This is a genomic window from Melioribacteraceae bacterium, assembly GCA_030584085.1.
Lineage (GTDB): Bacteria > Bacteroidota > Ignavibacteria > Ignavibacteriales > Melioribacteraceae > SURF-28.
In genome coordinates this window covers 1,441,787-1,557,129 of record CP129490.1, presented here as the reverse complement: position 1 = coordinate 1,557,129, position 115,343 = coordinate 1,441,787, and the positions used below count along the sequence as shown (strand labels likewise).

The following is a 115,343-nucleotide window of genomic DNA, read 5'->3' as shown; positions in this document are numbered from 1 at the left end:
AGATATATTTGAGTTAGAACACCAATGCCTCTGCCAATTGTAGTTGCAATTGCCGCACCTTCAAGACCGTAAGCGGGAATCGGTCCGAAACCAAATATTAGAATGGGGTCAAGTATGATGTTAATACCGTTTGCAATCCATAATACACGCATTGCAATAGCCGCGTCTCCTGCACCACGAAAAATTGCGTTGATAACAAAAAGAAGCATGACCACAACGTTTCCGCCGAGCATCCATTGAGTATATGTGTAACCGTGATCGAGAATCCACTGATCTGCACCCATGAGTGCAAGCAGATCTTTAGAGAAAAATAATCCGGCTAAGCTAAAGGGCAAGGAAACTAAAATACCAATGAAAATAGCTTGAACTGCTGTAATACCGGCTTTTTCTTTTTCTTTTTCACCGATACGTCTGGCGACAATTGCAGTTACAGCCATTGCAAGACCCATTGCGATGGAGTAAATAAGGAATAAATAAGTTTCGGTTAGTCCGACTGTAGCAACTGCAGAAGCACCGAGTGTACCGACAAAATATATATCAACGACTGCAAAAGTCGATTCCATTATTAGTTCGAGAATCATAGGGATGGCAAGTAAGAAAATGGCTTTACCGATAGGAATCTTAGTATAATCGGCTTCACTTCCACGGATTGCTTCTTTTAATTGCTGCCATACAGAAACAGAATTAGGTTGATTTGCCAATTGATCAATTTGCTGATTTAATTCAGAATCTTCTTTCAATATTTTTTCGAAAACCCATATGAAATTATAAAATTAAATTATTTTTCAGCAAGCTCTTTTAATTTGTTTAGAGCTTTAGGCCACATATCATTAAACATTTCCTCATATTCCTCAGTTGAATCCATATCCACCAATACTTCTGTTTTACCGTCGCTTTCTATTAGTGTGTAATTCTCAAGCGCTCCAGCCATAGACTTCGCCGCTTCACTTTCTGTATCTTCTTTCCCATTTATAAAAAAACCAAGATGTTCGATTGAGATATATTCGTAAGGTCTATTTTCTTTTATCCGGCTGACCATTCCTCCCAAATTTCCATCTTTATCCGGTCCGAGAAAATGAATTTTACTTCCTTTATCCCAGTTGCCTACATAATGCGAGCCGGGCGAAAATGCTTCGGTCCATAGTTTGTAAGTTTCTTGATCAAGCATTGTGTGCCATACTTTTTCTTTTGAGGCATCTATTGTAATTGAATATTTTATCTTAATCATCTTTCCTCCATTATAAAGTGTTTATTCTTTTTCAGTTTTTGCATTCTGTAATTCTCTGATATCTAATTTTTTCATACCCAGCATTTTCTGCATAACCCTTTGAGCGACCTGCGGATCGTTATCGGAAATTAATTGAGATAAATTTTCCGGAACAATCTGCCATGAAACTCCATACTTATCTTTCAACCAGCCGCATTGTTCGGCTTCCGGAACTGCTGATAGTTGATACCAATACTTGTCAATTTCCTCTTGATCAGAACAATTTACCATAAATGAAATGGCTTCATTAAATGTAAAATTGTGTATAGTACCCCCATCCATCGCCACGAACCACTGATCATTTAGTTTATAATCGGTGTACATAATCAAACCTTCCATACTCCCTCCCATCTCATCGGAATATCTTGCGATTTGACCGCGATTAGACTCATCATACATTGACATGTAAAAGTCTGTTGCTTCTTCTGTTTTACCATTTACATCACCAACAAAAAGAAGAGCCGGAATTATAAACGGTCTATCGTCTCCGGATGGATCTGATAATATTAATTGCCATGAGACTCCAAATTTATCCTGCACCCAACCATATTTTTCACCAAACGGATATTTGTCCAACGGCATCAAAACGGTACCACCTTCGGATAATTTCTTCCAAGTTGAGTCCAATTGTTCAGCAGCATTTTCATCCTTAGAAGGATCGAAGTTTAAGAAAAATGAAATCGATGGATTGATTTCAAACATTGGTCCTCCGTTTAATGCCAGAAATTTATAACCCTCTAACTCAAATTCCATTGTTAATACACTCCCTACCTGACGACCCGAAGCTTTTGCGGATGCTTCATCATATTTTATTACTTTTCCAAGTTTGGTGTTTGAAAAAATCGATAAATAAAAGCTTACTGCTTCTTCTGCATTATCGTTGAACCATAAACATGGTACAATTTTTTGTTTATTCATTGTCTCTGTCCTCCCATTCTCATCTATAGTATTGCGCGTTATTTTTGAATCTGTTTCTGATTTTATTATAGACACCGAACTAAAAAAGAATAAAATCGGTATCGAAAAAGATAAAACTAATCTCAACTTATTAATTATGTGTTTTTTAATTTGCATGATTCTCTCCTACATTTTTTACATATAACTAAGATACTTTTTTGATAATCAAATGTGTGGCGTTCTCAGATGGTATATGTTCGGTGCATTTATAGCCCAACGAGTTCAAATTAATATCGGCGAAAAGATTCTCACCGGATCCAAGAAAAACGGGAGAACTAACGAGATGTAATTCATCAATTAATTTTTCTTTTAGATATTGACGAATTACATTTACTCCCCCGCCAATTCTTACATCTTTTCCTTTAGCAGCATCAAATGCAAGTTCAAGTGCTGAATGAATTCCATCTGTAACAAAATAAAAAGTAGTTCCACCTTTCATTTCAATTGGTTCACGCTTATGATTTGTTAATACAAAAACCGGGACATGGTACGGAGGATTATCACCCCACCAACCTTTCCAATTTTCATCTTTCCAAGGTCCGCGAAATGGACTAAACATATTTCTTCCTAGAATCCATGCACCGATGTTTTCAAACCCTTTAATTGCAAAATCGTTATCAATTCCGGTTGTACCGTCATTTTTCCCGAGTACATTTTTTTGAAAAGTTTTGGTTGGGTAAAACCATTTATGTAATTCCCCACCGCCAACACCCAAGGGATTTTCAAGACTTTGATTTGGACCGGCTCCAAAACCATCGATTGATAATGCGAAACTTGCAACTCTTAGCTTTTGCATATAAGATGTTCCAAATTAATAAAATTTTTATTCGGGCTCATAATTCAACAGCACGATTCCGCTGTCGTAAGTAACTGCTTTTTTGAGTTGCAGTTTTCGAAATTCGTGCATACTACTAAAGATTGATTCTCCTTTACCTATTGCAACAGGATTAATAAAAAGGTTCAATTCATCAATTAACCCTTCTTTTATTAATGAAGCAACAAATGAAGTTCCGCCGTAAACGACTATATCTTTTCCATCCTGGTTCTTAAGTTTTTTTACTTCTTCTACTAAATCGCCTTTTGCAAGCTCTGTGTTTTCCCAAATAGATTTGTTCAATGTCTTTGAGAAAACGATTTTCTTCTGACCGGCTTTTATTCTGGCTACTTGATACATCGTTGACTCAGGTCTCAATAAGGTATCTGTCCAATACGGAATATAGTCGACAGCTAATTTTCTGCCAATTAGTTCTGTGTCGCAACTGTTAGCCAATTCAAGTACATCATGTTTTATTTCGTTCCAAGCCCAAGTAACCCACTTTTGTTCATCGTTTGGACCAGTCGAAACGAATCCGTCAAGCGTCATCTGCATCTGCAATTTTAATTTTCGCAATATCATATTCCTTTGCTACTAGTTTTTTTTGGTTTATAATTATGAAGCACTATGCCGCAATCAAATATAATAGATTTTTCGAGTGTTAGATTTTGACTATTCTCGAGTTCTCCAAAAATTGATAATCCTTTACCAATTGCTACCGGATTGATAAATAAATGATATTCGTCAATCAGATTATTTTTTACCAGCGATGAGACAAAGCCGGCACCACCGTAAACAATAATATCCTTACCATCTTGTTTTTTTAGTTGATTTATTTCGGTTACCAAATCACCTTTTGCAAGAACCGTGTTATTCCAAGGGGAATTTTCAAGTGTTTTTGTAAAAACCACCTTTGGTGTTTCAATAAAAATTTTTGCTGATTCATATTCGGGATTATCTTTATTTTCCAACACACTTGACCAATGCCCGATAAACCCGTCGGTCATTTTTCTGCCAAGTAATATTGTATCGATTGAATTCGTTAAATCACCAACAAAGTTTTTAATATCATCACTCCAATCCCAGGTCATCCAGTCTAGTTCTCCGTTTGGCCCGGAAACGAATCCGTCAATTGACATCTGCATCTGAAGTTTTAATTTTCTCATATTTTGCACCTTAAGATTTTTTAAAAGAGAGTCCATTTTCATTTAGTACTTTTTTCAATTTTGGAATTGAACTTGGACCCATTCCATGTAAGTTTATTATTTCATATTCTGTATATCTTGAAAGTTTTCTTAATGTTGTGATTCCTTTATTCTCCAATGCCCTTCTTGCGGGTGCGTATAGTAATGAAAGAAAACCCTCCTTTTGCTTACGTTCATTTTCGCAAATTGGACAAGTCGGGCAGTCGCTGCTTTTATAATATTTATGACCGCGACTGCAGATTTTGAGTTTTCGTTTTGACGAGGTCATATTATTATCGATATTTTAACCGGAATCATATAATGCAAATCAGTTCTCAGCTTTTGGTGGTGAGTAAATAACCATCCATTGCACACCGAATTGATCAGTTAAAGAACCAAAATAGTCACCCCAAAATTGATCATCCATCGGCATTTCAACTTTTCCTCCTTCTGAAAGTCCCGCAAATAATTTATCTGCTTCTTCTCTACTTTCGGCATCAATTGCGATATAGAAATTATTTCCAAAAACAACTTTCTGCCCAAAGGATTCAAGTGCATCGGTTGCCATTAAAAAATTTTGATTACCCATCGGAAGACCAATATGCATTACTTTCTGTTTTTCTTCTTCACTCAGTTTGGCAGCCATTTCTGTATCTTGGAAACGGAATATTCCTCCCAAAAAATCACCGCCAAAAACTTTTTTGTAAAAGTTGAATGCTTCTTCTGTATTTCCTTGAAAATTTAGGTACGGGTTTACTGATTTCATAATACTCACTCCATTATTTTATGATGATTATATTCGCCTAACGAATCAACTAACAACACAAATTTAAGTTCATGAATTATTAATCAATAGGGGTAAATACGGCAATCTTTAGGGTTGATTCCGACAATTTGTCTTTTTATTTTTTATTTACACAATTGGGGCGGAAAAATCATGAAACATATCTCAATCTTAATACCTCGCGGACATACAAGTCTAGTCAATATAGAAGGCGCACATCAGATATTCTCCAATGTTAATCAAATTCTAAATGAAGTTGGTAAAGATAAATTGTTTGATGTTCATCTAGTCGGAGTATCTAAAAACACCGAGCAGTCAACCGGTTTGTTTGTTGTTAAACCCGATTTGCTAATCCATGATGTAGAGAAAACAGATATTATAATTATTCCCGCGATTCATGGAGATCAATATAAAGCCGCTGAGAAGAATAAAGAATTTATACCTTGGCTGAGCAAACAATATAATAATGGAGCTGAGATTGCGAGTTTTTGTTTGGGTTCATTTTTCTTAGCCGCTACAGGATTATTGGATGGGAAACCAGCCACGACTCACTGGAGATTTGCAAACGAGTTTAGATCGATGTTTCCGCAAGTTAAGTTACTTGACGATAAAATATTAACCGAAGAAGCCGGAATTTATACAAGCGGCGGTGCATACTCGTATTTAAATTTAATTTTGTATTTAGTTGAGAAACATGCCGGGAGAGACATCGCAATTCTTACGGCAAAATCGTTTATGATTGATTTAGATAGATACAGCCAATCACCTTTCATTATGTTTAGAGGACAAAAAGAACACGATGACGAACAAATTAAAAAAGCTCAGGAATTCATCGAAAATAATTTTCAAGAAAAGATTACAGTCGGTGAATTGGCTTCCATGTTTGCTTTAAGCAGACGAAATTTTGAGCGGAGATTTAAGAAGGCTACAGCAAATACAATCAGTGAATACATTCAGCGTGTAAAAATTGAGGCAGCAAAAATGAATTTAGAATCATCCAGTCAAAATATCAGCGAAATTATGTATAAAGTAGGCTATAACGATAACAAAGCATTCCGGAGCACGTTTAAGAAAATAACCGGTCTTACTCCGGTTGAGTATAGAAATAAGTACAACCAATTTGCGGTTGCTCCGTAAAATTCATTGAATTAATTATGAAATGAATCGCGATTTTACATTTTCATCCGGGATCATGCAAGAATCCATCTTTCCGAACCATTTGTAACGATTATTGGCAATGAGATCATATAATAAATCTCGAAATTTTCTCGGAAGGATTTTCACAACACTAAACATTCTCCAATACCACTTAAGTTCTTTTATTATTTCAATTAGAGCATCCGATTTAATGTAAACAATATTTTCTTTAACCAGAATTATTGAGTCTATCTCCCCAGTAATATTATTCTTTGTAATTAGTTGTTGTCCAATTTCCGATTGCAAGGGAGCAAATTTGAAAATTCCATTTGGGTCTCTTTTAATCAAAAAATTTACACTTCCATTACAGAAATTACACACACCATCAAAAAGAATTATTTGTCCGGACTTTTTCATTTAATCATGCTCCCAATATTATTAATTATTCTTTGTGAAGAATATAATGTACTTGGGAATTAAGAATATTAGAGAATTCACTATAAGTTTCAGGTCGTTTTCTATTTAGATAAATCAACAATAATCCGGGTATTAGAAATCTTAGCTCACTTTTCATTCTTTCGGCTTCATCCATTTTTTTGATATTATTCTTTATGCAGTAAACCCATTCTTCCATTGTAAGTTTATCAAGAAAGTTATAGATCAAGTCCAAGGTTGGTTGTTTCTTTGAGATATCACTTTGTTTTTCAAGATAGAATAGCTCAAAAATTCCGGGATGTTGAACGAAAAAATTTGCATAGGCTTTTACGATTTCTTCAATTTTCTTTATTCCCCTCTCTGATTTTTTGGTTCTTTCTTTGATAAACTCTTCACACTCCTCTTGGAAATCTGTAATGCACTCAAAAATGAGTTCTTTTACATCATCAAAATAATTGTAAAGTGTGGCATATGAATAACCCGCTCTCTCTGCAATATTACGAACACTAACAACTTTTAATCCTTCACCCCGTAAAATATCTTTAGTAGCTTGAATGAAATACCCTTTCATTCGTTCTTCTTGAATGGAATTTTTGGCCATATTAACACCATAACAAATAATTAACAGTGTTAATTTATTAAATAGTGTTCACACTTACAATGAATATTTGGGAATTGGATTTTATTCCAGAAGTTTTTCAAGAATAGTGAGAAAGCTGTTTGTGCTCTATCTTGTTGATATTGAGTAAGTGATTTTAATTTCGCCTGTTTCTAATCTTCTAATTGCGATTAAGTCATCTGGATAATCATTATGGTAATTTAGGAATCCCACATCACCGGATTCATCTTTGATGTGTTTCTGATTCAATTCTTTTTCATAGAATTTAAGAATGTCTTCAATTTTATCATTTGTTACAAAAACTTGCTGACTGGCTCTGCCCATCTCTAATGATTCTTCCGGCAAATATATAGCATTGGGGTATAACGGAGCATATAACTTACCATGAGATTGTTTTTCCAAAGGAATATTCTTTCCGTACCTGTTTTGAATAAAATGAAATACACTGTTTCCCTTCTCGTCTTTGTAATTCATTTCTTTATTGATGGTTACGTAAAATTTATAGACTTCATTTTGACTTTTTTTGTAAATCCATGTAAAGTAGACATTGTACCCGGAATCTTCGGATTGAATAAATGCAGTACTGTTATTTTTCATTTTGGCAAAGTCTTTTACATCCGGTATATAATCTGATTCCTTAGCGCCGAGAACCTTTTTGTAATAAGCTACAACGTGCTCGTATGAAGCATCTGTTATAAAACCCTTCTTTTTTGTTTCGATAAAATTTAGTCCGAATAATTCAAAATGCAGTGCTTCGAACCCACCGTTTATTACAATCTGAGTATAATTTTCCGAATACTTGGCACCGGGCATTACTGGGATGTTTTCAATATCTGTTGGTAATTGAGCAAAGATTGAAGTCGTAAATAGAACTAAAGCCACCATTATTCGAACTATCGATATTTTCATTGATGCAGCTCCGTTCCCGATCATTAATAAATATGAAAACTTTTTAAACTAATTGTGTGAAATGAATTTTAAAACCGTTAAAACGGTTGATTTTTCTGTTACTATTCTTATTAACCGACGATTTAAATCGTGGGTTAGAGAAAAAGAGCTTTAATTTACGAACTGATTTAACAATTTTTCTTAAAGCCATTTCTATTTAGCACAACAGGTTTTTCAACTATGCATCAAAAATTAAATCGATTCAGACCGGAGGAAGTATCATGAAGACACTTCCTCCGGTTGAATAGTTTGGATGCCCTCCAAACCAACATTCACTTTATCATAAACTAATACTGCTGACCCGGAGAATAGAAAACATTTCCGTCATCTTTTAATCTTGCAAGCCATTCCATTCTCTCAGCAGCAGATAACAAAGTTTGCAAACATGCGTCGACCATTTGAAAAGCTGAGTAATCACCGGTTACATTATCCCCCATCAATTTAAATTGATCCTTTTCTTTCTGAACTTGTAGAGGTAATTTCTTCTTAATCATATAATCATTTACTTCATCTGTTATTAATATAATTTTTGCTTGATTTCCCGTAAAATATTCTACCGAAAGCTTCTCTGATAATTTTTTCAATTCGGCTGAAAGAACATCACAGCCTGTATCTCCAAGACCAGGATCACATTTGTAAGTTTGTTTCAGTTTATCAATTTCTGAATGTAATTTTTGATCGAATTCATTTTTGACGCTTGCTAATCTTGAATTCAATTCGATCTCTTCAGGTAATTCAACATCCGTCGAATATTGATTTTGCTCTGCTCTTCTTGCCATTTCCGCAGCCGACATATTCATTGCGCTCTTCTGATACTCCATTGCTATTTTCATAGCTTCGGCTTGAGACAAGTTTTCGTAATTAGCAGTATAATTCGGCATTCCGTCTTGTACTTCTTGTCTCAATTGATTCAATTCAGCAATAAAGTTTTCAATGTTAGTAGTGTTAATATCATTAGGCCAATTTGGAATTCTATTATAGAATCCATGCCATTGCTGTGCGGCAATTGTAAGTGTAAAAACGAACACAAATAAAAATATTTTGGGTTTCATATTTCCTCCTACACAGAACTCTCTTATAAATTAAAATTCTTTTTTAGGATTTTTGTGTTTTATAACCTTCAGGAACTCTAAACATACTTGGATCAACTTCTACATCTTCCTTAAAATCAACAGCTATTGTTTCGGAAATTCCAATTGAAAGTTCTGCTTTTGTATATAAAAGAATTCCATCACATCCGGCAAAAGTTGTTGTTCCCATACTTATAGTTGTGCTGTAAGCTTCGCAATCTTTTCCGAGTATGTTCATATTCGACTGTTTTTTGAATTTATATTTCTCCGCTCTTTTTGCATCATTTTTAAATGGATCAGGTTCAAATTTCATTTCAGTTCCGAATTTGCCGGGACCCATTATATAGAATACTTTTTCGTCTTCGCTGTATTTATTTTTTATGTACATATTTTCGCCATCGCTAAATTTTATTTCATCCAAAGAACCGTCTTCATTATAAGTTTCGCTTCTTTCTTTAATTCCGTAATCATCAAAGTAAACTATAATTTTTTGAGTGCCTATAATTCCTTTTCGTTCAAATGTTATAATACCGGATTTAATCGGATACTTTTTAGAAACTGTTACGGCTTTTGCTTCTGTCTCAATTTCACTCTGAGTCATACCCGTTGTTTCTTTCAATACTTTATCGGTATCGCTTGTTTTATCTGTTTGTTTATCTTCTCCGCAACCGATTATTACAAATAGTCCAATTAGTATTAATGCTAATATTTTTTTCATAACAAAAACTCCATATATTTTTTACTATAAAGTATAAAGAAATCCTATAAGCACCTTTATTGCATCGGTGGTTACATTTGCTTCATTATGGAAGGATGTATAAATTACTTTTCCTGCTCCGTGATTGAAAGTAACTGCCAATGGTTTATTAGTAAGATTATTGCCCATATAATCTGTATAATCGGCACTCAAAAGTGTTGTTACGGATTGACCAGCAAATGAAACTTCACCCCAACCACCAAGATCATAATCAATAACAACCGTTTCCTTTCCAATAAAGTTTTTAAGATTTTGATCGACAATTTTAGCAGTAATTACTTGACTCATCCCGGTAGTTTCAATCGTTAATTTATCTGGGAACATAAATTCAACAAACTCACCCGCCCAATCTGATGCATATATACTTCCACCGTTTTGAATATAATTCGTTAACGCATCCATACCTTGCCCGTCATAAATCAATATTTCATCAGCGCCGCAGTTAATAAAAATCGCTTTGTAATTTGAAAGTAAGGCTGTATTCCTTAAATCGAGTATGCCCAAACTATCTATAGAGTAACCGAGATTATTTCTAATGATATGCTGAATATTATCGTACAATCCGGAAACGAATCCAAGTTTACCGGATGCTTCTAACTGAGCCGCTGGAGCATTTACAGTCGCACCTTCGGTTACGGTTACTGAAACTATAGATTTGAATAATCCTTTTTGGATTAATAGATTTTGGCTACCTGTCGGAACACCGGATAAAGTGTACTTTCCTTCAAAATCCGAAAATGTTTGTGGAGAGTTGTTTAGATTTTCTACCGTAACGGAAGCACCTTGAATCTTCTCAAGTCCGTTTTTAGAAAACACTTGTCCCGATACCGTTCCCGTTCCGCCAGTATCCGGCACAACCGGGTTACTCTCGTCTTTACTGCAGCCACTAAAAACGATAAATAAAAATAGAACCAACCAAACAATATAATTTTTCATTTTTATCCCCATTTAGGTTAGTTTTATAAATTCAACGCGACGATTGTTTGCTTTCCCTTCCGAAGTATTATTTGGTGAAACCGGTTCACTTTCACCTTTACCATCGGTTTCTATTCTAGAAGCATCAATTCCAAATTGGTTAGCAAGTGCGTTCTTAACTGCCGTAGAACGTTTTTTTGATAATGTTAAATTCATGTCATCTGCACCGTCGCTATCTGTATGTCCGACAATCTTTATCCGTATAGACCCATTTTCCTTTAAAACGTCGGCTATCTCTTTAATTACACCATAAGATTCTGCTTTAATTACATCCGAACCTGAGTCGAAAGTAATTCCTCTTGTGACAAGTTTGCCTTCGGTAAGTAGACGGCTTCTTGTATCTGGTGCTCCGACAGCCAGTCTAAAATTACTGATCAATACCTTTTCAAGTGTACAAATTCTTAAATAATTTTCATCAAATTGTTTGGGAAGTGCTCGTGGAATATCAATTACTTTGTTCTCATTCACATAGATTCTCAATCGTTGTCCTTGTACCCAAATTGAATATCTTACTATTTTACCCGGATTAATTTCCGGTCCGACACCTTTCCCAACTTCACGCAACTCACCCTCTCCTCTATTGCTATAATTTCCTATTATAATATCTTCACCGAGGGCGTTAATACTAATTCCACCTTCACCCGGATAGTATGCGTCGCTTATGTAATCAGTATTATTTACATATAATTCCATCAACCATTCAATGTTGCCGGGATAAATCATATCAAATTCTATCGTAAAATTTTCCGGATAAGTGATACCAATTTCGGGAGAGTAATATGAATAATCTTCCACAAGTGTCAGCCATTTACCCGGTACGTTATTGACTGTTACAATTTCACCTGATGCTGTTGTATTCCACTTAAGCGGGAAATCACCAACCGGCACATCACTGAAATCATCGAAGAATATAACTTCTTCACCGGGAATAAAATCAAATTTGGAATATGTTTGGAAGTCTTGTTGCTGAGTTGAATTAACATTGATTTGATTATTTGTCTCCGCACTTTCTTCTTCAATCGGATTCCCATCTTCATCAAAACTTCCTTCAGCGGCATCTAATGTTTTATCAATACTTTCATCGATTTTCTGATTTGCTCTGTCCTCTGTCTTCTCTAGTACTTTTTGAGTTAGTTCTTTTAAGAATTGTGCATTAACCGGCACAATTAGCATTATTGAAATGATTAAAAAGATTAGTTTTTTTGCCATAACCTCACCTTTGGGAAATTGTAAGATAATTTTTGATATTCCTAACAATTTAAATTAGACATCAACATCCATAGTTAATTGTAAAAAATGGTCACTTGTATCTTAGATCAATTCGCAAGATTTTGAAATAAATAGTTGACCATTTTTTACAAGAGGATTTATAAACGATCTGATATTTTTTATTAATAAATAGAAGTAAAATTAATTGTGAGTAAGAATATGTTTAAGAAATTTGTATTCGGTGCTATAATCTTTTATTCTTTCATTTCTCTTATAAACGCACAAGGGAGTTATGATTATCTTGTTGAATATCTTCCTTCAGTTGAATCTTTTGGAAAATTTACACGAAGTGAAATCATTATTGATGATCCTTGTGAGCAGTGTTTGCCGACTGTAACAATTTTATATAACAATATAGGTCAAGGTGATATTGGGGAGGAGTTTACAGACTTAGGACAAACTATTAGTCTTTCTTTAACTGATTGTAAAGGTGCCAGTGAATATCTGAGTTCAATGTTAGAATTCGGATCAGAGTCACAGACTTACTTACTAGTAAAAAATAAGCATGAAGGTTGGAAAGAAATTGTCGAAAATGATTTTGGAATTCAACAATGTACTTATACTTTTTCTGTGGATGATCGTTTCTTAATTCAAATAAGCGGTGAGAAAGGCAATCTGACAAGTGAAATAGAATCCTTAATTAACAATATAGATTTGGAAAGATTAGAAAATTTTTAAATAAGTTTTTATTCAAGAGCGATTTGATTATTCTTCCCGGAAAATGTTTCAACTTTCCTCAGGTCTCTGCTGAAAAATTTCTTGGGCGTTTCACCAATTATTTTTTTAAAATCATTTATAAAATGAGCTTGGTCAAAAAAGCTTAATTCATAAACAATATCATTAAAATTTAGTTTTGGATTTCTTCTGTACATTTCCCAGACATGATTAACTCTAACAATACGCAACAATTCTTTTGCACTAATTCCGGTGCGACGTAAAAACTGTCTTCTAAAAGATCTATGATTCATCTTAATCTCTGATAAGAGCTCACATATTTTTTGGTTTTTAACGCTAGAGGTAATTTCCCGATATATTAAATCAACTTCGTCCAATTCATAATCTACTATAGGATAATTTTCGAGCAGATAATTCTCGAAAATTTTTATTCGCTTTTGGTTATTCTTTTCTAGTTTTAATTTGTCATACACATAATCGTTCATATAATCATCAAAATTGCTAAACAATTTATTTGGTATATTATCCATTCGAATACCAAATACTTTTGAAAAAACCGAAGTATTACAGTTTATAATTAAGGTCTCAAGTTCAGCTTCCGCTTCAAATATAAGGTTCATTTTAACCGGCATCGTAAAAAATCGATTAGGAAGCTTGAAACGTTCGGTTTCAGTTTTTATAAATCTTTCGCTCTCGGTAAAGTGAATGACAACTGCAGTATGCCCGTCGGGAATATATTTGTCCTCTAATTTTTTTTCATCAAGAGCGGTTTTAATTATAATATAATTTAAAACCAAAGCTGAACAACTTTGAGATGGTAAGAAAAATTGTGATTCCGGCATGATTATGATTTATATAAAATGTTTATGAATACTTAAGAAAAATTCTCAAAATTTTTGAACAAGAAAGTCATATATATAAATCAAGTTCGAAATAAGACTTTGATATTGCTATGAGTTAAATTATTTTTATTCTCCATGAAATACAATAGAAATAGGATGAATGATAGATAAAGCATCTGAGATTTTACATAGGACCTTTGGTTACAAGACATTTCGTCCGCTTCAAAAAGATATCATAAGTTCAATACTTAAAAAAAATGATACACTAGTAATAATGCCCACCGGCGGCGGTAAATCGTTATGTTACCAAATACCGGCTTTGATCTTTGACGGACTAACAATTGTCATATCTCCACTTATTTCATTGATGAAAGATCAGGTTGAACAATTAGTCGAGTTGGGAATAAGTGCGGTTTATTTAAATAGTTCTTTGTCGCAAATGGAATACACTAAAAACGTTAACGAAGTAACCAGCGGTAAAATCAAACTATTATATCTTGCACCGGAAACTTTATTTCTTGATAAAACAATATCACTATTAAAATCTCTTAAAATTGATTGCATAACAGTCGATGAAGCCCATTGTATTTCAGAATGGGGTCACGATTTTAGACCGGAGTATAGAAAGATTGTTGAAGTAAGAGAACTATTTCCAAAAGCAGTATGCGTTGCTGTTACAGCTACAGCAACACCCAGAGTTCAAAAAGATATAATAACATCTTTGAAACTAAGAAGTAATAAAAGTTTTATAGCAAGTTTTAACCGAGAAAATTTATTTTTAGAAATTGTTCCGAAAACTTCTGCACTTGAACAAACGATGAAATTCTTGAGAAAATATCCGAGGCAATCCGGGATAATTTATTGTTTTTCAAGAAAGCAGGTTGATTCACTTTATATCTCTCTACATAATGCTGGTTACTCCGTCAAGCCATATCACGCCGGATTATCCGATGAAGATAGAAAAGTAAATCAAGAACTATTTATAAAAGATGATGTCCATATAATTGTGGCAACAATCGCATTCGGTATGGGTATTAATAAATCCAATGTACGTTTTGTAGTTCATTATGATTTACCAAAGAATATAGAATCATATTATCAAGAAATAGGAAGATCCGGAAGAGACGGATTACGTTCTCATTGTTTATTGCTTTTCAGTTATGGTGATATTCAAAAAATAAGATATTTCATAAATCAAAAAGATGATCACGAAAGAAAAATAGCCGAGCGACATTTAACAGCTTTATTAAATTTTGCCGAAACCGGTGTTTGCAGAAGAATTCCACTACTCTCCTATTTCGGTGAAAAGTTTGAAACCAGAAAATGCGGAATGTGCGATAATTGCAATTCCAGCGAACGTGATTTGGTAGATGTAACAATTCCCGCTCAGAAATTTTTATCGTGCATTAAACGAACAAACGAATTGTATGGAGCAAACTACATTGTCGATATTCTTAAAGGATCAAAAGCTGCCAAAATTTTAGAAAATAATCATGATAAACTAAGCACTTACGGAATCGGGAATGAATATTCTAAAAAACAATGGTTGTATTTATCTCATCAATTCATTCACTTGAATTTAATACAACCGACTGATGAACATGGAAGTTTAAAACTAACCAATAATGCGTACAAAGTTTTAAAAGGTGAACTAACCGTTAACGGTAAAATCAAAGAAGATTTTGATGAAAAGTACGTTGACGAAAGAGTTGGGAATTATAATAGCGAACTATTTGAATTACTTAGAATGAAAAGAAAATCAATCGCAGATAAACTTAGTTTACCACCATATGTAATCTTCTCCGATAAAACATTAACAGAGATGGCAACTTTTCTACCGGTTAATAAAAAAGAAATGCTGCAAATTCATGGACTCGGTGAAATTAAATACGAAAAATACGGTTACACTTTCCTCAATATTATCATCGAATTTTGTGACGAGAATAATTTGAAATCGGATGTGAAGAAAATTATTGTAAAAAGTGAACCAAATAAAGTTCGTTCGTTTCATACAACGGGGGAAAAATTTAATTCGGGCAGATCGATAAGTGAAATATGTCAAGAAACAAAGTACAAGAAGAGTACAATCTTCGGTCATCTTTTAAATTTCTTATCAGAAAATAAAATTAATAATCCGGAAAGATTATTGGAAGAATCAAATCTTTCGGAAGTTAAAATAAAGCTAGTCCTGGATAAGTTTGATGAACTTGGAACTGAGCAACTCTCACCAATATTCGAAGCGTTAAATAAAAAAATTGATTATAATGAATTACATCTGCTCCGTATCTATTACATTGCATCGAAGACAAAATAAGAATAGAATCACTTACCAATTATTTAATACAGCCCAAAATATACACCACTTACTTTTTTCATATATTTGACAGTGAATTGCAAGTAATTAGTTATTTATTAATACTATTAATTATGAAATCACCAATATCAACGGAAATGAAAAAATCGTTACATGATTTTGTAAACAAGTTTATTCAAACCGATGATGAGTTATTTGATACAATCTTCAACAATTTTGAATATTATAAAGTTGCTAGAAAAGAATTACTGCTTGAATCCGGAAAAGTAGCTGACAGAATTTATTTTTTACCGGAGGGTTTTGTTAGATTTTTTCATACCAAAAAAGATGGCAGCGAAGTAACTAATGATTTTTATTTTGCACCGGGATTTATCACTTCGTTCACAAGTCTTATCGAACAAAAACCATCAATAGTAAATATACAAGCTATGGTTAAAATGGATTTACTTTATATTAAATATAAAAATCTCATTGCACTGTATGATCAAGAGCATAAAATTGAAAGATTAGGACGACTTATAGCCGAACAAGTTTACATTTCTTCCGAAAAACATCTATTTAGTTTTCTTAATGATTCACCGCAAGAAAGATATGAATGGTTAATACGCGAATATCCCGAATACATAAAAAATATACCTCTGCATTACCTTGCATCATTTCTTGGAATAACACCCGAATCACTCAGCCGCATCAGAAATCGCACTTAAGAATAATTTCTTAACTTAAGTCAAGGTTTTTATCCTCGATTACATATTAGCTTTGAAGTGTCAAAAATAACTTTACAACCACGAGGATGAAATGAAAACAACTAATATTTTACTACTCTTTTCTTTTGCTGCAATACTCTCAAGCTGTGCTTCACTTACCAGAGAACATTTTAAGGAAAATTTACCTAACCCCTTGGAAAAACTTGTTTATTATGCATCACTTGCCGGAAACTCACATAATACTCAACCTTGGATAGTTGAGATTGAGAATGATACTACAGTTCATATTATTGCCGACTTTTCCAGAAAACTTCATATTGTGGATCCCGATTCAAGAGGATTATTCATTTCACTAGGAGCTTTTATAGAGAATTTCGAAATTGCGGCTGGCAGTCTCGGTTATAAAGCACTGGTTGAAATTACAGCTAAGCACAAAAATGATCCGAACGTTGCTACAATTCGAATAAGCAAATCAGCAGTAACCGGTTATGCTTTGAATATAATTGAGATGCGAAGAACTTTGCGTACTCCTTTTCGGAATGATGAGATAACAGCAGAACATTTGAATAAACTTATTGATACAGGAAGCAAGGAAATATTCTTTTTTAATGCTTCATCAACTGAGGGGAAATTTATTGCAGATCAGACTCTTGCAGCTTACAGCCAGCAAGCAAAGGATGATCAAGCAAAACAAGAACTATCAAACTGGATAAGGTTTTCGAATAGCGATGTAAAAAGATATCGTGACGGACTTACTACCGCCGGTATGGGGATTAACGGAATCGGCGGATTTTTTGTTCGAAACTTCTATAAACCGGAAGATTCAATGAAAGATGGATTTATTGAGACCGGAATAGAAAAAGTAAAAGAGCAGACCGAAAATTGCGGTGGATGGATTGTAATTACTCAAAATGAAGATACTCCGCAAAAGTGGATTGAAACCGGGAGGATATACCAAAAGCTGAATCTTAAATGCACAGAATTAATGATCGGTTTTCATCCGATGAATCAATTGATAGAAGAAGATAATTTTGAAAAATCTGCAAACAATAAATTGTGTTTACCCGGAGTATTACAATTTATTGCTCGCATCGGGTATGTAGATTCTTATCCTCAAGCCATTAGTGTAAGAAGACCAGTAGGAGAAATATTGATATACAATAAAGTGAAATAGATTTATAAGCTGCCTAATTTAACCAAGTGTAAAACCAATTATTTTGATGAATTAAAAAAAAATGCCCCGATAATTCTCGGGGCATTAATTAAAGGATTCTTTACCAATAACGGATTACTCAGAAGTTTTTGGAGTTTCAGTTTTAGTCGGTGTTTTGAGTTCTTTATCAATAATGTTTCCATCTACGTCAATTTCATGAATATCATATCCAAACTCCTTAAGTTTTTCTTCGTATTGAGTTTTATCACCAACAACAATCCAAACAAGATTGTCGGCGTTAAGAGTTTGTTTTGCAGCGTCCTGAACTTCATTAAGATTGAGATTTTTCACTCGGCTGCTGTATGTGCTAAAGTAATCCATAGGAAGATCGTAGCGAACAATATCAGCAAGTGAATTACCGACAGAATTATTTGTCTCCCAACTACCCGGTAAACCTAAAGTATTATTAAGTTTTATTTTATTGAGTTCATCTTCTGTAGCTGGAGTAGTGCTAGTAAATTCCTTAACCTCTCTCAAAACTTCAGCAAAAGATTCTTTGGTTTTGTCAGATTGTACCATTGCAAATACAATGAAAGGACGTTGACCACGCGCACCAAGGATTAAACTTTGCGAACCGTAAGACCAATGTTTATCTTCGCGTAAATTCATATTAATTCTTGAAGTAAAACTTCCGCCAAGAATGTCATTCATTGTTTCTATTTCAAGATTATTTTCTACTCCTCTTCCTGGTACAAGATGACCGGAAAAAATAATTGATTGCGGAGCACCGGTTTTGTTCATCATGTAAACAACCGGCTTTTCTACACTTTTAACCTCGCTAATATTCTTCTTTGGAACCGTTCCTTCTTCCCAATCACTAAAATGTTTTTCTAATTTTGGCAATAACTCTGCCATAGAAATATCACCTGTAGCTATAATTGTGGCATTATTGGGTTTGAACCATGTTTCGTGAAATTTTACCAAATCATCCCGTTGAATTTTTACTACGGTTTCTTCGTAACCTGTTCCACTGAAAGGTAAACCGTAAGCATGATCCTTACCATAAATAAGTCCGGGAAATGTTCTTAATCCCATTTGAACAGGATTTGATTTCTCTCTCTGAATCTGTGCAATTTTTTCTTTCTTTAATCTATCTAATTCAGATTCGGGAAATGACGGGTTAAGAATTACATCGGCATACAATTCAAGCGAGAGATCTAGTTTTTCTTTCAGAGAGGACATGTTGACAAATGACATATCCAAATTAGAATTGGTGCCAAGATTCGCACCAAGATTATCCAACATGTCACTAATCTCAAGGGATTTTAATTTTGCTGTTCCTTCATCAAGCATAGCCATAGCTAATCCGGCGGTACCGGGAATCGCAAATTGATCTGCAGCATAACCGGCATCAACCAATAAACTCAAATTAACTAATGGAACAGAAGATCTTTGAGCAAGCATTACCTTCAAACCATTTGATAAAGTTGCTGTCTGAATTTCCGGGAAAGATACATCCGGAGGAGTTCCGGTCTCGGGAAGTTTTGATCTATCAGCACCAACCGCAAGTTCTTGATAATTTGGAAACGGATGAACTTCTAAAATATATACACCATCACTTAACCATTTTACCGAAGCATCTTTAATATCTTTTACCGTTGCATGAACTACATAACCCAAATATATTTTATAATGATCAGGATTTTCTCCGAAAACTTGAGATTGTGCAAGAATATCGGATTTACCGCCAAACCCGCCAATCCTTTCAATACCACGAACAAAGTTTGCAACATGTTTGGTTTTTACTCTCTGCAATTCTTCTTCAGTTGGTCCCTCTTGCAAGAATTTGGCTAATACTTCGTCAATTGCTTTTTCAACTTCTGCTAAATCGCCATTCGGTTTAACAGTTGCGTGAATATTAAATTGACTACCTATTTCACCCGGAGAATAATAAGCTGCAACATCCGTGGCTATTTGATCTTCATAAACTAATTTTTTGTACAAACGAGAAGATTTGCCCGAGGCTAAAACATCGCTTGCCAAATCAAGATAAGCTAATTCTTCATTACCCCATTCCGGTACATTCCATACTTTATAAACTCTAGCTTGAGGAACTCTGTCTTGAACAATTTGTCTTTTCGATCCTTCCATTTTTGCAACCCATGTATCGTATTTTGCAATCGGCGGACCGGCAGGAATGTCACCAAAATATTTTTCAACTTTTTCTTTTGCCACTTCGGGTGTAATATCACCGGCTACAACTAAAACTGCGTTCGCCGCACCGTAATAAGTTTTAAACCATTCATGAACATCTTCTAAAGTTGCGGCATCCAAATCTTCCATCGAACCGATAACAGACCATGAATACGGATGACCGGCCGGATATGTTCCTTTTGTGATTAATTCCCAAGCAACTGCATAAGGTTGATTTTCACCTTGCCGTTTTTCATTTTGAACAACACCGCGTTGTTCATCAAGTTTTTCTTGTGTTACAGCACCAAGCAAATGTCCCATCCTATCGGATTCCATCCACAATGCTAAATCGACCGCAGAAACCGGTACATTTTGGAAATAGTTTGTTCTATCATTACTTGTAGTTCCGTTTAAATCGGTAGCGCCGACTCTTTCCATAACTTGAAAATAGTCATCGTCAAAATTCTCACTTCCGTTGAACATAAGATGTTCAAATAAGTGAGCAAAACCGGTCTTCCCAACCTTTTCGTTTTTTGAGCCGACATGATACCAAATATTTACCGCAACAATAGGTGCTTTGTGGTCTTCATGAACAATTAATGTCAGTCCATTATCAAGCACATATTTTGTGTATGGAATTTCAATTTCGGAAATGTTTTGTGCTTTAATAATTGCTGTGAAAAGAAGGAGAGTTAGTACAAAGAGAAAAAATGAATTCTTTTTCATTTTTGTTCCTTTTTTATGAATGAATGTAGTTTATCCAAGTTTTAGACGCAGCAAAGTCCGGAAAGATTTATCCTTATAGCAAATATTTTCAACAAAAATTTATTATTTGATTGATTTTACTTACCAAAAAGATTCTGCCCAAATATTTTAAATGACGGGGCTTTGTAATCTTTAGGGAGATAATCTTCCGGAATTGTTGTTTGGTTGCCATCACGCATTGCTCCATAATGCGGTGACATAATTTCAACACCGGCTTCATTAAACTTATCTTGAATCGCCGCATGAAGCAATGAATAAATAGATGCCATTCGCTCCGGATGACGCGTATAAGCATTTAGTTCATATGAAACATAAAAATCATCCAAACTTGTCTGAAGTACAAATGGTTTCGGATCTTTGAGAATAAATTCATTTTCGTTACAAGCCGAAATTAAAAGTTCATGAACCTTCTTCCACGGAGCATCATAACCGATTGTTACTGTTGTATGAAGTATCAAACCCTTTTCAGCAGCAGAGGAACTGAAATTAATAATATGACTTCCAAGTACCATTGCGTTCGGAATTGTAATATCGACATTCTTAGTGGTTTGAATTCTTGTAACTAACAAAGTTTTTTCGATTACATCTCCCATTGTTTCTGCAATTTTAACTCTATCTCCTATTTTAAATGGACGCATGTAAGTAATTACAATTCCCGAAACCATATTCGCAATTGCGGATGATGAACCGAATGAAAAAAGAATACCTAGGAAAACTGAAATCCCTTGAAAAAATGGAGAGTCTGAACCGGGCAAATATGGGAAGATTACAATAGCTGCTAAAATTAAAATTAAGAAACGAACTATTTTAAAAGTTGGGATTGCCCATTCCCTATAGAATCCCGGAATCTCCAAATTACCTTTATCGATCTCATTAAATATCACCTTCACAAATTTTATCAAGTATGAAAAAACAAATGAGAGAACTATTATAAAAAACAAATTAGGCAAGAATTTCAGAAATGAAGTAAGTGCAACAGTAAGAGGATCTAGGATGTAACTTAATAAGGTCTCAGCCCATGTCTCTGTAAAATCAAACAGACTGAAGACAATTGTGATATACATGTAAAATAATATTCCGAATAGAACAAATCGTGCAACCCGAGTAAAAAATAAAAGTATTTCAACTGTTCTATCGGCTGAGAGTATTTCGAAGGAACGGATTTTCACCGACTTAATTTTTATTCCTTTCCAACTTTGATATTGAGTAGTAAGATATACTACAAATGCATTTATTCCTTTGATTATTGAATATGCTAGAGCGGTATAAAAAATAAATAATGCTATTCCTTTAATTATCGGCTGTATATTGAGATTACTAATGAATGGCCATAGCTCTGATGTTTTTAAGAAAAAGAGATAAATAAAAAATAGAGTTAGCGCAAACCTTAACCCGGTTGATAAAACCTTAAGAGTCTTAATTAGATATTCATGCTTGATAATTTTTTTATTCTTAATTACTATTCTATCACTTAATGATTCGTCAAGTGTTTCAATTCTTTTGGTGATTTTGGGGAATAAGAAACTTAATAACCATAGAGACAAACCGAGTGCAAGCAGATAAACTAATGTGATGATTGCATTTTTAAGAATTTTATCCTGTGCATAATTTTTTCTTTCCTTTTTAATTTTTGCGACTATTATATCCGCATATTGAGCTGCCAAAGAGTCAATTGTAATTGATGTATCGGGATTATCAAAATAATAGAACCCCATAACAACCTTACTATCAATAGTTAGAAGAAGGTGATCGCCTTGGTCCACTATTCGAACCGAATCGAGTCTGAGGTTCTCGTCTTCAGCAATTTTTGAAAGCGAATTATTTATTTCAGCAGCGCGTTTACTCGCGCTAAATTCTCCAATACCTTTATCAATATAGAAAAGCGTATCTCTTTCAAGTATAACCGGATATTTTGTGTTATCGTTAGAACTTTCTTGTGCGGAGTTTGAAAGAACAATTACAAATAAAATTGATAGAAAGCCGAATATCCTTTTCACATTGTCCTCAGAATTATCTTCTCGAAATTAATTAAAACAAAAATGACAAATCATAAATTCCAAAATAATTTTTAGGTAGAGATAGTTACGACATGAATTTGTTTATAGAATGACTTTAATATATTCTTAAAAGGAAGCACAAACAATTTCCTCTTCCCAAATTACGGATTGTGCTTTGAACATTTCTTTAAATCCGTCAATCACCGCTTGAATCTTATCTGACTTATTCTCCTCGTAAGGATATAAATGAATTATAACTTTGCCGGGTTCTTTAACTATCAATTTATCCGGTCTGAGCCATTGACCATATGTATCGATAACAGTCATTCCTTCCGGTAGATTTGGAGTTACAACTTCATCAAGAAATTGTTGCCATTGTTCATCTGATATTATCCCGCCGGGAAATGAAGTTCCAAAATAGAGAGTTGCCTTATTGTACTGAGTGAGACCTTCGGGGCATTGAATAAGATTATGAGTAGAACATGAAACAAGCAGCAATACTGATAGAAGCAGTGCGAAAAATAAATTTCTGCTGTATATACTTTCCACTAATTATCACCTGCTAAATTTGAGTTTATTTTATTAATCAACCTGGATCGTGAGCGTAGCACTTGCATTAACGTTTCCGAACGTTGAGGATTGTGAATTAAGACTATCAGCGAGAAGTGAATCGGCAAGAAATATTTTTACATCAACCGAAGCGAATGCATTTCTTGTTATAGGTGAATAAAAACCGCTGCAAGAAGCAGAAAGATTAATAACTGATCCGCTGTCTATTGCAACAGTTAAATCTAAACTGGAAGCTCGTAGTTCAGTTGTTCCACCGATATTATTTGTATAATTAATCACCGGACTTGAATTATTCGAAGAACTTGTCATCCCCACAACATATCGGATATTTCTTGTCGGGATAGGATCATCTGGTTCGATTGGAGTATCAACCAACTCACATGATAAAAATGCTATACTTATAAGGAATAGGAAAATAAGTTTATTAAGTAATTCTTTCATGATCCAATCTCAACTGTAAATTAATGAAGAAATACTCTCAATGGACTATCTTCTTTAATCAAGTTATTAAAATCATTATAAGGAATAAATAATTCTGTCGGACCAACAGCATAAGCAGTTATTTCATAATTATTGTAATAAAACAAAAGCCCTTCCTTTTGAATTAAGAAATTATCATTCAATCTGAATTGCCCATTTTCAAACCAGTAACCAGCCTCGTTTAAATCGGCATCACTTGCCAATTGTTTTTCTTTCCGGAATATTTGCTCGGCAATTTGTGTAAGTTTTTCGATACCGTTATCAATTATTAACTCTTCCAGTGTGATTACGGAATTATTTGTCGTTGAATAATTTGAATAGAATAAGGTAGAATTCGGATGAGCACCGCCTAAAAATGTCATTTCAAATTTTGATATCGAAAAAATTCCGAGAGTATCTGTTTCAACTTTCACTTCTCTTTGAAGTGAATAGACGTAGCGAACGTCGGGAAATTCTGTAACCAAATCTTTATACTCTTGATATAAAGTATCCTTTAATTCATCAAAACTTTTAAATGTACCGTTGATATAATATTTGCTCAATAAAAATGAATCGATTTCTGAATTGAGTCTTGCTGCAAAAATTGAGTCTGTCGGATTAACAATATTAATAGAATTTAATTTTATATCGACTGCCCCTTCATGCCCTTCAACTTTTAGAGTTGCTTTTTGCTGATCATCAGTATAGTTGACACTTGGGAATTCATCCTTCTTTCCGCAAGCGAAGAGGAATAATATTATAACTAAAGTAACTATATTTTTCTTTGTCATTTCTTCTCCGATAAATATTAAATCAGATTACTTCAATAAAATCATTTTACGGGTTTGGGTAAAATCTCCCGATTCAAGTTTATAATAATAAATTCCGCTTGAAAGATTTTCAGCATTAAAATTAATTTCATAATAGCCGGGAGTTTTATGTTCGCTTACCAATGTCTTAATCTCTCGTCCAATAATATCATATACGATTAATTTGGTTTGTAGGGGACGAATATATTCGTCTCCTACGTTCGGTATTGTAAATTCTATCGTTGTACTCGGATTAAACGGGTTCGGATAATTTTGTGATAAAGAAAATTTAGTCGGAACTTGGTTGTCTTCAACATTACTAGTACTTTCTGTAGTAAACAACCAAACTTCAGAATATGGTGTTTCATATGTATCTGTTTCACAAGCAACTTTCCAATAATATCTTGTGTTAGGATTTAAACCCATAACTTGAACTTCTGTATCGGTTATTCCGGATTCGTCAAAAACTAATCTGGATTCTGCAAAATTCGGTAACGTTGGAACGATTTGAACTCTATAGGAAACAGCACCTTCAACCGGTTCCCAATTTAATAATGGATTTACCGATATATTTGTTGAAGAATTTTCGGGTGAAACAAGTATTGGAGGAACTATTGATGTTACAAAACTTCTTGTATCGGAATATTCACTAAACTTAGCTCCGTTATTACTTCGAACTCTCCAATAGTACGTTTTCTCTCCTAACTCAACATTTGAATACATAATTGAATTATCATTTCCGGTTACTGCAAAACTATCCGCAAAAACAATTTCATTGAAAGCCTCATCTCGAGCAATTTCTAAAAATGTTAAAACGGCATTCTCGATCTGAGACCAAGAAATACTCGTGTTTCTTTGAAAACCATTAAACCCATCAACGGGACTTATCATTGCGGGAACATCCGGAACACTTTCATTAACGCCGAGTTTTGAGATAAACATTTCAATTTTTTCCAGCGGATTATCGTTTCCGTCACGAGGAGAACTTTCAATATCATAAGCAACATCCATTCCTTCAACCACAACTCCATATGCTGTATAGTTTCCGTCTAATCCGGTATTATTAAAAGTATTAATATAAAATTGAGAGGTCGCACTGTTAATATCAGTGTCTCTTGCAGCGCCAATAATTCCGATTCTATGTGAAACTTTACTAAATTCGGCAAGAACTGTTGCTTGAGTCGAATCACCTTCACCCCAAGTATTTCTTGGACCATTTTTAGAATTCGGGTCTCCTCCTTGAATAACAAAGTTAGGGACTACTCTATGCCAAGCGGTACTATCATAAAATGATATTGCAACAAGACTGTCAAAATTTGCAACGTGAAGGGGTGCTACATAAGGAAATAATTCAATAATTATATCACCGATATAAGCACCTGCTCTTTCGTTTCTGATTTTATACTGCGGTCTGCCCTCTTGCGCATAAAGTACATTCGCTGAAAGGATAACAATTATGATTAAAGACAATATACTTTTTTTCATTTTGCCCTCGTTTTCATATCTATATAATTTGAGTTCATTGCAATTTGATAGCACTTTCATAAAAATTATAATCAAGAAAAAAGGGATTTACAATAAAATGCAAATCCCTTTCATTAAATACAAATGCAAAATAATAGTTCACTAGATATTATCGATAATATTATTCAGTGTTGCACTCGGTCTCATTTCCTTTTCGGTCAGCACCGGATCGGGTGAAAAATATCCACCTATATTTACCGGCTTACCCTGAGCTGCCAGTAATTCATTGTTTATTGCGGTTTCATTTTCTTTCAACTGTTTAGCAATACTTGTAAATTTTTCTTTCATTTCTTGATCATCATTCTGTTCGGCTAGTGCTTCAGCCCAGTAAAAAGTCAAATAAAATGAACTTCCTCTATTGTCTATTTCGTTTACTTTTCGAGAAGGGGCTTTTTCGTTTTCCAAATATTTACCGACAGCTTTATCGAGCGTATCGGCAAGAATTGTGGCTTTTTTATTTCCGGTTTTTTCGGCAGCGAGTTCTAAAGAAGGTACTAAAGCACAATATTCACCGAGAGAATCCCAACGTAAGTGACCTTCTTTCAAAAATTGCTGAACATGTTTTGGTGCAGAACCGCCGGCTCCGGTTTCAAACAATCCACCGCCATTTAACAATGGTACTATTGAAAGCATTCTAGCACTCGTTCCTAATTCCAATATGGGGAAAAGATCGGTTAAATAGTCACGTAAAACATTTCCGGTAACAGAAATTGTATCAAGCCCTTTTCGAACTCTTTGTAATGTATATTTCATTGCTTCTACCGGTGCAAGGATTTTAATTTCCAATCCGGTTGTATCATGTTCTGGCAAATACTCATCTACTTTTTTGATTATTTCCTTATCGTGACCACGATTTTCATCTAACCAAAATATTGCCGGTGAACCGGAAGCTTTAGCTCTTTTAACAGCAAGTTTAACCCAATCTTTAATTGCTTCATCTTTAGTTTGACACATTCTGAAGATATCACCTTTCTCAACATCTTGTTTAAGAAGAATATTGCCATCTGTATCAACTACTCGAATAATGCCTGCTGATTTTGCTTCAAATGTTTTATCGTGAGAACCATATTCTTCGGCTTTCTTTGCCATCAGACCGACGTTTGCAACATTACCCATTGTAGCCGGATCAAATTGACCGTTCTTTTTGGCATCTTCCATAATTTCTTTATACATAGTTGCGTAGCATCTGTCGGGCACCATCGCAATAGTGTCTTGAAGTTCATCTTTTTTATTCCACATTTTTCCACCATCACGAACGACATTCGGCATAGAGGCATCCACTATAACATCATTCGGGACATGAAGATTGGTAATTCCTTTACGAGAATCAACCATTGCAAGTTCGGGTTGATATTCGTAGACCTTATTAATGTCGGCTTCAATTTCGGCACGTTTATCTTCAGGAAGTTTACTAAGCTTTGCCAACACATCGGCTAAACCGTTATTAACATTTGCACCGATTTCTTTCAATGTTACGGCATGTTTTTCTAAAGCATCTTTGAAATAAACCGAAACCGCATGACCGAACATAATCGGATCGGATATTTTCATCATAGTTGCTTTTAAGTGAAGTGAAAGTAATACATTATCCTTTTTAGCTTCTTCAATTTGTTCGGCATAAAATTTCCTTAGTGCGGCAACGTTCATTACAGAAGTATCGATAACTTCACCTTCAAGGAGAGATAATTTTTCTTTTAGAGTTTCCGAGTTACCGTTCTTATCCACAAATTCAATTCTTACATCGCAAGGTTTATTAACCGTAGTTGAATTCTCTGTCCCATAAAAATCCTTTTCGGTCATATGAGCAACACGAGCTTTTGAACCGGATTCCGGCCAAGGTTTCATCATTTTGTGAGGATTTTTCTGGGCAAATCTTTTAACCGAAGCTGCCGGTCTGCGGTCTGCATTACCTTCGCGTAATACCGGGTTTACGGCAGAACCAAGAACTTTTGCAAATCTTTTTTGAAGTTGTTTTTCTTCTTCCGTTTTCGGTTCTTCGGGATAATCAGGTATATCATAACCCTGGCTTTGTAATTCTTTAATTGCGCCTTGAAGCTGAGGTATTGAGGCGCTTATATTCGGAAGCTTTATAATATTAGCATCGGGAGTTTTTGCAAGTTCACCTAACTCCGTCAAATAATCCGAAATTTTTTGGTCATCTTTTAATTTATCCGGAAAGTTTGCAATTATTCTTCCGGCAAGTGAAATATCTTTGGTTTCAAATTCGATACCAGTTCCCTTTGCAAAGGCTTGAACAACCGGTAATAAGCAATAAGTTGCTAGTGCAGGTGCTTCGTCAATTTTAGTCCAAATAATCTTATAATTTGCCATTCATACATCCTATATTTATACAAAGTTAAATAAATTAGTTAAGCGGAATGAATTGTCTTCATTCAAAATTAGAATTGAAAATTACGCATCTTTGAGGTGAATTAAAAGATTTTCTATTGCTACAAGTTTATCAGGGATATGTTATCTGCTATTTGATCCGAATAATAATTCCCGCAATAAATTTGAAGCTCAGAGTAAGATTTTATTGAGTTCTTTCTAAGAATCATTATTTTACAGATGAATTTCGGAGAATTATTTTGATCGTAGATGAACCACTTGACTATTGCAGAGTGAAGAAAATATCGGAAAAAGGATATGGATTTTTAACAAGTCTGTATTATTCCGAAAATGTATTTTTCCATTTTAACGGAATAAAGGATCCGGTAGTTAAAGATAAGTTAGAAAAGATGAAACGTGGTGAGATTTATTTTTATTTCACATCTACGGCAAAGAATAATAAAAGAAGAGTTTACAAATTATGGTTGGACATATCAGAAGTAGAAAAAGAATTGATACCGGATTTTGTTAAAAAAATAATTGAAGAATTTATATTCGGAAGAACTAATCCCTTCGAGGTCGCGTACGTTATCAGACAATTGAGAGAAAATTCTAAAATGGATTTTGATTCATTTGAGAAGATTTTAGGTTCAGATAAGTTATTAAAAACTCCTTCAATATTATTGGCAATGCTGACAGAAAAAGAACTCAAAAATAAGAATACGATTGAAGAACTTGTCGAACAACTCGAATCTCAACAAATCAATAATGATGAATGGATAAAATTAATAATCCGTAAATTGGATTATAACAACGATCATTAAATCTATCGCAAAGCTACAATTACCAATCGGTTAAAATCTTAGCAACTTTTTCATGCACTTCATTTCTTAACAAAACTGCTAGTTCCTCATCATTCATTTTACTTTGGTTATTCTTAAGCGCATGCCAAAGTTTTACCAAAATATCTTTACCACCGGAATTGTAAACATTCTTAGCAGCGACAGTCAGTTTGCTTTGATACCATCCATAATTTTTCGGATCCATTGAGTCGTACATTTTTTCAAAATCGGCTAATGAAGTAAATTGATATTCGCTTGAACCGGCTGCAACAACCATTTCCGTAAATACTTCAACTGCGGGTAAGTTTTCCGGTTCATTTTCTGCCATATATGTATGAAGCAATAAATTACTGAAAAATTCTTGCATCCATAATCGCTGCATCTTTAAACCGGCTTGCAAATGAAAACCATGTCCGAGTTCATGTAAAGCCAGCAAATCAAAAAATGCCTTCATACTTATTGTTCCGTCATCTAAACTATATGTATCTTTTATTCTGTCCGCAAGTTCTTTAGGAAGCTGTTCCAAAGGTGGTAAAAAACTTCTCCAGAAATCATTATCATCCGATGCTACAACCAGAGATTTATTTCCAAGATAATGAGGCATTCCGTAAACCGGAAATGTCGCATACTTTTTCCAATGTTCGGGATTTAAGACAAGGAGGCTAACTTTCGGTTCGAATCCTATTAAATCTTTGATATATTTTATTGCGCTATCACACCTATTTGCAATTATGTTAGTTCGCTCTTCATTGCCGGGACTGAAATAAACATCGATTGAGAAATCATCAAGTTTAGTTAACTCTTCATAAGTTTGTGCTGTAAGATTTGTTTGTACGAAAAGAATAATTGTAAAGAAGAGAATGGTAATTTTTTTCATTGAAACCTCTAAATACAAATTTTATTATACATTAAAGATATTTTGTTACTGACAAGATCACAATTTAATATTTTGGTTCATTTCCTCTAGTACCATAAAGAATAATTCCACTTGAAGCAAGTATGGCAATCGATAAACTGATCAATCCGATTTTGATTAATATTTCTTGAATATCACTACCTTGAAGTCCTCCACCGGCAATCGGCATCATCTCCGAACCCGCACCCCATAAAGCTGCCATCAAAGTCGTAAACCAATTTATGTATGTTCCGAATAGTGCCAAGTTGAAAGCATATTTTTGTGCGCGATCAGACAAGTTAAGTCTCACCCAGATCACACCAAATATTACTAATAACATTCCGTTAAGCGTACCTTCGAGATGACTTGAAAGTCCCATGCGGGGATTTTCCAATGCGGGGATCAAGAATCCGGTTATTAATCCCAAAATGAAAAGTATAATACCATAGCGAATTAGGTTTCTGCTATATTTATATTTTATATTTATATCCAATATTATTTCCTCCTATTGAAATGTAATTAAGCTATTATAATTGCGACAATAGTTTTGATTAACTTCTACCTGAATCTAACAATTATATTCGAATTACTCCTCTAAAACCTCTGCTCGCATAATATGATTCCGCACCATTATGATAAGTAAAAACAGTATCATAACGACGATCACAAAATATAGCTCCACCAAGTTTTCTAATCTTCTCGGGTGTTTTTACCCAGCTAGAGGTCTTCAAATCAAACTCTCCAATTTTTTGCAGCTCTCTGTATTGTTCTTCAGTTAAAAGTTCGATACCCATAGCAGCAGCCATATCCAGGACGTTGTTTTCGGGCTTATGTTTTTTTCTTGACTCAAGAGCTTCTCGATCATAACAAAGACTTCTTCTACCTGATGGACTTTCGGCTGAACAATCAAAAAAGATGTATTCACCGGTGTATTGGTCTAGACCGACAACATCGGGTTCACCAGCGGTTTTTTCCATTTCGTTGAGTGACCAAAGTTTTTTTGCGTTTGCTTCCAACTTTGTTTGTATTTCATCCCACTTAATACTTTTGTGGCGATTCGTATTTTTCTTGAACCGAGTTTTTAATGTATGTAATAATTCTTCATATTGATTTACTGCCGATTTGTTTTTACTATCTATTTTTTTCATACTTTATTTAACCTCCACTGAATTGAAATTTATAAATTATATTGGACAAAATAATATACCTCCGCTTGAATCGGCAAATTATTTAACAATCTGAATTTACGGGTTAGGCGTTATCTAGAATATTATTCTTTATTATAAATGACCGGAGTTTTATGTTTCCATTGTTGCCACAAGTTTTCATTTGTCACAAGTTCTGCCATGAAGTGACTTACGTTTATTCTACTTGTTTTGCCGGGATTAAAAATGGCACTTCTAGTTTTGGAATTCTGAATTTCATATTGACTAACATTTTCTTCATCGAAAAGCGAATCAGGTCGAACCGCTACCCATTCTATTTCGGATTTAGAACCTAATTTGTTAACAAGTTGATTAGCTGCAAGCATATTATCTTTGTGAGGAGGTAATATTACTTCCAGTAATGAGAACACGATTTTCTCTCTGAGGTCGTTTACTTCATTTATTTTTTGGTTAGTATATGCGGTTGTACTCATCAGCACAAACTTCGGTTTGGTGTTTAGTTCTTGTAACGCTTCAATAATTTTTGCAACCGTAACAGAAACAAGTTTATGGGGAGAGCCATAAATCCCTTTAAAACTTATGTTATGACCAAGACAGCAGATAAGAGAATCACAATCATTTAAAAGGTTTTTGATATTCTCGATATTAAAATCGTAGATATTCCCTTTAATGATCTCGATATTTTTATCTTCTGAAAATTGAGTGGGAATATTGGCTTTTTCTCTCACAACAATTCGTACATGATACTTTCTTTGGACAAGTTGTTGTACGACTAATTTACCCGTAGCCCCGCTCGCACCTAAAACCAGTGATTTCATTGTTACCTATAGTAAAATATTTTACGTCGGAATATATTGAGAAAAGATTTTACCGACTTGATAATAACCGGTTACGCCGGACAAATATATTGATTAAATATCATCCGCCAACTCAATTTGTAAATTTAATACATCGTTGACTAAGATTTCATTCATCCTATTAGGTTCCTCAAATATCGGACTGTGAGCTGAGTTAGCAAAAGTGTAAAATCCTTTTATCGGTGCCTCGATTTTAATAAAATATTCTTTTGCTAATTCATGAGAACAAGTGTAATCAAATATACCGTGGAAAAAATAGACGGGAACTTTAAAGGAAAACTTACTTTCCATTAAATTCGTATTAATCATTCTATCCCAGTTTTGACTGATACCCGAGTTTTTCTTTCCCGCCCATAAGTTGTACTTCTCTAACATTGTGTATTCACTAAACAGTAAAGACGGCAGAAAAATATCGGTGAATAAATTATTTGCATTTCTCATTGTTCCAATACCAAGTTCGTGCATTGCAGCATCTCTAATACTCACGTATTCTTTCGGTACTTCTCCATTTTGGTTAAATACAATGCGCTGTAAAGTTTGATACATTTTAACATTCTTGAGTTCTAGAAATTTATTAATCATATAATCATATGCTATCTTTTCCGATTTGAGTTGATCAGACATTTGGGCAACACCTATATATGCATAACATAATTCCGGAGCTTTATCAATAACATTAACGCCAATGAAAGTACCGCCGGAATGCCCCATCAGATAAATTTTGCTCTTATCAAAACGTTTTAACAGATATTTTGTTAAATCAATCGTATCATCAATAATTTGCTCAACTGTTGTAAGATTATTTGCTGAACTAGAGTTATGAGATATACCACAATTTCGTTGTTCCCACCATATCACCGTAAAATTCTTTTCAAGATGAGTTGGAAACTTTTCTGTTAAAAAATAATCCGGCATCCCACCGTGAAGATAAAGGATAATTGGATTATCTAAATTCTCTCCCTTTATAAACATTCCTTGAGTTGCGCCGTTTAGTTCCAGAAATATCTTTTCTGATATACCATTATTCATTGTATTCCCATTTTCATCAAGAAATTGTTTGGGATTTCCGGGACTCAGCAAAAGCAATATAAAAAAAAGACTTGCTATAATTAAAACAGTAATTCCACCTAGTAATATCATATACTTCTTTACTCTTTTTAATAAGTTCATTATTAATAAATCCATACGCCTAATGGTTGTGATTAACCCTAACAGAGTTAGGTAGGTAGTGTAGCACGTAGAGACAATGTCTGCTAAAATGACAACACTGCGCCAAAATATTTTTTAGAACGATAACCTAAATCACAATCTAAAAGCCCAAGCAGAATGAAGTTTACCCGCCTTAGCTCATTTTGTAGAACGAAGGTGTGTGGTCTGATTTGTTTGTTAAGCACTTACTTATATTTTACTTTCATTTCAGTTTTTGTATATTGAACAAAGAGAAAAATTTGATAATGGATATGAACAAACCAAGATTCTCACTACAAAAAGCTAAAAAAGCAGTTGAAATATCCTCTAAAATTGAGGGTCACAAAATTCAATCCAGAAAACCCACCAATCAACGCAAAAAAACTAGATCCAAAACAAAGAACTAATGTCAAAGTATACTCACGACAATAATTACATTTACTACGAAGACATGAACATTCCTAGAAACAAACTCAACATTCGGAACTTACGGAAACTTTAAGAGGAAGAACAAAAGCTACTATTAAAAGGGTATGAACATTTCCACAAGAATTTAGCTGAAAACACCATTTTTGATGAAAACTACTTTAAAGAACTTCATAGAGAAACTTTCAACAAACTCTATGAATTTGCTGGTAAATATAGAAATGTAAATATCTCAAAAGGCTATTCCACCTTTTGTCAAGTAAGATTTCTAGAACAAACTTCTAATGAAATATTCAAGAAACTAGAAAATGATAATTATTTGAAAGATTATGCAGAAAAGTCCAAAGAGGAATTTGCGGAAAAAATAGGCTTCTATATGTGTGAACTAATTGCACTACATCCATTTTTAGAACTAAATGGTAGAATAACAAGACTCTTTTTTGATATGATTGCTACATATAATGGCTATGAATACATTGATTACCAAGATACAATAAAACAAAATGATGAAGATAATTTATTTATCCAAGCATCCATTGATTGTATGTCTGGCAACGAGAGTCAAATGTTTCAAATAATCTTAAATGGACTAAAAAAAGCAAAGTAGCTTCTTCTCTCCTCCCATTTCAATAATTCAAAGAACAATTTCACAAAAGTGCCTAACGGCGTTGCTGCTAAGCCGCAGCCCATAACTACAATGACGAGTAGAACGACAACCCGGACAATTAAAAGCAAAAAATGTTTATTTTTATTCGCAAACATTTTTTGCTACAATTTTATTTAGAACGATAACTTTGCAATACAAACATTGTTAGAACGATTACCCCAAAAACATTTGAACTGCCAACACAGAATTAAGCGGTCGGGTTGATGCGCTTGTTAGGGCACAACCCTTTTTTAGTGAATTACCTTATGTATAGTTGTAACTCTTTACCTATTGCTGCTAAATAATTTTTTAACGTCGATATTCTTATATCTTCCGAATGATTTTCTATTCTTGATATTGCTGATTTTTTTGTCTTCATCTTTCGGGCTAATTCTTCTTGGGTTATTCCAGCATCTTCTCTTGCTTTTCGTAATGCAACACCTATCTTGAAATTTTCATACCCAATTTCAAAGTCTTTTGCGAATCGTTTACTTTTTGCTTTTCGTTTTTCTACATATTTTTCTAAATCATCCATTGCTTTTTCTCCTTAAATAATCTTTCATTCTTTTCTCTGCTAGTTTTATTTCTTTACGTGGAGTTTTCTGTGTTTTCTTTTGAAAACCATTTTTTAAAACAATCAAGTCCTTGCCATTAATAAATCCTAAAATTCTAAAAATGTTATTTCCTACTTGAGCTCGAACTTCCCATATTTCTGTTGGTTTTAATTTCTTAAAATATTCTTGAGGTACAAAATCTAAATCTCTTATTACTCTTAAAACCCAAGCTACTTTTTTGGCTTGTTTATCAGTCAATGTATCTAAAAACTCTTCTACTGGAGAATCACCTTTTTCAGTTTTATAAAATATGATTTTCTTCATATTCTAAAGTTAACATATTCGTTAACATTTCCAAATATTTTTTGGCTCGCCATTTAGTTCCCTAACGGCGTTGCAAATAACCCGCCGCCCAAAAGCAAGTAAGCCGAGTTAAAATGCAATGCCAAAAACCCATAGCCAAGTTTAAATTGTCCGAAAAACTTGGCGGTACTTTGTTTATTAAAACTGTTCTGCCGAACAGCAAACTTTACAAGAACGAAAACCTTACAGCAAATCGGTTTTGACCGCATCTTCTCGCGGTCGGGTTGATTTGCTGGTTAGGTGTAAACTAAGGCACTTGTATTTCAATAGTTTTCGATGTCTTTTCATTTATGTCAACATATACATCGTGCCCTATTGTAGGATCAAAATATGAACGTGGAAACCCATAGTCAGTCGGATAAATTTTCAGATATGCCTTATCACCAGTTGTAAATCCGTGTAATTCAAATGCGCTGCGTCTAAAATCGATAACAACATTATTACTATAATACGGTATCATTGCAGAGCTTATAAACTCAAAATTAGCTTTATTTGCATCAACAGCATTTGTTTTACCAACAAATAAATAGAGATAATGATAAGAATTACTTGTTAAAAGAGAATCAGAAAATTGGAAAAATATTTTTACAGTGTCTCCCATGTTCTTTGTTGATATGTGAGTAATTTCAAATGTGGGTAATTTTAAAAGATAATTTTTTTGTGCATAAGCTGTGCCCGTCCCAATAAATTGAAAACCCGCTTCTAACCAAGCTGAATACCCTTCCTTTTCATATCGAATATTATAAGTGCCTTTGGGAACATTATCGATTTGCCACCTTCCCGAAATATCAGTTATAGCTTTAAAATGAGTTCCCTCAAAATGTACTTTGATTCCAGAATAATCTGCAGCTGTGTTGTTTGAAATAGGATAACTTTCCATATAACCGACAATGCTCCCGGTGGAAATTGATGAAGTTGGACAATCATCTTGGCAACTCAACAATAAGAAAACAATTAATGTCACTAATAATAATTTTGCTTCGTTCATAAGATCACTCATGAAATTTATTTACACCTAACGTTGTTGCAAATAACCCGCCGCCCAAAACTGCAATGCCGGTTAATTGCGCAATGCCAATAATTTGAGCCGTGCTTAAATTAATCCGCAAGCACGGCGGTACTAACTTTAATTAAAAGAACAAACTTGTACTGCAATGTTTACAAGAACTACTACCTTACAGCAAATCGGGTCGACTGCATAGAAGATGCGGTCGGGTTGATTTGCTGGTTAGGTGTAAATTATGATATCCATAGATGATAGTAATCTTGTATTGACCATTCATCGTTTTTTAACTTAATTGTAACAAGAAAACCAACTGAAGTATCTGGATCCCTATAAAATGTATAATAAAAACAACCAAAGTTTTTCTTCTCATTAAATAAGATTTGAGAAAGAAAAACTATACCAATTTTGTTTGGATATTGATATGGAACTGAATCATAATCTAACGAAAGTATTTTATAACGTCCGCCATCCCACAATTCATCTAAATTTAATGATGTAGTATCTATTCCTAATTTCGGATAACTTTTAACTAAACGCACTAATGAATCACTCCTAAATTGACGTAATAAGTAATCGTTGTCAAACTCAATCAAATAAGTTGAATCAGGTGGGTATAAATTTGAATCAACGTAAACATTCATTCTTTCTTGATAGATTATTTCTTTTCTATCTTCAAGCGGTAGATTTTGGAATTCATCCTCCAAAACAACTAAATAAAGTAGGGTATCTACTAGTTCTGGAAATATTTGACTGTATATTTTTTGTTCTAGACTATAATTTACCTTTTCTTCATAATCAGAATTGCAAGCATAGAACAAAAGTATGATTAATATTGCTATAGAAATATTTTTCATTTACACCTAACGGCGTTGCAAATAACCCGACGCCCAGAAGCAAACAACCCAAGTTAAAATGCAATGCCAATAACTTTGAGCCAAGTTTAACTTACATCGAAAACTTGGCGGTACTTTGTTTATTAAAAACTGTTATGCTGAACAGCAATGTTTACAAGAACCGAAAACCTTACAGCAAATCGGCGTGACCGCATCTTCTCGCGGTCGGGTTGATTTGCTGGTTATACTGATTTCAATTTTCTTTTTTAGGATAATACATCAAATCATATTTTTTTAAGCCATCATTTGTAAGCAAAAAGTATTGTCTATTTTTAAAATCATACATCATGACATCAATTTTTTCTTTGTAATATGTTGTGTCACTAGATGCGAGGCCAATCAAGTTTCCGTCTTTTGTATAATAAACAGGTTCTCGCAAATTGAAAATATATTCATAAGGTGGTAATATTATTTTATTTGTTACTTCTCGCTTGATATAATATTCAGTATATTCATTTTGCTTGCTTGAAAAAAGAAATTTTTCAGAATCAGGATCGAATCCACTTAAAATAACACCCTCTGGTGTTTCAATTTTTTTTGAGATGTCCTCAATTAAATCATAAATATGTATATGACGAAAACAATTAACAACTAGATAGCGTTTGTTTGGCGATAACATAATGTCTCGAGGATCATGTTTTGCTTTGTTATATTTTTTAAATGTTCTAAGATCGTTATCCTGAATGTTTAGAATGGAAATATAATTTGCAACAGTATAGCTAACGGAATCTGGTACTGGCTTTTTAAGGTAAGTATGTTGAAATATAAAAACAGAATCTCCCTTAAGTCTAAATATCCTACGTACTAAATCCCAATCAATACTATTATCTAATAATATTTTTCTCCTATTAAATGTGAATTTATATAACTGACGATCTGCTGATGCGCCCTGTACTCTGCGAATACTCTCAGTTTTATTTCTTGCAGATTTAAATATTATTCCATCTCTGTTTTCCGAAAGAATTGGACTTTCGTCTATATTGTGATCATTAGTGAATTTATATTTCTGATTTGTTGTCAAATCCATTACTACAACATCACAAAACTCATAATAATACCTCTGACTTTCCTCATCATGACCCTCTGCAAAAACAATAACTTCATTATTAATTATTTTAGATATGTTTTCAGGTTCAGTCTTTGATTGGCAATGGGTAAGTAAAATAGTAACCAGAATTAAAAAATATTTTGCGAAATATTTCATTTATCTCCTCATATCTTTATCAGTATAACGGCGTTGCCGATAACCCGCCGCCCAAAACAACAATGCAGGTTAAAATGACAAAGCCAAAGATTTAGCAAACTGTACTTATCTTTCTTTGCTAGTGCAGTTTGCAACAATGTTAATTAATAGAACTACTTAGAACAGCAATCTTGTAACGGAGCAACCAAGCCAAAAATTTAAAAACTGCCGAATGCGAAAAGGCGGTCGGGTTGATTGGCTGGTTAGCTGCAATCTATTACCTTATAAGCATCAGTTTCTTTGTTTGAACCAAATTATGAACTATTAATTGATAAAAATATACTCCAGATACAACATCCAAATTGTTAATATCTTTTCCATCCCATTGAAAAGAATATAACCCCATAGGCTTTTCTCCCTCCCAGGTTTTCACAACCTTTCCAAGTGCATCAAATATAATAAGTTTGAAGGTACTCAATTGATTTATTTCAAATTGAATAGTTGTTGAGGGATTAAATGGATTTGGATAATTATTATATAGATTGAAGTTGAATTCTGTTTCAGTTGAGCCCACTGATGAGGTATAATCATATACTTCAAAAATCCATAAATTATGATTCCAGTTTGAACTATTATATTGATTAGCAAGAATTACTATTTTGTTATCTGATAAAACGATCTCATTCCCAGATTCTTGAGAGCCAGTACCATAAAGTTGTTGCCAAATAATTTCACCATTCGAAGAGTATTTTATTAATAAAACATCACTCGCAGAATAATTATTGGGTGGATGTTGGTATCCAATCGAAAATAAAGTGCCATCATTGTTTTCTTTGATGGATAAACCAATAGTCCTATGTTCAGTTGGATACTCTTTTGTCCAAATTGTATCACACATTTCATCTAATTTCATTAGCCATATGTCATCCTCACTTGGCAAATTAGACTTATTTATTATTGCTAGAAATTTGTCGTCATTAGTTTTGATAATTTTTTGTGGAAATTGATTAGGAAATCTTTGATATGTTCTCTCAATTACTATGTCCCCAGAATTGTCAATCTTAGATATCCAAAGAGAAGATACTGTTGCATCGAAAAATGTTTCTGAATACTCACCAATAATTAAATAGTAATTTGTATTTATTTGGATGGCGTCATCTATTCTTGAATTATCACCTCTTCTAATAGTTTTTTCCCAAATAGGATTTCCTAAATTATCAATAGAAAGTAGCCAACTTTTCGCAGTATCATTTTCAAAACAAAAACCAGTTATTAAAAAAGAATTTTGATTGGTTTTTGTTATGCTTCTGGCAAAACACTCAAGGCCGGCAGTATATGTTTTATTCCAAATTGTATCACCATTCATATTGGTTTTTGTTAATAATACATTATCTATGTTCAATTGATAATTTGAAAAGTTTGAAACAATTAAATATCCAAAATCATTAGTTTCAACTACACCTATTGCTTCAGAATTTAAGGGAGAATTAATTACTTTCATCCACAAAGTATCACCAATCGAATTCATCTTTAAAATGTATGATTTTTTCGATGGCCCATAATAGCCAACAACTACATAATTATTATCAAAAGTTTTTGATATATCAAATCCCATCATCGTTGTATCACCACCAAATTCTTTTTCCCAATTTATTTGTTGAGATTCTGATGAGATTGAAAAGCCAATAAAAAGTATTATTGTTAGTATTAACGTTTTCATATTTTTTGCAGCTAACGGCGTTGCCCATAAGCCGTCCGCCCCGAACTGCGGATTTGTTTAATAGACAATGCCAATAATTTATAGCCGTGCTTAACTTAACTCGAAAGCACGGCGGACGAAACATTAATTAACAGTAAAAGGATAAACAACAATGTGTACTAAAAACAACAAACAAAAGAACAGCACCGAAGCCGAACAAAAAGAAGCGGTCGGCTTGATGGGCTGGTTAGGTAGCTTTTAATTTTTTAGCCAAATTTGTGCATTTGGACTACGGTTTTTACCTTTTTTTAATTCAGCGTTTGTCTGAGAAAATAATGATAGCTCACGTCCTATAACTTTCTTCCAACCTATTCCAATCCCAGAAAAAAGAGTTAATTCATCTGGAAACAATTTCCCCCAAGTATCGATAAACTCATACGTATCAAATTTCGATTTGTCAATTTTCGAAATACATTTTTTAATTGACTGCGGACTAAGGTTAGGATATTTTTTCATTTGAATTCTCATTCTATTATTTGAATATCTCCGTGAATTACAGGTAAATCTTTAACATTAGTAAAATCTACAAACGCTCGAACAATTCCGGTTTTCCTATCAAAGTTATCATCACCATAATTTAAGTCAACTTGGAATTCATATACTCCAGCATATAGGACTTTATTAACTATTATCGTTTGCTTATTTGACATAGGATCATCAATCCAAATTTTAATTGAATCTTGTTGAGGAGTAGCAATTTTTATTGTTGTGTATCTTGTTGTTGGGTTTGGATACGCAGGAAAAACAGAAAGTTTCATTGGAATACTTGTCCCAGAACTTGAAGTATCAGGTTCATAATACCAATCATCTGGATCAATTTCACCAATTGGGTCTGGACTTGCCGAGGATGTGCGAGTTATTCCAGAATATTTTTTCTCTGGTTCAACAGGATTATCTTCACTGCAATTATTCATTAAGAATAATAACAGAATAATTAAAAACACCTTTAATATCTTACTCATTTGTTCACCTTATTTTAGCTACCTAACGGCGTTGCCGATAAGCGGCGCCCCAACAAAAGAATGCCACTTAAAAAGCAACTGCCAAAGATTATGCAAACTGTGCTTAACTTTAATCGTAAGCGCAGTTTGCAAGTTAATTTATTAGAACAAATATCTTTAACAAGTTAGCCGAAACGGAACGACTAACTCTCAAAATTCTAAAATGCCAAATGCGAAAACGGCGTCCGCTTGATTGGCTTGTTAGCTGTACTTTCTCTAACTCATTTTTCCCAGCATCTCCCGCAATGAATAACCAATTAGTGAAAAAATTGTATTTGATATTAATGTTGATAAAAAGAATATCAAAATTACTTTTGTAAATGAAATTGTACTAATAAATTTTGCTGAATATCCCACAAAAGCTGAGCTTAGAATACTGAATATACTTATTATTTTTACTGAACTGTCATTAAAATTTATCGTACCATCTAAGGTTATACCATACATAAAAACATCATTTATTGAATACTGGGAGAGTGTCGAAATGAAAACTGAAATTATAATTCCTACTAAAAATAGAAAGGAATTAAAACCAATAGATAGTACGAAAAGCAATTTTGCATTTTGATAATTTATTAGTAGTGAAAATAAATTGCATAAATAATAGAAGACAACAAAAATTATAATATTATGAAATAGATACTTTAGTATAAGTCCAATCGAAGCTATAAAAAAGAAAAAGTTACCCGGCGATATATAATTTGGGGCGAAAAATTTAATCATATTTCCCAGTATTATAAAGAAAATGAATAGCAGAAAAGAGTAGATTTTATAATCTCTATCAATTTTATATTTTTTCGGTAAATTGAAGGTGAATAATCTTAAAATATTTGTGATTTTTGCTAGCATACTATTTCTTTAGTATCATTAACATACATTTTGTTTTCATCCGATTTAGTAAAACATTTTGCCCATTTATATTTTCCCAATTTGTCATTAATATCCCCATCATTTCATTTTCAGATTTTGGCTCGCCGTACTTATTCACTGCAATCGTTTTTAGAATTGGGAATAATTTTTCAACTTCTTTTTCAGAATCTGAAATATTGCCTAGAGCTTTCCCAATTAATTTATCATCCGAGTTTAATAAAAATAAATATTTTACAAATTCTCCATTCAGAGTATCTTTAGTTGTAATACCAGAATAATTCATAACCTTTTCTTCTACAAATGAAACATTTTCATATAATTCATATAAAGATTCCTTATCAATACCCCACTCAATTTCAAAAAACTTATCAACCGTACTTTGGCTGAATAACAATTGAGTGGTAATGAGGAACATCAGTAATGTCTTCATTTTATTTTTCCTTTTTAATGTACAGCTAACGGCGTTGCAAATAACCCGCCGCCCAAAAGCAAGTAAGCCAAGTCAAAATGCAATGCCTAAAACCGTTAGCCAAGTTTAAATTGTCCGAAAAACTTGGCGGTACTTTGTTTATTAAAAACTGTTCTGCCGAACAGCAATGCTTACAAAAATTCAAGAACCTACAGCAAATTGAGTTGACCGCATTTTCTCGCGGTCGGGTTGATTTGCTGGTTATGTGTTTTATTTGATCAATATAATTTTCTTTGTTTTTATTTGTGTATCATACTGCAAACTATAGTAGTAAATACCAGTTGCTAATTGATCACCTTCAAATTCAATTTCGTAATTCCCCTTTAATTGTTTTTCATAAACTAAAGTTGAGACTACTTGGCCGAGTGAATTATATACTTTTAATAAAACAAATCCTTCTTTTGGAATTGAATAAGAAATTTTTGTTGATGGATTAAAAGGATTAGGATATGCATTATGAAGTTTGAATTCATTTAAAGTAGCTTCGATCTCATTAATACCACTTATGATATACTCGAATCTGATTGAATCAACAAATTTCAAATCCTCATAAAGACAATCTCGATAAATATCAACACGATATTTACCTTCAGATAGACCTACAACCGGAACAACAAAATTATGATAGCCATAACAAGTTGTCATATCTTCCGCTGTGTCTATTTGAGTAATTGTTATAACCGAATCAAGAATATCTACAGTATAGTCTAATTGAAATGCACATTGTTCCCAAGCATTGTAATCCCAGACATAAGCAGTATCATTTGATATTTTTACAACCAAAGAATCAACTTGATAATTTGGTTGTGCTATTAAAAATTGTAAAAGGGAAAATATTGAGATAAGTATTATTCTTTTCATCCCATCACCCCTCTGATTATTTACAAAACACATAACGGCGTTGCAAATAACCCGCCGCCCAGAACTGCAATGCCGAGTTAAAACACAATGCCAATAATTTGCAGCCGTGCTTAAATTAATCCGCAAGCACGGCGGAAATAACTTTAATTAAAAGAACAACTTTGTACTGCAATGTTTACTAAAAACTCTTCACCCACAGCAAATCGAGTCGGCCAGAGTCGAAGACGGCGGTCGGGTTGATTTGCTGGTTATGTGGCTTTTTCTTTCTGTAAATATGATTCATATCTTTGTTTAGCTTTATCAATCTTTCTATTGAATTGTTCTTTTTTATATTCATAAAAGTCTGTTCTTTGAGAACTATAAATCCTATTTTTAATATTACCCTCGATTAAATCGTCCATTTTTCTATTGACTAAATCAATTAGTTCTAACGCTTCTTTATAATGTCGATTCTTAGAAACAAATCGTATTAGTGTATAAATTCTCTCGGTATGTATCAGCGAATCAATATCGTTTTGGAAATAATTTAGTTCATCAGTTACGACCGACCTATCATCAAGTTTTAATCTAATATGAAAGTATAATGAAGCATAAAGTGGTTCACTGGAATTTAATTCGTATGCTTTTTCTATTAAAACCAATGCTGATTTTAAATCTTTTTTTTCAAGACTTAACATCCCATCACAATAAAATATTACGTCTTCTGTTATATTGGGGAAATCTGAATATTTACAACCAAGCTGAATAAAAGGGAAAACAATTGAAGGATATGAACTAACTTTTTTGGATGTTTCAATAGCCTTTAACTCAGATTCATCTGCCATTACCAAAGGGGTAAATCCAAAATGTAAATCATTTTTAACAATTGTTTTATACTTCCCTAAATCTGTTCTAACAACTTTCAGTGAAGTCACTTTCCATTCACTTTCCTTACGAATTGTATCAAGATATGGTAACAAATCTTTTGGAGTACCTTCGCAAACCGGACCATTAAAATGTAAATATGGATCTCCAATATCATATTGTCTCGATATTTCTTTGCTTGAAATCATATTTTAATTACACATTAAATTAGCCACATAACGGCGTTGCCCATAAGCCGTCCGCCAAAAACAACGATGACAAACAGACAACGAATATTTATAATTTGTAGCCGGCCTTAAATTTCAACGTAAGGACGGCGACCTAACTTAAATTTACAGTGAAACTAGAACAACAATTTTTAACGATAACTACAAACCCAATGATTTGAAAAATGCCAAATCGCAAATGCGGTCGGCTTGATGGGCTTGTTAGGCGTTTTCAAGTTTTGGAAGATGATTTTTCATTTCATCAAGGATTGATGTGTTTCCACGGTGAATAATATCTTTTACTTTTTTAACATATGCACTTGGCTTAATTTCAAAAAATTTCCCAACTTGATTAACGATTCCTTTGTGGTTAAATTTCATCAAAATTTCTTGATATTTTTTCCCCCGAATTAGATCCTCTGCTTCATTTAATGCAGAGTTGTAAATATCATCAATGTCTATTTTAGTTTTGAGATCATTATATTTATTCGATAACTGTTCCTTTGTGTTTGCTCTTCCATCAAATCCATTCAATGCTAAATTTATTGTGTATGATGTAAGGTCTGTGGCATATTTCTCTTTAAATCGGTCAAACTCAGAAATAACCCAATCCTTTATTTGATTTATTAAGTTAGCAGAATCGGGAAGGCATAGCTGACTGGAAACTGCTAATAATACCTCTTCGAGTAGAAAAATATTTTCAACTTCAGCAAATTCAGGAACATAAACTTGGTGCTTTTGAATACCAATTATATGATCATCGTTTTTATAATCACGGTCAACTATACCATAAGACACATTATAGTGCAATTCACTTAGTTTATTAAATGATTTAACACATTCGATTACAGTTTCCGAGGCGCCGAGTGGCTTTATAGTAAATTCGGGATAAATCAACGAATATAATTCAACATCGTGTGAACCAGATGTTCCTTCAATAAATAATACTTTGTTTCTGCTACCCAGGACTTCTAAATATAAATCTTCTGGGATATCAACATTTTTGGGGATCTCAAACCAATCAAATTCAGAACCATCATATTCATTGAGACATATTTTAACTGCATCCAGTTTTGTAGATGCGAATTCTAAATCATGTGTTAAGTAAATAAACAAACAATCAGAGCGATCGTTTTCAATTGCTGTCCAAAGTTTTTGATGAAGGGAATGATGAAGGTGTAGTTCTGGTTCATCAATCACAATTATCCCATTCTCGGGTGCGCAGAGACATTCTCCAATTAGATAGAAAATTACCCTCTCGCCATCACTCATAGAAGATGCGAAATAAGATTCATCAGATCCTTTTCTCCTAGTTTTAACTGAACCACTCTCAATAATTAATTCACGTTTAGGCAGTAACGATTCCCAAATATTCTTTATTTTATCTAATTTTGTAACTGGAGGTTCTATCCTAGTACTCGATTTTTCAGATTCTTGTTTGTATCTAAGGACTTCTTCATAATTATCAGAATATAAATAAACCAACAATTTATCATAGTCATTAAGCAAAAATGTTTCTGGGTTAGATCTCCATCTCTGACCAATTTTATGATCGTAATAATCCTTGTATGTGTTGGTGCTATTATCATTATAATAGCCATAATAAAGCTGTGCTTTTGCTTTATCAAGAGAAACTGGGCTAACACTATTTGGCATCGTGAGAGATTTCTGAGCTGAAATTCTATGCACATTTTTTGCAACTTCAGATTTGAATTCAAACCAAGAACCTAGGCGAGATTTTCCACTTCCGTTTGCTCCAATTATTACAATTGAGGATTCAGTCTCAATTTGATTGTTGTTTTGTTCAGCATTAGAACTTATTGGGAAATTGATATTTTTGATCATAATTACCTATGTGTTTTATGACGCCTAACGGCGTTGCAAATAACCCGCCGCCCAGAACTACAATGCCGAGTTAAAACGCAATGCCAATAATTTGCAGCCGTGCTTAACTTAATCCGCAAGCACGGCGGAACTAACTTTAATTAAAAGAACTACTTTGTACTGCAATGCTTATTAAAAACTGTTACCCACAGCAAATCGGGTCGACTAGAATCGAAGGTGGCGGTCGGGTTGATTTGCTGGTTAGGTGGCTTATTTAAGTAGCTGCATTTTCTTTGTAATTGTTTTTTTACCAAAGATGATTTTATAAAAATAAATACCACTGGATAATTTACTACCATCAAACTCTATTGTATGATTTCCTTTTAATAAGAAATCGTCGATGATTGTTTTTATTTTTTCTCCGAGTGTATTGTAAACTGACAAACTAACATTACCACTTTGAGGTAAAATAAAATTAATTTTTGTACTCGGATTAAAGGGGTTTGGATAATTTTGGAATAATTGGAAATTATTAACAAGTTCCGGCTCTTCACTAACATTTACTAAAGTACCATATCCAATTCCATCAATTGTGCAACCGACAATTAATTCAGATTCCGGCGGTGGGAAAAATGACCATCTGTAATAAATTCCAAATTTGTCAGATACACTTTGTTCACCCCATTTTGTTCCACCAGATTTACTATACCATTGGAATTTTCTAATCTTCGTTTTCTCACCGAATAATTCGCCCTCGATTGAATCTACAGTTACATAATACTCTGCTGAATAAAGTGTTGTATAAAATGTGTCACCTGGTGCAACAGTAAAATCAAACCAGATAGCCATAGTATTATCACCGAGGTATTGATAAACATTTCCATTGCTCTTCACATTATATCTTGGTGTTTCAGAGTTGTTCAGATAAACATCAACCGATTGGTCAGCTAATCTAGCGGTATCAGTAATTTCATCAAATATGGTAGTATCTTTCGAAGAGGAGCCCCATTCCCATTTATTACCAACTTCGTATGGAAAGTAACTTACAGATTGTTGTGCACTTACAACAATTGAAACAAGAGCAAACAATGATATATGTAATATAATTTTCATAGAGCCACCTAACGGCGTTGCAAATAACCCGCCGCCCAGAACTACAATGACAAGTTAAAATGCAATGCCAATAACTTTTAGCCAAGTTTAAATTGTCCGAAAAACTTGGCGGTACTTATTCATTTAAAACTGTTCTGCCGAACAGCAATGTTTACAAGAACGACAACCTTACAGCAAATCGATTATGACCGCATCTTCTCGCGGTCGGGTTGATTTGCTGGTTAGGTAGCTAATTAAACTTATAATATATTCTATATTGTAACGGTCTTCGCTGACAATAATCCCATATTAAAAAGTATCTTTCTCTGTCTGGATTAAAGCTTTTATAGTTCAATGAATACATTTTATCATTTTTTGTTTTCAATTTAACACAAATTTTCGATGGAGCGGATATAGCTGGGTCAGAGCATTGGAAGTCAAAAGATTGATACCATAGAGTATCAACATCTATTCTCATTTTTTTCATTTCAATGATTAATGAGTCAATAAAATTATTAACATATACTGAATCATAATATGATCCAAACCAATAGTGCTTGTATTGATCAATATATTCTTCCGGAAGCTTATAGTAGGTTGAATCAGGTTGATATAAGCGTGGTAATTCGTCATATGTGATTGCATCATACGGAAACTTTTCACGTATTAACAAAATATTGTTTAAGTTGAGGAGAGTATCTTTTAGAGAAACTTCAATCTCCTTGTTTTTATATCCTAACGACTCGAAAATTATGTTATAATTTCCAACTGGAATATCTTCAAATTGAAAGAATCCATTAAAATCCGAACTGGTTGATAAATTATTATAACTTAGATTTATCTCAACCGATTTTAAAGATCTTTGATTTGTAGAATCTATTGTATATCCTGAGATTGTACCTTCTTCTAGAGGTAACGTGGTTATAATTTTTTCCTCACAGGATGTTATAAATACAATTAGAAATATTACACATATCATATTTTTCATTTTTGCTACCTAACATATACTTATGTAGAATTAGTTATTTATAAAATTCAAGGCAAACGAGATTTATTATTCTCGAAGCACTTTGTAAATTATCATGTTATGCCGATTATATTCGTTGATTATCTTAAATTTTCCTTAATATCATTCTTCTTTAGCAAATAAATTATTTTCTTTTACCTCTTCGCTGTTCTTTATAACACTCAAAAATCAAGCGGACTCTTAACCCCATATAAATTATCAGTTATATGAGTATAGATCATAGTTGTACGCAAAGATTTATGTCCTAATAGTTCTTGAATTTTTCTGACATCATCTCCGGATTGAAGAAGATGTGTGGCAAAACTATGTCTGAATGTATGAGACGATGCCGGTTTATTTATACCTGCCTTCTTAATTGCTTTGCGAATTTCTTTCTGTACTGTGGAAGGATGAATATGATATCTATACTTTAATTTCCTTTCTTTGTCGTAAATAAATTTATTTGCCGGAAAAACATACTGCCAACCGAATTCTTGAGATGCATGTGGATACTTTTTATGTAATGCAAATGGCAGCAATGTTTTTCCATTTCCATTTCTTAAATCGATAGTGTGAAGTTTTTTTACTTCTCGCACTTTCTCTTTAAGCTGCGGAATAATTGATTGAGCTAAAACTGTTGATCTGTCTTTCTCACCTTTTGATTCCCTTATCATAATACTTTCAAGCTCAAAGTCTAAATCCTTTATTCTCAAGTTAAGCGCTTCACTCAATCGTAAACCGCTGCCGTAAAGAAGAGAAACAATTAAGCGAATATCTCCCTTTGTGTTTTCTATAACTTTTCTTGCTTCATCCTTTGAAAATACGACCGGAAGCTTTTTCTTTTTTGTAGCTCTTTTTACATCCTCTAACCATCCAAAATTTTGTTCTAAAACATGTTTATATAAATATACTATAGCACACAATGCTTGGTTCTGTGTAGATTGCGCAACCTTCTTCTCAACAGCTAAGTATGTTAAATATTTTTCAATATGTGACTTGTCAAGTTTTTTAGGATGTTGCTTGTTATGAAAAATGATAAAATTTTTTATCCATCTTGTATATAATTCTATTGTAGAAATGCTGTAGCGCTCGGATTGTAATTTGTGTTTTACTTGTTCAAGTAATTTCGGTTTGTGTAAAGATTTATTCCGGTTATCAAGCAATGTTGAAGTCCCGATGAAATTTTCTTTAATTAATTACTTATGATAATTAAAATAAATTTATTTATCAATAGAATTCAATAATTAATACTTGTACTCTTTTATTTGAATTATGAGTAGGTTTGAGACATGTTCTAGATAATTTAGCGTCAGTCGCACTAAATTGCTTTTAAAATTAAGTAAAAGAAGTCAAATTGTTGAGAAACCGGATGGTTTTTTTTTGAAGTGCGCGATTACTATTCTAGAGTGAGAATAGGTTAAATTTAGGCATTAAAGCTCACTTCAATTCGATTTGAAACCTATTTGAAAAGTATCTGAAACCGTATCAGTGCCGTTACACTAGGCTTTCAGTCTCGACGCAGTTTACCAAGACTGTAGGGACGAATATATTCGTCCCCTACGTTTGTAATGTAAAATCTATTGTTATTGTGGGATTCGGGAAATTCTCTTATGTGCAAAATTGATACTATTTTAGCAGTAACATCTTCCTACTCTTCGAAAACCCACCCGCATTCAATCGATAAAAATATGCGCCGCTTAGTAAATCACTGGCATCGAATTCTATTTCGTATTCTCCGGGTTGGAGTTGTTCGTTTAGTAATGTTTTTATTTCTCTTCCGAGAATGTCGTAAACAATTAAACTGGTTTGTAAGGGACGAATATATTCGTCCCCTACGTTCGGGATTGTGAATTTAATTGTTGTGCTCGGATTGAATGGATTCGGATAATTTTGATGTAGTACAAAATTTGTCGGTTTACTTTCATTAGGATCTTCAATATCACTTGTACCCGAAATATCTATAAACCAAAGTCCGTCTTCTCTTCCGGCCCAAAGTTTATCTTCGTAAGCATGCAGATCATACAACCAAGAAAATTCATGTGCACTTATTTCCCATGATTCACCGTAATTATCTGTTGAAAAAATCCAATGATGTCCACCGAAAAGTAATCCAGCGTAAAGACGCGATCCATAACTTGCGAAAGCTGTTATGTCTCTACCTTGAAATGATTGGATATCTTTTCTTTCCCATTCCGCAGCGAATTGGTTGCCCCTATAAATTCCGTTATCTGTACCGGCAAAGATGAAATTATCGTGAGATATAAAATCAAAGAATTGTCGCTGTGTTTCTAAAGTATCGACGAATATATTTTGCCAATCACTTTGGTTTTTAGTATTCATGAATAGATACATACCAAGATTAGCTAAAAGGAAATCCCCCGAAGAAAAAATTGCACCGGAACCAAATTGAAATAAACCCGAATTAAATTTTTTCCAAGATGGTGCTTGAAGTACATTAAGATAATAGATTCCATCATTATCGGTCCCGACAAAAAGACTATCACCTCTTCCGGCAAATTCAACAATTCCTAATGCCGCTTGAGACAAACCGTCATTAATCTTCTGCCAGCTTTCACCGGAATCAGTACTTCGAAATATTCCATCATCGTAAGTTCCTAAATAAAGATTCTCTTGATATGAATAGATTGTGTAAAAATAACTGTTGGTTTCGGGCTGGCTTTGGGTTTTGCTCCAGTTGTTTCCTTTTTCCGTCCCGGTATATATATCATATGGTGTAACAACAAAAAGTTTTTGATTTTGTTCTGCTATGGAGAAAACAGTAACAGAATCAATTTCGGTTACTTGTGTCCATGACTGTCCATTGACATTTGTTATGATGAAGAATAAAATGAGAAGAAATAAAATAAATGAATTATCAGTCGATTTTGAATAATCGTTTTTCTTTGCCGATGTGATATGGCGTTCTAAGTGCATTTACTTTCCTTAATAAATTGATCGAATTTTAGATTTTAGTGTGATTTTTTTTAATCACGACCAATTCAGACGCCATATACTATTAAAAGTTGCCGGTGGGTTTATTTTTTAATGGGATGTTTTTGTCATTCCACAAAAGTGGGAATCTATACAATTCATCCATAATTACATTTTTCCAACTTTACATTGATTAAATCGGATTCCTTGTAAAATTCCCACTGTAGCGGATGTCGCTTTGGATCATACTAGTTGGTAAATAATTCCACATCAAAGGATGACAAGCCCGTCATTCTGACTTCTGAATTCTGACTTCTGAATTCTGAGTTCTGCTTTTTAAACACTAACGACTCGTTTCTTTCCGCAATCGTTTATCCATGCAGCGTAACCGCCTGTTAAGTTGATTACATTATCAAATCCTTGATTCAATAAATAACTAGCCGCAATAGCAGAACGATCGCCGGTATGACAATGAACAACAACCGGTTTACTTTTCTCAATTCTATCAAGATTATCTTTTAAGTGACCAACGTGGATATTATCAGCACCATTAATCTTACCTGAGGCATGTTCGGTTTCACCACGGACATCGATTACTTGTACCTCATTTCTATCAATTAATCCTGAAAGTTCGGAACATGTAATTTGATTTAGAGTTTCCAATTCATTACCGGCGTTTGCCCAAGCATCCATGTTAGGCAAATACCCGTTAAAGTTATCTAAGCCGATTCTTATTAATTTCTTTGTTAAGTCTTCAATTCTATGATCCGGAGCAATCAACACAAATGGTTCATCATAGTTTAACATCCAACCTGCCCAAGTACTGAATGCTGAGTTATCTTGTATATTTAATGATCCGGGAATATGTCCGCCCGCAAAAGAAAGTTTATCTCTTGTATCGACAATTTTAGTTTTATTCTGAACAACTTCCTTAAATTGATTGAGAGTCATTCTAGCCGGATGAGGTATTCCGCCAAGAATATCGGGACCGACTTTATTTAACTTTTTCATCATTGCAAAATATTTCGGCGGTTCGGGTTGACCATCTAATAATTGCTTAATGAATTTCTCTTCGTCGTTAATATTTAATGCCCAGTTAACAAGTTTTTCGTATCCTACGGTTGTGCTCGGAACTGCACCTAAAGATTTACCACAAGCCGATCCGGCTCCGTGTCCGGGCCAAACTTGGATATAATCAGGTAGTGCCTTGAACTTTTTTAATGATTGAAACATTTGTCGTGCTCCAACTTCCATCGTTCCGGTAATGCCCGCAGCTTTCTCAAGTAAATCTGGTCTGCCGATATCACCGACAAACACAAAATCACCTGTAAAGATCATAATCGGATTAGTGCTTGCAGCACCGTCTGTTAATAGGAAACTAATATGTTCCGGTGTATGTCCGGGTGTGTGAAGAACTTCTAAAATTAAATTGCCGACATTAATTTTATCACCGTCTTTTAACCCGGTATGTTTGTAATGATACTGCCACTCTTCCCCACCTTCATCACTAAGCAAAATTTCAGCACCGGTAATTTGTGCAAGTTCACGTGAACCGCTTAAGAAGTCCGCATGAATGTGAGTTTCGGTAATTTTTGTGATGCGCATATTTTCACGTTCGGCAATATGCAAATATGTATCAATATCTCTCTTGGGATCGATAACAATCGCTTCACCGGTTGCCTGACATCCGATAAAGTAACTTGCTTGCGCTAATCCTTTTTCATATACATGTTCGAAATACATTTTGTTAACTCCATTTTTCTTTATTTATAAACTTTTATGTAGACAGAAAGACTGCGAATATTTTTTTTTGATAATGCTGCATAGCTGTCATTCTGAATCCGTTGACTAACGGATGAATTCCGAAGTTATCGCAATGCGAGAATCTCACCTTAAATTAATTGAGAGTATCGGCAATGTAGAGGTGAGATTCCTCACTCACCCAAAAACGGTTCGTTCGGAATGACAATTTAAAATTATTCAACTTCTCCCATCCAACCGATGATACCCGGTTCTAGGTTATAAACTTTTGTAAACCCCCTTTGTATCATTGCTCTACCGGCATGATAACTTCTGTTACCACTGCGGCAGTATAAATAATATGTTTTGTCTTTATCCAATTCTTCAATTTCTTGTATAAAAGTCGGACTCATAATATCAATCAATTTTGAGTTAGGAATTTTAACTTCATCATGTTCGCCTTTAGTTCTAACATCAATTAGAACGCCGTCTTTATCTTCTTTAATTTGTGTCTCAAATGTTTTTGAATCGAGATCAATTACATCGACTTTATTACTTGAACCGAATAATCCCATTGTTTCTCCTATGTTTTATAAACTTGTGTAAAATTCTTTCCCGATGATGTAGAAACCCATCACCAGAACAAACCAGCCGAAAGCCGGTTTCAATTTTTCGTTTGAAATAAATTTTGATAAATAGCTGCCCACAAAAATTCCAATCACAGCTAGGCTTGAAAATAATGTAACGAATCCCCAATCAACAATTAAATTTGTACCGATATCACCAATAAATCCGATTAATGATTTAACAGCAATAATTAATAATGAAGTTCCCACAGCCATTTTCATTGGTAGTTTTGCTAAAATTACGAGTGCCGGGATTATTAAGAATCCTCCACCGGCGCCGACTAATCCGGTTAAAATCCCTACAATAAATCCCTCTATTAAAATTAATGGGTAATTAAAAACCAGTTCGTCTTCATCTACAGAAAATTTTCTTTTCCTTATCATTGAAACTGCAGCGGCAACCATTAATAGTGCAAATAGCAGCATGATGAATAAGTCTTTAGTAAATGCGAATGTTCCAAATGAAACGATCACTTCCGGAATAGCGGGAACAATAAATTTTCTTGTTATAAAAACCGCAATAAATGCCGGAACCGAAAATACAACTGCGGTTAGATAACTGATTTCTTTTCGTTTAATAAAAGTTGCAGCACCAACGAGCGCTGTTAAGCCTACGATAAATAATGAATAAGCTGTCGCCGGAACAGGATCAACTTGTAGAAGATATACTAAAATTGGAACGGTAAGAATTGATCCACCGCCGCCGATTAATCCAAGTGTTAATCCCATTAAAATCGCACCTATGTAACCAAGTATTTCCAAACTTAACTCAATTTAATTGGTGATGTGATGAAAGGATAATAAAAAGGATTCAAGGTGTTATTTAATCAGAGTTAAGAATCTTGTAAAGATTCGGGATCGACTATGAGTTTAATTAAGTCGACCTTAGTTTTATTCGATCGGAGAATTGTAATGTAGTATTTATTAATTGTAAAAACTTCTCCCCTTGCCGGAATTCTGCCAAGCTCGGAAATTATATAACCGGCAATTGTTTCATAATCGCCTTCGGGAATTTGGAAATCATATTCTTCATTAATTTTATCGATCTCAACTTTGCCGGAAAAAACATATGTCGTTTCATTTAACTTTTTGCTTACAACTTCTTCCTCATCGTACTCGTCACGTATTTCACCTAACATTTCCTCGATAATATCTTCGACCGTAATTATTCCGGCAGTTCCGCCGAACTCATCAACAACGACAGCAATTGAAGTACTTTTGCTTAAGAGTTCATTCAGCATTTCCAAAGTTTTTTTTGTTTCGGGTACAAAGATTACATCACGTAAAATTGATCCGATACTTTGCGGGTTTTTGAATAGATCTTTTGCAATGATCAATCCCTTTATATTATCCAAATTTTCTTCGTAAACCGGGAGTTTCGAATATCCCGATTCAATTAATATATTAAGTGTTTCTTCAAGAGAACTTGAAATTTCCACACCGACTATATCGGTTCGAGGTGTCATACATTCATATACTTTTTGTTCTCTGAGATCAATTATTTTATTGATTATCCCGGATTCACGTTCATTAACAACTCCGGCTTCCGAGCTTTCGTTTATTAATGATTGAAAATCATCTTTATCGAATAATTGATGAGCTTCCTCTTCGTCTAATTGTCCGCGACGTGTTAAAAATGATGATACTGATGATGTGATTTTTACAAAAGGATAAAGCAAAAATGTAATAGCCCTTATAGGTAAAGAAAATATACTAAATAATAAATCGGCACTTTCGCGGGCAATATACTTTGGAATTATTTCTCCGATAATTAATAAAAGTGTTGTGGAAACAAGTAAAATCTCAAAATCATTAAACCCAAATTCACGGGTTAGATAAACCGTAGCCAACGAAGCAAAGGCAATGTTGACAATATTATTAGAAATAAGAATTGTTGAAAAAAACACTTGAGGATTCTTCACAAAGAAACGAGAATTAATCGCAGAAATATTTTTCTTTCTTGCGCGTATTTCTATTTTAATTTTATTGGCAACAACAAATGCGATTTCTGAAGAAGAAAAGAACGCGCTGAGGAGCAATAGCAAAACTAAAATCAACAATTCCATGAGACTTAATATGCCTTATCAATTTTTACATTTTTTATTAAATGCGAATACAACTCATCGTCTTCAGTAAATATGAATTGAGCATCTATAACTCCCTCGGTATTCAACTTCGGATCGGGAAGCAATCCTTTTATTGTCCCGAAAATTATAAATTTGGATTCATTTGTAGACCGTTTATCATCTATTCTGATTTCCGGTTTAATCGAATAAATCAATTCTTTATCCTGAAATATTTTTATCAGAGTTAAATTCATTCTGCTAAAATCATAATCGCTCGTTTGAAATATTTCAAACTCACCGGTTATATTAAATCGAGCTTGTGCATCCGGACCCGGCATTAAATTAATCCAGCTATAAACTTCTTTGAAATCAACTTTTAAATCAGGTGTAAACATTTCCACATCATAATCCGATTCATCCTTTTTTGTAACCTCATTGGATGTACATGAAGCAAAAAGGAATAAAAGCAAAATCACTAATATGTATTTTTTGTTCATTGCCCTATCTGAAATAAATTAAAATAATAATTACAAATATATAAATGATAGTGTTTAGTAGCATCGGTAAATCTGTCAACATGATTTCGGTCGGATTTTCACCCTTACTTTTCTTAACCACAAGATACATATATCTAAACACACCAAATACAACAAAAGCGGTTGTAAGAACAAAATACCTTGAATTGAAATGGTCAATTGTTCTTGAAGAAATTGAATAAAGAGCATAACAGACTACCAATCCGGAAGCAGCAATCACTGAAATCTGATCAATAAATTTTTCCGAATAATCCTTCAAAACCGTTCTTGTTAAGTTATTCCCTAATTGCGCGACCAACTCCGATCGTCTTTTCATAACCGCGAGAAATAATGCAAGAAATATTGTAGTAAGTATTAACCAATTAGAAACATAAATATCCGCGACATAAGCACCCGCAAGTACACGAAGCATAAAACCACTGGCGATACAGAATAAATCGAGAATCATTATTTCTTTTAATTTGATCGTATATAAGAAATTGATAACAATATATCCCGATAGTGCGGCTGCAAATTCCCAGTTGAGTTGGAGTACAAGCAATACAATTATAACATAGAGTACACCGATAGTAATTTTTGCATTAAACGGTGAAATCTTACCGCTTGCAATGGGACGATTTTTTTTTATCGGATGTTGTCTATCAAGTTGTACATCAAGCAGATCATTAAATACATAAACCATGCTTGCTGTTAAAGAGAATGTAATAAATGCGAGTAGAACTACACTTAAATAGTCCCACTCCATTAAATGTTTTGAGAAAAGTAAAGGGACAAAAACAAAAAAGTTTTTTATCCACTGTGGAATGCGCAGTAATCTGAAATAGTCGGTTGCCATTTATTAAAATACGACTGCCTCTTCGTAAACTCCAAAATGTTTTTTAAGTTCGTTGATCATCTCACCGAGTGTTACATAAGATTCGGCTGCTTTGATAAATTCGGGCATTAAGTTTGTCCCTTCAACAGCCGCTTTACTAATTGCGGCAAGTGCTTCATCGACAGCTTTTTGATCTCTATTTTGTCGTAATTCGGCTAATCTTTCTTTTTGCTTTCTCTCGACTTCCGGTGAGATCTGCAAAATCGGGATATCAACTTTTTCATTTTCTTCTATAAATTCATTTACACCAACCATGAACTTTTCTTTTTTCTCAAGTTCGCGTTGATATCTATATGCCGCATCGGCAATTTCCTTTTGGAAATAACCGGCATCAATTGCGGCAACAACTCCGCCCAATGAATCTATTTCATCAAAAATTTTATTTGCTTGCTCTTCCATTTTATCGGTTAACGATTCAACATAATAACTTCCGCCGAGCGGATCGACAGTGTTCATCACACCGGTTTCATAAGCTATAAGCTGCTGCGTTCTTAAGGCAATTTTTGCAGCTTTTTCACTAGGCAATGCTAATGTTTCATCCATCGAATTTGTATGGAGTGATTGTGTCCCGCCGAGAACACCCGCTAAAGCTTGCAATGCTGTTCTTACAATATTATTCTCAGGCTGCTGTGCCGTTAATGTACATCCGGCAGTTTGAGTATGAAATCTTAACCACCATGAACGAGGATTTTTCGCTCCGTATTTTTCCTTCATTCTTCTTGCATAAATTCTTCTAGCTGCTCTGAACTTTGCAATTTCTTCAAAGAAATCTAAATGTGAATTAAAGAAGAACGAGATTCTAGGCGCAAATGAATCGACATCCATTCCTCTCTCGATACAAGCTTCTATGTATGCAAATCCATCTGCTAAAGTATATGCCAATTCTTGAGCAGCCGTTGAACCGGCTTCACGAATATGATAACCGCTTACCGAGACCGGATTCCATTGCGGAACTTCATTCGTACAGTATTCAATCATATCGGTAATAATACGCATTGATGGTTCGGGTGGATAAATATATTCTTTTTGTGCTATATATTCTTTTAGAATGTCATTCTGTAAAGTACCACGTAGCTTATCAAAACTTACGCCTTGTTTTTTTGCGACGGCTAAATAATATGCAAATATCATAGCCGCAGGTGAATTGATTGTCATCGAAGTAGAAACTTGATCCAAAGGTATTCTGTCAAATAAAATTTCCATGTCCTTCAATGACGAAATCGCAACACCGCAGATTCCAACCTCGCCTTGACTCATCACATCATCAGAATCAACTCCCATTAATGTCGGTAAATCGAATGCAACGGATAAACCGGTTTGTCCGTTCTTCAATAAATACTTAAAACGTTCGTTTGTATCTTCGGGTGAACCGAATCCGGCGAATAATCTCATAGTCCAAACTTTGCCTCGATACCCGTTGGTGTGAATCCCTCTAGTGTATGGATATTCACCCGGGAAATTTATATCGCGCATGAAATCGTTATCTATTAAATCATCGGGAGTGTAAAGTGCTTTTACTTCTTCACCGGAAACAGATGTAAATTTCATGCCTGTGGATTTTGTTCTACTGAGTTTATCTAAATATTCTTCTTTTGCTTTATTATACTCTTGGTTCATTTTTCAATCCTCTCTGAGATTAAAATAACTTTTCTAAAAAAAATAATAATTCGCTTAAGTTCTTCCAAACCTTTTGTCTAATTCTGTTAACGGAATTTTAATGACAATTGGTCTGCCGTGGGGACAAACATAAGGCATTGATGTAGCAAAAAGCTGATCGACTAAAATTCTCATTTCTTGTTCATTTAATTTATCACCAGCTTTAATTGCGGCTTTACAAGAAAATGATTTTGCCACGTTGTCTCTAACTTCTAATTGTTTTTCTTGTTCATTACTGCGGTACTCGCTAAGAATTTCCAACAATGTATCTTTTTCCGAACCGATTTTTACATCGGACGGAACACCGCTTATTGCAATCGCATTTTTTGCGAGTAATCTTATTTCGAATCCCAATTTATTTAGATAAGGTTCAATCTCTTTTAATAATTCATAATCTGCCGGATCGACGGTAATTTTTTGAGTGAAAAGTAATTGCTGAGAAAACGGAATATTTGCATCGAATGAACGAAGTGCTTTTTCATATAAAATTCTTTCATGCGCAACATGTGAATCGATAATCATTAATCCGCTTTTAATCTGGGATAGAATATATTTGTTATGAAGAAGAACGATAAATGAATTATCCGAATCAGTTGATTCTTCACGCAGACTTTTACGATGATACACATCTCCGGTCTGCTTATCATCAAAAGGATGATCAACTTCTGTATCCGGTGCGGATGATTTAATATCTGTATTTAACGAATCGAATAATCTGTCAATTTCATCTTCCGAAAATACACTGCCTCGTTTGGGAGATCTGTTATCGGTTGAGAATATCGGTCTATCGGAAAAATCACCACGATTTACTCTCGGTGGTGCGATAAATTTTAGTCTCTCACTTTCATCAACCGCTTCGTTAAAAGTCATTGATGGAACTAAGTCATGGCTTCCGATACTTTTCTTAACTACGGCGCTAATAAATGAATAAACATCTTTATCATCTTCGAATTTTACTTCTAACTTAGAAGGATGAACATTTATATCAACTCTTCGCGGATCAAGTTCAATAAATAATACGAAAAAAGGATAATCACCTTTCTCCAAAATATTTTCATAGGAACTGAATACAGCATGATTAACTGTTCTGCTTACAATATATCTACGATTTATAAATACATACTGATCACTGCGATCTTTTTTGGTGAATGTTGGTTTGCCTACATAACCGTAAATAGAAAGGAAATCTGTTTTTTCACTGACCGGGATTACGGCATCTAAAATATTATCGGCAAAAACTTTTTGAAGTCTTTCTTCGAAAGTACCGGCAGAGTAATCAAAAATAAGATCGTCATCGTTGTAAAACTTAAAAGAAATCTCAGGTCGACTTAATGCTATTTTTTTGAATGTTTCAATTATATGTTTTAATTCGGTTGAATGAGTTTTAAGAAAGTTTCTTCGTGCGGGTGTATTATAAAATAAATTCTTAACCGCGATAGATGTTCCTTTTGAGAACGAACCTTTCTCGGTAAAAAATTCTCCGGCTTCGTTGTTCTTAATTAACGTTCCGATTTCGGATTCTTGTTGTTCGGTTCTTATTTCGACAAGACTGACAGATGAAATTGAACTTAATGCTTCCCCTCGAAAACCATATGTTTGAATGGACTCAAGATCTTCGACAGTACTGATTTTACTTGTCGCGTGTCTTTGCATACAGAATCGAGCATCTTCCTCGCTCATACCCTCACCATCATCAACAACTTGTATCAAGGTTTTACCGGCTTGTTTTATATAAACTTCGACCATTGCCGCTTTTGCATCGACTGCATTTTCCATCAATTCTTTAACAACAGATTCGGGACGCTGGACAACTTCTCCCGCTGCAATCTTGTTGGAAATATTTTCCGGTAATATTTTAATCTTACTCTTAATCATAATCTTACTCCCTTTGCGTCTTTGCGACTTAGCCGTTGTTTTTTAATAATTTTACCGCAGAGACGCTAAGGCGCAAAGGTCAATTCCTTTTCCTATAAATTTTTAGTGTAAATTCAGAATATTCTATTTCTTCAGCGGCTTCCCAAATATCATTATCTATCTGCGGGAAGAATGTATCACCTTCAACTTCTACTTTCATTTCACTTATTTGTAGTTCATCTACATTATTAATTTCTTGTTTATAAATTTCACCGCCACCGATAACGAATACTTTTTCATATTTTTTTTCTTCACAAAATTTGTAAGCATCATTGATGTCCGAAAATACTTCAACTTCGCCTTCGGGCTTTGGAAATGATTTTTCTCTCGTAAGAATAATATTCAATCTACCTTTTAACGGTTTACCGCCCATTGAGTAAAAAGTTTTCCTACCCATAATAAGCGGAAAGCTCATAGTTGTTTCCTTAAAGTGTTTCAAGTCTTCCTTGGAATGCCACGGCATTATTCCTTCTTTACCGATTACGTTATTTTTTGCAACCGCAACTATGATTATTTTTTTCATCTGAGTAATTTTAGTGTGATAAATATTGATTGATCTCTTTCCGGTTCAACTATAATAGTTTTACTTGAATCCTTGTATCCGTTCAATCGCAATGTTAATAAATATGAACCGGCTTCAAGATTTTTCAAAGTATCGGGAGTTAATTCACCGGTGAAATTATTATTTAAATAAATTGCCGCTTCTCTGGGATTTGAATTAATTACCACATCAGCAGTTGATTGTTCCAGAGTAAATTCAACCGCATCCTCCCGACAGCCAAATAGCATTGCAACTGTAAATATTATTAAAATGAATTTTTTCATTTATCCCCCCGAATAAATTGTCTTCATTTTATTCTTTCGTTTAAACCGCGACTTCAAATTTTATTCGCGGATGATGTTTGTAACCGACCAATTCAAAATCTTCAAATGTAAGTTGATCCAATGGCTTCTTTGCTATTATTAATTTAGGTAATTCATAAGGTTCACGTGTTAATTGTTCTTTTAAGCCCTCAACATGATCATACTCTTCCATTTTTGATCCTTTATCTGCTAAATAAATATGTGCATCGACAATTGTATGAGCAAAGTAACCAAGTTCTAATCCGGCATCTTGTGCAATAATTTGTGTAAGTAAAGAATAAGCAGCAAGGTTAAAAGGAATGCCAAGTGCAATATCGCCGGAACGCTGTGTAAGATGACAATTTAATTTTCCGTCGCTAACATTAAAAGTAAATGTATAATGACAAGGCGGTAATTTACTGATAACGGCATTTGCCGGATGCCAGGCATTAACAACCATTCTTCTCGATTCGGGATGATTTTTAATTTGATCTATTACCCATCCGATTTGATCGAATGTTAATGAACCGTTATCTTCTTTTTTTACGAATGGATTTGATTCATTTACAAAAACTTCTTCACCCAATGCCGCACTTTTTTCCGGAACCGGATAGCGTCTCCAGTATCTTCCGTAAGCGGTTTGAAGATTTCCATTTTCATCTGCCCAAGCATCCCAAATTTTTGTATGTTCTCTTAAATTTCTAATATGATCATCACCGGAAAGATACCAAAGCACTTCATAAAGAAGCGATTTCCACATCATTTGTTTGGTAGTAAGAAGCGGAAAACCTTTTGAAAGATCAACTCTATAAAAAGCCCCAAAATAAGAAAGTGTATCGACACCGGTTCTGGATTTTTTACGTACGCCTTCTTCCAAAACAAGTTTAACTAGATCGTGATATTCCTTCATTAATCCCCTTTTTTCAATTTTTTCAGCATTTTCGACTAATTTTTACGATGCGGAATATACATAAATTAAAGGAAAAATACGGGGGTGAATCGAGCAATAGATGAATTATGAGTTCTCATTCTCAATAACCAACGGATTTATCCGTTAGGGTAAAGTAAGATGCCCGAAATTCCTTAACGGTTTCAACCGTTTTAGTTCTTACTCAACTACAGATAAAATGGAGAAAACTAGGGCTATTGAATCCTACATTAAAATTTAGTCAAGTCTAATCTGAAGAAAAAAAAATTAATAGACCGATGAATCGGTTTGTATATTTTTTGCTAGTTACATGAGTTCCCACAGATGAATCTGTGGGTTAATAGTAAATGGCAAACCTAACAAATTAAATTATGGGTTAATAGAAATGCAGAATAATTCACATTGACAAACAATCAACCAATTTCTTGAAAAGCTTTCATGAGATCTTTCTTAGTCTCTAATAAATCTTGTGAAATAACTTTTACTTCACCGATTGCGGGCATAAAGTTTGTATCGCCAATCCATCTCGGTAAAATATGAAAGTGAATATGTTGATCAATTCCTGCGCCCGCAGCTTTACCTAAATTTGCACCTATATTAAATCCTTGCGGTTTCATCGCTTTCGTTAAAGCTTTTTTGGAGAGTTTAATAAGTTTGGTAATATCTGTAAATTCTTCATCGGTTAATTCGTCAATATCCGCCATATGTCTGTATGGAATTACCATCAAATGTCCGCTGTTATACGGAAATAAATTAAGCATCGCAAAAGAATGTTCGGATTTATAAACAACAAGTGATTCATCATCATTTATATCCAATTTGGGAGATGAACAGAATACACATTCTTCATTGTCACTTTTGTGTTTGAACGATTGAATATAATTTGAACGCCAGGGTGACCAAAGTTTATTCATTGTTTTACCTCAAAATTCAATACAATTGTCATTCTGAACGACTGATTTTTAGGAGTGAAGAATCTCACTTTACATTTATACAGGAAGACTCTTCATCCCGATAAATCGGGATTCTAACTGACAGATTCTTAATTTACAAAAATAAAAAAAGCGGAAGTGGTATTCTTCCGCTTTATGAAACTATATACTGTTAATCTTCTTCTTTTGACTTTTCGTATTCTTCGATAATTCGGGCTTCAACATCTTTCGGAACTTCTTCATAATGTGAAAAAGCTCTTGTGTGCATACCACGTCCGGATGTTAAAGATCTTAAATGAGTTGAATACTTATATAATTCAGACAAAGGAACTTTCGCTTTAATAATTTGGAAGGGTCCTTCCGATTCCATACCGGAAATTTTACCGCGCTTACTTGAGATATCACCCATTACATCACCCATATAATCTTCGGGTACTTTTACGGTTATATCATAAATAGGTTCAAGAATTACAGGTTTAGCGGCTAGGAATCCTTTTTTAAATGCTTGGGAAGCAGCAATTTTAAAAGATACTTCATCAGAGTCAACGTTATGGAATGATCCGTCAAACAAAGTCACTTTAACATCAATAACCTTACTACCGGTTAAAATTCCTTTAACTAAAGTTTCTTTCAACCCTTTTTCCACAGCAGGTATAAATCGTCCGGGAACAACACCACCGACAATCGCATCAACAAATTCAAATCCCGCTCCGCGTGGTTGCGGTTCTAATTTTAATAACACGTGACCGTATTGACCTCTTCCACCGGATTGCTTTTTATGTTTGAATTCTGCAACATCACAAGTTGATTTAATTGTTTCTCTATATGGGATTCTAGGTTCAACTAATTCAACCTCAACACCATATCTATCCTTCAGTAATTTTACGGCTAAGTTCAATTGAAGCTCACCTTGTCCTGTGACAATTGTCTGCGCCAATTCCGGATCAAAGTGTACAGATAATGTAGGATCTTCTTCATGAACAGTGTGCAGCCCAGTTGAAATTTTATCTTCATCCCCTTTCGCTTTTGGTTTGATAGCGCCGCGAATAACTGATTCGGGGAATTTAATCGGATGAAAAACAACCGGGTAGCTCTTGCTGGCAAGTGTGTTTCCCGTGTGAGTATCTTTCAATTTCACGACAGCACCAATATCACCGGCAACAACTTTAGATACTTCGGTTCTATTTTTTCCGTTTAATATTGAAAGTTGACCTAATCTTTCGGCCTTTTCATTACTTGTATTTATTAAATCCATTCCGGATTCAAGTGTGCCACTATAAACACGGAAGATAGATAATTCACCAACATGTTGCTCATTTAATGATTTGAATACTAAAGCAGAAGCTTCACCTTTAGGATCACATTTAACTTCGACTACATCTTTTCCTTTCATAATGGCTTTTTCTGCGGGAACATCTTTCGGTGAAGGGAAATAACTAACCGCAAAATCCATAAAGTTATTCAACCCAACTCCCTTTGTAGCTGAAACCGCGAAAACCGGAACCAACGATCGATTTAGAATTGCGGCTTTCAATCCTTTTTTAAGATCTTCTTCATTGAGAGTTCCATCTTCAAAGAATTTATTCATTAATTCTTCACTTGATTCTGCAACTTTTTCGATCAGTTCTTCACGCATCGTTTCGACTTCGTCTTTCAATTCAGCCGGAATTTCTAGTTCTGATACTTTCTTTGATCCGGTCGCATCATATTGAAAAGCTTTCATTTTAATAAGATCAATTACCGTGTCAAAATTGATTCCTTCTTTTACCGGCATTGTTATTACTGTAGCATCTTTACTTAAATGATCTTTGACAACTTGAACGGTTTCATTAAAAGTTGAATGTTCATTATCAACTTTGTTAATAATAACTGAAGCGGGAAGATTATACTGATTTACATAACCCCATGTAGCTTCGGTACCGACTTCGACACCTTCTGCAGATTTAACAACCGCTACAGCAGTTTCAACAACATGAAGGCTACTGATTACTTGACCGATAAAATCAGAGTAACCGGGAGTATCAATCATATTAACTTTTGTGTTATTCCATTCTAAATGAAGAGGTGCCGAAGAAATTGAAATTTGTCTTTCAATTTCATTGGGATTATAATCGGAAGTAGTGTTTCCCTCTTCAACTTTTCCTATACGATTTATTTCTCCTGCAGTATAGAGTAATAATTCTGCTATAGTTGTTTTTCCACTTCCACCATGACCAATGAATGCGAGATTACGTATTGCATCCGGATTAAACTCTTTCAAGATATCTCTCCTCTATATTTCGCAAACTACATTTATGATTTATATTTTTCCCAGAATGCGCTTATACCTTTAGTAAAGGCATTAAGGTTCTTAATTAGATTTATTACGGGGTTTTGATTGGCTCCGTCCTTAACACGTGTGCTAAGAGAATTAAATTTTTCTTTTGTATTTCTGACCATCTCATTAAATTCTTGCATATGCGCTTCGGCATCATCAGCAATATTTGCAAATTTCTCTGCAGCTTTGTTAAGATTGGAAACTACAGGAATGGTTGAATCGATCAATTGATGTATGTCTGCACTTAAAACATCGATAGACCGATTCAACTTATTGAGTGTGATAAATACAAAAATAATTAGAGCACATACCAGCAATATCAATATAATTGTAAGAATATCTATTAACATCGTATTTTATGCTTCTTTTTCTGATTTATAAGTATCAATACCGGCTTTAACAGCAGATTTTAGTTTGTCACTTTCCTTTTCAATCTTGCTCTTACTGTCGCCAACATATTTTGATGTTTTATCTTTAGCTTCATGAAGAACTTGTTCTGCTTCTTTTATTAGTCCATCAACTTTTACTTTAGCATCGGAAATTAATCTTTCGGATTTTCTTTTTCCATCATTGATAAGTTCGGAAGCTTTTACTTTTGCTCTTTCTAAATATTCTTCAGATTCATCAAGGAGTTCTTCACCTTTACTTCGCAATTCACCGCGAAGTTCTTTTCCGGATTTTGGTGCGTAGAGTAATGCAATTACAGAACCAATTACTGTTCCGGCAATTAATCCGAGAAATAAACCTTTTCCCAATCCATTTTCATCAGCCATAATTTCCTCCTTATATAAGTTTAGTTTATAGTCTAACTAAAATAGCAAGCAAACGATGCAAAATCAAGGATATAGAAGTCTAAAGATACTAAAAATCCACTTGTAAATTGTAAGGATACTGCTTGTCAAATTAGTTATTGAATCACTTTTACGTCATAAAACGATTTATTGTTTCTAAAAATCGTATCTCGTTAAGAGAATACAAAGGTAATGAGAATTGAATAAATTCAAAAGGATAAATGATCTAAGATTTGTTTTGCTAGATAATTCTTTGTAAATCTGAATAGAGCTTTGAGAGTGGTAATCCAACCACGTTGTAATAACAACCTTTAATTTCACTTACAAACACAGCACCAAAATCATCTTGAATTCCATAAGCTCCGGCTTTATCCATTGGACTGCCGCCAGCGATATATTCTTTAATCTCATTTCTACTGAGTTTTCTAAATGTGACAGAAGTTTTTTCGTAATCAACCAAAGTCTTATTTTTAATCGAATTAAAAAGTGCAAAACCAGTATATACTGAATGGGTTCTTCCGCTTAGTTTTTTCAAAATCCTTTCAGCATCGGATTTACTTTTTGGTTTGCCTATTATTTCTTTATCAAGAACCACAATTGTATCTGCAGTTATAAAAATTCCGTTCGACCTAATTTTTTTTGCTTCTTCTAATTTATGAAGCGCTAACCGTTTTACGGTTTGAATTGGGTGCTCGCCATCAAAAACTTCTTCATGAAGATCAACTGAGAAAGATTTGAATTTTATTCCAAGCTGAGCTAAAAGTTTTCTTCGTCTGGGTGATTTTGATGCAAGATAAATTGGTAATTCGGAAATGATCATTCGAGAAACTATCTAAAGAGGGCTTTAATACTTCCCCAAGTTTTCTTAACACTAGAAATATTATCGTGTAACACCGGAACTTCATTTGAATGAGTAACTAAACCATTATTATCCACTATTGCAATTCGATATTTGTATAACGTTCCGCTTGTTTTATACGCGGTCTCATCTGTAAATTCATAATATTGGTCTTTTTCAGGAACAACAATTCCTACTTCTATGAACGGACCGTCTTGAGCTTTACGTTGTACGACGAAATGTTTGAGGTTAGATTCTTGCAAAGTCTGCCACATAACAATTACATTATCGCCACTGCTTCTAGCTGTAACGCCAGGTTCAGCAATAGTTGCACCGGCATTAAGAGAAATTGCCGTGATTAATAATAATAAAAGTAAATATGAGACTCTGTACAATTTCATGACATAAAGATATTGGGTTAGTTAAATATTGTCAAGTTCTAAATTTCTGCTAAAAAATAAATTTCGAATGTATTTTAAACTTGTATTACCTTGCTCTCTTTACCAAAATTGAATTTGATAAAAACGATTGCTGAATATACTATTACATAAAATGGAAGAGCTGACCATGCGCCAATCAGTCCAAGATCGAAAACAGAACCTAGTAAATAAGCCAGCGGAATAAAAATTACCCAGTTTGAAATTACTTCCGCCATCATTACGAAAAACGTTTGTCCCATTGCCTGTAATCCATTTGCTAAAACTACACCTATTGCATAAAATATTTGACCAAACCCCGCAATCCTAAGAATCGGAACAGCTGTTTCAATTACATTGCTATCAGTAGTAATTAATATTAGTATAAGTCTCGGAGTAAAAATAAAAATAATTCCAACGAGCAAAGTATATAGAGTAGCAACCTTGCTTGTTTCAAAACCATAAAACTTTGCGAGTTGAAATTTTCCGCTGCCAAGTTGATTACCCACTAAAGTTTGAACAGCAATTCCAAAACCAAAACACGGCATTAATGAAATCATTAATGAAGACATGACAACTTGACTTGCAGCCTGTTCAAGTGTACCTATCAAACCTGTAATAGCAATAAAACTTAAAAAGCCAACTAAAATAAATACGTTTTGAAAAGATACAGGTAAGGATATTTTTACAATTGAATAGGCGAATTCTTTTATGAACGTAAAATTTTTGAAGTAATTGTATTTTTTTCTGTAATGGCTAATAGAAGAAACTATAATATAAAAGAGAGCATCAAACAAAGTTGCTAATGATGACCCAAGTCCGGCACCGGCTAATCCCATTCCTTCAATACCGAATGCACCGAATATAAAAATATAATTAAAAATTATATTCAGAAAATTAACAAGTAAACCAGAGAACATGAATATTTTTGTTTTCCCTATTCCAAAAAAGAAACCGCGATATGAAACAGAGATTAAGAAAAACGGAAGTCCTATAAATCGATAAAAAAGATATTCGCCGGCATATTGCCCTACCGTGTCATCGGCAGCAAAGAAATTTGCTATGGGAAATGATAGGCTAACTATTATCGCCCCGACAATCACGCCGGTTATAAAAGAAATAATTAAAGAAGTATTGAGGACATCACCGCAGCCGTCAAAATCTTGCGCGCCAAATCTTCTAGCAATCAGAACATGAGTTCCGGTTGCAAGAGATGAGAAAAAACTAATGAATGCCCAAGTGGCAAGAACTCCCAATCCCATAGCAGCAAGTGAATATTCCGCATCCGGTAAACGTCCGACCATCGCGGTATCAACAAGAGAGACAATCATCTGTGTGGAAAGACCCGCAATTGCGGGAAGCGCCATTTTGAGAATGTATTTATAGACAGAAATATCAGCAATAAATTTCATAGGATTCAAAGGTATTCAAATACCTCTTTTAATGAAAGTAAATTTTCTATTAATAAATCTTACAATTTGATACTCGCATTGTGATATTATTTTTATTATTTTGATAAATCAATTAGTCAACTTATGTGGTCGTAATTGACTCGACAAGAAGAAATCAAATATCTTCTTCATACTTTTGGAATCAAACAAAGTTGGTTAGCCGAAAAGCTCGGGCTGAACAACCAGACTCTCACCTATCTATTAAATGATGCTCCGCTTCTGGACGATGATCTTTTTAACAAGATCAAAAATATTCTAGATGATTATCAGTTTGACCTAGCTTTATTTAATGATGATAATGAACCGAAAGAAACTCTCGATTTATTTGAGGACGGTAAACTTCAAATAATAATGGGTGAGCGAATTAGAATCTTCGCAAAAAGAAAATACGGTACATTAAAAAAACTTGCCGAAGAAATGCATATCTCACCTCAGCAACTTCAACAATATATAAGCGGCAAACGCGAACCCGGTTCTAAAATATTAGCAAAACTTTTACGGTTGGGTTGTGATATAAATTGGCTGCTTGGCGGTAAAGAATCAATGGAAGCATATCGAACTTATATATTAGAAGCAGAACTGCGCAAACTTCAATCAGCAATTGATCAAGTATCGCATATCGTAAAACGAGTCGAGGGAAAGTAAGAAAACTTTTCCCCAAATAACCTAAAGTCCAAATGCTATAAATCAAATCGGATATCAAGTTGTTTGACAATAATTAGCGAAGTATGTTAATTATTTTTCAAATAAACATTTTTTCCGCCAAAACTTTCCTATTCATTTTCTCTCCAGGGCATGTTGTTTGCTTTCAAACAACGGAGGGGCATTATGAAACAATCACTACGATTTTTAATCCTTGTAATATTATTATCCACAATAACCATCGGGCAAAGTAAACACATTCCAAAAATTGATTCAACAATATTTTATATGTCCGATAAAGTAAAAGTTACACTTCTTTCCGACAGCACAACCATGGTATCTGAAATGCTTTTGCAGAGATATCAAAACAGTCAATACGAGAATTATTACCGTGCATTGTACAGCTATAACAATGATGGTAAGCTAACAGAATATTTGAGCCAGACATGGAATACCTCATCTTGGGAAAACAGTTATCGAATGGAAAATACTTACAACGCGCAGGGACTTGTATCGGTTTCTCTCTTTCAAGTTTATGCAGGAGGAGCATGGCAGAATGCAAGTAAAACGGAAAGCTCTTATAATGCCGAAAATAATCCTTCACAAATGATAGATTACTACTGGACTAACTCAGCATGGCAACCAAGTTCCAAAACCGACTACACATATGATTCTCAACAAAGAATGGTAGAAATGGTTGGAAGTACTTACAACTATTGGCAATCACCACCAACTTGGAGTTATAACTACAAGTTGACAAATCAGTACAATTCTCTTTCACAGGTCGAAATGGATTATGTTTATTATCATAACGGAGTTGACTGGCAGCCAACTTCAAGAACAAGTTACACTTATACTCAGTCAGGAAATCATGAAACAAGTTATACTGAAGGGCATGATTCTACTTGGATTCCACTAGCAAGTGATTCCTCAGCATATAATGCAAATGACAATTTGACTTATAGCATCTATAAACATCATAACGGTACTGTATGGCAAGATGTTGAACAAGTGGAAAACATTTATCAAGGAAATGTTCTTACTGAATCTATTCAGTCTTCATGGATGTATGATCCATATGAAGAATGGAAATATCGAGAACTCTTCACATATACAAATAATCTTTTAATTACCCAAACCTCACAGAATTGGGAGAATAATCAATGGGTTAATCAGAGTCAGGCCAATTTGCTCTATGATTTAAACGATAATGTAACAATCATGGAAATGTTTATGTGGAATGGTTCAAGCTGGGATCCTAATTATAAATATTTATACACTTATACAAATGTCATGGATGTTCCAGAAGAACCATTAGTAAAGGACTTCATACTATATCAAAATTATCCCAATCCTTTTAATTCCTCAACAAAGATTGTGTACACTCTTCCTTCACCGGCTGAAGTCACACTAACTCTTTACAATACTCTCGGTGAAAAAATTAAAATCCTTGATGACGGGATGAAATTAGCCGGTAATCATGAAGTAATACTTGATGATAACTCTCTTAGCAGCGGCGTTTATTTTTATGAATTTGTTACATCGAATAGAACATCTTCGAGGAAGATGATTTTACTTAAATAGAATAGTTCACTCTAATAATTATGATGACGATTTTCAAAGGACGTTTAAAAAATGTAATCCACTGATGGAGGGAAATCATGAAAATGTATTTAAGATCAATTCTTCTATTACTGATAAGTATTTCAATTTCATTTGCACAAGAAAGAATCAATTTTGAAAAGGGTTCACTTAAGGTTAAGTATTTGGGAAACTCCAACATTTCAGCAAAAATTGATTCCAATGCTATGATATCAGAATTTTTAGTTCAATTCCATGACGGATCACAATACAATAACGATTACAGATCAACCTATCAGTATAATACTATTGGTAAAGTTGATGAAATTATGGATCAAGTTTGGGATGGATCTGATTGGCAAAACGATTTCAGAATTCAGTTTGATTATAATGAAAGTGGGTTTAATACAATGACAACCTATCAATCATATTCTGGTACAGCATGGGAGAATTCTTCAAGGTCTATCGTTGTTAATGATTCCAATGGAAATCCGATTCATATAGAGGATCAAACATGGTACCAAAATGCATGGGCTCCATACGTAGCTGAGGATAATGTATTTGGTCCAGATTCACAATTAGTAGAGTCGATTTCAAGTCAATATGATTATTGGAATCCCTCACCTAAATGGAGTTATTTGCATAAATCAACATTTACCTATAATCAACAAGGTCAACGAACTTCTCGTGAAACTCGAAATTTTGGACCAGATTCAAGTTGGTTCTTAACGTTTAGAGAAGACATTAGATATAATTCGGATGGATTGGAGCAATCAAAAAAGTCAGTCATAAGTAATGATAGTGGTGTGACATTCGATCCATTTCTTTGGGACACTACAGCTTACAATAACAATAAAAAAAGAACTTATCATCATAGACAGTATCACAATGGTTCTAATTGGCAGGATGAATATCTATCAGAATCGACCTATATTGATACTTTAGAAAAGGAACGCGTAGTAACTATGTGGGCTCGAACATCTGATCAGATGTCAAAAGAAAAATATACTTACAACTATAATCAACAGAATCAGTTAAATGATGTGATTGAGCAATATTGGAATAACGGAGCGTGGGAAAACTTTTGGCATGACTACTATTCATACAATCAGTATGGTTATCATAGTGAAATTGAAACTTTTATGTGGTATTCATCCTCTTGGAATCCTTTTAGTAAATACTTAATGACTTATACTATGGTGGTAGATGTTGGTGACATGGGTAAACTCACAAAGGACTTTGTGCTATATCAGAATTATCCAAATCCATTTAACTCCATGACGAAGATAATTTACTATCTACCAATAGCCACAAATGTTTCTCTAAAACTATTTAATGCAATTGGGCAGGAAGTAAAATTAATCGATTCCGGATTTAAATTAGCCGGGAAGCATGAGATGACCCTTAATGAATTTAACTTAAGCAGCGGCGTTTATTATTATCAACTGATTACTAAGTTCGGAGAAGCGACAAAGAAAATGATACTCCTTAAGTAATTACACGCGAGATCTGATCAAGCGGTCGGATCTCGCATTTTGCTTGATGTAGGAATATTTCACGATAAATCATTTCACACGCCCGTTCTCTCGCGGGATCTGCTTTATCATAATATCTTTGTAAATAAATTCATCAAATATGGTGCTGGAGTAATTACAGAATCTTGCACTTCCAATTAATTCAGTAAAACCTCGAAGGCGGAATGCCCTCGAGGTTTACGATAAAACAAAAGGTTATTTAATTAGAAGCATTTTCTTGGTGCTGACAAAATCACCTGAGGTAATTCGGTAGAAATAAACTCCGCTTCCTAGTTGTGAAGCATCAAATTTCACTTCGTGGTATGCTGCTTCTAATTGATTGTTAATTAATGTTATGACTTCTTCACCTAGCAGATTATATACTTTTAAGGTAACCAATCCTTGTTCTGGTATTGAGAACTTGATAGTTGTACTTGGATTAAATGGATTCGGATAGTTTTGTTCTAATCCATATGTAAGTGGAATTTCTTCCTCATCAACATCGGTTGGTGTTAAGAAATCATCTAATGATCTTGGCAGTACTTGATATCCTTCACTGTAGGGTGAACTTGGATCAAACTGGCCTACTACGCCTAGTAAGTCTACCGGCCAAGTTGGTTCCTCTGCACCGCATATATCTGTGTCAGCATCTATTCTTACTGTTATTTGCTCTCCGTTGGACGTGAATGTTAAATTAGCTCCGGAACCTGAACATTGCCATGGAGTGCTTGCATCTAAAGATACTCCGTTCAATCTTATTAGCATACCTTCATAATATTCCGGATCTGCTAGAATTTCACCAATTGTTACAACAGACGGCTCAACTTGTCCCACACTTCCTAAATCAAGTATATCTGATTCTGTTTGTGGAGATATTTGCATCAATCCATTGTAGTTATTTATAATACCAGCAATTTTGTATGAATTATCAATAACAATTTCATTATTAAGATTGGAGTTAAAAACAGAAATTCCTCTACTATCATCTTGAATAAAAGTTTCCAATCTACTTGGATGAAACGTACCGGTTGATACAGAAGCAGTACCTGTTACCATAACAGCAAAATTATTTAGTATTGGCATTCCATCGGTATTCATAGCTTTTACATCCGAAATAGTCGACATACCAACTAATAATGAAAAAGTATTACTGGTATCGCTTTGAGTAACAGTCGCATTGTCATTGACAGTTATATAGAATGAAACTTTATCACCATTTTCATATTCAGATGCAAATATTGACCCTATATAAGTATTTCCGCTTCCTTTGGTCATATTTGAACTGCTCGCTTTTCCATTAATTCTATAATTCAGTTGTACTGAATTTATTCCATTATCATCTGTTGCATCTGCGCTTATTTGTAAAACTTCATCTTCCATAGGAACAGTAAGGTTCCGGGTTACGTTCGAAACGGAAGGAGGGAGATCAGTAGGATTATCTGAACTTCCATAATTACCTAAATATGAAAATTCATCCTGATCATATACCAGCCATTCCGAATCGTTTGAATTTGTTCCGGCAGAAGAACTCCAATTTGTGTTTCCGCTCGTAATTTCCAGCTTGCGAACTAAAGTGTGATTTTGAGTTGCAGAAGAAATGCCAGCAACAGACCATCCGCTGCCGGGATCTTCCGTTGGAACTCCAATTACATCTATTATGTATTCATTTTCATTATCGACATAGATTAATGCCCGAGCATCATTTCCATTAAAATGTACAACACTTGGGTAAGGTAAAATTTCATCGGCTAATCCAACATCGAAATAACCTGAAAAATCGTCATCGGTAATTAGCACATACACATCTTTAGAATTTATTACTGCACCATTGGCGAATGTATGGTAGTATTCCCATCCCCTACCATTCACAGATTGGGCAATTTGAATATTCGCCAAGCTTATACTTTCCTCAGTTGGATTATAAATCTCCAATGCCTTACGATTAGAACCGCCTTCTACGTATTCGGAGAAAAACAAATTCGGCAGATCAATATTACCTCCGGAAAGAGTTGTATCAAATGCCTGAGGTATTGTACCGTCAACTTTATAGTCGATACTAGCACCGGAATTTGTGTAGGGAAAAATTTTGAAATAGTAAACGGTATTTGAAGAAAGGTTTGACCATGTATAAGATGAGTTACCTGCAATTAGATTAACAGCACCGGAGCCATCGTCAACATTCAAATCATTCGAAATTGCTACTCCGTCTGTTGGGAGTTGAATAGATGCAAAACTAGTGTTGCTTGATTTAATTAAATAACCATCCGCAGCTTGTGAACCTGGGTTCTCATTCCAGCTTAAAGTTATAGAACTATTATTTTGAGAAAGTGCGAAGAAATCTTCAACATGATTAAAAGGTTCCGGAGTAACGCTGCTTTGGTAAATAGCTGTTACAAACTCGGGATGATCGATAAATGGATTTCTATTGCCTTGTATGTTATAAACTTTTTCATTTCTCGTTTGTTCGGCAGCATCTACTGGATCGGCGAAGTGCCAGGCAAGTAATGTTGAATATTTACCTAAGTTGGGTGTACCCGAACTTGTTCCTGTGTAATCAACCAATTCTAAGTCTAAGGATCCACTATTTTCATAGCGTACATCCATATAAAACATCATTCTAGCAACATCACCTTTAATTTCATCTCTTGGCTCCCATGAATCCGAATCGGTATAGGTATCCGGAGCCTCTACATGCGGTGAACCCCCATTATCAAAATCCTTATCACCTCTGCTGCTATTAACTGATCTATCAGCTGGACGCAGGTGATGAATATCTGTATACGCTGTATCAGATTCATTCGGGAATCCATGCGACTTCGGCCAAACATGCTCTCTATTCCAAGTATCTTCTCCGGATCCCTGATCTTTCAAATCTTTATCCTGTGATCTGCCTGTATAAAAAAGAATAACATTGTTGGTATTTAGTGGATCTTCGTCGGTAATTTCTAAACTTGACCACACTTGTGCGTATGTAAGCTTATGATGATTATTAATAATTGAATGCAGTTTTAATTTTAATGCCTGCCCGGTTAAACCGCTCGTTCCATCATAATATCCTTGTGAAAAATATATTGAAGATGAGAAAAGGAGAACTAGAATAGTGTTCGTAATAAATCGAGTAAGTATCATATAGAATATTGTCCATTTAAAAATAAAAACCTCGAAGGCGGAATGCCCCCGAGGTTTACGATAAAACAAAAGGTTATTTAATTAGAAGCATTTTCTTGGTGCTGACAAAATCACCTGAGGTAATTCGGTAGAAATAAACTCCGCTTCCTAGTTGTGAAGCATCAAATTTCACTTCGTGGTATGCTGCTTCTAATTGATTGTTAATTAATGTTATGACTTCTTCACCTAGCAGATTATATACTTTTAAGGTAACCAATCCTTGTTCTGGTATTGAGAACTTGATAGTTGTACTTGGATTAAATGGATTCGGATAGTTTTGTTCTAATCCATATGTAAGTGGAATTTCTTCCTCATCAACATCGGTTGGTGTTAAGAAATCATCTAATGATCTTGGCAGTACTTGATATCCTTCACTGTAGGGTGAACTTGGATCAAACTGGCCTACTACGCCTAGTAAGTCTACCGGCCAAGTTGGTTCCTCTGCACCGCATATATCTGTGTCAGCATCTATTCTTACTGTTATTTGCTCTCCGTTGGACGTGAATGTTAAATTAGCTCCGGAACCTGAGCATTGCCATGGAGTGCTTGCATCTAAAGACACTCCGTTCAATCTTATTAGCATACCTTCATAATATTCCGGATCTGCTAGAATTTCACCAATTGTTACAACAGACGGCTCAACTTGTCCCACACTTCCTAAATCAAGTATATCTGATTCTGTTTGTGGAGATATTTGCATCAATCCATTGTAGAAATCTAATCTACCAACTATCACATAACGTTTACCGGTTACAATAGGAGTAGTTAGTGCAGAATTAAATAAACCGATACCGGCCGTTGAATCTTGTATATAAGCTTCAAATCTCGTTGGATGGAAAGTTCCGGTTGGAACTGTTGCAGTTCCAATAATTCTTACTCCAACACCAAGATATTGCGGACGAACATTATTGTCAGCTACTTTAACATCTCTAATATCTGTAATTCCGACAAAGAATGAACCTGTAGCACTTGTATCTTTTTGTCCTTTTACTGGTTCATCGATTGCAACAATGTAATATTCAACATAATCACCGTCAGCATAAACATCTGCTGAAATAGTGGCTGAATAATAATTGTTACCAATTGCAGTCATAGGAATCTCGGTTTGAATAATATTTTCTTTTGCAGTAGCAACTCCATTTACGCTGTAATACAATATTATACTGCTTAAAATATTATTATCGTCTGTTACCATTGCAGTTATGGTTACTGGTTCATCTTCATATGGCACATAATTATCCCTGAACACGTCAGATACCACCGGTGGCATATCAGGAGCTTCCGCATATGCATGAATTCCCAAGTGATCAAATACATCTTGATCATAAACAATCCATTCAGAATTAGATGAATTTGTTCCGGCAGATGATGACCAACTAGTATTGCCTTGCTCAATGAATGATTTTCTGACAAGAGTATGGTTTTGAGTTGCGTTAGATACGCCAGCAACAGCCCAACCACTGCCAGGATCCTGAGTTGCCACACCAATCACATCAATAAAAGTTGTATCAGGACCATCAATAAATATAAGCGCTCTTGCATCGTCACCATTAAAATGAACTACACTTGGGAATGGTAATATTTCATTTGCAGTTGCAGCATCAAAATAACCTGTAAAATCATCATTAGTAATAATTACCCAAACACCACCTGGATTGATTGAAGCACCAGACGGGAATGAATGATAATACTGCCAGCCACCACCGTTTACCGATTGAGCTATCTGAACATTAGCTAGGCTTACAACTTCAGATGAAATATTAAAAATTTCCAAAGCTTTGCGGTTTGAACCGCCTTCTATATACTCCGAGAAAAATATATTCGGGACAACTTGGACCACATCCTCTAAGGTTGTATCTGCAATTGCCGGTACAGATCCATCTGTTTTATAATCTATTTCTACATCACTGTTTGAGTAAGGGTAAATTTGGAAGAAGTATTCCGTTTCAGGAGTAAGACCTGTAAAGTTAAACATCTGTACTCCCTGTGCAACATTTTGAGCACCTGCATTATCAGAATAATCATTATCATCCGCAACCGGAGTGCCATCTATCGGATCGGTAAATGTTCCGGTTGTATTGATAAGAATTAAATAACCTGCAGGAAGTTGAGCTCCGCCAGCATCTGTCCAAGCCAATTCTATATTATTTTCACCGGCAGTGGAAGATAAATTAGTTACATGTTCACTTGGCTCTGGATCAGGTAATTGTACTGCACCCGGATGAATGCCTAAATAAGTAAAAATATCTTGATTATAAACAATCCATTCAGAATCCGAAGTATCAGTTCCGGCTGAAGCTGTCCAATCTGTATTTCCAACTGTAACCGCAGCTTTTCTAACAAGTGTATGATTTTGTGTCGCATTGGCTATTCCGGCAACTGTCCAACCGCTACCCGGATCGCTATCCGGTGTACCAATTATATCAATAAAAGTTGTATCAACACCATCAATATAAATCAAAGCTCTGGCATCATCACCATTATGATGGACTACACTTGGATAAGGTAAAACTTCATCTGCATCAGTTGTATCATAACTAACCGAAGAATAATCATCGGCTGCTACAATCACCCACACATCTCCGGGAGCTATTTTTGCTCCTGCTGGAAATACATGATAAAACTGCCAACCGCCACCATTGGTTGCTTGAGCAATTTGAATACTGGCAAGATCTACTGAATCCGTATCAGGGTTGTAAATCTCTAATGCTTTGCGGTTTGATCCACCCTCAATATATTCAGAAAAGAATATATTCGGATAACTTGTTGGAGGATTCATGGTGTGCCAACCGATATAGCTAACATCATTTTGTGGATAAACTAACCACTCTGAACTAGTCGAATCAGTACCTGCCGATGCAGTCCAATTTGTATTTCCTTGATTAACTGACGATTTACGCACAAGAGTGTGCTCGGCAGTCGCATTTGCGATACCTGCAACCGGCCAAGCCGTTCCCGGATCTTCACCTAACTTACCAACTGCGTCTATCGTTACCCAATTCCCGCCTTGGTTTTCCTGAAGACCTACATAATCATCTCCATTGAAAAAGGCTATTGATCCTGTAGTATCTGCAGAATCTAAAATTGCTGTTATCGCACTCGCATTAGCCAACACATACACATCACCCGGATTTAAGGTTCCGGCAAGTACAAGTGAGTCCTGTAATGTTGGACTACCATTGTTTGCTCTGACGAATCTGTAGTTTGAAAGATCAACCGCAGTTGTTCCGCCGTTAAAAATTTCTACCGCTTTATTATTGCTGCTTCCTTCAAGGTACTCGGATATGAATACTTGTGAGTACGTTACCGATGCAATAAAAAGTAGCATAAGTAGGTAGGATAACTTCTTGATCAAGCTGCCTCCATTTTTTGTTTATAAGTATCGTTTATTTAACCAACATCATTTTTTTTGTATTTGAAAAATATTTACCACTACTGATGGATGAGGCTTCGATAGAGTAGAAGTATATACCCGAGGAATAATCCGATGCATTCCATTCAGTTGTATATGTGCCAGCTAATTTTATTTCATTTACTAATTCAACGATCTGTTTTCCGAGTATGTCATAAATTTTTATAATTACATTACTGTTTTCAGAAAGTGAGTAAGAAATTTTTGTAGATGGATTAAACGGATTAGGGTAGTTTTGAGATAATTCAAAATTTAGTTCAGAATTCTCTGGATCATCAACTCCGGTTGAAATACCAAAATCAAAAACAGCATATACAGGAAGATGATCTGAAGCAATATAAAGCGCATTTGCAACTTCAGAACCAACAGCGGTATTTGTACCGTCATTTATTGAGCCGTTAAAGTGATTACCGTCATTTCCAAAGGATGTATAAGTACCGCTTACATAATCTACCCCACCGGGTTGATAGATCGATTCCGAAATTAAAATTTGATCAAAGCGATCGTCAAGACCCCCTGTCGATCCACCGTCGCCTATATTATCAGTTCTAGTCGATTGAGTATGAACTTCTGCAAAAGCAGAATTATTATTCCAGCCTCCCGGTTTGTTTATTGGGTCTATCACATATCCGGGCGTTGAATTATCCAGAAGCTTTATATAAGCCGGTTCAAACGATGAATAAACATTGAAGTCGCCGAGAACTATAAAATACACTCCATCAGATAACTGATCGGTTACACTTCTTAATGCTGTAACTTCATCTAATCTTCGTTGCTCGTTATCCGAACCGCTCGAGGCCTTAAGATGCAGTCCATATAATCTAAGTGTATCTTGAGTAAAGTTATGAACTACAGTAAACTCATTTATATCTCTAAGACTTGTCTTGATTGGATTATTTGAAACAAACGTAAATAGAGAGTCTTTATAAAAAATCGCTCTGTCATCATCGGGTCCGTCAACAAATGTCCCAGCATTATATTTTGAGCCTAGCACATTTGATCTGAATTGATTAACTCCCGTTTGGCTTTTAATTTCTTGAACAACTAAAATATCCGGATCAATCTCGTCCATTATCAATGCAAAGTAAGGATTTCTTGTAAACGAATTATCGGGATAATTCAAGACGTTGTAAGTAGCAATTTTTACTAATTCTTGGCTAAAAAGTAAGTTCGCTGAAAACAAGAGTGCCAATAATAGCACTCGAAGGTGTTTTTCCATATTATGAATCCGAAGATTAAAAGAGCAAAAAAAATACTTTAATTTTTCAAAGAGTTAATCTAATTCTGTCGATAAAATAAATCGCAAAATTCTGTTATTACCTGTATCGAGTACATAGAGTGTTCTGTCAAAATAACCCACAGCATGAGGAGAATTTAATAAGTCACTTCCACCAAATGATGTTAACTCATCACCGAAATTGCTGAACTTAAATACCGAATCCTTTGCTGCATCTGCAACGTAAATATTGCCAACATTATCTATCGTTGCGTCTTCAGGCTTTTCAAACTTATCAACTGCCATAAGATCAGATGAAAAAGCGGAGAGCCTGCTTTGATAACCGGTGAAATCTGTCGTTTGAATATATCTTAACCATTGTGTTTTAAAACTTGTGTCACCGGTTAAGGTCATTATAAAATCAATAGTGCCATTATTAAGCGAAGTAAGTGAACTTATTTCATAGGCGGACATCAATCCTGTTCCAGTCGGTTGAAATGACGGTAAACTTCCAACTAATGTATCTACTTTTGTCCCGTCGGTTAAAGTCTTCTTTCTAAAGATCATAATTACATTATCAGGGTCTATCGGATTATTGTTTTCCGGTCCCGTTCGCGAGATATAAAACGAATTGTCACTGAAAACTGCAGCACCCGTATATCTTCTATTAGGTCGATTAAAATCAAAATTAGATTTGGGTAATAAGCGGGTAATTTTAGCGTTTGCAATTATGTGTCCGGCATCAACTAAATTTATTTTGTAAACCGCACCCATATTTATTTGTGTACCATTTATGGTAGTGTCATATTCCGCACAAACAATAAGATTTAATTGATAGTCCTGTGCAAGTGCAATAGGTTTTTTGATTGAAATGTTTCCAAGATTATCGCCGGCAACATTCATCATTACAATCCTATCATTATCAGTATCTGCTACGTACAAAAATGGTTCCCTACCAATAATTAAATCTTTAGGATTATTAAATCCTTGCCAAACGGGAAATTGTTGAATATATACCGTGTCGCCAATGTTTGGATTATCATCAAAAGCCGAATCAAATTGAGTTACATCGAATTTATCAGCACATGATGTGTATAATAATGCAAATACAAAAAGCGAAATTATAATTAAAATCGTCTTCATTTTATTTTAGAACCCTAACAATAATGAGAATCTATGAGCAGAACCTAACTTAGAAAATTTTGCATAGGCATAATCAAATGTTATGTCGGCAAAACTTATTGGGGCACTAACTCCAGCTCCAAATGTAAAATCTTGACCCTCTACATTTATTTTATAACCACCTCTAACGTAAAGGATTTCTTTCCATGAATACTCTACACCAGCAGAAACATTTTCACTATTGTCATTCGGATGATTCAATTGCGCAGAAGCGGTTACTCTATGCTGTTCATCTTGATATGGCTCTAGTGCAATTCCAAAACGGAATATCGTTGGTGGAGAGAATGATTGCCATTCAGATTGCTTTCTATTACCGAACAATACAACTTCACCGTCCGGTGCCAGTTCATTTCCAAAATTTGAAATTGTTACTGCAAACCTTGTTGACCCAAGTCCAGTCCAATAGTAAGTTCCAAGATCTATCATAATTCCACGCATCTTCAGCTTATCTAGAGTTTCCTCAAAATACTTTATCGTTCCACCAAAACTAAACTGCTCTGTCATTTTTCTGGAATAAGTGAATCCAATTGCAAGATCGGCAAATGTAAAATACTCTCCCGTTCCAAAAGGTCTAACTTCGGTTGTAACGGGCATATCATCCATATGAAGCGCGGTTAAAGAAACACCTATCACATCGTTACTTGAGATGTGATAAATACCTCCAATAAATTGATGAGAAATATCAACTAACCATTGGTTGTGCGAAATTAGTATTTCGTCTCTTTTTGTTTGTACTAATCCAGCCGGATTCCAATAAAGTGCCGATGCATCATTAGCAACAGCAATGAAAGCATCCCCCATTGCGGTCGCACGTCCACCAACTCCTATTTTGAGAAACTGTGCCGTAGAAATTCCAGCTCGTTGACCACCTAAGGTCGGGAAAAGCTGAGCATGTAAATTACCCGAGACTAGTGCAATGAATAAAAAACAGAAAAAAAATCGCTTCAATTAATCTTCCTTAACTTAATCGCATATAATTTTTTGCTAAAAGCGAACGCTGAAACCAAATTTTATATTTCGCTTTGTTAAATACCTTGCCGGATTAAAGGGATAAGGTGAAATTGGTGCCTGCAAATCCGGATACAACGGATCATTCCAATCCGTAGGAGTTGGATCACCGTATTCATACGCTTTTCCTGTTACCGGGTTTATAATAGCTGAATTTTGTGTATCCAGTAAATTGTTTATCTCTGCGAATACCGACATATTCAAACCAGCAACTTCAAAATATTTTGTAATATTTAAATCAATCCAGAACCAGTTATCACCTATTTCACCATACCTGTTTGTTCTATCAAAGTTGTATTCAGGGCGCCCATCAGGATCATATGAGTTCAAAAACACAGCTGGTGTGTAACGTTTCCCAGATTGGAAAAATAGTCTTGTATAGATACTAATATCATCAAGTATGCCTTCCCCAAATCCAAATAATGGTTCTCCCTTCCTGATATTAAAATTCAAGCTTGTTGAAGCAGTAAAAGGTCTATCCCATGAAACGTATTCTTCCTTGATCGTTTCGTCTAGATCACCTCTTAAAATTAAAACACCTTCATCTGCAGATGAACTTTTACCTGTTACAATAGCATATGAAAATGTAAACATTCCGGTAAACCAATTGCCTAACCGTTTTCTATACTCTATTTCTATTCCACGCGAACGAGCATAATCAAGATTGGCATAGGTTATAAAGGATTGATTTGCAAATCGAGCAGATTGAATTATTGCAGTTCTTGTTCTTACATAATCAAAAATATCTTTGTAGTATGCCGTTACGGTTAAAACATCATTTTGAGAAAACGAAGTTTTAAGCCCCAGCTCATAAGCTACTGTGGTCTCAGGATTTAAATTTGGATTTCCGAATTTTTGAAATGAAGACTGAGCACTCGTTGGATTAAGTTTTGCATAAACGAACTGTGGTCTTGGCCATTTACTAAAATGTCCGTACGAAAAGAACAATATCTGATTATCTGTAACCGGATGGGATATTCCAATTCGGGGACTCAAACGGGCTTTGAATCTTCTATCGCCAAACCATCCGAATGAATCTTCATAATAACGATCACGTATTTCATCTGGAATAGTAACTACATCTGGATTCTTGACCGCATCATCTACATATTTACCGGGAAACCAAAAATCCATTCTTAAACCAAAATTTAGAATCATCCCGCTAAAGTTTATATTGTCCTGAGCATACATTGAACCACGCGCAGGATGAACTTTATAGATATCATTATTTAATCCGAGTTCACCAATCCATGGTCTATAAATATCTATCTGCTGCATTTCCTGAAAAACAAAATTAAATCCCGCTTTAAATTTATTCTTCTCATCAAAGAAACTTGTTAAATCTCCTTTGAATGATAATTCATCCACGTAATGATCTCTCCAAGTTGATGGGTTTCCAACATCCCACAAACCATCACCCGGGATTACGCCAATTCTATCTCTTCCTTGATTATAATACTCAATAGGAAATGTGACTATATCTTTTGGTTCTGTGTATTCTGACCAAGAAAGACCATTAGCATCAGCTCTTAGATTCGAGAAGAAATGACTTATTTTGATTTCATAAAATGTTGATGAGTTAAGTGTATGTGTCCAACTTATTGTATTATAAATATTGTTATGTGTAAATGTGTTCGCATTATCTAAAATGTTCTGATAAGTATATTGATAACCCGGACTCGGTTCAACGTATTCTAAATTTGCCTGTAATGATTGTGAATTCTGATTGATATTAACTGATTGATTATAAGAATAAGTTAACTTCATTGTTGGCGTAATACTATAAGTCAGCTTACCAAGAAAAAACCAACTATTCTCTGCTCTTGGTGCAAATTTTGTCCCATTAAACGTAGAAGAATAAAGCTGTTTAGCTGTGGGTTTATATAATCCTTGAGTAATTCCATCCGATAAACCCATGTAGAAACTTGTGAAAAAAGAAATATTTCCGGGTATATCTAATCCGATCGCAGGAAGTAGGACACTTGTGATTGGCTCCGGTCCGCTAAGGTTAGCTTCGGCAATATCTATATTAAATACATGGCTGGATGATCTATCCCCAAAATTGTCTCTTTTATAAGAGAAGTACCCAGATATCTTTTCACTTCCTTCTCTTGTTCTAACATTTACAATACCCGAAGTAGCCTGACCATATTCAGCATTAAAACCACCAGTGATTACTTCAACCTCTTCAATCGCGTTTGAACTTAATTGCAGTCCGAACCCAGTTCCGGCAAGAGGATCTTGAACCGAAACTCCATCCAATAGAAATGCATTCTCATAACTTCTGCCGCCTCGAATGTGAATCGAATTATCAGATTTAACAACTCCAGCTTGCTGTGTAACTAGATCCTTTATATCCTCTACTACGGCCATTTCAATATCATCTTTAGTAATAGTCTTTTTACTCTGGGTCTCCTCGATATCAACTAAGGGCTTATCACCAATTACTATTACATCTTGTTCTAATGTAAGTACTGACTCTTCCATCTTAACTTCCAAAAACGTCGTCTTATTTGACTCAACTACAACACCCGTATATTGTAAAGTCTTATAACCAATTAAAGATATTTCGATTGTATATGAACCTTCGGTAACATTATTAATTATGAATTCCCCTTTAAAATCAGATGCTGCACCAAAGTATGTACCTTTAACTAAAACATTCACTCCAGGTAGCGGATCGCCTGTGGCAGCATCAACTATACTGCCGCCTACTCTTCCTTTAGTCTGTGCAAGTAATAATTGAGAAGTAATTATGAATAAAATCAGCAAATATTTTTTCATAAGTTTAAGCCAAATTCTTCGAATAATACTTTTTCTAATAATTTAAGAACATTTCCGGAAATACCATCAGCGTTATTTAGTGGGATTCCAATAAAGAAAAGACTCTTTGAGTTATCGATGAAGCTAATGTTTCCATTAATCTGTTGACTTGCTAAATCATAAACTTCAACCGCTGTAACCGATGGAACAAATGTTCTTACAAAACCTACTGTTGATGTTGTTTCTAACTGTGGATAACCTGAACCTGAATTTGATGGTAATATTGAAGCTCCTCTTAATAGAAATGGAACGGCTTGATCCTGCCCTAATGAATCAATTGGAAGAAAATTTTGTAAAGTCGCTAGATCAAATGCGAAATCACCGGAAGTTTCTTCAAAAGTCATTGAAAAGAAAATTTTACCACCATTATTTATAAATTTTTGCGTTACCAAGTTTGCAAAAGTAAGATTTGGACTTGCATCGGAATACCAGTAGATGTAGTCAAACAATTTAAGTGTTTCTAAAAATGAAATATTTGGATAAGGTAATAAATTATTTTCCAAATCGAATACATCATATTTATCAACCAAAACCCCGCCATTTAGACTGTTAAAACTGGTTATATAAAAATTAGCAGCCTCAGCTCCCCCTTCATAATCATCAATAATGAGAAGCTTTCCCCTTGGCTTTTTAACAAACCAATCTCTTGAAGTATCCGGAAGAACTATTTGCTTAGATACTCCACCTGAAATGTCTTTAGCCCTTAATATTATTCTATTATTATCGTCTAGTTTTAGACCACCAAGCAATTCGGGATTAATATTGTTTTCATCTGCATTTAATAGAATTTCCATTTGCGGGGATGCTGCCGCAAGATCTTGTATTCGAAGTGTAACAAGTCTTGTTGAGCCGCCAAGTGCAACAAAATTGGATGTATCATTTAATGCAATTTCAATCTCAGTTATAGATTCATCCCCGTCGGTATCAGTTGCATTCCATCCAACTGTTATTACCGGAAATGATACGAGAGGAAGACTACTTGCTTCATTCCATTCTACTATAGGAGGTGAATTTTTAATCGGGAATAATCTCTCGGCCGGAGTAAGGTCAATTAAGCCGATATCATAAAACTGTTCCCCATTATCATAAACTCCATTATCATTCATATCAATAAATGGTTCTGGTCCGTAATCAATTCCATTCTGCATCACCGAATTATCATAAATACCGTTGCCACCATTATCAGCAGCACTTACTAGAAAACTAAATGTAGTGTCCGCAGTTCCTATAGGCAATGAGAAAAGACTGTCATTCTTGCTAGTGAAAGTCCAATGATCATCTAAACCATCCCACTTAAAATAAAAACCAACAATTAATCCGTCAGGATCATCACCCCACCAGTGTACTTGAAGTCGGCTTGGCTGCTGGCTTATGTCGTTATCCGGGAATAAAAATATAAAAGTATCGGGGGCAGAATTTGGAATTTGGTTATCCGTAAGTGATTCGCTGCAAGATATAAATCCAAATACTATTAAAGCGAAGACAAGATTATATAAAATTGATTTCTTCATAGATTCTAAAAAATATGGCGATACAAAAATTTGCATCGCCCAAAATAAATTATTTAATAAGCATCATTTTTTTAGACTGTATATAATTACCTGACTGCAGAGTATAAAAATAGATTCCGGAACTAAGTTTCGAAGCATCAAAATTAACTCTATGAATACCACGGTTCATTTCTTTATTTAGCAGGCTCATTACTTCCTGACCTAAAATATCATAAATTTTTAATGATACTTTTCCAGTCATTGGGATGGAGAACTCAATTACAGTCGAAGGATTAAACGGATTTGGATAGTTCTGTGCTAATGCAAAATTATCTGCAGTCAAAACTTCATCCTCTACACTTGTTGTCATTCCTTCAAAATCATTATTGGTTCTTGGAACAAGTTTGTAATTGCTAAATGAGAAATATTGAATACCGATAATTTTATCAAAACTATTTCCGGTTTGTATTCTTATCGGTTCATTTTCCAAAGATGAATCCCAGAAGTTATGATAATCGTTGTTGCCCTGCTGCAGTTCAACTCTTGTTCCAATATTACTGTCATCAGCTATAATAATTTCGCCAAAATTTCTGCTACCGCCGCTACCCTGATCAGGACCCGCATTTCCGTCAGCATTTTCATCAATTACGGTAACATTAGAGTATGCTACCAAAACACCTTCGTAAGACTCGGCAGGTAGACTTCCGCTGCTCGAGGTAGCAACAAGATCAGTTGTAATTTCTAAAGGATCAGGAAGTGGATTTCCTGTAGAGTTAATAACAACATTGGTTAAGTTTTCTATTCGTGTATAATCGAAATCTTCATCTACGGTACCTGTTATGGTGACGTTATCACCTTCTCTAAGATGTAAAACGTTATCGCCAAAAACCCATATACCCGACCATGGACCAGTACCATCCTGTACATGTACTCTTGCAGAAGAACCAATTGTTGACGTATCCGAAGTTACAATACCCGAAACAGTTACTTCAAAGCCATCATAGGCACTCCAACCGCCGCCAAAAGGACTTTTTTGTACATCACGAATTGTAATATCTCTATCTAATACCCAGTAAAAGTATCTGTTTTCCACTGTATCCTGCGGATTTGCGGAAGAATTGCCTTGATTATCAGTCGCCTTAACATAGAATGAAACTAATGTTGAATCATTGAACGCAGGTAATGTGGCAGTATAAGTATTTCCGGCAGTTAAAGTCATGTTTACAGATTTCGAAGCACCGCCGTTTTCTTGATAAAATACCTTCACAGAACTAATAGTTCCATCTGAATCAAGTGCGTCTGCTGAAATACCTACTTGATCACCAAAACCAACAAGCGCAATGTCTCTATCAACATTGGAAACATTCGGGGGAAGAGTAGAACCAACTTTTATGTCATTAGGGTATACAGGATTTATCATATAATAATAGGGTGCAATATTAGTTCTATCTTCGATATATCCACGGATATACTCAAGCACTGTACCGGGAAGTGGTAAGGGTTGGTTCCGCCAGTGTGTTGATTTATTTCCTACTAATATTTCTGTTCCGTTTTCGTCGAATATAACATAGGTACCGGATCCAAATGAATACGCATGACTAACAGTCACATTTCTAAACTCAACATAGGAGTGTTCCCATCTTTCAGCTAAGTAAGTAGGATCTGATGTTCCGGTTTCGCTAAACTCATCTAAAGTAAACAGAACAGGTTGTGGTCGAGAGCTAAAATCAATTACGTCTCCGGCTTCAAATTTTATCATATTGAATTGGGTTGTAGTAAAATATTCATCGACATAGCCGGTAATTTTAACAACCATACCGGTATCGAGTGAATTAAAAGCTGCACCCGATCCGCCCGGAAATCTAACAAGCATTCCACCAAATTCCGGGTCATTCGGATCTTGGATATACATAGCAGGTGCGCCTGTAATTAAAGTTAAACCGCTATCAACGGTAGAGTAAAAATATGGCGCCACATTAATCACACCTGTTACAACTACTGTATCACCTTCATAAGGTGATTCATAATCGTGAGGCGGATTTAACAGATCTTGATCTGCAATAAATTGAATATCTCTTATTGTTATTTCCGGAAAGGTCTGAGCAATGATGGGCATGCTCAATAATACTATCGTTAAAAGAAGTAATGCTTTCTTCATTGTTAGTTCCTTTTATTTTATGACTAAAAATTTTCCTGTTTTAATTTTACCGGTCTGTTTATCCTCAACGGAGAACAGATACATTCCGGTTGCAATTGCCTGGCTGTCATTACTAATTAAATCCCATGCATGTTCACCGCCGGACATCTTCTGTTTTCCGTCTCTCGCGAAATTTTCAAACCAGCGTATATCAGATCCGTTGCTTTGCTGATTGTGATAAATATTTTTAATGATATCGCCCGAAAGCGTATAAATAATAATTTCGCATTCTTCCGGAAGGTTATAGAAATAAATTTTTCTAAGTCTTTCGGATGAACCATCCCAAAAAGCACCACCATAATAAGGATTGGGATAAACACCAATATTTTTATTTTCTTCCGAAGTAGGCGGTGTGCCGGGAAGGACCCGCTGCGAGTTACCAAGCAAGCTGGATTCCAAACTACCCAGATTATTTTCTGGATCTCCTTCATCAAATGCAGTTACTGTAAAAGTATATTGCCAGCCGTTAAGAAGATTCTCAGTTTCAAATTTATAGTAATATTCCGTGTTATCATTTTCAAAAGTAACGGGCTCACTCAATTCTACTGAGTTAAATCCGGTGTTAAAACCTACATCATTTCCCAGTCTGTCAAATTCGGCAACTTTCACAAGTGAATTTATTAAATCTGTACTTTCTCCTAATTCATAACCCGGATTTGTTCTATAAATTCTATAACCCTCAAAATCTTTTTTCCCTGAAATTGGATCAATAGATTCTTCGGAAGATTTATCCCAATATATAGATACACTTTGACTCTCAGGTACTACTTTAGTCTTTGGTAATTGTGGCGGTGCTGGCAGTATATAACGCGTAATTTTACCATCTCCATCCAAATCTTCACCCGGGTCTAATATACCATTGCCGTTTCTGTCTTCGCCATTATAAGCCCTCAGAGCCCATCCAGCATGAGCATATAATTCCGTTTTTTGCTCCTCTGTATCGAGTGCAGCTAAATCTATTCCTGTTTTCTTTGCAGCTACAATCGCAAATGTTATATTTATAGAATCTCCAGGAGCTATAGAATTTAGATCCCCCATTGTAATTAGAATCGAACGATTACTTGGCGTTTTTAATTCGTTAGGGTTAACACCATCATTATACCTGCTATTACTTCCGAAGAATCCTCTCATCTTATTATAACGTTCAACATCAAGAACCGGAGCAAAAAAACGAGGATCATCAGTATTCCTAAACTGCCAGCTAACAAAATTGACAGAGTCCGTGTTTGTGTCTGATCCAAGAAACTGAATTCCAATATAACTGTCAGTAAATCCTACATCCCCTGTCGCATCAAATTCGTATGCAATCTTTAATGAATCGTTATAACCATTGCCACCTTTATTAAAGAAATCGCTACCGGAAGGTCTTCCTGTTACATTTGTATTTCTAACAACTGCGTCAGTCCATAATCCAACGTAAACACTATCTATATATTTATCGCCAACATTTTTTATCCAATAATTCATTATCACAAAAAAGTCTGCAAAAGGAAAATTCCAAGAATAGGCTTCGTGTCTAACAACAATACCTAATGGATTATGATCAGGGATGGGTTCAGAACCAATAAAAGTATTAGTATCTGTGTATTCCATTACAAGATCTTGATGGGAAATTGCTTTCGGACTAAAAAATTCGGATTCGAGAAGAGAAGAACGCTCAACAACATAATCTTGTTTTTGGTTCGTGTATTCAAAACCCCCACCTCTATTAGAAACTGAGGAAGCATCAACGGCACCGGTTGAAACAAACGGTCCAATTTTATTTGATCCTGTTGAGTCGTCACTTAAAAATCCACCAACCCAAAGACCTCCATCAAAAAGATGTTCAATACCACTACCAGTTGGATATTCACATGAAGGTTGTTCGGGCCACTTACTGAAACCGTGTCCATACGTTCCAAAATTTGTAATAGTTAAAGCAAGATTTCCGACGTTGGTGTATTTAGAGTCGTCATCCACTGTTATTTTATTGGATGGTTTTTCTTGGGAAGCTGAATTAAAATAGCAAAGAAATAGTGCGATAAAAATTATAAAGAACTTTCTTTTCATTGATTAAGCTGTCTTGTATGCGGCTATAAAAAGCGGCAGAACGTTATTAATGATTTGCAAAATTGTTAACTGTAAGCAACTAAATTTAGAAATATCTATTCAATCTTTTTACTTAATAGCTGTTTAAAAAATGTTAACATCTACTAAAAAAAACAAGATGTTTACCTGCTTAAAAGTTCATGGCAATATAGTAGTTTTTTTAATTTAGGTAAATAAAAATAATTGCTAAATAACAACCTCAAGTCCGAGTTTGTCGCGCAAATAAGTAATCAAAATATTTTAGTACAATAAAATAAATGATCAAGAATAATCTATAAATATACTAATGAGAAATGATCATGCTTGAGATTAATCTTAAATATTAATTGTACAGGGGAATTTATAGATATCAAAATATCTTCTAAAATTATTCTCGCGATGAGGTAAAAGGGTGATTAATTTTTGGCATGTAAGTTAACATGTCCCTACAAAGCACTCACTCAAAAAGCACTAAAGTTATAATAACTCCTGCCGGTTTTTTTCATTACATGTCCGCTTCGCAACTTCTCGAATTCACTTCTTAGAAATTTTTCTTCATTTCGAAATTTATTCTCGACAAAAAGAAATTCCTTCGCTTAACACGTGAAAAATACTGTACCCTTTTTTTGCCCTTTTTTGCTTCAACAGTATCCAAATCTAACCAATTTGATTTAAGTATTAAAGAAGTGAAAATAAAAAAACCTTAATTATGCTTTATAATCAAGGTTTTTAAGTGGAGCTTAGCGGGATCGAACCGCTGACCTTCTGAATGCCATTCAGACGCTCTCCCAGCTGAGCTAAAGCCCCAAATTCTGAATCAATTTAACACAATTTCTAGAGAACATTATTAATAAATATAAAATATTTTTTCGGCTTAAGTGCTGACCTTCCCGATTTCATCGGGACCCTCTCCCAGCTGAGCTATAGCCCCATTTTTTTCGTTCAAAAGTTAAACAAGTTTATTTTCGATTTCAATTTTATTATTACGAAATCATTATTCCGGGGCATCCCAATTCATATTTGCATCAGCATGGCGATGAATTAATTTCCACTCATTAATCTCATTACGGAATATCATTGTTATCCGATAATTACGAGTCATTTCTACATTTTCATCTTTACCGTAAAACTTTATTAGTTCATGCTGAACGAGGTATCCAAATTTATCATCGTTACCAATGGAAATTCTTTCTGTCTCAAATGTTGCTTTCGAGTAAACACTATTAACTCTTTCTAATCTTTTACTTATGGAATACCAACCTTTTTCGATCACACCGCCAAAACCACCGGCGATAGTTACATCATCGGAGTGTGACCAAAAATTTATAAAGTCATCCGGATTACCGTTTAGAAATTTTTCTATTGCTGAATCAAGACTATTTAACGCAGACTCAAAATCATTATCGTCTTGTGCGAGAGAACTATGTACAATTATAAAAAACGCTACAAATAAACTAATGCAAAACGAATCTTTTAGCTGTTTAAGAATCATTATCACCTCATTATTAATTACTCTTTCTCTATTTTTAATTCATTTTCATTAATTGTATAATTCCATTTTTCTTCACCATCGGCATTAATCATTTTTATATTCAGTGTTCTGTTTTTTCTTGGACCCGATACGTTTAATAATCCAAAATTTCTTTCGTGAACCAACGTTCCTTCTACTCTTGCAACGTTTTGATCATAACTTGAAACTCCGGCACTTAACGGTGAAGAAGTAATTTCATAAAGCGGATAATTATCAGAACGTTCAATTTTTGTGAGTTCACCACGATGAATATCGCCGGTTAGAAAAATTACACCTTCAATTTTTTCTTTAGCTATCATATCTAATAGATATTTTTTTTCTTCGGTAAAATTAGAGTAATTCTCTCCCAATGGATGAGGATTAAGAACAGTCGATCCAATAACCACAAATTTGAAAGGTGCATAGCTTGAGGACATCGCATCAAGCAGCCATTCTATTTGAGCATCACCAAGCATTTCTTTTTTAGTGTTATTCCTTTTTTCAGGTGATCTGTATGTTCTATCATCCAACAAGAAATAAGCACAATCAGCCCATTCAAAATAAGTTGCTATTCCCTCTTCAGCACCCGGTACACCATAAGACGGATTTGCCCACCAATTTGTAAATGCTTCTCTTGTTAATTCTTTAGCCCAAAAACTTCTGTCACTATTGTTTGGACCGTAATCATGATCATCCCATGTGGCATAGTGATGCATTGAGCCAAGCATTGGTTGAAGCAAATTGAATGATCTATCATGAGTTAATCTTTTATATATTCCAGTTCTTGAATGCCAATCAACTTCGCGCAAATATGAATTATCTCCCATCCAGATAAAGAAGTCAGGATCAAAATTATAGATAGTTGTAAAAATTTGATGATCTCCACCGTAGGGTGTTCCCGGTCTGTCATATTCGGGTTCGTTAATGTATGCGCAACTGCCAATTCCAAACGTAAACTCCGGCGGATCTTCTCGCCATTGCCACAATTTTTGAGTCTCGAATTCAGTCCTATAATTTAATTCAACCGGTTCATCATTTATATAAAGTTGATATTGATATTTTATTCCGGGTTCGACTTGATCAGCTATCAATGTCGTCATGAAAAAATTATAAGGATCTGTTTCAACTTTGTATGTAAAAAACTTTTGTTCCGGTTTATCTTTATCCCAATAGGCAAAGTAAACAAAAGCAGTTTCGGTTGTTTGTACCCACAAAGCTACTTCACGCATTTGTGAATAGCCGACCATCGGTCCGGACTGCAGCAGTTCATTTTGCGCATAATTAATTGTAATGAAACAAATGATTGTAAAAAATGTTAAATATTTTTTCATGACGCCCTGTCATTATTTTGTGGTTAGATTGTTGTTAAAAAATACTCTAAGTTTGTCAAAAAAGAAAACAAGAATTTATGAAGAAATATAGCTCGAAAACGGTCACTCTGATACTTTTAATAATAGTATTTATGTTTGCGATTATAGCTTGTGATGATACAATCACAAATGAAGAAATTGACAATCGTACAATTCCATCTTCAAACGTTGATTATTACGAACATATTCAACCGGTTTTATCAATTAAGTGTGCAACTTCATTTTGTCATGATGACGGATCGCGTGCCGGCGGATTGAGTTTAACCAATTATCAAAATACTACATCTGATATTACAATTGTTTTTCCGGGCGATCCGGATTTAAGTAAACTTGTTTGGGCAATTGAAGGAAGTGGTGGGACTCAGCCAATGCCTCCGGCAGGTGCCGCACCACCGCTGACTGAAAATCAAATTAAGGGAATAAGAACTTGGATAGCCGAAGGCGCAAGACCAGCCGCAAAGAATCCCTAAACTCCGGAATATATCTGCTGGAAATCTATGCTCGCAAAAAATTCGCAATTGAAATCAAGAAATTCAATGATCGATTTTTTTTTAGCCGGATATTACTACTATGTCGGAAGCGCTCAAAAGAATTTAAGACAGAGAATAATGCGACATCTCAGAAAAGATAAAATAGCTCATTGGCACATAGATCATATAACCACTAATCCAGCTACTTTGATTAAAAATTTATTCTTAATTAAATCCGGCAAAAAAGATTTGGAATGTGAGATTGCAAATCTTTTAGAAAATAATATTAATCTCGATGCATCGTTAAAAGGATTCGGAAATTCCGACAGCAACTGTAGTTCCACACATCTATTCTACTCAAAAAATAAAATTGATCACAACCATTTATTATCTTTATACCAATCGATGGTTCGTTTAATTCCTTCAGAAATTGAAACCATTTGATTATAGCCAAGTTCTTTTTGGGCTTTAGAAATATCCATTGTCCAGTAACTTTGAACAAAGTCTCTAGCTTTCTCTAAATTAAATGTTGCGGCTTTTGAACTAAACAGCGCAAAAAATTGTGCAACCGCTGCCACACTATAAACTAGAAAATGAGGAAGTCGCAATGTTAAAGCACCTCTACCAAACGATTTTTTAATTTCCTTTGCAATTTCCGGCCAAGAGTAAAATACATCCGAGCCTATGTTATAAATTTGACCATTTGATTTTTCAGAATTTGCGGCTAGATATAATCCATTAACTAAATCGATCACATGAATAAGACTGAGTTTTTTATCATTGAATCCAATTAGCGTAAATAATCCTTGTTTATAAGTTCTAAAGACTAGATAAATTTCCGTATCGCGTTCACCATAAATTGCCGGTGCTCTTACAATTGTAATAGGTAACTTGTCGGAATAACTTAATGCAAGTTCTTCCTGCGCTCTTTTACTTCTTCCGTAAGTTGTTATCGGAAGTGAGGGATCACTTTCTTTCTTTGGTTTATCAACACTCTCCGAAGGGCCTCCGGAGGTTTGGCTACTAACGACAACGACTTTTTTTATCTGGGGATTAACTTCAAGCAAAACATCAAGAAGGTTTCTGGTTGTTTCAACATTGCCTTTAAAGTATCCTTCTTCGTTTTTTGATTTTACAACACCGGCAACATGATAGAGATAATCTACATCTTTTAATGCTGCGGCTAATCCCGTTTTATCAAACAGACCACAGTTTACAATTTCAACATCCTTTCCTTCCAACCATCTTAGATTGCTTGAACCTCTTACAATACATTTAACTTTTTGACCTTTTGACAGAAGTAAATCAACCAAATGACTTCCAACAAACCCATTTGCACCCGTAACAGCCGAAACTAATTTCTGATTCATAGTGTTCTCTATATTATTGTTTTATTTGCTTTTATAAGACTTGTAAACTAAATTTTGAAATTGTATTAATTGACTTGGAAAAAATAACAAAAAAATAACATATAGAAACTGGAGGAACTAATTGGATCTATTTCAAAAGTGCTACGATTTTACTAGAGCAGACGATATTAAAGCATCAGGCATGTATCCTTATTTCAGAGCAATTGAAGAAAATGAAGGACCTGTTGTACAAATTGAAGGTAAAAAAATTGTGATGGCGGGATCAAACAATTATCTTGGTCTTACAGCCGATCCTCGTGTTAAAGAAGCTGCACAAAAAGCTTTGGAAAAATACGGAACCGGGTGTTCGGGTTCTCGTTATCTAACCGGCACACTCGATCTTCATATCGAACTTGAAGAAAAAATGGCAAAGTTTTTTGGTAAAGAAGCAGTATTATTATTCAGTACCGGATACCAAACCGCACAAGGAATTATTCCGACTCTAGTTCAGAGAGGTGAAGTAGTAATTTCTGATAAAGATAACCATGCATGTATAGTTGCCGGAAATTTAATGGCTCGCGGAGCAACTGCGGATCTGCTTCGTTATAAACATAACGATATGAATGATCTCGAAAGAGTTCTTGCTAAACTAAGTAAAGATCAAGCTAAATTAATTGTTAGCGATGGTGTATTTAGTACCGGCGGTGAAATTGTAAATCTTCCCCGTTTAGTTGAACTAGCTAAAGTAAACAATGCAAGAATTTTAATCGACGATGCGCATTCAGTTGGTGTGATTGGGAAAGGCGGAAGAGGAACTGCCAGTGAATTTGATTTAGTTGATCAGGTAGATTTAACGATGGGTACATTTAGTAAGACATTTGCTTCTCTTGGTGGATTTGTTGCCGGTGATGCGAAAGTTATTGATTATATAAAACATCATGCTGCAGCATTAATATTTTCTGCTTCTCCAACTCCCGCATCTGTTGCAGCTGCTATGGCTGCGTTGAAAATACTTGAACAAGAACCTGAAAGAGTTGATCAATTAATAAGAAATGCAAACAAAGTAAGAACAGAATTAAAGGCAGCCGGATTTACGGTTATTGAAGGAAGAACAGGCATCGTTCCGGTTATTGTTGGTGATGATCTTTTGGCTTTCAAAATGTGGCGAATGCTCTATGACAGCGGAGTTTTTGTAAATGTATTTATTTCTCCGGGTGTTCCACAAGGCAGACAAATGATGAGAACCAGTTACATGTCGACTCATGAAGATGAACATCTAGATTTTATTGTTGAAACTTTCAAAAAAGTAGGTAAAGAATTGGGGTTAATCGGCTAAATATGATTAATCATTTATAATTTGTTTTAGGGGGTTATCTTATCGGGTAACCCCTTTCTATTTTATGACAAACGGAGATAAAATGTCCGAGATAATTATCCATACTGTGAAATCTAAGTCTGATTTAAACAAGTTTGTAAAATTCCCATGGAAAATTTATAAAGATGATCCGAATTGGGTTCCACCGCTTCTCTACGATATTAAAAAAGTTTTAAATAAAGAAAAAAATCCATTCTATAAACATGCTGAGATGGAAATGTTTCTGGCTGAAAGAAACGGTGAACTATTGGGCAGAATTGCTGCAGTTAAAAATGATCTTCATAATAAAGAACATAATGACAAAGTTGGTTTCTTTGGATTCTTTGAATGCATAAACGATCAAGACGTTGCCAATAAATTGTTTGAAGTGTCTGCCGAGTTGTTAAAAGCAAAAGGTATGACACACATGCGAGGACCGGCTAGTCCATCAGTAAATGATATTTACGCATTGTTAATAGATGGATTTGATGATCCTCCAAGGATATTGATGCCCTACAATCCAAAATACTATATGGACTTAATTGACAATGCCGGATTTGAAAAAGCCAAAGATCTTTACGCATGGAAAATCTCAAAAGAAAAAATGGAAACGAATGATAAAATTAAACGTGTTGCAGATATCGCATTACAAAGATCAAAAGCGTCGATCAGAATACTTAATTTAAAAGATTTTGATAATGAACTGGAAAAAGTAAAATACGTTTACAACAAAGCTTGGCAGCCAAATTGGGGATTCGTTCCTTTAACAGATGAAGAAATTGATGCCTTAGCCGCTGATCTAAAACCATTAGTTGATCCTAACTTGGTTTTATTTTTAGAGATCGAAAATAAGACTGTCGGTTTTGCATTAGTTATGCCGGATTATAATTTTATTTTCAAAGAAATGAACGGACGACTTCTCCCCTTCAATTTCATTAAACTTTTTACGAAAAGAAAAAGTATTCCTTGGGCAAGAATTATAATCCTGGGAATTATTCCTGAATTCCAAAAACGTGGTTTGGATGCGGCATTATACTATGATGTAATGGTTAGAGCTGCTAAGAGAAATATTTTTAGAGGTGAGGCAAGTTGGATTCTTGAAGACAATGAAATGATGAATAGAGGTGCGGAGACAATGCGCGGAGAACGGTACAAACAATATAGAGTTTATCAAAAGGAAATTTAAAATGAGAGTGATTGCGCTTTTTTTAATTTGTTTTACTTTCTTATCCGCGCAATATAGAAATAATGATGATGATCTAGTTAAAACAACTTTCTTAAGAGAATTCGATAAAAGCATTATCGAAAATTATTTTCAATCCGGCGAATTAGATAAAGTTAACGCAGCATTGCTCTCCATCGCACATTCGCAAGATACTTCATTTATTAAAAATATTTTGCTATTAGATTTTAATCAGCACCCAAAACAAATAACATTTGCACTCAGTGAACTCGGTCCTTCAAAATTGTCTGCTAATTATTTATTTGAGCAAATAGAAACCGGAACTCAGTTTACTGCTGAAATTTTCGATGCGATTGGTAAGGTCGGTGATAAAAATGATTTACTAAAATGCATTTCACTTTATAAAGAAAATAAAATTTTCGGATTCCCGTTTGCAATTTATAATTTTCATCTAAGAGGAATTAAAGACGAAAGCGAAGAAGATGTAAAATTATTACTCGATAACTTGAAAACAGAAAATGATGAATCAGATTTATTCCAAAATTTGTTCACACTTTACCGTGTTGCGTCGGATAAAGTTAATCCGGAAAAATTAGAGTTTGTTTTACAGAAAGAATTTAAGTCCGAAACAAGACTTTATGCTTTGGGAATTTTAAGAAAGAGTTCTTCTTTCCCCTATTCATTTGATTTAGCTCAAAAACTAATAAACGATTCTGATTGGTCGATAAGATGTGAAGCTGCAAGAACTCTATGTTATTATGATTACCAATCGCCTAGTGAAATTTTTTCATACTTAAATTTATTGTTTGATCAAAATCCGAATGTTTCATTAACCGCGGCGCAGTCAATTCAGAACATCAAATTTAGCGATGAAAATTTATTACGAAGTGTAAATGAATTTCTCACTAATTTATTGATCGATCCAAACTTAAGCGAAAATACTCGTGGTGAAATATTTTTATTCTTAGAAACTTTTCATAAAGAAACAGAAATTGAATTCTATGAAAAATATTCAAAAATGGTTTCACCAATATTTAATTATCGTTATCTAGCAAACGTTTCAAATTATAATTTTGCCTTTACCGAATTGAGAAAATTATATAGCAATGCTGATGACTATAACAAATTCTTTATTTATTCAAATCTGGTGAACCATTTCGATTCACTAAAGCATAATGATAAATTCATAAACTTTGTGTTAGATCAATATTCATCCGATCAACCGTTAATTATTACTTTAAATAATTATTCAATTGATTCATCGTTTGCGATTTCCAATTCCGAAAAGTTACGTGAGAAAATCAGTGGGTTAGTTTCTACTAAATTGGAAGATAGTTCATTTAACCAAGCGATTTCTTCATCGTTTAATGTGACTAATAATTTCGATACACTTTTTACTAGAGAAATAATATCTGCGATTTCATCATCAAGTAATCACGAATTAAAATATGATTTAAGAGATGAACTAACTTTCATTCCGGAGGTTAGAGAAGAAAGAATAAAATTGTTCGATAAATTATTTAGCTATGCTTTCGAATATTCCGAAGCTCTGATAGTAACAAACAAAGGTAATTTCACGATTAAATTTCTTCCGGAAGTCGCACCGATTTCAGTCGGTAACTTTATCTACTTATCTAAAAATAATTTTTACGATAATGTAATTTTTCACAGAGTTGTTCCAAATTTTGTAATTCAGATCGGTGATCCAACCGGAACCGGGTGGAGTGGTCCATCGCATACAATTGTCTCTGAATTTTCACATATACCGTTTGATACTTATTATATAGGAATGGCAAGTTCGGGAAAAGATACCGAAGGTTCACAATGGTTTGTGATGCAGAATAATTATCCACACCTCAATACGCATTATACAAATTTCGGAAAAGTTATAAATGGATTTGAGGTGATTAAGAATATTGATCAATATGATGTAGTAAAAAAAATAGAGCTAATAAAATAAGACCTCAATGCTGAGGTCTTATCATTATTGTGTCTTAACTCTGCATTGCTTTTTCGTATTTGGTAATATTACCCGGATCAATTTTCATTAATTTCTTAAAAATTGCTTCATTATATCCTTGAAGATAGTCAACAATTTCACCAACCTTTGCATCAAAAAAGACTTTTAATATAACGCTGTTTCGAGCCATCTTGTCTATTACTTTGTAAAGATTATCAATAAGCTTTACAATATTCTTTTGTGCAATAGGTTTATTTTCCTTAAATAAATCCAAGCCGTTATAATGATAATCGTAATAATCTTTTCTAAACTGATTATAATTGGCATTTTGGATTTCATCCAACAGGGCACGTTTATTATAAGAACTGCTTTCCAAAGCCCAGCCTTTACTAAAAGGGCTACTTGCTCCTAATAAAGTAATATCATAAGCTCTTTCAAAAAAACTGGAACCGCCAAGCGGGTTATAGGAATCCATATCATATCCAATAATTAGATAAGCATAAAAATCTAGAAAACTCGTAAGGGGATCAAAATTAACTAAGTTAAAACGGAGAGTTTGATTTTTCTCGTACTCAAAATTCCATTCCTTATCCATCACGTTCAGCATCAAAGAATTTTTCGTGCTCATATAAATTGGTCTTTGGCTATTAATAACGACTTGAGCACTATAGCGGGTTTCGCCTGAATTTGCAATAAAGAAAATATTAAACGAACAAGCGATTGGATCACCTTCCCAATCCAATTCCGTAAATCTCGTGTTGTTTAAATAATTTTCAACCGCATATTGAAAATCGACTAATCTTTCTTTTGCCGAATTCGGAAGTTGTTCATAGTTCACGGCTACTTTTGCCTTTAACTCAGCCGAAAAAATCACAACAGGCAAAAAGAGAAACAAAAAAATAATTTTTCTCATAATTTCCTCAGATTAAATTATCCTTAATATAAGTTAGGAAATTGAATATTTATTGACAATCAGGTAAATTCAAAATATGAAAAAGAAAAATATAATTCTCATCTTAATATTCATCCTCATTTTATACTTTCAATCAGCGGCTCAAGTTTCACCCGGGGCAAAACAAATTGCTCTTTCTCATTCCGATGCAGCCCAATCCAATGATGTATTTGCACTATTTGGTAATTCCGCCGGATTAGCGCAAATGAACTGGCGAGAAGTTGGAATTTATTATTCGCCATCACCTTTCGGAGTTAAAGAACTTGCTAATGCATATGCAGCATATATTGAACCTTTTTCTTTCGGTAATATCTCTGTCGGTTATATGCAATATGGATTTGAACTGTATAAAGAGAACAAAGTTGCATTAAGCTTTTCCAGAAATATAGATAATAATTTTTTTATAGGTGTAACAGCGCTTTATCAAAATTTATCGATCGAACGATATGGTAACGATAATGCAGTAACTATTAATTTGGGCGGATTGTATTACCTTTCAGAAGATACTAGAATAGCAATGTATGCTCAAAATTTATTTCGTGCGACTTATGGGAAAGAATCGGATCAGATTCCTTTCATTATGGGATTTGGTGCCAGTCATGATTTTAATTCCTTAATAACCTTTAATGCGTCTGTCGAAAAAGAAATCGATTTTGATCCTTCTTTTAGATTTGGGGTAGAATATAGTTTAATTGAATATGTTACTCTCAGAACGGGTTTTATGAGTGAACCGAGTTCATATTCGGTCGGACTTGGAATTCACTACTCATTTGTTACATTGGATTATGCATTCTTCTCACATCCCGATCTTGGCTTAACTCATCAAGCAGGGATAATTATCGATTTCAATCCGAGTTCACCCCGTAAAGAAAAAATCAAAAATTATCTATTCAACAAATGATTAGATATATAATCCTAATATTCTTGTTTTCTATTAATCTGTTTGCGCAATCGGATTCCACACTTACAACTGATCAAATCATTCAAGATTTGCTTGAAGAGTCCTCAATTGATTTAGAAGAAGATTACCTATATGACTTACTAGAGGAATTACAAGATAATCCGATTAATATTAATACTGCCGATATAAACACACTTCTGACAATACCTTTTTTGGACCTTAATTCCGCACAGGCAATCTTAGATTTTAGGGAAAGATTCGGAAAATTTTTTCATGCTCGCGAAATCTTAGCAATTGAGACTTTGGATCCTAATATCGCAAGAGCTTTACAATTCTTTACTACAACCGAAGAAGTTATTACAAAACCATTAATTGATTTAAGTGGATTATCTGGCGAATTCAGATCTCGTTTCGTTCGTGATCTTCAAGATAGACAAGGCTTTCTAAATGGGAATTACGCAGGTGATGAATTCAAAAGTTATCAAAGAGCAAAAATAAAATTTGGTAATTTTAATTTTGCCGGACTTATAGAAAAAGATCCCGGTGAATCAAAGTTTAACGACTTTACTTCGTTTTCAGTTTCCCTTAATGATTATAGTTACATCAAGAAATTAACCGCGGGTGATTACTTAATTGAATTTGGACAAGGATTAATTTATTGGGGACCATATTCATTCGGGAAAGGTGCCGAAGCCGTAAGAACAGTTTCACGATCTGCTAAAAGTATTCGAGATTATACCAGTACTGATGAAAATCAATTTTATCGCGGAGCCGCCGGAAATTTTATCTATGACAATTTCGACCTAACAGTTTTTTATTCTTACAACAAAAGAGATGCAAATGTTGATACATCTACCGGTGAATTAACATCTTTGCCGATTTCCGGATATCATCGAACACAGGGTGAGAGAAGCAGATTTCATCAATCCGCTGAACGCGCACTTGGCGGAATATTATCCGTTGATTTATTCAACTCATTAAGAATTGGTTTTGCTTATCAAAATTTAGAATATGATCATCCTATCCGCCAAACCGGGTTATTTAATCCTTATGGAAAATCTTTTAATTTCTATTCGGCTACTTACTCATTTGTTTATAACAATGTAAGAATTAGTGGTGAAGCCGCATACAATGAAGTTTCGGTTGCATCTATAAATAGTATCGAATGGATCCTTTCAAATAAACTTTCATTTGTAACGTCTATTAGAAATTATCCGCGTAACTTTTACACTTTTAAAGGAACCGGATTTGGTGAAGGATCAAATACATCTAATGAATTCGGAATTTATAACGGAATAAAATGGAGATCGAATTTCGGAATTATTAATTTTTATTTTGATCAATTCAAATTTCCTTATGAATCTTTCACTTCTGATTATCCATCTTCCGGGAATGAATTTTTATTTGATTATCAATTTAGACCCGCAACAAGAACTTTGCTAAATCTTAGAGTAAAAAGAGAATTTAAAGAAGTCACTCAAAACATTGACGGTTCGCCTACTTCACTTGATCAGTATAGAACAAATGTTCGAATCAATTATGATTATTATGTTTTGAGAAATTTAAGAATGAGATCAAGAATAGAATATGTTTTCTTTGATCAATCAATTGTTGAAACTCACGAGAAAGGATATCTACTTTTCCAAGATTTCCGGTATGATGCATTAGATCAATTACGATTCTACGGTAGAATAGTTTTGTTTGAAACCGATTCCTTTAATTCGCGAGTTTATCAGTTTGAAAATGATGTCCGAGGTGTACTCAACAATCCCGCCTTAATCGGAAAAGGAATACGCTGGTATTTAATGATAGAATATGATTTGTTCGATTTTGCTCGAATTTCAGCTAAATATTCCGAACTTTACAAGCCCGATGAAGTTCTCTTGAGCAGCGGAAACAGTCAAATAAATAATAATTTAGATAACCGCCTCACTTTTCAACTCGATATAAAATTCTAAAAATCGTACCGATTTGTTACGGATAGTGTAACATTTTCTTGCTAAAATCGATAACTCTATCTAATTTTCCTATTGAGATTATTTCTTACACAAATTTTAAGGACGAAAACATGAGAAAAATAGTTTCACTTCCCGGAGATGGTATTGGAAAAGTAGTTTTACCCGAAGCAATTAGAGTTCTTGATGCAGCAGGATTTCAAGCTGAATACGTTCACGGAGATATTGGTTGGGAATTTTGGTGTAAAGAAGGTAACGCACTTCCGGATCGTACTATTAAATTATTAGAAGAACACAAAATAGGATTATTCGGCGCAATAACTAGTAAACCTAAAGATGATGCAGTAAATGAACTTTCCCCGGATTTAAAAAACAAAGGTTACGTTTACTTCTCTCCTATTGTTGGATTAAGACAGCATTTTAATTTAGATATATGTATTAGACCATGTAAAGCTTTCAAAGGCAATCCGCTTAATTTTATTAGAAAAGATGCTAAAGGTGGATTCGAAGAACCGGCAGTAGATTCTGTAATTTTCCGTCAGAATACTGAAGGAATGTACGGAGGAATTGAATGGACAAATCCGCCAAAGAATGTACGAGATGCATTCGAGACACATCCAAAGATGAAAAAATTTGCTGATGTAAAAAGTGAAGATATGGCAATCTCAACTCGAATTGTATCTAGACAAGCAACCGAGAGAATTTTTAGAGCGGCTTTTGATTATGCTAAAAAATTCGGTTACAAAAATGTTACTGTATGTGAAAAACCAAACGTGCTCCGGGAAACTTCTGGTATGTATCTAAAGATCGCCAGACAAATTGCAAAAGAATATCCGGGCATTGATTTATGGGATACCAACATTGACGCTCAAATGATGTGGTTGACCAAAAATCCGGAAGATTATGGCGTTTTAGTTGCAGAAAACATGTTTGGCGATATAATTAGCGATGGATTTGCCGGGCTTGTAGGCGGACTCGGATTCGCGTGCTCCGCTAATATTGGTGATGAAGTCGCGGTTTTTGAACCAACTCACGGTTCTGCTCCGAAATATGAGAACCTTGCTCCGTCTATTGTCAATCCGATCGCGATGATTTTAAGTGCTTGTATGATGTTAGATCATATTGGTGAATCAGAAAAAGCCGGTAAAATTAGAAATGCCATCGCAAAAGTAATCGAAGAAGGAAAAGTACGGACATATGATATGATGAAAATTCGCGGTGGTTCGAAAGCAATAGAACAAGGAGCTGCAACAACTCAGCAAATGACTGATGCAATAATTTCTGAATTGTGAAACGTCAAACGTAAAAAGGTAATATTAGGAGCTTGATTTAAGCATGCTCGATAAAGGTACTTTAATAGATTTGGAAGATTTAATAAATCATAGTTTTGCATTATTATCAAAACTAATTGTTAGCTAAAATTTAATAACGTTTCACTTTTTACATTTGCGGAGTAACTATGCGAGAAAAAATAAAAAAAATCTGGCCGGAAATTGAACTAATAAAAGATGCCGACATAAAAGAAAAAACCTACCAATGCTGGGAATATGCAATTGAAAACAGTCCATTAGAACCTGAAGACTTAGAGATCATTCCCTTTTCTCTTTTGATTGACGACTGCAATATTTCATTTATGAATCATAAAAGAACGGCTGTTCAATTATCGATTGAAATTGCTAAAATCATGGAAAAGAATTTTGATAAAGATGTTAAAATCAATTGGGATTACTTGATATCCGGAGCGATTTTAATTGACGTAGGGAAATTACTTGAATATGAAAAAGTAAATGATAAATTAACTACTAGTCGTGAAGGTAAATTATTACGTCATCCGTTTAGCGGAGTATCAATTGCTGATCGCTTTAGTTTACCAGCCGATATTCAACATATTATAGCGTATCATTCTAAAGAAGGTGATTTAGGGAAACGTACAATAGAATCAATAATTGTTCATCATGCAGATTTTGTAAGCTTTGAGCCTTTTAAAAAGGATACTTGTATAAAAATCTAAACTTTGCGGCTTAGCGTCTTTGCGGTTCAAATATAAACCGCAGAGTCGCAAAGAGCGCTAAGGAGACAATAAATGCCACAAAACTTGATCGAAAAAATAGTACAAAAACATGCGGTAGGTTTATCAAAAAATGAACTAGTAAAAAGTGGTGACTTTGTTTCTATAAAACCTGCTTATGTTATGACTCATGATAACACCGGTGCAGTCATTCCAAAATTTAAAAGTATCGGTGCAACCAAGTTAGCAAATCCGCGACAAGTAGTTCACACACTAGATCACGATATTCAGAACACTTCCGAAAAAAATTTGGAGAAGTACAGAAAAATTGAAGAATTTTCAAAATCGATGGGATGTGATTTTTATCCGGCAGGAAGAGGAATTGGTCATCAAATAATGATCGAAGAAGGATATGCATTCCCCGGTACAATGTGTGTCGCATCCGATAGTCATTCAAACATGTATGGCGGAATTGGTTGTCTAGGCACTCCGATTGTCAGAACAGACGCAGCCGCAATTTGGGCAACCGGAAGAACATGGTGGCAAATTCCTCCCATAGTAAAAGTAGAATTACGCGGTCAACTTCAAAATGGTGTAACAGGTAAAGATGTTATTATAGTTTTGAGTGGTTTTTTTAATAAAGATGAAGTACTAAACACAATTATTGAATTTACCGGTGGTGGAATAAAAAGCCTCAGTATTGATCAAAGACTTACAATTGCAAATATGACAACAGAGTGGGGCGCACTTGGCGGTGTCTTCCCTATCGATAAATCGACAATTAAATGGCTGACAAGAAGAGCAAGTGCAATAGCGAGACGCGGACTTGAAGGTGTGCCATCGGACATTGACGGTGAAGGTGTACATCCAAGATTAAATAAGAAAAAAATCGATGACCTTTTCGATAGACAAAAAGAATTACAACCGGACGATGATGCTTTTTATTCAAAAACAATCAGCATTGATTTATCATCGATTACACCACATGTATCAGGACCAAATTCTGTTAAAGTAATGGAGTCTGTCTCCGAATTAAGAAAAGAAAAAGTGAAAATTGATAAAGCATATTTAGTTTCTTGTGTTAATAGCAGATTAGAAGATATCGAACAAGCTGCGTCGGTTTTAAAAGATAAAAAGGTAGCACCTCATGTTAAATTTTATATCGCAGCTGCATCAAGTGAAGTACAAAAAAATGCAGAGTATTTTGGTCACTGGCAAAGCTTATTAAATGCCGGAGCAATTCCTTTACCACCCGGATGCGGGCCTTGCATTGGTTTAGGTATAGGTTTACTTGAAGCCGGTGAAGTTGGAATTTCGGCAACAAATAGAAATTTTAAAGGAAGAATGGGTTCACCCGATGCGAAAGCATATCTTGCTTCACCGGCAGTCGTTGCTCAATCGGCAATATCCGGTTATATAGATTTTAAGATGGACTATGATGAATCCGGTATTAATGGTTACATTGAAGTTAATAAGAAAAAGAAATCAGACACATCGAGCATTGAAATTATTGATGGGTTTCCGGAAAAAATGACAGGAAGAATAGTTTATTGTCATCAAGATAACTTAAACACAGATGGTATATACCCAGGTAAATATACTTATCAAGATGACTTTAAACCCGAAGATCAAGCAAAGGTTGTTATGGAAAATTATGATCCTGAATTCTCTCAAAAAGTTGAGAACGGAGATATTCTTGTTGGCGGTTATAATTTTGGATCGGGTAGTTCACGTGAACAAGCTGCAACGGCATTAAAGTATAGAGGCATTCAATGTGTAATTGTAGGATCGGCTAGCCAAACCTATCAACGTAATGCACTTAATAATGGATTTCTTCTAATCGAATCACCGGAGTTAATAAATTATCTTAAAGAAAAATATGGCACAAACCAATTGACAATCTATACTTATACAAAAGCCGAAATTAATTTTGAGAACTCAAAAATATCTTTTGAAGGCAATGAATTTGATATTAGTCCGGTTGGAGCAGCAGCACAAGAATTAATTGTAGTAGGTGGACTAGAAAATTGGGTTAAGCAGAACATAAAGAATTAGCATCAAATTAACATTCATCAATAAATACGAGGTAGGCAATGAAAATAACACATGAATTTTCTACTCCTCGCAACATATTCGAAAAACTCATCCGCGATTATGAGCAACTCGATATTCGTGTGAACGGCGACAATATTTTTAATTTTGTCTCAACAGCATACCATTTGCATGAATGGATTAAAAATGCTCCGTTTCATTCTTCCCAACAAGGTAAAAGATTAGTCCAAAAAGCGGTTGGTGAAGATTGCATTAAACTTTGCAAACAGATAATAACTGCAAAGAAAAATTACCGGATTGAAATTGATGATCCAAAATCTCAAACTGAACCGGATTATACAAAAAAGCCAAGAGTACCCGACCGAGTTTATTATGAGAACGGGATGAAGAAATTTAAATTTTTTGTTGGTGATAAGGAACATGATCCATTCGATTTCAAAGAAAATATAATGAACATTTATAAGCCGTATTTCCAGATTAAATAATAATATTCAGAGGAGTTTATGCAGAAATCCATTTCCAGAACAATAGCAGAGTTTGCTATTAACCTTAAATATGAAGATTTACCAAAAGAAGTTACTCATGAAGTAAAAAGATATTTATATGATTCAATCGGCTGTGCATTTGGTGGGTACAATACAAAAGATGTAAATATTATCAGAGATATTTATAAAGAAATGGGAGGCAAGGCGGAATCAACAGTTATTGGTTTTGGCGATAAAATTCCTGCAGTTAATGCAACTCTTGTAAATTCTTTGATGATACGAGCGTTGGATTTTAATGACATTTATTGGAAAGATGATCCTTCGCATCCATCGGATTTAATTCCGGCTGCATTATCGACGGCCGAGTTAGTTGATGCAGATATGAAAGATGTAATTGTTGCCATCGTGCTTGCATATGAGTTTGAACAAAGAATGTGTCTGTTTGCAAAACCGGGAGTCCGTGAACGTAAATGGCATCACGCAACTCTTACTCAATTCGTTTCACCGATTGTTGCCGGTAAAGTTTTAGGCTTAACCGTCGATCAGATGGTAAATGCAATCGGAATAAATGGATCGCACAATCATACAATCGGTTGTCCGACTGCAGGTAAACTCACGATGATGAAAAACACAGTCGATCCGATGGCTGTTCAATCGGGAGTGTTTGCGACATTAATGGCTCAGCGCGGATTTAGCGGAACAGAAAAAGTATTCGAAGGTAAAGAAGGATTTATGGATGCGTTCATTGGGTGGAACGCTAAGGAAGAAAAAATTAATCCAACCGAGATGAAAGGACGAGACGGAATTTCCAAATGGTCTTGGGATGTTGACGCACTGATTAAGGATCTCGGTAAAAATTATAAAATTCTTGAATGCGGTATGAAAGCATTCCCAACTGAAGCGTTAACACATACACATATTTCTTGCGTGTTAAATGCAATGACCAAAAATAAATTAGAGTACTCTGACATAGATGAGGTGAAAGTTACTTGTTTCGCTCAAGCATATGATATTCTTTTTGATCCGGCAAAGTATAGACCGGAATCTCGCGAAACAGCAGATCACTCACTTCCCTATTGTCTGGCAGCAGCAATGGTTGATAAAAAAATCACTCGACATTCTTTCGATGAAGAAAAATTAAACGATCCAAGAATATTCGAAGTAATAGATAAAATAAAGGGTGAACCATCCATTGAGTTCGAAAAAATGTTTCCTGCAAAACAACCGTCGAAAGTTGTAGTAAAAACCAAGGACGGAAGAGAATTTGATGAATATATGGAATTCCCGAAAGGTGATCCGCGTGAACCGATGACTGAAGCAGATCTTGACAATAAATTTGAAGGATTGTCATCTGAACTATTAAGTAAAGAAAGACAAAAAGAAATTAAAGAAGTAATCTTTGATGCAGAGAATTATTCTGCTAAAGAGTTTATGGATAAACTGATTGTTTAAATGATGAAATGGATAAATGGCTGAATGGTTTAATTGCTAGAAGTCTTTTACCTTACCAACAATTAAACCATTGGACAATGTGACAATTCATTCTGTCTTGTTAGTTTGTGTAAATACAATTATATTTCTGTCAGTATTCTGTCATAAATTAAGAGATAGATATGCAAACAATTCAATATACAGATGCAAGGAATCAGTTAAATAAATTGATTAACTCGGTTGACAAAAACAAAGAACCTGTTGTTATTGTTGGCTCAAAAGGGAGAAATGATGCTGTTATTCTTTCTAAAGAGGATTACGATAATTTGTTAGAAAATTTATACGTTCTATCAAATCCCAATTGGTTAAAAAGTATTGACAAAGGATTAAAAGAAGTAAAAAGCGGAAAAGTTAAAAAGCTTTCGACTAAAGAAGCTCTGGGTGTTTAATTGCCTAAAAAACGAAATCTTGTTTGGTCGAATGAATCGCTCAGGCAAATAAAAATTATAAAGAAAAATCAGCCGGACGCACAACAGTATTTACAGAAAATTGCAATGCTGATTGATGACATTCAAAAATCTCCATTCAAAGGTTTAGGGAAACCCGAACCGTTAAAACATAAATATGAAGGCTGTTGGTCGCGACGTATCAATATTCAAGATAGATTGATTTACAAAGTAGAGAAAAGCGAGATCCAAATTATCTCAATTTTAGGTCATTACAGTTAAGCAATTATATAATACTTAACCATAAAGTCGCAGAGACACAAAGTCTTCTTTGCGACTTAGCGGTTTGTTTTGGGGTTTATATGGCTGAAAAGAAAATCGGAAACGCGGGTAAACGCGGAAGTAAAGTCAGATCAGATTGCTACATCGAAATTGAATTAAAAAAATCGGGCGGATTAAAAATTGATTTAAAGAGTAAAGTCGACTCGATGTTTGGAGATTCGATACGTAAAGAAGTAACAAAAATGTCTGAGTTTTTCGGCTTGAAAAATGCCGACATTTTAATCGAAGATTCCGGAGCGCTTCCATTTACACTTGGTGCACGATTCGAACTTGCAATAAAAAAACTCTTCCCCGAAATTGATAAAGAATACCTACCCGAATTCAACAAAAAGAATAAATACAAAACGACAAAAGAAAGATTGAGACGAAGCAGATTATACCTTCCCGGCAATGAACCCAAATTTTATCCCAACGCCGGACTGCATAAACCAGACGGAATAATTTTAGATTTAGAGGACAGCGTTTCGCCAACCGAAAAAGAAGCTGCACAATTGATAGTCAGAAATGCTCTTCGTTCAATTGATTTTTATGGTTCCGAAAGAATGGTTAGAATCAATCAAATGCCTAAGGGATTGGATGACCTCAAGTTTATTGTACCTCATAATGTTCATGTAATTTTAATCCCGAAAGTTGAAAGCATAGAACAAGTTAAAGAAATTGAGAAAACTGTTGAACTGCTGAAAAAAGAATTCAAAGTAAAAGAAGATATTTATTTCATGCCGATAATTGAAAGTGCACTTGGTGTTATCAAGAGCTATGAAATTGCATCTACTTCAAAATATAATTGTGCTCTCGCAGTCGGACTTGAAGATTACACAGCCGATATCGGAGTGGAAAGAACAAACGAAGGCAAGGAAAGTATTTTTGCAAGAAGTATGATTATTAACGCAGCTAAAGCTGCAAAGATTCAAGCAATTGATACAGTGTTTTCCGATGTGAGTGATATGGAAGGATTAAGAATCTCCGTATTAGAAGCAAAGTTACTCGGCTTTGAAGGTAAAGGCTGCATTCATCCTCGTCAAGTTAAAGTTGTAAACGAAACATTTTTACCAACCGAAAGTGAAATTGAAAAAGCAAAGAAAATAGTTGTCGCATTCGAAGAAGCAGAAGCAAAAGGGTTAGGTGTTGTTTCGCTCGGTAGTAAAATGATTGATGCACCGGTGGTAAAACGTGCTAGAAGAATAGTTAGACTTGCTGAAGAAAATAAATTATTGAAGAAAAATTGGAGAGAAGAAAATCAATAAATGGTTTAATGGCTGCATGGTCACATGGTTGAAAAGCAGGTTAAATATCTGAAATTGAATGACATTGAAGCTTATCGAATTGCATTTGCGTTAAGCAATTATGTCTGGGCTATCATTAGTAAATGGGATTATTTCGCCAAGCGAACAATTGGCTCGCAATTTACTGATGCAGTCGATTCAATTTCTGCTAATATTGCAGAAGGGTTTGGAAGATATACAAAAAAAGATAAGATTAGATTTTATAGAATTAGTTTTGGTTCAATGTATGAATCTTTGGATTGGAATGAAAAAGCTAAAGCTAGAAAACTCCTTTCAGATAATGAATACGATCATATATTTGCAGAATTACAAAAATTACCAAAAGCAATAAATAGCTTAATTAATTATACTAATACAAAACTCAAGATTTAGACTCAAGTACGACAATTAGACAATTGGACAATGCGACAATGAAACTACTAAAAAACCAAGCCGGAAGATTAGTCCCAGAAAAAGTTAACAATCAAAAACAAATTCCATTTAAAGGGGTGGGTAAATACAAGCCAAAAGGCAATAAAGCAAAGCCGCCGATTAGAAGCTGTGCCGATTATCCGGCAAATGGGAATAAAGTTGTAATAAATTTGAAAGAAGCATTAAAGAAAGCCGGACTTAAAGATGGGATGACAATTTCAACACATCATCATTTAAGAAATGGAGATGTTCTTACAAACTATTTATTCGATGTTATAAAAGAAATAGGTGTTAAAAACATTAGATGGTTTCCTACCGCTTCTTTTCCATGTCATGAACATTTAATAAAATATTTGGATGATGGAACTATTCATCATATCGAAGGAAGTATGAACGGACCGCTCGGGAAATATACAAGCGAAGGTAAGATGAAAGGTATTGGAGTTTTACGGTCTCATGGTGGAAGATATCAATCAATACAAGACGGTGAAGTGAAAATTGATATTGCAGTAATTGCCGCTCCAACTGCCGATCCGTTTGGAAACGCAACCGGTGATAGAGGTAAATCAGCTTGCGGGCTTATAGGATTTGCTTTAGCTGATTCAGAATATGCAGATAAGGTTATTGTTGTAACTGACAATCTAATTCCATTCCCCTGTTACCCTTGGCAGATTCAAGGCAACAATGTTGATTATGTAGTGGAGATTGATTCACTCGGTGATCCGGCAAAAATTGTAAGCGGAACTACAGAAGTAACTAAAAGTCCCGATAGATTATTAATTGCAGAATATGTAGCGCAATTCTTAGAGGATTCCGGAATAATGAAAGATGGTTTTTCATTTCAAGCCGGAGCGGGAGGAACAAACTTAGCATTTGCCGTTTACTTAAGAGAGAAAATGAAAAAAGCCGGAGTGAAAGCAAGATTTATTCGAGGTGGCAGTACAAAATATCTCGTTGAAATGTTGGAAGAAGGATTAACTGATTACATTCTCGACGGACAAACTTTTGATTTGGAAGGTGTTCGTTCTATGCGAGAAAATCCCGAACATGTAAACACCTCACCATTCACAAGTTATAATTATCACGGCAAGGGAAATTTTGCATCTATTGTAGATGCGGCAGTATTAGGTGCAACCGAAGTCGACTTAAATTTTAACGCAAATGTTGTAACACATTCAGACGGATATTTACTTCACGGAATCGGTGGATGGCAAAACTGTCTTTTCTCCAAATGTACAATTTTAGCAATCCCCTCTTTTAGGGATAGGATTCCTGTAATTGTTGATGAGGTTACCACACTTGTTGGTCCCGGTGAATTAATAGATGTAATCGTAACCGAAAGAGGAATTGCAATTAATCCGAATCGGAAAGATTTATTGAAAGCTGTTAAAGGTTCATCGCTTCCAATAAGAACTATAAAAGAAATCTATGACGAAGTAGTTGATCTTTGCGGAGTTCCTAAAAAACCAAAAGTAAATAAAAATAAAGTTGTTGCAGTTATAAAATGGGTTGACGGAACTTTACTCGATTCTGTTTTTAATATAGATTCGTAATTTTAGTTGAAAATTAATTTTAACGTACGACTATGAGATATTTAATTTCAATACTGATCACATTTTTCTTTATCTCATGCAATGTAAATGATTTCGATGATTCAAATAATTTAGTTACAGCAGCTGTCTCTGCTGAACGAATCATCAATCTTACCATAGAAGAAAATTCAATAATTGTAGATGTGGTTTATTCTACCCCAACACCTTGTTGGGACTTTGATAGAGTTGAACAGTCACAGAACGATACTATATTTACGGCAAAAGTATTTGCAAGAAGTGATGGCAGTCAGATTTGTCCACAAGTAATTGACTCAATCCTAGTTAAACATTCTATTATTTTTCAATCCGGTGGTGATAAAATTTTAAGATTTTGGAGATATGATTCAACCTATCTTGATACAACAATAACTATCTAATAAGAGATTCCATCATTTTGGCAGATGGAATCTCTGTTTCTTAATTTTTTATTCTTCTCACAAAAGCTTTCGCCTTTTCTGACATTCTCTCAAAAATTATGTAAAGCACCGGTATAACAATAAGTGTAAGAATAGTAGTAGTTGTTAAACCTCCTATAACTGCACGAGCTAACGGCGACCAAGTTTCGGCACCTGAACCAAGCTCAATTGCAAGAGGAACCATTCCTAAA

General features: G+C 34.5%; 105 protein-coding genes and 1 tRNA gene (2 of these 106 running past the window's edge). 28 read left to right on the top strand and 78 right to left on the bottom strand.

Translation table 11 applies throughout. The features are described 5' to 3' along the window. The 8 genes from QY331_07040 to QY331_07005 all read right to left on the bottom strand — a co-directional run. Positions 1 to 740, bottom strand: partial view of an MATE family efflux transporter gene (locus tag QY331_07040; protein WKZ71004.1) — the 5' portion only. Its footprint begins 703 nt before the window's first position; only the first 740 of its 1,443 coding nucleotides appear in the window; its start codon is at positions 738 to 740; its stop codon lies off the left edge, out of view. Positions 741 to 778: 38 nt separating this feature from the next. Next, positions 779 to 1,228 (bottom strand): SRPBCC domain-containing protein, encoded by a 450-nt coding sequence (locus QY331_07035; GenBank protein ID WKZ71003.1) that lies wholly within the window; start codon positions 1,226 to 1,228, stop codon positions 779 to 781. A 21-nt stretch (positions 1,229 to 1,249) separates the two neighbouring features. After that, positions 1,250 to 2,185, bottom strand: coding sequence for a VOC family protein (locus QY331_07030; protein WKZ71002.1), 936 nt, complete (start codon positions 2,183 to 2,185; stop codon positions 1,250 to 1,252). Positions 2,186 to 2,369: 184 nt separating this feature from the next. Continuing rightward, the gene (locus tag QY331_07025) at positions 2,370 to 3,020 is read right to left on the bottom strand and encodes a dihydrofolate reductase family protein (protein ID WKZ71001.1); all 651 of its coding nucleotides are present in this window, start codon (positions 3,018 to 3,020) and stop codon (positions 2,370 to 2,372) included. Between the two features lie 27 nt (positions 3,021 to 3,047). Further along, positions 3,048 to 3,614, bottom strand: a complete 567-nt coding sequence (locus QY331_07020) for a dihydrofolate reductase family protein (GenBank protein ID WKZ71000.1) — start codon at positions 3,612 to 3,614, stop codon at positions 3,048 to 3,050. 2 nt (positions 3,615 to 3,616) lie between these two features. Beyond that, entirely contained in the window at positions 3,617 to 4,204 is a 588-nt protein-coding gene (locus tag QY331_07015; GenBank protein WKZ70999.1) for a dihydrofolate reductase family protein, read from the bottom strand. Positions 4,205 to 4,214: 10 nt separating this feature from the next. After that, on the bottom strand, positions 4,215 to 4,511 hold the full coding sequence (locus QY331_07010) for an RNA polymerase alpha subunit C-terminal domain-containing protein (GenBank protein WKZ70998.1): 297 nt from the start codon (positions 4,509 to 4,511) through the stop codon (positions 4,215 to 4,217). Positions 4,512 to 4,550: 39 nt separating this feature from the next. Beyond that, positions 4,551 to 4,988 carry a VOC family protein gene (locus tag QY331_07005; protein WKZ70997.1) on the bottom strand — a complete coding sequence of 146 codons (438 nt, stop codon included), beginning with the start codon at positions 4,986 to 4,988 and terminating at the stop codon, positions 4,551 to 4,553. A 171-nt stretch (positions 4,989 to 5,159) separates the two neighbouring features. On the opposite strand from QY331_07005, the gene QY331_07000 reads away from it, so the two are divergent. After that, entirely contained in the window at positions 5,160 to 6,143 is a 984-nt protein-coding gene (locus tag QY331_07000; protein ID WKZ70996.1) for a helix-turn-helix domain-containing protein, read from the top strand. 15 nt (positions 6,144 to 6,158) lie between these two features. Here QY331_07000 and QY331_06995 read toward each other — a convergent pair whose 3' ends face one another. From QY331_06995 to QY331_06965, 7 genes are all read right to left on the bottom strand, one after another. Then, positions 6,159 to 6,560, bottom strand: coding sequence for a thiol-disulfide oxidoreductase DCC family protein (locus QY331_06995; GenBank protein WKZ70995.1), 402 nt, complete (start codon positions 6,558 to 6,560; stop codon positions 6,159 to 6,161). Between the two features lie 25 nt (positions 6,561 to 6,585). After that, positions 6,586 to 7,179, bottom strand: a complete 594-nt coding sequence (locus QY331_06990; GenBank protein ID WKZ70994.1) for a TetR/AcrR family transcriptional regulator — start codon at positions 7,177 to 7,179, stop codon at positions 6,586 to 6,588. Positions 7,180 to 7,305: 126 nt separating this feature from the next. Further along, on the bottom strand, positions 7,306 to 8,106 hold the full coding sequence (locus QY331_06985) for a hypothetical protein (GenBank protein ID WKZ70993.1): 801 nt from the start codon (positions 8,104 to 8,106) through the stop codon (positions 7,306 to 7,308). Positions 8,107 to 8,432: 326 nt separating this feature from the next. Continuing rightward, entirely contained in the window at positions 8,433 to 9,197 is a 765-nt protein-coding gene (locus QY331_06980) for a hypothetical protein (protein WKZ70992.1), read from the bottom strand. Positions 9,198 to 9,240: 43 nt separating this feature from the next. Further along, the gene (locus QY331_06975; GenBank protein WKZ70991.1) at positions 9,241 to 9,933 is read right to left on the bottom strand and encodes a hypothetical protein; all 693 of its coding nucleotides are present in this window, start codon (positions 9,931 to 9,933) and stop codon (positions 9,241 to 9,243) included. Between the two features lie 24 nt (positions 9,934 to 9,957). Continuing rightward, positions 9,958 to 10,908, bottom strand: a complete 951-nt coding sequence (locus QY331_06970; protein ID WKZ70990.1) for a carboxypeptidase-like regulatory domain-containing protein — start codon at positions 10,906 to 10,908, stop codon at positions 9,958 to 9,960. A gap of 12 nt (positions 10,909 to 10,920) precedes the next feature. Next, a complete protein-coding gene (locus QY331_06965; protein ID WKZ70989.1) occupies positions 10,921 to 12,156 on the bottom strand; it encodes an OmpA family protein in 1,236 nt (411 codons plus the stop codon). Between the two features lie 219 nt (positions 12,157 to 12,375). Between QY331_06965 and QY331_06960 the strand changes: the two genes are divergently transcribed. Then, complete coding sequence (locus QY331_06960; protein ID WKZ70988.1) at positions 12,376 to 12,894, top strand: hypothetical protein; 519 nt, start codon at positions 12,376 to 12,378, stop codon at positions 12,892 to 12,894. Between the two features lie 8 nt (positions 12,895 to 12,902). Here the strand turns inward: QY331_06960 and QY331_06955 are convergent, their stop codons facing one another. Continuing rightward, positions 12,903 to 13,733: a helix-turn-helix domain-containing protein gene (locus QY331_06955; GenBank protein ID WKZ70987.1), complete on the bottom strand. Its 831-nt coding sequence runs from the start codon at positions 13,731 to 13,733 to the stop codon at positions 12,903 to 12,905. 160 nt (positions 13,734 to 13,893) lie between these two features. Here QY331_06955 and recQ point away from each other — a divergent pair, with 160 nt between their 5' ends. From recQ to QY331_06940, 3 genes are all read left to right on the top strand, one after another. After that, on the top strand, positions 13,894 to 16,047 hold the full coding sequence (recQ, locus tag QY331_06950; GenBank protein ID WKZ70986.1) for a DNA helicase RecQ: 2,154 nt from the start codon (positions 13,894 to 13,896) through the stop codon (positions 16,045 to 16,047). Between the two features lie 137 nt (positions 16,048 to 16,184). Further along, positions 16,185 to 16,754 carry a Crp/Fnr family transcriptional regulator gene (locus QY331_06945; GenBank protein ID WKZ70985.1) on the top strand — a complete coding sequence of 190 codons (570 nt, stop codon included), beginning with the start codon at positions 16,185 to 16,187 and terminating at the stop codon, positions 16,752 to 16,754. Between the two features lie 91 nt (positions 16,755 to 16,845). Next, positions 16,846 to 17,928, top strand: coding sequence for a nitroreductase family protein (locus QY331_06940; GenBank protein WKZ70984.1), 1,083 nt, complete (start codon positions 16,846 to 16,848; stop codon positions 17,926 to 17,928). Between the two features lie 114 nt (positions 17,929 to 18,042). Here QY331_06940 and QY331_06935 read toward each other — a convergent pair whose 3' ends face one another. The 7 genes from QY331_06935 to QY331_06905 all read right to left on the bottom strand — a co-directional run bounded on the left by QY331_06935 (position 18,043) and on the right by QY331_06905 (position 28,555). Beyond that, positions 18,043 to 20,826, bottom strand: a complete 2,784-nt coding sequence (locus tag QY331_06935; protein ID WKZ70983.1) for a pitrilysin family protein — start codon at positions 20,824 to 20,826, stop codon at positions 18,043 to 18,045. Between the two features lie 116 nt (positions 20,827 to 20,942). Next, positions 20,943 to 22,862 carry a mechanosensitive ion channel family protein gene (locus tag QY331_06930; GenBank protein ID WKZ70982.1) on the bottom strand — a complete coding sequence of 640 codons (1,920 nt, stop codon included), beginning with the start codon at positions 22,860 to 22,862 and terminating at the stop codon, positions 20,943 to 20,945. A 126-nt stretch (positions 22,863 to 22,988) separates the two neighbouring features. Then, positions 22,989 to 23,411, bottom strand: a complete 423-nt coding sequence (locus QY331_06925) for a DUF3574 domain-containing protein (protein WKZ70981.1) — start codon at positions 23,409 to 23,411, stop codon at positions 22,989 to 22,991. Between the two features lie 33 nt (positions 23,412 to 23,444). After that, positions 23,445 to 23,873 (bottom strand): hypothetical protein, encoded by a 429-nt coding sequence (locus QY331_06920; GenBank protein WKZ70980.1) that lies wholly within the window; start codon positions 23,871 to 23,873, stop codon positions 23,445 to 23,447. A gap of 20 nt (positions 23,874 to 23,893) precedes the next feature. Continuing rightward, positions 23,894 to 24,682: a DUF3298 domain-containing protein gene (locus tag QY331_06915; protein WKZ70979.1), complete on the bottom strand. Its 789-nt coding sequence runs from the start codon at positions 24,680 to 24,682 to the stop codon at positions 23,894 to 23,896. A 27-nt stretch (positions 24,683 to 24,709) separates the two neighbouring features. After that, a complete protein-coding gene (locus QY331_06910; GenBank protein ID WKZ70978.1) occupies positions 24,710 to 26,185 on the bottom strand; it encodes a peptidylprolyl isomerase in 1,476 nt (491 codons plus the stop codon). Positions 26,186 to 26,326: 141 nt separating this feature from the next. Then, the gene (locus QY331_06905; GenBank protein ID WKZ70977.1) at positions 26,327 to 28,555 is read right to left on the bottom strand and encodes an NADP-dependent isocitrate dehydrogenase; all 2,229 of its coding nucleotides are present in this window, start codon (positions 28,553 to 28,555) and stop codon (positions 26,327 to 26,329) included. 257 nt (positions 28,556 to 28,812) lie between these two features. Here QY331_06905 and QY331_06900 point away from each other — a divergent pair, with 257 nt between their 5' ends. Beyond that, a complete protein-coding gene (locus QY331_06900; GenBank protein WKZ70976.1) occupies positions 28,813 to 29,376 on the top strand; it encodes a hypothetical protein in 564 nt (187 codons plus the stop codon). Positions 29,377 to 29,395: 19 nt separating this feature from the next. On the opposite strand, the gene QY331_06895 is transcribed toward QY331_06900, so the two are convergent. The 5 genes from QY331_06895 to QY331_06875 all read right to left on the bottom strand — a co-directional run bounded on the left by QY331_06895 (position 29,396) and on the right by QY331_06875 (position 33,497). Further along, entirely contained in the window at positions 29,396 to 30,271 is an 876-nt protein-coding gene (locus tag QY331_06895; GenBank protein WKZ70975.1) for a hypothetical protein, read from the bottom strand. Between the two features lie 64 nt (positions 30,272 to 30,335). After that, positions 30,336 to 30,782, bottom strand: a complete 447-nt coding sequence (locus tag QY331_06890; GenBank protein WKZ70974.1) for a hydrogenase — start codon at positions 30,780 to 30,782, stop codon at positions 30,336 to 30,338. Positions 30,783 to 30,864: 82 nt separating this feature from the next. Then, on the bottom strand, positions 30,865 to 31,437 hold the full coding sequence (locus QY331_06885) for a DUF4256 domain-containing protein (protein WKZ70973.1): 573 nt from the start codon (positions 31,435 to 31,437) through the stop codon (positions 30,865 to 30,867). Between the two features lie 122 nt (positions 31,438 to 31,559). Beyond that, positions 31,560 to 32,273, bottom strand: coding sequence for an NAD(P)H-binding protein (locus tag QY331_06880; protein ID WKZ70972.1), 714 nt, complete (start codon positions 32,271 to 32,273; stop codon positions 31,560 to 31,562). A gap of 93 nt (positions 32,274 to 32,366) precedes the next feature. Further along, positions 32,367 to 33,497: an alpha/beta hydrolase gene (locus tag QY331_06875; protein ID WKZ70971.1), complete on the bottom strand. Its 1,131-nt coding sequence runs from the start codon at positions 33,495 to 33,497 to the stop codon at positions 32,367 to 32,369. Between the two features lie 571 nt (positions 33,498 to 34,068). Between QY331_06875 and QY331_06870 the strand changes: the two genes are divergently transcribed. After that, positions 34,069 to 34,533 carry a Fic family protein gene (locus QY331_06870; GenBank protein ID WKZ71301.1) on the top strand — a complete coding sequence of 155 codons (465 nt, stop codon included), beginning with the start codon at positions 34,069 to 34,071 and terminating at the stop codon, positions 34,531 to 34,533. A gap of 298 nt (positions 34,534 to 34,831) precedes the next feature. Here the strand turns inward: QY331_06870 and QY331_06865 are convergent, their stop codons facing one another. The 35 genes from QY331_06865 to QY331_06695 all read right to left on the bottom strand — a co-directional run bounded on the left by QY331_06865 (position 34,832) and on the right by QY331_06695 (position 69,343). After that, positions 34,832 to 35,107, bottom strand: coding sequence for a helix-turn-helix transcriptional regulator (locus QY331_06865; GenBank protein WKZ70970.1), 276 nt, complete (start codon positions 35,105 to 35,107; stop codon positions 34,832 to 34,834). Further along, complete coding sequence (locus QY331_06860; protein ID WKZ70969.1) at positions 35,100 to 35,450, bottom strand: type II toxin-antitoxin system RelE/ParE family toxin; 351 nt, start codon at positions 35,448 to 35,450, stop codon at positions 35,100 to 35,102. Before QY331_06860 ends, QY331_06865 begins: the two co-directional genes overlap by 8 nt. Before the next feature lie 286 nt (positions 35,451 to 35,736). Beyond that, complete coding sequence (locus QY331_06855) at positions 35,737 to 36,477, bottom strand: hypothetical protein (protein ID WKZ70968.1); 741 nt, start codon at positions 36,475 to 36,477, stop codon at positions 35,737 to 35,739. Between the two features lie 251 nt (positions 36,478 to 36,728). Then, entirely contained in the window at positions 36,729 to 37,349 is a 621-nt protein-coding gene (locus QY331_06850) for a hypothetical protein (GenBank protein ID WKZ70967.1), read from the bottom strand. Positions 37,350 to 37,581: 232 nt separating this feature from the next. Then, a complete protein-coding gene (locus QY331_06845; protein ID WKZ70966.1) occupies positions 37,582 to 38,592 on the bottom strand; it encodes a hypothetical protein in 1,011 nt (336 codons plus the stop codon). A gap of 256 nt (positions 38,593 to 38,848) precedes the next feature. After that, complete coding sequence (locus QY331_06840; protein ID WKZ70965.1) at positions 38,849 to 40,291, bottom strand: T9SS type A sorting domain-containing protein; 1,443 nt, start codon at positions 40,289 to 40,291, stop codon at positions 38,849 to 38,851. A 237-nt stretch (positions 40,292 to 40,528) separates the two neighbouring features. Then, entirely contained in the window at positions 40,529 to 40,786 is a 258-nt protein-coding gene (locus QY331_06835; GenBank protein WKZ70964.1) for a hypothetical protein, read from the bottom strand. An 8-nt stretch (positions 40,787 to 40,794) separates the two neighbouring features. Then, positions 40,795 to 41,292: a hypothetical protein gene (locus QY331_06830; protein WKZ70963.1), complete on the bottom strand. Its 498-nt coding sequence runs from the start codon at positions 41,290 to 41,292 to the stop codon at positions 40,795 to 40,797. A 255-nt stretch (positions 41,293 to 41,547) separates the two neighbouring features. Further along, entirely contained in the window at positions 41,548 to 41,778 is a 231-nt protein-coding gene (locus tag QY331_06825) for a hypothetical protein (GenBank protein ID WKZ70962.1), read from the bottom strand. Between the two features lie 403 nt (positions 41,779 to 42,181). Further along, positions 42,182 to 42,631 carry a hypothetical protein gene (locus QY331_06820; GenBank protein WKZ70961.1) on the bottom strand — a complete coding sequence of 150 codons (450 nt, stop codon included), beginning with the start codon at positions 42,629 to 42,631 and terminating at the stop codon, positions 42,182 to 42,184. Positions 42,632 to 42,880: 249 nt separating this feature from the next. After that, the gene (locus tag QY331_06815; protein ID WKZ70960.1) at positions 42,881 to 43,531 is read right to left on the bottom strand and encodes a T9SS type A sorting domain-containing protein; all 651 of its coding nucleotides are present in this window, start codon (positions 43,529 to 43,531) and stop codon (positions 42,881 to 42,883) included. 248 nt (positions 43,532 to 43,779) lie between these two features. After that, complete coding sequence (locus tag QY331_06810) at positions 43,780 to 44,583, bottom strand: hypothetical protein (GenBank protein ID WKZ70959.1); 804 nt, start codon at positions 44,581 to 44,583, stop codon at positions 43,780 to 43,782. A gap of 240 nt (positions 44,584 to 44,823) precedes the next feature. Beyond that, a complete protein-coding gene (locus QY331_06805; protein ID WKZ70958.1) occupies positions 44,824 to 46,446 on the bottom strand; it encodes an AAA family ATPase in 1,623 nt (540 codons plus the stop codon). A gap of 249 nt (positions 46,447 to 46,695) precedes the next feature. Then, complete coding sequence (locus tag QY331_06800; GenBank protein ID WKZ70957.1) at positions 46,696 to 47,538, bottom strand: T9SS type A sorting domain-containing protein; 843 nt, start codon at positions 47,536 to 47,538, stop codon at positions 46,696 to 46,698. A 229-nt stretch (positions 47,539 to 47,767) separates the two neighbouring features. Then, positions 47,768 to 48,505 carry a carboxypeptidase-like regulatory domain-containing protein gene (locus QY331_06795; protein WKZ70956.1) on the bottom strand — a complete coding sequence of 246 codons (738 nt, stop codon included), beginning with the start codon at positions 48,503 to 48,505 and terminating at the stop codon, positions 47,768 to 47,770. A gap of 200 nt (positions 48,506 to 48,705) precedes the next feature. Beyond that, positions 48,706 to 49,686 carry an integron integrase gene (locus QY331_06790; GenBank protein WKZ70955.1) on the bottom strand — a complete coding sequence of 327 codons (981 nt, stop codon included), beginning with the start codon at positions 49,684 to 49,686 and terminating at the stop codon, positions 48,706 to 48,708. Positions 49,687 to 50,149: 463 nt separating this feature from the next. Further along, complete coding sequence (locus QY331_06785) at positions 50,150 to 51,457, bottom strand: T9SS type A sorting domain-containing protein (GenBank protein ID WKZ70954.1); 1,308 nt, start codon at positions 51,455 to 51,457, stop codon at positions 50,150 to 50,152. A 333-nt stretch (positions 51,458 to 51,790) separates the two neighbouring features. Beyond that, a complete protein-coding gene (locus QY331_06780) occupies positions 51,791 to 53,197 on the bottom strand; it encodes an MBL fold metallo-hydrolase (GenBank protein ID WKZ70953.1) in 1,407 nt (468 codons plus the stop codon). A gap of 233 nt (positions 53,198 to 53,430) precedes the next feature. Continuing rightward, positions 53,431 to 53,769 carry a rhodanese-like domain-containing protein gene (locus QY331_06775; protein WKZ70952.1) on the bottom strand — a complete coding sequence of 113 codons (339 nt, stop codon included), beginning with the start codon at positions 53,767 to 53,769 and terminating at the stop codon, positions 53,431 to 53,433. A gap of 15 nt (positions 53,770 to 53,784) precedes the next feature. After that, positions 53,785 to 54,582 carry a sulfite exporter TauE/SafE family protein gene (locus tag QY331_06770; GenBank protein WKZ70951.1) on the bottom strand — a complete coding sequence of 266 codons (798 nt, stop codon included), beginning with the start codon at positions 54,580 to 54,582 and terminating at the stop codon, positions 53,785 to 53,787. Between the two features lie 71 nt (positions 54,583 to 54,653). Further along, positions 54,654 to 55,886 carry a hemolysin family protein gene (locus QY331_06765; GenBank protein WKZ70950.1) on the bottom strand — a complete coding sequence of 411 codons (1,233 nt, stop codon included), beginning with the start codon at positions 55,884 to 55,886 and terminating at the stop codon, positions 54,654 to 54,656. Between the two features lie 5 nt (positions 55,887 to 55,891). Continuing rightward, complete coding sequence (locus QY331_06760) at positions 55,892 to 56,383, bottom strand: hypothetical protein (protein ID WKZ70949.1); 492 nt, start codon at positions 56,381 to 56,383, stop codon at positions 55,892 to 55,894. Between the two features lie 4 nt (positions 56,384 to 56,387). Beyond that, positions 56,388 to 57,257 carry a decaprenyl-phosphate phosphoribosyltransferase gene (locus QY331_06755; protein WKZ70948.1) on the bottom strand — a complete coding sequence of 290 codons (870 nt, stop codon included), beginning with the start codon at positions 57,255 to 57,257 and terminating at the stop codon, positions 56,388 to 56,390. 3 nt (positions 57,258 to 57,260) lie between these two features. Beyond that, the gene (locus tag QY331_06750; GenBank protein ID WKZ70947.1) at positions 57,261 to 58,913 is read right to left on the bottom strand and encodes a methylmalonyl-CoA mutase family protein; all 1,653 of its coding nucleotides are present in this window, start codon (positions 58,911 to 58,913) and stop codon (positions 57,261 to 57,263) included. Between the two features lie 54 nt (positions 58,914 to 58,967). Then, positions 58,968 to 60,827: a DNA mismatch repair endonuclease MutL gene (gene mutL, locus QY331_06745; GenBank protein WKZ70946.1), complete on the bottom strand. Its 1,860-nt coding sequence runs from the start codon at positions 60,825 to 60,827 to the stop codon at positions 58,968 to 58,970. Between the two features lie 79 nt (positions 60,828 to 60,906). Further along, the gene (locus tag QY331_06740; GenBank protein ID WKZ70945.1) at positions 60,907 to 61,389 is read right to left on the bottom strand and encodes a dihydrofolate reductase; all 483 of its coding nucleotides are present in this window, start codon (positions 61,387 to 61,389) and stop codon (positions 60,907 to 60,909) included. Next, positions 61,386 to 61,691, bottom strand: coding sequence for a PEGA domain-containing protein (locus QY331_06735; GenBank protein ID WKZ70944.1), 306 nt, complete (start codon positions 61,689 to 61,691; stop codon positions 61,386 to 61,388). The genes QY331_06740 and QY331_06735 overlap by 4 nt, the downstream gene beginning before the upstream one ends. Before the next feature lie 40 nt (positions 61,692 to 61,731). Continuing rightward, positions 61,732 to 62,619 carry a thymidylate synthase gene (gene thyA, locus QY331_06730; protein ID WKZ70943.1) on the bottom strand — a complete coding sequence of 296 codons (888 nt, stop codon included), beginning with the start codon at positions 62,617 to 62,619 and terminating at the stop codon, positions 61,732 to 61,734. 431 nt (positions 62,620 to 63,050) lie between these two features. Then, the gene (locus QY331_06725; protein WKZ70942.1) at positions 63,051 to 63,551 is read right to left on the bottom strand and encodes an HIT domain-containing protein; all 501 of its coding nucleotides are present in this window, start codon (positions 63,549 to 63,551) and stop codon (positions 63,051 to 63,053) included. A 190-nt stretch (positions 63,552 to 63,741) separates the two neighbouring features. Beyond that, positions 63,742 to 65,829: an elongation factor G gene (fusA, locus tag QY331_06720; GenBank protein WKZ70941.1), complete on the bottom strand. Its 2,088-nt coding sequence runs from the start codon at positions 65,827 to 65,829 to the stop codon at positions 63,742 to 63,744. Positions 65,830 to 65,861: 32 nt separating this feature from the next. Further along, positions 65,862 to 66,236, bottom strand: a complete 375-nt coding sequence (locus QY331_06715) for a hypothetical protein (GenBank protein ID WKZ70940.1) — start codon at positions 66,234 to 66,236, stop codon at positions 65,862 to 65,864. 6 nt (positions 66,237 to 66,242) lie between these two features. Beyond that, positions 66,243 to 66,659, bottom strand: a complete 417-nt coding sequence (locus QY331_06710) for a YtxH domain-containing protein (GenBank protein WKZ70939.1) — start codon at positions 66,657 to 66,659, stop codon at positions 66,243 to 66,245. Positions 66,660 to 66,918: 259 nt separating this feature from the next. After that, complete coding sequence (locus QY331_06705) at positions 66,919 to 67,497, bottom strand: Maf family protein (protein WKZ70938.1); 579 nt, start codon at positions 67,495 to 67,497, stop codon at positions 66,919 to 66,921. Between the two features lie 8 nt (positions 67,498 to 67,505). After that, complete coding sequence (locus QY331_06700) at positions 67,506 to 67,916, bottom strand: hypothetical protein (protein ID WKZ70937.1); 411 nt, start codon at positions 67,914 to 67,916, stop codon at positions 67,506 to 67,508. A 74-nt stretch (positions 67,917 to 67,990) separates the two neighbouring features. After that, positions 67,991 to 69,343: an MATE family efflux transporter gene (locus tag QY331_06695; GenBank protein WKZ70936.1), complete on the bottom strand. Its 1,353-nt coding sequence runs from the start codon at positions 69,341 to 69,343 to the stop codon at positions 67,991 to 67,993. 135 nt (positions 69,344 to 69,478) lie between these two features. On the opposite strand from QY331_06695, the gene QY331_06690 reads away from it, so the two are divergent. From QY331_06690 to QY331_06680, 3 genes are all read left to right on the top strand, one after another. After that, positions 69,479 to 70,027, top strand: coding sequence for a helix-turn-helix transcriptional regulator (locus tag QY331_06690; protein WKZ70935.1), 549 nt, complete (start codon positions 69,479 to 69,481; stop codon positions 70,025 to 70,027). A 183-nt stretch (positions 70,028 to 70,210) separates the two neighbouring features. Further along, on the top strand, positions 70,211 to 71,608 hold the full coding sequence (locus QY331_06685) for a T9SS type A sorting domain-containing protein (GenBank protein WKZ70934.1): 1,398 nt from the start codon (positions 70,211 to 70,213) through the stop codon (positions 71,606 to 71,608). Positions 71,609 to 71,685: 77 nt separating this feature from the next. Then, on the top strand, positions 71,686 to 73,101 hold the full coding sequence (locus tag QY331_06680; protein ID WKZ70933.1) for a T9SS type A sorting domain-containing protein: 1,416 nt from the start codon (positions 71,686 to 71,688) through the stop codon (positions 73,099 to 73,101). A gap of 234 nt (positions 73,102 to 73,335) precedes the next feature. On the opposite strand, the gene QY331_06675 is transcribed toward QY331_06680, so the two are convergent. The 12 genes from QY331_06675 to QY331_06620 all read right to left on the bottom strand — a co-directional run bounded on the left by QY331_06675 (position 73,336) and on the right by QY331_06620 (position 94,523). Next, on the bottom strand, positions 73,336 to 76,248 hold the full coding sequence (locus QY331_06675) for an endonuclease (protein ID WKZ70932.1): 2,913 nt from the start codon (positions 76,246 to 76,248) through the stop codon (positions 73,336 to 73,338). A 73-nt stretch (positions 76,249 to 76,321) separates the two neighbouring features. After that, positions 76,322 to 79,642, bottom strand: a complete 3,321-nt coding sequence (locus QY331_06670; protein WKZ70931.1) for a lamin tail domain-containing protein — start codon at positions 79,640 to 79,642, stop codon at positions 76,322 to 76,324. Between the two features lie 31 nt (positions 79,643 to 79,673). After that, on the bottom strand, positions 79,674 to 80,918 hold the full coding sequence (locus QY331_06665; GenBank protein ID WKZ70930.1) for a T9SS type A sorting domain-containing protein: 1,245 nt from the start codon (positions 80,916 to 80,918) through the stop codon (positions 79,674 to 79,676). A 54-nt stretch (positions 80,919 to 80,972) separates the two neighbouring features. Beyond that, positions 80,973 to 82,058, bottom strand: coding sequence for a hypothetical protein (locus QY331_06660; GenBank protein WKZ70929.1), 1,086 nt, complete (start codon positions 82,056 to 82,058; stop codon positions 80,973 to 80,975). A gap of 6 nt (positions 82,059 to 82,064) precedes the next feature. Next, positions 82,065 to 83,045 (bottom strand): PorV/PorQ family protein, encoded by a 981-nt coding sequence (locus tag QY331_06655; GenBank protein ID WKZ70928.1) that lies wholly within the window; start codon positions 83,043 to 83,045, stop codon positions 82,065 to 82,067. Between the two features lie 36 nt (positions 83,046 to 83,081). Then, positions 83,082 to 85,889: a TonB-dependent receptor gene (locus QY331_06650; GenBank protein ID WKZ70927.1), complete on the bottom strand. Its 2,808-nt coding sequence runs from the start codon at positions 85,887 to 85,889 to the stop codon at positions 83,082 to 83,084. Further along, on the bottom strand, positions 85,886 to 87,439 hold the full coding sequence (locus QY331_06645; protein WKZ70926.1) for a hypothetical protein: 1,554 nt from the start codon (positions 87,437 to 87,439) through the stop codon (positions 85,886 to 85,888). Before QY331_06645 ends, QY331_06650 begins: the two co-directional genes overlap by 4 nt. Positions 87,440 to 87,488: 49 nt before the next feature. After that, positions 87,489 to 89,576, bottom strand: a complete 2,088-nt coding sequence (locus tag QY331_06640) for a T9SS type A sorting domain-containing protein (protein ID WKZ70925.1) — start codon at positions 89,574 to 89,576, stop codon at positions 87,489 to 87,491. Between the two features lie 12 nt (positions 89,577 to 89,588). Beyond that, positions 89,589 to 91,664 carry a hypothetical protein gene (locus tag QY331_06635; GenBank protein WKZ70924.1) on the bottom strand — a complete coding sequence of 692 codons (2,076 nt, stop codon included), beginning with the start codon at positions 91,662 to 91,664 and terminating at the stop codon, positions 89,589 to 89,591. 752 nt (positions 91,665 to 92,416) lie between these two features. Next, positions 92,417 to 92,489: transfer RNA gene (locus tag QY331_06630), tRNA-Ala, on the bottom strand. 187 nt (positions 92,490 to 92,676) lie between these two features. Continuing rightward, entirely contained in the window at positions 92,677 to 93,174 is a 498-nt protein-coding gene (locus QY331_06625; GenBank protein ID WKZ70923.1) for a nuclear transport factor 2 family protein, read from the bottom strand. A gap of 17 nt (positions 93,175 to 93,191) precedes the next feature. Next, a complete protein-coding gene (locus QY331_06620; GenBank protein ID WKZ70922.1) occupies positions 93,192 to 94,523 on the bottom strand; it encodes an alkaline phosphatase D family protein in 1,332 nt (443 codons plus the stop codon). Positions 94,524 to 94,654: 131 nt separating this feature from the next. On the opposite strand from QY331_06620, the gene QY331_06615 reads away from it, so the two are divergent. Then, entirely contained in the window at positions 94,655 to 95,032 is a 378-nt protein-coding gene (locus QY331_06615) for a c-type cytochrome domain-containing protein (GenBank protein ID WKZ70921.1), read from the top strand. 66 nt (positions 95,033 to 95,098) lie between these two features. Beyond that, the gene (locus QY331_06610) at positions 95,099 to 95,476 is read left to right on the top strand and encodes a GIY-YIG nuclease family protein (protein WKZ70920.1); all 378 of its coding nucleotides are present in this window, start codon (positions 95,099 to 95,101) and stop codon (positions 95,474 to 95,476) included. Here the strand turns inward: QY331_06610 and QY331_06605 are convergent. Further along, positions 95,407 to 96,402 (bottom strand): NAD-dependent epimerase/dehydratase family protein, encoded by a 996-nt coding sequence (locus QY331_06605; GenBank protein ID WKZ70919.1) that lies wholly within the window; start codon positions 96,400 to 96,402, stop codon positions 95,407 to 95,409. The two genes, QY331_06610 and QY331_06605, sit on opposite strands and share 70 nt — an antisense overlap. A 121-nt stretch (positions 96,403 to 96,523) precedes the next feature. On the opposite strand from QY331_06605, the gene QY331_06600 reads away from it, so the two are divergent. The 3 genes from QY331_06600 (at position 96,524) to QY331_06590 (ending at position 100,878) form a co-directional block, all read left to right on the top strand. Then, the gene (locus QY331_06600) at positions 96,524 to 97,717 is read left to right on the top strand and encodes a pyridoxal phosphate-dependent aminotransferase family protein (GenBank protein ID WKZ70918.1); all 1,194 of its coding nucleotides are present in this window, start codon (positions 96,524 to 96,526) and stop codon (positions 97,715 to 97,717) included. 82 nt (positions 97,718 to 97,799) lie between these two features. Next, positions 97,800 to 98,921 (top strand): hypothetical protein, encoded by a 1,122-nt coding sequence (locus QY331_06595; protein ID WKZ70917.1) that lies wholly within the window; start codon positions 97,800 to 97,802, stop codon positions 98,919 to 98,921. A gap of 1 nt (position 98,922) precedes the next feature. Further along, positions 98,923 to 100,878, top strand: a complete 1,956-nt coding sequence (locus tag QY331_06590) for a peptidylprolyl isomerase (protein WKZ70916.1) — start codon at positions 98,923 to 98,925, stop codon at positions 100,876 to 100,878. 34 nt (positions 100,879 to 100,912) lie between these two features. Here QY331_06590 and QY331_06585 read toward each other — a convergent pair whose 3' ends face one another. Next, entirely contained in the window at positions 100,913 to 101,791 is an 879-nt protein-coding gene (locus tag QY331_06585) for a DUF4835 family protein (protein ID WKZ70915.1), read from the bottom strand. A 76-nt stretch (positions 101,792 to 101,867) separates the two neighbouring features. Between QY331_06585 and QY331_06580 the strand changes: the two genes are divergently transcribed. From QY331_06580 to QY331_06520, 13 genes are all read left to right on the top strand, one after another. After that, the gene (locus QY331_06580; GenBank protein ID WKZ70914.1) at positions 101,868 to 102,731 is read left to right on the top strand and encodes a hypothetical protein; all 864 of its coding nucleotides are present in this window, start codon (positions 101,868 to 101,870) and stop codon (positions 102,729 to 102,731) included. Then, complete coding sequence (locus QY331_06575; protein WKZ70913.1) at positions 102,728 to 104,689, top strand: helix-hairpin-helix domain-containing protein; 1,962 nt, start codon at positions 102,728 to 102,730, stop codon at positions 104,687 to 104,689. The genes QY331_06580 and QY331_06575 overlap by 4 nt, the downstream gene beginning before the upstream one ends. A 110-nt stretch (positions 104,690 to 104,799) precedes the next feature. After that, positions 104,800 to 105,978 carry an isocitrate/isopropylmalate family dehydrogenase gene (locus QY331_06570; GenBank protein WKZ70912.1) on the top strand — a complete coding sequence of 393 codons (1,179 nt, stop codon included), beginning with the start codon at positions 104,800 to 104,802 and terminating at the stop codon, positions 105,976 to 105,978. Positions 105,979 to 106,145: 167 nt separating this feature from the next. After that, entirely contained in the window at positions 106,146 to 106,697 is a 552-nt protein-coding gene (locus QY331_06565; GenBank protein WKZ70911.1) for an HDIG domain-containing protein, read from the top strand. A 72-nt stretch (positions 106,698 to 106,769) separates the two neighbouring features. Beyond that, positions 106,770 to 108,749 (top strand): homoaconitase, encoded by a 1,980-nt coding sequence (lysF, locus tag QY331_06560; protein ID WKZ70910.1) that lies wholly within the window; start codon positions 106,770 to 106,772, stop codon positions 108,747 to 108,749. A gap of 38 nt (positions 108,750 to 108,787) precedes the next feature. Further along, positions 108,788 to 109,231 carry a hypothetical protein gene (locus QY331_06555; protein ID WKZ70909.1) on the top strand — a complete coding sequence of 148 codons (444 nt, stop codon included), beginning with the start codon at positions 108,788 to 108,790 and terminating at the stop codon, positions 109,229 to 109,231. Positions 109,232 to 109,249: 18 nt separating this feature from the next. Beyond that, complete coding sequence (locus QY331_06550) at positions 109,250 to 110,683, top strand: MmgE/PrpD family protein (GenBank protein WKZ70908.1); 1,434 nt, start codon at positions 109,250 to 109,252, stop codon at positions 110,681 to 110,683. Between the two features lie 161 nt (positions 110,684 to 110,844). Beyond that, positions 110,845 to 111,111 carry a type II toxin-antitoxin system Phd/YefM family antitoxin gene (locus tag QY331_06545; GenBank protein WKZ70907.1) on the top strand — a complete coding sequence of 89 codons (267 nt, stop codon included), beginning with the start codon at positions 110,845 to 110,847 and terminating at the stop codon, positions 111,109 to 111,111. Next, entirely contained in the window at positions 111,112 to 111,390 is a 279-nt protein-coding gene (locus tag QY331_06540) for a Txe/YoeB family addiction module toxin (protein ID WKZ70906.1), read from the top strand. Positions 111,391 to 111,470: 80 nt separating this feature from the next. Next, positions 111,471 to 112,694, top strand: coding sequence for an aldolase/citrate lyase family protein (locus QY331_06535; GenBank protein ID WKZ70905.1), 1,224 nt, complete (start codon positions 111,471 to 111,473; stop codon positions 112,692 to 112,694). Between the two features lie 24 nt (positions 112,695 to 112,718). After that, positions 112,719 to 113,105: a four helix bundle protein gene (locus QY331_06530; protein WKZ70904.1), complete on the top strand. Its 387-nt coding sequence runs from the start codon at positions 112,719 to 112,721 to the stop codon at positions 113,103 to 113,105. A gap of 38 nt (positions 113,106 to 113,143) precedes the next feature. Next, a complete protein-coding gene (locus QY331_06525) occupies positions 113,144 to 114,697 on the top strand; it encodes a citrate lyase subunit alpha (protein ID WKZ70903.1) in 1,554 nt (517 codons plus the stop codon). Positions 114,698 to 114,729: 32 nt separating this feature from the next. Beyond that, positions 114,730 to 115,113: a hypothetical protein gene (locus QY331_06520; protein WKZ70902.1), complete on the top strand. Its 384-nt coding sequence runs from the start codon at positions 114,730 to 114,732 to the stop codon at positions 115,111 to 115,113. 40 nt (positions 115,114 to 115,153) lie between these two features. Here QY331_06520 and QY331_06515 read toward each other — a convergent pair whose 3' ends face one another. Continuing rightward, positions 115,154 to 115,343: the end of an efflux RND transporter permease subunit gene (locus QY331_06515; protein WKZ70901.1), read on the bottom strand. It continues 2,906 nt past the right edge of the window; the window shows 190 of its 3,096 coding nt (coding positions 2,907–3,096); its start codon lies off the right edge, out of view; it ends in the stop codon at positions 115,154 to 115,156.

What these genes read in the sequence shown, in the direction of transcription:
- QY331_07035 (WKZ71003.1), bottom strand. Translation starts at nt 1,228, where the DNA reads ATGATTAAGATAAAATATTCAATTACAATAGATGCCTCAAAAGAAAAA.
- QY331_07030 (WKZ71002.1), bottom strand. Translation starts at nt 2,185, where the DNA reads ATGAATAAACAAAAAATTGTACCATGTTTATGGTTCAACGATAATGCA.
- QY331_07025 (WKZ71001.1), bottom strand. Translation starts at nt 3,020, where the DNA reads ATGCAAAAGCTAAGAGTTGCAAGTTTCGCATTATCAATCGATGGTTTT.
- QY331_07015 (WKZ70999.1), bottom strand. Translation starts at nt 4,204, where the DNA reads ATGAGAAAATTAAAACTTCAGATGCAGATGTCAATTGACGGATTCGTT.
- QY331_07010 (WKZ70998.1), bottom strand. Translation starts at nt 4,511, where the DNA reads ATGACCTCGTCAAAACGAAAACTCAAAATCTGCAGTCGCGGTCATAAA.
- QY331_07005 (WKZ70997.1), bottom strand. Translation starts at nt 4,988, where the DNA reads ATGAAATCAGTAAACCCGTACCTAAATTTTCAAGGAAATACAGAAGAA.
- QY331_07000 (WKZ70996.1), top strand. Translation starts at nt 5,160, where the DNA reads ATGAAACATATCTCAATCTTAATACCTCGCGGACATACAAGTCTAGTC.
- QY331_06995 (WKZ70995.1), bottom strand. Translation starts at nt 6,560, where the DNA reads ATGAAAAAGTCCGGACAAATAATTCTTTTTGATGGTGTGTGTAATTTC.
- QY331_06990 (WKZ70994.1), bottom strand. Translation starts at nt 7,179, where the DNA reads ATGGCCAAAAATTCCATTCAAGAAGAACGAATGAAAGGGTATTTCATT.
- QY331_06985 (WKZ70993.1), bottom strand. Translation starts at nt 8,106, where the DNA reads ATGAAAATATCGATAGTTCGAATAATGGTGGCTTTAGTTCTATTTACG.
- QY331_06980 (WKZ70992.1), bottom strand. Translation starts at nt 9,197, where the DNA reads ATGAAACCCAAAATATTTTTATTTGTGTTCGTTTTTACACTTACAATT.
- QY331_06975 (WKZ70991.1), bottom strand. Translation starts at nt 9,933, where the DNA reads ATGAAAAAAATATTAGCATTAATACTAATTGGACTATTTGTAATAATC.
- QY331_06970 (WKZ70990.1), bottom strand. Translation starts at nt 10,908, where the DNA reads ATGAAAAATTATATTGTTTGGTTGGTTCTATTTTTATTTATCGTTTTT.
- QY331_06965 (WKZ70989.1), bottom strand. Translation starts at nt 12,156, where the DNA reads ATGGCAAAAAAACTAATCTTTTTAATCATTTCAATAATGCTAATTGTG.
- QY331_06960 (WKZ70988.1), top strand. Translation starts at nt 12,376, where the DNA reads ATGTTTAAGAAATTTGTATTCGGTGCTATAATCTTTTATTCTTTCATT.
- QY331_06955 (WKZ70987.1), bottom strand. Translation starts at nt 13,733, where the DNA reads ATGCCGGAATCACAATTTTTCTTACCATCTCAAAGTTGTTCAGCTTTG.
- recQ (WKZ70986.1), top strand. Translation starts at nt 13,894, where the DNA reads ATGATAGATAAAGCATCTGAGATTTTACATAGGACCTTTGGTTACAAG.
- QY331_06945 (WKZ70985.1), top strand. Translation starts at nt 16,185, where the DNA reads ATGAAAAAATCGTTACATGATTTTGTAAACAAGTTTATTCAAACCGAT.
- QY331_06940 (WKZ70984.1), top strand. Translation starts at nt 16,846, where the DNA reads ATGAAAACAACTAATATTTTACTACTCTTTTCTTTTGCTGCAATACTC.
- QY331_06935 (WKZ70983.1), bottom strand. Translation starts at nt 20,826, where the DNA reads ATGAAAAAGAATTCATTTTTTCTCTTTGTACTAACTCTCCTTCTTTTC.
- QY331_06920 (WKZ70980.1), bottom strand. Translation starts at nt 23,873, where the DNA reads ATGAAAGAATTACTTAATAAACTTATTTTCCTATTCCTTATAAGTATA.
- QY331_06915 (WKZ70979.1), bottom strand. Translation starts at nt 24,682, where the DNA reads ATGACAAAGAAAAATATAGTTACTTTAGTTATAATATTATTCCTCTTC.
- QY331_06910 (WKZ70978.1), bottom strand. Translation starts at nt 26,185, where the DNA reads ATGAAAAAAAGTATATTGTCTTTAATCATAATTGTTATCCTTTCAGCG.
- QY331_06905 (WKZ70977.1), bottom strand. Translation starts at nt 28,555, where the DNA reads ATGGCAAATTATAAGATTATTTGGACTAAAATTGACGAAGCACCTGCA.
- QY331_06895 (WKZ70975.1), bottom strand. Translation starts at nt 30,271, where the DNA reads ATGAAAAAAATTACCATTCTCTTCTTTACAATTATTCTTTTCGTACAA.
- QY331_06885 (WKZ70973.1), bottom strand. Translation starts at nt 31,437, where the DNA reads ATGAAAAAAATAGATAGTAAAAACAAATCGGCAGTAAATCAATATGAA.
- QY331_06880 (WKZ70972.1), bottom strand. Translation starts at nt 32,273, where the DNA reads ATGAAATCACTGGTTTTAGGTGCGAGCGGGGCTACGGGTAAATTAGTC.
- QY331_06875 (WKZ70971.1), bottom strand. Translation starts at nt 33,497, where the DNA reads ATGGATTTATTAATAATGAACTTATTAAAAAGAGTAAAGAAGTATATG.
- QY331_06865 (WKZ70970.1), bottom strand. Translation starts at nt 35,107, where the DNA reads ATGGATGATTTAGAAAAATATGTAGAAAAACGAAAAGCAAAAAGTAAA.
- QY331_06860 (WKZ70969.1), bottom strand. Translation starts at nt 35,450, where the DNA reads ATGAAGAAAATCATATTTTATAAAACTGAAAAAGGTGATTCTCCAGTA.
- QY331_06855 (WKZ70968.1), bottom strand. Translation starts at nt 36,477, where the DNA reads ATGAACGAAGCAAAATTATTATTAGTGACATTAATTGTTTTCTTATTG.
- QY331_06850 (WKZ70967.1), bottom strand. Translation starts at nt 37,349, where the DNA reads ATGAAAAATATTTCTATAGCAATATTAATCATACTTTTGTTCTATGCT.
- QY331_06845 (WKZ70966.1), bottom strand. Translation starts at nt 38,592, where the DNA reads ATGAAATATTTCGCAAAATATTTTTTAATTCTGGTTACTATTTTACTT.
- QY331_06840 (WKZ70965.1), bottom strand. Translation starts at nt 40,291, where the DNA reads ATGAAAACGTTAATACTAACAATAATACTTTTTATTGGCTTTTCAATC.
- QY331_06835 (WKZ70964.1), bottom strand. Translation starts at nt 40,786, where the DNA reads ATGAAAAAATATCCTAACCTTAGTCCGCAGTCAATTAAAAAATGTATT.
- QY331_06830 (WKZ70963.1), bottom strand. Translation starts at nt 41,292, where the DNA reads ATGAGTAAGATATTAAAGGTGTTTTTAATTATTCTGTTATTATTCTTA.
- QY331_06825 (WKZ70962.1), bottom strand. Translation starts at nt 41,778, where the DNA reads ATGTATGGTATAACCTTAGATGGTACGATAAATTTTAATGACAGTTCA.
- QY331_06820 (WKZ70961.1), bottom strand. Translation starts at nt 42,631, where the DNA reads ATGAAGACATTACTGATGTTCCTCATTACCACTCAATTGTTATTCAGC.
- QY331_06815 (WKZ70960.1), bottom strand. Translation starts at nt 43,531, where the DNA reads ATGAAAAGAATAATACTTATCTCAATATTTTCCCTTTTACAATTTTTA.
- QY331_06810 (WKZ70959.1), bottom strand. Translation starts at nt 44,583, where the DNA reads ATGATTTCAAGCAAAGAAATATCGAGACAATATGATATTGGAGATCCA.
- QY331_06805 (WKZ70958.1), bottom strand. Translation starts at nt 46,446, where the DNA reads ATGATCAAAAATATCAATTTCCCAATAAGTTCTAATGCTGAACAAAAC.
- QY331_06800 (WKZ70957.1), bottom strand. Translation starts at nt 47,538, where the DNA reads ATGAAAATTATATTACATATATCATTGTTTGCTCTTGTTTCAATTGTT.
- QY331_06795 (WKZ70956.1), bottom strand. Translation starts at nt 48,505, where the DNA reads ATGAAAAATATGATATGTGTAATATTTCTAATTGTATTTATAACATCC.
- QY331_06785 (WKZ70954.1), bottom strand. Translation starts at nt 51,457, where the DNA reads ATGCACTTAGAACGCCATATCACATCGGCAAAGAAAAACGATTATTCA.
- QY331_06780 (WKZ70953.1), bottom strand. Translation starts at nt 53,197, where the DNA reads ATGTATTTCGAACATGTATATGAAAAAGGATTAGCGCAAGCAAGTTAC.
- QY331_06775 (WKZ70952.1), bottom strand. Translation starts at nt 53,769, where the DNA reads ATGGGATTATTCGGTTCAAGTAATAAAGTCGATGTAATTGATCTCGAT.
- QY331_06765 (WKZ70950.1), bottom strand. Translation starts at nt 55,886, where the DNA reads ATGGAATTGTTGATTTTAGTTTTGCTATTGCTCCTCAGCGCGTTCTTT.
- QY331_06760 (WKZ70949.1), bottom strand. Translation starts at nt 56,383, where the DNA reads ATGAACAAAAAATACATATTAGTGATTTTGCTTTTATTCCTTTTTGCT.
- QY331_06755 (WKZ70948.1), bottom strand. Translation starts at nt 57,257, where the DNA reads ATGGCAACCGACTATTTCAGATTACTGCGCATTCCACAGTGGATAAAA.
- QY331_06750 (WKZ70947.1), bottom strand. Translation starts at nt 58,913, where the DNA reads ATGAACCAAGAGTATAATAAAGCAAAAGAAGAATATTTAGATAAACTC.
- mutL (WKZ70946.1), bottom strand. Translation starts at nt 60,827, where the DNA reads ATGATTAAGAGTAAGATTAAAATATTACCGGAAAATATTTCCAACAAG.
- QY331_06740 (WKZ70945.1), bottom strand. Translation starts at nt 61,389, where the DNA reads ATGAAAAAAATAATCATAGTTGCGGTTGCAAAAAATAACGTAATCGGT.
- QY331_06735 (WKZ70944.1), bottom strand. Translation starts at nt 61,691, where the DNA reads ATGAAAAAATTCATTTTAATAATATTTACAGTTGCAATGCTATTTGGC.
- thyA (WKZ70943.1), bottom strand. Translation starts at nt 62,619, where the DNA reads ATGAAGGAATATCACGATCTAGTTAAACTTGTTTTGGAAGAAGGCGTA.
- QY331_06725 (WKZ70942.1), bottom strand. Translation starts at nt 63,551, where the DNA reads ATGAATAAACTTTGGTCACCCTGGCGTTCAAATTATATTCAATCGTTC.
- QY331_06715 (WKZ70940.1), bottom strand. Translation starts at nt 66,236, where the DNA reads ATGTTAATAGATATTCTTACAATTATATTGATATTGCTGGTATGTGCT.
- QY331_06710 (WKZ70939.1), bottom strand. Translation starts at nt 66,659, where the DNA reads ATGGCTGATGAAAATGGATTGGGAAAAGGTTTATTTCTCGGATTAATT.
- QY331_06705 (WKZ70938.1), bottom strand. Translation starts at nt 67,497, where the DNA reads ATGATCATTTCCGAATTACCAATTTATCTTGCATCAAAATCACCCAGA.
- QY331_06700 (WKZ70937.1), bottom strand. Translation starts at nt 67,916, where the DNA reads ATGAAATTGTACAGAGTCTCATATTTACTTTTATTATTATTAATCACG.
- QY331_06695 (WKZ70936.1), bottom strand. Translation starts at nt 69,343, where the DNA reads ATGAAATTTATTGCTGATATTTCTGTCTATAAATACATTCTCAAAATG.
- QY331_06685 (WKZ70934.1), top strand. Translation starts at nt 70,211, where the DNA reads ATGAAACAATCACTACGATTTTTAATCCTTGTAATATTATTATCCACA.
- QY331_06680 (WKZ70933.1), top strand. Translation starts at nt 71,686, where the DNA reads ATGAAAATGTATTTAAGATCAATTCTTCTATTACTGATAAGTATTTCA.
- QY331_06675 (WKZ70932.1), bottom strand. Translation starts at nt 76,248, where the DNA reads ATGATACTTACTCGATTTATTACGAACACTATTCTAGTTCTCCTTTTC.
- QY331_06665 (WKZ70930.1), bottom strand. Translation starts at nt 80,918, where the DNA reads ATGGAAAAACACCTTCGAGTGCTATTATTGGCACTCTTGTTTTCAGCG.
- QY331_06660 (WKZ70929.1), bottom strand. Translation starts at nt 82,058, where the DNA reads ATGAAGACGATTTTAATTATAATTTCGCTTTTTGTATTTGCATTATTA.
- QY331_06650 (WKZ70927.1), bottom strand. Translation starts at nt 85,889, where the DNA reads ATGAAAAAATATTTGCTGATTTTATTCATAATTACTTCTCAATTATTA.
- QY331_06645 (WKZ70926.1), bottom strand. Translation starts at nt 87,439, where the DNA reads ATGAAGAAATCAATTTTATATAATCTTGTCTTCGCTTTAATAGTATTT.
- QY331_06640 (WKZ70925.1), bottom strand. Translation starts at nt 89,576, where the DNA reads ATGAAGAAAGCATTACTTCTTTTAACGATAGTATTATTGAGCATGCCC.
- QY331_06635 (WKZ70924.1), bottom strand. Translation starts at nt 91,664, where the DNA reads ATGAAAAGAAAGTTCTTTATAATTTTTATCGCACTATTTCTTTGCTAT.
- QY331_06625 (WKZ70923.1), bottom strand. Translation starts at nt 93,174, where the DNA reads ATGATTCTTAAACAGCTAAAAGATTCGTTTTGCATTAGTTTATTTGTA.
- QY331_06620 (WKZ70922.1), bottom strand. Translation starts at nt 94,523, where the DNA reads ATGAAAAAATATTTAACATTTTTTACAATCATTTGTTTCATTACAATT.
- QY331_06615 (WKZ70921.1), top strand. Translation starts at nt 94,655, where the DNA reads ATGTTTGCGATTATAGCTTGTGATGATACAATCACAAATGAAGAAATT.
- QY331_06610 (WKZ70920.1), top strand. Translation starts at nt 95,099, where the DNA reads ATGATCGATTTTTTTTTAGCCGGATATTACTACTATGTCGGAAGCGCT.
- QY331_06605 (WKZ70919.1), bottom strand. Translation starts at nt 96,402, where the DNA reads ATGAATCAGAAATTAGTTTCGGCTGTTACGGGTGCAAATGGGTTTGTT.
- QY331_06595 (WKZ70917.1), top strand. Translation starts at nt 97,800, where the DNA reads ATGTCCGAGATAATTATCCATACTGTGAAATCTAAGTCTGATTTAAAC.
- QY331_06590 (WKZ70916.1), top strand. Translation starts at nt 98,923, where the DNA reads ATGAGAGTGATTGCGCTTTTTTTAATTTGTTTTACTTTCTTATCCGCG.
- QY331_06585 (WKZ70915.1), bottom strand. Translation starts at nt 101,791, where the DNA reads ATGAGAAAAATTATTTTTTTGTTTCTCTTTTTGCCTGTTGTGATTTTT.
- QY331_06580 (WKZ70914.1), top strand. Translation starts at nt 101,868, where the DNA reads ATGAAAAAGAAAAATATAATTCTCATCTTAATATTCATCCTCATTTTA.
- QY331_06575 (WKZ70913.1), top strand. Translation starts at nt 102,728, where the DNA reads ATGATTAGATATATAATCCTAATATTCTTGTTTTCTATTAATCTGTTT.
- QY331_06570 (WKZ70912.1), top strand. Translation starts at nt 104,800, where the DNA reads ATGAGAAAAATAGTTTCACTTCCCGGAGATGGTATTGGAAAAGTAGTT.
- QY331_06565 (WKZ70911.1), top strand. Translation starts at nt 106,146, where the DNA reads ATGCGAGAAAAAATAAAAAAAATCTGGCCGGAAATTGAACTAATAAAA.
- lysF (WKZ70910.1), top strand. Translation starts at nt 106,770, where the DNA reads ATGCCACAAAACTTGATCGAAAAAATAGTACAAAAACATGCGGTAGGT.
- QY331_06555 (WKZ70909.1), top strand. Translation starts at nt 108,788, where the DNA reads ATGAAAATAACACATGAATTTTCTACTCCTCGCAACATATTCGAAAAA.
- QY331_06550 (WKZ70908.1), top strand. Translation starts at nt 109,250, where the DNA reads ATGCAGAAATCCATTTCCAGAACAATAGCAGAGTTTGCTATTAACCTT.
- QY331_06545 (WKZ70907.1), top strand. Translation starts at nt 110,845, where the DNA reads ATGCAAACAATTCAATATACAGATGCAAGGAATCAGTTAAATAAATTG.
- QY331_06535 (WKZ70905.1), top strand. Translation starts at nt 111,471, where the DNA reads ATGGCTGAAAAGAAAATCGGAAACGCGGGTAAACGCGGAAGTAAAGTC.
- QY331_06530 (WKZ70904.1), top strand. Translation starts at nt 112,719, where the DNA reads ATGGTTGAAAAGCAGGTTAAATATCTGAAATTGAATGACATTGAAGCT.
- QY331_06525 (WKZ70903.1), top strand. Translation starts at nt 113,144, where the DNA reads ATGAAACTACTAAAAAACCAAGCCGGAAGATTAGTCCCAGAAAAAGTT.
- QY331_06520 (WKZ70902.1), top strand. Translation starts at nt 114,730, where the DNA reads ATGAGATATTTAATTTCAATACTGATCACATTTTTCTTTATCTCATGC.